We start from the raw sequence: 115,091 nt of genomic DNA on the forward strand, positions 1-115,091 counted from the left end.
GACCAGCACGTCGGTGACACCTTGGTCGGCGAGGGACCAGGCGATCGCCAGCCCTTCGAGTCCACCTCCGACGATGAGGTAGCGCGTGGTTGTGGTGGTCATGGTTGGGCCCACTTTCTGTGATGAGAGACGTTGACTCTCAGGGGGATCAGGGATCTCACGGGATCAGAAGGTCTTGGGGATCAGGACAGGACGGGTGATCAGATCGGCGAGCACGGTGGCCAACGCGTGACCGCCGGCGTCGGCATCCGGGTCCTCGACGTACTCGTCGGGGGAATGGGAGATTCCGGTGGGATTGCGCACGAAGAGCATGGCCGTGGGGATCTCCTCCTTGAGGACTCCCGCATCATGGCCCGCACCGGTCGCGAGGATCGGGGCATCGGGAAGGACGTCGGACAGGGTGCCGCGCAACAGCGGGTCGAAGTCCACACGCGGGCTCATCGAAGCCTCGGTCAAGGTCATCGAACATCCTTCGGCCGCAGCATGTTCCCGGGCTCCCGCGGCGATGTCGGTCACCAGGGCCGCGACCACGGCATCGTCATCGTGGCGGACGTCGAGCCAGAGGTCGACCCGGGACGCGATCACGTTACTGCCGCCCGGTACGGGATCGAGTTTGCCGACGGTGGCGCGCGCACCCTCGATGGCTCGACCCGATCGGCGGATGTCGAGCACCGTTGCGGCGGCTGCGACCATCGGGTCCCGACGATCGCTCATCAAGGTGGTCCCCGCGTGATTGCCCTGGCCGGAGAACGACAGTCGCCACCGCCCGTGTCCGAGGATCGACGAACCGATCGCGATGGGTGCGCCGTGGTCGATGAGGCCGCGGCCCTGTTCGACGTGCAGTTCGACGAAGCAGCCGAGTTGGGCGAGCCGTTCGTCGTCGCGACCGAGGTGACGAGGATCGAGACCGTGTCGTGCCGCGAGATCGGCGAAGGACGTACCGTCGGCGTCGACGAGTTTCGCGGCACGCTCGGGTGTCACTGCGCCTGTCATCAATTGTGAACCGAGACAGGCGAGTCCGTAGCGCGAGCCCTCCTCCTCGGGGAAGACGGCGAGAGCCATCGGGCGGGTCGGGCGCACTCCTCGCGCCTGCAATGTCTCGACGGCCGCCAAGGCGGCAGCGACACCCAGCGGCCCGTCGAACGCGCCACCGCCGGGTACCGAGTCGAGATGGCTGCCGGTGACCACGGCGTCACGGAGCGGAAGGTTTCCCGGGTTCCACCACGCCCACAAGATCCCGTTGCGGTCGGTCTCCACGTCGAGGTCCCGCCCGCGGGCTGCCCCGACGAACCATTCGCGGAGTTCGAGTTCGGCGGTGGAGTACACCGGTCGGCTGTACCCGCCGCGGGCACGATCGACGCCGACGTCGGCGATCTCGTCGAGCAGGGTGCTGACCGCGACGGTCGGAGTCGTTGACTCGATCATGGAACTGTCCTCTCTGGTGTAGGGCCTTCGCCCCATGGCGTGACGTGCACGGCGGCCACCGTGGCCGCCCCGGTGATCTCCACCGGCGTGTTTCCGAGAAGTACTGTGTCCCAGCGCCTTAGCGGTACGTCATCGACGTGGAGAGTGCCCGCGAGGACGACCCATGCCACGCCGTCGGTGGTACCTGCCATGGCGGCCCCACGGTGATGTCGCAGGGTGAGTGCGCCACGCAGCGTCCGGCGTCGCGTCATCAGATTGAGTAGTTGGGTCGCACCGCGGGTGGGGTGGGCGTGCACTGTGTCCTCGCCGGCGAATGTCACGCGGTCGAGCAGCGCCAGCGTCCGGCGCTGTCCGCCGATGGTCAGGTCCACCGGGTTGTCGCCCACCACGACGGCCATCCGGTCGACATCGGGGAAAGCCGAGAAGCAACAGTCGGTGTCGATGTCGGCGAGACTCAATGTCCAGTCCGGCTCCGGCGACGGTGTGCCGCCTGCGGCGATGCGTCGGGTGGTGCCAGCGCCGTTGCGCCACCGTGTCGGCGACAGTGCGGCGGCCGTGCGGATCTGATGGGTCTGCCGAGTCGGCGGAGCACTCGCCGCCGTACCGGCAGGGGCCATGTCGAGGTTCCATCTCTCGTGAACGAGTGGTGTCGTCGCCGACACCGGGTAGCGACCTGTGGGTGACAGCGTCGAATATCAGTAGACGAGCCGGATTGGGAAAAATCCAATACATGTTTGGCCAGGATTGTTCTGGAGAGGAGAATGATCGGTGTGGAGCTACGTCACCTGCGGTATTTCCGGGTCCTCGCCGAGGAGTTGCATTTCGGGCGGGCGGCCGCCCGGCTGCACATCTCGCAGCCGCCCCTGACCACGCACATCAAAGACCTGGAGCGCGAAATGGGCGTGCAGTTGTTCGACCGCACGACGCGACGGGTGGGCTTGACGGCTGCCGGTGAGGTCTTCGCGGGTCGTGTGGTCGACCTACTCGCCGACCTCGATGACGCAATCGACGAGGCGCGCGACCACGCGGCCGGCCGGCGTGGCCGGGTTCGTGTCGGATTCGTGAGCTCGGCGAGTGGCACGGTCTTGCCCCCGGCGTTGCGGCTCTTCCGGGAGATCCATCCTGCGGTGCGGGTGCAGCTCTCGCCGTTGACCACCCGCGAGCAACTCGACGCTTTGTCTGCCGGGGACCTCGATATCGGACTCGTCAGGTCCGGAGGTGCCGAATCGGGCCTGGTCGTCGAGCCGTTGCTGGTCGAGCCGATGGTCGCGGTGCTCCCGATCGAGCACGCGCTTGCGCGTCGGGGCGAGGTGGACATCGTCGATCTGGTGGGGGAGCGACTGATCCTGTTCCCCCGCGACCTGATGCCGGCGTACGTCGCGCAGATCTGGTCGATGTTCGCTGGTGTCGGCGCGGAGCCCGTTGTCGTCCAGGAGGCGATTCATCACGAAACCGTGGTGGGGCTGGTTTCCGCGGGCGTCGGGATCTCCGTCTTGCCGGGCTCGGTGTCACGTTTCCGGCCCGTCGACGTCGTCGTCCGCCCGATCGTCGGCGCACCGACGACATCGCTGATGATCGCCCGTGCGCCCGACGTCGACAATCCGGCTGTCGTCGGGTTCGTGGAATGTCTACGTGCCGCCCAACGGGTGGACGAACAGCCGTAGTGAGGTCCGTGGGGGCCGACGGGTCGCGATCCCGGGCTGGATACGCAGGACTCACCGCGATGTAACGCGTCTGCAATAAACGAACGGTCTACTCGGTGTAGACAAAGTTTCCCAATAGCAGACATACTGATTCCCGACACCCCACATCGGAGACCCACCATGACCGACCGCAACGAACTGGCCGAGCTGTGTGCCGCCACTGGAACCAAGTTTCTCCTGGCGATGTTCGTCGACCTCCGGGGCAAGCCGTGCGCCAAGCTCGTCCCTGTCGAAGCCGTCGAGGAACTCGCCACCGACGGTGTCGGTTTCGCCGGCTACGCGGTCGGTGCCATCGGTCAGGAGCCCAAGGACCCCGACCTCGTGGCCGTTCCCGACCCGGCATCGTTCACACCCATCGGGTTCATCAAGGAAGGCCTGGCGATCGTCCACTGTGACCCGTACGTGGAGGGCAAGCCGTGGCCGTTCGCCCCGCGAAACATCCTCCGGTCCCTGATCGCGCAGGCGGCGGACGCCGGTTTCGAGCCGTGGGTGGGTGCGGAGGTCGAGTACTTCCTGCTCAAGCGGGCGGCCGACGGAACCTTGGTGACCGCCGACGATGCCGATGACTCGAATCAGCCGTGTTACGACGTTCGTGGGCTCACGCGGATGTACGACCACCTGACCACCGTCTCCACCGCCATGAATCAACTCGGATGGAGCAACTACGCCAACGATCACGAGGACGGGAACGGCCAGTTCGAGCAGAACTTCAAGTACGCGGAGGCGCTGATCACCGCCGACCGTGTGATCACCCTTCGCTACCTGCTCTCGACGATCGCCGCTGCACGCGGGATGGTGGCGACGTTCATGCCGAAACCGTTCGCTGAGCGCACCGGTTCCGGTCTGCATCTACACCTCTCGTTGACCTCGGGAGGCGCGCCGGTGTTCCCCGGGGCCCCGGACGAGGACGATCGTGGGCTCGGATTGTCGCCCACCGCCTATGGATTCGTCGGCGGCGTTCTCGAACACGCAGGGGCCCTGCAGGCGCTGATGGCCCCGACCGTCAACTCCTACAAGCGAACCGGGGCCACCGCCACCCGCTCGGGAGCCTCGTGGGCTCCCCGTCGCCCCACCTACGGCGGCAACGACCGAACACACTACGTGCGCATACCCGATGAGCAGCGCGTCGAGTTGCGCGGCGGTGACGGATCGGCCAATCCCTATCTGGCGATCGCCGCGGCACTCGGTGCCGGACTCGACGGGATCAAGCGCAGTCTCGATCCGGGTGCGATCGGCGGATGCCCCGCTCATGTCGACACCCTGCCGCTCACGCTGCTGAACGCGGTCGAGTCGTTGGAAGCCGACCCGGTCGTCACCGGCGTCCTCGACTCGGCGATGCCCGACGATTGGCCCGACGGCAAGGGCCGGGTCTCGGAGTATTTCTCGACGATCAAGCGAGAAGAGTTCTTCGCCTGGCACGCCGCGGTCTCGGCGTGGGAGATCGACAACTACCTGACCGCATTCTGACCGCCGTCGGCCGGTCGATACCGCCGAATCGGCTGTGCGGGAACGCGCACCATGCGACGGACCGCCGAACCTCCGTATGGAGACCACGTCACGAGAAAGGCCCACATATGTGTGGAATCGTCGGGTTGCATCTACGCAACCCCGAACTGTACCCGCGACTCGGTGAACTGCTGAGCGTGATGCTCGGCGAGATGCAGGACCGGGGCGCCGATTCGGCAGGGATCGCCGTTTACGGCAACCCCGACTGGTCACCTCCCGGGCAGGGGTGTGTCTCGCTGCTCGAGACCGGCGTCGATGCCGGAGGTCTCGACGCTGCCTCGACGGCCGTGGGTGACGCCCTCGGCGCGGCAGTGACCGGGTCGCTCGTGGACGACACGCTGGTGCTCAGCGCGGACGTCGACTCCGAGGCGCTGCTCGCTGCTGCAGTCTCGGTGTACCCCGACGTTCTCGTCGCCGGATTCGGTGCCGATCTGACGGTGTTGAAAGGCGTTGGTGCACCGCGAGATCTGGTGCAGTCCTGGGATCTGCGTTCGGCGGGCGGGTGGCAGGGGGTCGGCCACACGCGGATGGCGACGGAGTCGGCGGTGACACCGTCGGGTGCGCATCCGTACGCGGTGGGTCCCGAGCAATGCCTGGTGCACAACGGTTCGTTCTCCAACCACGCCACGATCCGTCGTGAACTCCGCTCTGCCGGAGTGGAGTTCGACAGTGAGAACGACACCGAGGTCGGTGCACGGTTCGTCGCACACCAGCTCGCGCAGGGGCGGGACGTTCAGACCGCGCTGAAGGAACTCTGCGCGACCTTCGACGGCTTCTACACATTGGTCGTCTCCGACCACGACTCGTTCGCGGTGGTCCGTGACGCGATCGCCTGCAAACCGGCGGTGATCGCCGAAACCGACGACTGGGTCGCCATGGCCAGCGAATACCGCGCGCTGGCCGAACTACCCGGCGTCGAGAACGCACGTATCTGGGAACCCGAGCCGGAGGTCGTCTACGCATGGACACGTTGAGCCCCAACCACTTCTTCGATCTCGCCAGCACGCCGCTACGTGAGGTGAACACCGCCCTGCACGGCGACATCACCGGGGAGATCGTCATCGGCAACCCGTCCGGAGCCCACAGCGTGGCCGCGGGGGTCAATGCTCCGGTGAAGATCACCATCGACGGCCATGTGGGCTACTACGCCGCAGGCATGAATCAGCAAGCCGAGGTCACCATCAACGGCAATGCCGGAACCGGGGTGGCCGAGAACATGATGAGCGGCACGGTGGTCGTGAAGGGCAACGCCTCACAGTCCGCGGGGGCCACGGCGCATGGAGGGCTGCTCGTCGTCGAAGGCGATGCCGCGGCTCGGTGCGGCATCTCGATGAAGGGCGTGGACATCGTCGTCGGCGGCGACGTCGGACACAACAGTGCATTCATGGCCCAGGCCGGGCGCCTCGTCATCAGGGGTGATGCGGCCGACGGACTGGGGGACTCGATCTACGAGACGCGCATCTATGTGCGCGGTGAGGTCGGGTCGCTGGGTGCCGACTGCGTCGCGAAGCCGATGCGTGCCGAGCACATCGAGGAACTGACCGGGCTGTTGAAGGCGGCCGGCTATCCCGACGACGACCCGCGGGCGTATACGCGCTATGGCTCCGCCCGGGCCCTCTATCACTTCCACGTCGACAATTCCGCCGCGTACTGACCGCAGGCAGCCACCCGTCCGGGGCGAGAAACGGAGCAACATCATGACCGACGACCTGACCGTCGAACAGCGCGGGCTGCGCGAGTCCGCCACATTCGACCGCACCACCATCGCCGCCATACAACGGGCGGCGGACACCGGCATCTACGACATCCGCGGGTGGGGTGCCAAGCGCAAACTCCCGCATTTCGACGATCTGCTGTTTCTCGGCGCGTCGATGTCGCGCTATCCGCTCGAAGGCTATCGCGAAAGCTGCGGCACCGACGTCGTTCTCGGTACACGCAACGCGAAGTACCCGCTGCACCTGGCCACTCCGGTCACCATTGCCGGGATGAGCTTCGGCGCCTTGTCCGGGCGGGCGAAGGAGGCGTTGGGACGCGGTGCATCCGAGGTGGGAACGTCTACGACGACCGGTGACGGTGGCATGACCCCCGAGGAACGTGGACAGTCCAAGCATCTCGTCTACCAGTATCTGCCGTCGCGCTACGGCATGAATCCCGACGACCTGCGCCGCGCCGACGCCATCGAGGTCGTGCTCGGTCAGGGTGCGAAGCCCGGCGGGGGAGGAATGTTGTTGGGCCAGAAGATCTCCGAACGAGTCGCGGCGATGCGCACCCTCCCCGAGGGGATCGATCAACGCAGCGCCTCCCGGCATCCCGACTGGACCGGACCCGACGACCTCGCGATCAAGATCAACGAACTGCGTGAGATCACCGACTGGGAGAAACCGATCTACGTCAAGGTCGGCGCGACCCGCACCTACTACGACGTCAAGCTGGCCGTGCACTCCGGCGCCGATGTCGTCGTGGTGGACGGGATGCAGGGCGGCACGGCGGCCACCCAGGACGTCTTCATCGAACACGTCGGTATCCCGACGCTCGCGGCCATTCCGCAGGCCGTGCAGGCATTGCAGGAACTGGGTGTCCACCGGAACGGGACGAGCGGAGCGACGGGAGATGGGGGAGTTCAGCTGATCGTCTCCGGCGGTATCCGTAACGGGGCAGACGTCGCCAAGGCCATGGCCCTGGGTGCAGACGCCGTCGCCATCGGCACCGCGGCGTTGATCGCATTGGGCGACAACGACCCCCGGTACTCCGACGAGTACCAGAAGCTGGGCTCGGCTGCCGGCTACTACGACGATTTCCAGGACGGCAAGGACCCCGCGGGGATCACCACCCAGGACCCCGAGCTCGCTGCGCGCTTCGACCCCGTCGAAGGCGGCCACCGCCTGGCCAACTTCCTGCGCGTCATGACGATGGAGGCCCAGACGATCGCGCGAGCATGCGGCAAGGCGCACGTGCGCCACCTCGAGCCCGAAGACCTGGTCGCGATCTCGATCGAGGCTGCCGCGATGGCACGCGTGCCCCTGGCCGGCACCAGTTGGGTTCCGGGGACGGGTATCTGACCGCACCCGGCGAACGTTCGGCGCGAACGTTCAGCGGAAAAGTGCCCGGGGGCTGGTCTGGGGAGAAGTGCCCGGGGCTGGTGTGGTGCAGAGTGCCCGGGGGCTGGTGTGGCGGAAATGCGCCCGGGAAATGGGTCCGGGGCTGGTCTGGCGGAAATGCGCCCCGGATATGTGCCCTCCTCAGCACCGCGAACGGCGACACGCCGTCGATGTGCCTGCCGCAGAGCATTATTCCTGGGTGCTTTTCCGCGACCACGATCTCGGAGTCCGCAACCACAGACTCGGCGACCACGATCTCGGAGTCCGCAACCACAGACTCGGCGACCACGATCTCGGCACCGGCCATCTCGGGATTCACAATCTCGGAATGCTCCACAGTTGCGGACGGATTCACCGTCGGTAGCTCTCGCGGCCGAGTGTGCACGCGAGAGTTCCTTCATGGATTACGAGACTCTGGTCGAGCGCTTCGGAGGCGTTGTCGCGACCCGGCAACTGATCGGTGCAGGGTATGACGAGAAGGCGATCAGCGTGGCTGTCGACGACGGCGCGCTCGACCGGCTCCGTCACGGGTGGTTCGCGACGGGTGCTGCCGAACCCGCGGTGGTCGAGGCGGTTCGCGGCGGCGGCCTGCTCACCTGCGTCTCGTCGTTGCAACGGCATGGGCTGTGGATTCCGGAAGGACATGAAGGCGTGCACTCCCGGGTGACACGGTATGGGCGCCGCCACGGACCGGACGGATGCCGTCGGTACGGGCGTCCGTCTCCCGCCGTAGGGGCGATCGACGATGTTGCGACGTCGCTGCACTACGCGGCCCGGTGTCTCACCCTGGAGGAGTTCATCATCGTGTGTGATTCGGCGCTGCACCACCGCAAGCTCACCGACGACGACCTCACTCAGGAGTTCCGCCGATCACCGGACAGGATTCGCACGGCGATCACGAAGTGCGACCGTCGCGCCGCGTCGGGCACCGAGACGGCGGCACGCCTGCGACTGCGATCCGCCGGACTGGCCGTCGAAGTACAACACGAGGTTTCCGGAGTCGGCTGGGTGGATCTCCTGGTCGGCGGATCTCTTGCCATCGAACTCGACAGCCGCGACCACCACACCGGGGCGGACAACTACGAATCGGATCGACACCGGGATCGTCTGCTCATCGCCCTCGGGTACATCCCGCTCCGACTGACGTACGGGCAGGTGTTCCGGCACTGGGAGTCCACCTACGCCGACATCGAGCGCATGATCCGTCGTGGGATCCACCGTCGACGAGTCGGTTGAGTCGTGGAGATCGCACGGGGTCTCGCGCAGGCTGGCCCTGCGCCGGAAATGTGCCGGAAATGCGCCCGCGAGAAGCGCCCATGAGAGCGCGGTCACCGACGACTCGCCGGGCAGACCCCGGACATGCGGGTGCATGTCCTGGGTGCATCTCCTGCGCTCTCGACCCGTACCCGAGGCTCGCCCGCCAAGGCCTCCCCACTTTCACTGAGCGAAAACCTGTCGTCGACAGCTGTGAGCCCGGCCTCGTAGCGTTCCGTGCATCGTCAGAGATCACAGAGCGGAGGCGGGATGAGCGATACGGTCACCCGGACACAGGTCGCCATCGTCGGCGGCGGGCCCGCGGGCCTGATGCTCTCGCACCTGCTGCACGTTGCGGGCATCGAGAGCGTCGTCGTCGACAACCGCACCGTCGAGCAGATCGAGACCACGCATCGAGCGGGCATCCTCGAGCGCGACAGCGTCCGGCTACTGGTCGACACCGGAGTGTCCGACCGGGTGCTGCGCGACGGTCACGAACACGAGGGCATCGCGCTGCGCTTCGACGGCGTCAGTCACCGCATCGACTTCCAGAAGTTGGTCGGGGCGTCGTGCTGGCTCTACCCGCAGACCGAGGTGTTCATCGACCTTCATCGGGCGCGTACCCGCGACGGTGGTGACCTGCGCTACGGCATCACCGACACCGAGGTGACCGGGGTTCTCGACGCGCCGGTGGTCGAGTACACGGCCGCCGACGGCACGCGCAACCAGATCACCGCCGACCTCGTCGTCGGCGCCGACGGATCGCGCAGCATCTGCCGACCACTCGTGGCGAACGCGCGACAGTACTTCCGCGAGTACCCGTTCGCCTGGTTCGGTGTGATGGTGCAGGCGCCGCCGAGTGCGCCCGAACTCATCTACAACCGTTCGCCGCAGGGCTTCGCCCTCATCAGCCAGCGCACCGACACCGTGCAGCGCATGTACTTCCAGTGCGACCCGACCGAGGACCCGGCCGAGTGGTCGGACGACCGGATATGGGAACAGCTGCACGCCCGGCTCGCCGGCCATGACGGCTTCCGGCTGATCGACGGCTCGGTGCTGGAACGCACAGTGCTGCCGTTCCGCAGCTTCGTCCAGGCACCGATGCGGCACGGGCGTCTGCTACTGGCGGGCGACGCCGGACACACCGTCCCGCCGACCGGTGCCAAAGGCCTCAATCTCGCCCTTGCCGACGTGCGGGTGTTGGCCGAAGAGATCGAACGGGCCGTCGGCAAGGGAGACGACGACGCGCTCGACACCTACACCGAGCGGGCGTTGTCGCGTGTCTGGAAGGCGCAACACTTCTCCTACTGGATGACGACCATGCTCCACAATGCTTCGGACGTATCGGAATTCGACGACCAGCGCCAGCTCGGAGAACTCAACTCCCTGGTCTCCTCGGAGGCCGGCTCCACCTATCTCGCGGAAGGGTACACAGGATGGCCACACCACTGATCGAAGGCTCCGACGACAGCGCCGAGGCCTTCGACGAACACGGCCGCGTCTCGTCGGATGCCGGCCAGGGCACGCAGCGTCAGATCAGCGACGAGATCGCCGCGCTGGCCGCCGACTACGAGCACGCACTCGCAGAGGGTGCCGAGCCGGAAACAGCTTCGCGACTGGAGTTTCCGCCGTATCGGTCGAGTCTGCTCCGGCATCCCACCAAGAACTTCGCGCACACCGATCCCGAGGGGATCGAACTGTCCTCACCCGCGTTCGGGCACCGGGACGTGGACCCACTCGAGGCCGATCTGACAATCCAACACGGCGGCGACCCGATCGGCGAACGCCTCGTGGTGACCGGCCGGGTTCTCGACGGCGACGGTCGACCCGTGCGCAACCAGCTCGTCGAGGTGTGGCAGGCCAACGCCGCGGGCCGCTACATCCACAAGCGCGATCAGCATCCGGCGCCGATCGACCCGAATTTCACCGGCGTCGGCCGGTGCCTGACCGATGACGACGGCTGGTACCGGTTCACCACCATCAAGCCGGGTCCCTATCCGTGGAAGAACCACCACAACGCGTGGCGACCCGCCCATATCCATTTCTCGGTCTTCGGCACCGCGTTCACCCAGCGGTTGGTCACGCAGATGTATTTTCCGGGCGATCCGCTGTTCGCGTTCGACCCGATCTATCAGGCGATCGTCGACCAGCGGGCGCGGGATCGACTCGTCGCCGCCTATGACCACGATCTGACCCAGCACGAGTGGTGCACCGGATACCGTTGGGACATCGTCCTCACCGGCAACGGCCACACCCCGATGGAGGAGCAGCAGTGACGCTCGCACCCACCCCCGGCCAGACGGTCGGGCCGTTCTTTCACTACGCGCTGCCCTTCGATGGCGGCTCGGAGCTCGTCGGTCCGGGTCATCCCGATCGAATCCGACTGCACGGCACCGTCTTCGACGGCGCAGGCGAACCGGTCCCGGACGCCCTCGTCGAGATCTGGCAGGCCGACGGTCAGGGACACGTGAGTCGCGAGCCCGGGTCGCTGCGACGAGACGGGTTCACCTTCACCGGATTCGGGCGGGTGCAGACCGATCGTGTCGGTCACTACTCGTTCGCCACCGTGGCTCCGGGCCCGGTGGCCCCGGGGACGGCTGCCTTCTTCTCGGTCTGTGTGTTCGCCCGAGGACTTCTCGACCGCCTCTTCACACGGGCCTATCTGCCCGACAGCACACGTGCGCTCGCTGCCGATCCGCTGCTGAACACCGTGCCGGACGAGCGTCGCGCAACTCTCGTCGCGGTCACCGACGCCGACGGTTACCGCTTCGACATCCATCTGCAGGGCGACGGCGAGACGGTGTTCCTGGACCACGGTGGCCGGTGAGCAACCTTCTCTGGCCGGGCGACCACAGAGCCGGTGACCTGTTCACCGACTCAGCGTTTCTCGATGCGATGCTGCGGGTGGAGGCCGCCTGGTCGACCGGTCTGGTCGCGGTGGGAGTCGCACCGCCGGGCGCCGAGGTGTCCGTCGAGGTCCTGCGGGATCTGATCGGCGACAACGCCGTCGACGAGATCGCCATCGCCGCGGAGGCGGGCGGCAACCCGGTCATCCCGATGGTCAGAAACCTTCGATCCAGATTGGGTGACGGGCCGGCGGCCACCTGGCTGCACCGCGGCATGACCAGCCAGGATGTCGTCGACACGGCGCTGATGTATTGCGCAGCAGACACGTTCGCGCAGCTTCGGGAAGAGGTCGATCGACAGATCTCGGCGCTGTCCGGTCTGGCCGTTACACACCGCAAGACATCGATGGTCGCGCGGACCCTCACGCAGTCGGCCGTGCCGATGACGTTCGGTCTCAAGGCGGCGCAATGGTTGCGCGGTGCCCTCGATGCCCGCGACGATCTCGGACGCTCGGAGTTCCCCGCGCAGTTCGGCGGTGCAGCGGGAACCTCTGCCGCGATCGTCGAGTTGGCGGGGCCGGATGTGGGTGCCGCGGTGGCGATCGAGGCCGCGGTACACGCCGCCGCCCGACTCGGGTTGCGACCGTCGTCACCGTGGCACTCGGTGCGTACGGCCATCACGAGGGGTGCCGATGCGGCACTCGGGTGCACCGATGCGTGGGGCCACATCGCCAACGACGTCCTCACCCTGTCCAGACCGGAGATCGGTGAGGTGACCGAAGGCGAGGGCGGGGCGTCCTCGACCATGCCGCACAAGGCGAATCCGGTGCTGTCGGTACTGATCCGTCGCACTGCGCTGGCCGCACCGCCGCTCGGTGCAACGCTCCATCTGGCCGCCGCGGATGCCGCAGACGAACGCAGTCCGGGTGCTTGGCACGTCGAGTGGGACACATTGCGTATTCTGTTGCGACGCACCGCTATCGCCGCACAACAGGCCACTCGTCTGGTGACCGGACTGCGGATCCACGCCGATCGGATGTCGGCGAACCTCGCGGCGACTGGTGCGGCGATCACATCCGAACAGTCGACCATGGCCGAGGTCGCCGGTCACGAACCCGCAGACGAGTACCTCGGCGCGGCACAACTTTTCATCGATGCTCAACTCGACAGGGCCGTGGTGCGAAAGGAAGACCGATGAGCAGATACGACGAGGGCATGACCGTCCGCCGTGAAGTGCTCGGCGACCGCCACGTGGACGCCGCGACGGCCGCGATCACCGACGTCACCCGCGAATTCCAGCAGTTCATCACCGAGTACGCGTGGGGTGGCATCTGGACGCGTCCGGGTTTGGACCGTCGGAGTCGCTCGATGATCACCCTCACCGCTCTCATCGCGCGGGGGCATCACGAAGAACTCGCCATGCATCTGCGTGCTGCGCTGCGCAACGGGCTGACGCGCGACGAGATCACAGAGGTTCTCCTGCAGTCGGCGGTGTACTGCGGGGTGCCTGACGCCAACACCGCCTTCCGCATCGCGACGCGGGTGTTCGCGGAGATCGACGCCGCCGACTGACGAGGCCGCTATCCTCGACCCCACCCGGTGGATTTTCACTGAGTGGAATCGAGTGCGGAGGCATTGTGGTGGCCGGTAACACAGGCTCTCCTGGACAGTCGGTCACTGCGCGCGCCCTGGCCGTCCTGGGTGCGTTCGACCGTGCCCACCGGGCGCTCACTCTCACCGAGATCGCCGATCGCGCCGGACTCCCGGTGCCCACCGTGTACCGACTTGTCCGTGAACTCGAGACCTGGGGTGCCCTCGTCCGACGTCCCGACAACGCCTTCGTGATCGGTCGGCGGATGTGGGACCTCGGATTGTTGGCCCCCATCCAGTCCGGGATCCGGGAGATCGCGGCGCCGTTCCTGCAGGACCTCTATGCGGCAACGCTGGCGACCGTGCACCTCGCGGTGCGTGACGGTACGCAAGTGCTCTATCTCGACAGACTGTCCGGACGGGCATCCGTGCCGGTGGTCAGCAGGGTGGGTAGCCGCCTCCCGTTGCATTCCACCGGTGTCGGCAAGGTGCTGTTGGCCCATGCGCCGGACGAGGTCCGGCGTGCCGTGATGGCCGATCTGCGGCCGATGACACGGCACACCATCGTTGCGCCCGGTGTGCTGGACCGGCAATTGCGCCAGATCCGCCACCAGGGCTTTGCGACGACGACCGAGGAGATGACCCTGGGCGCCTGCTCGGTGGCGGTGCCGATCCGCAACGGTGACGATGTCGTCGCTGCGCTCGGCGTCGTGGTCCCGGCGTTGGGTCGCAATCGTGCCTCGCTGGTGTCGGCTGCCCAGGTCGCCGCGCAGGGTGCAGGCCGAACGCTCCATTCGGTCTCTCCGTCACGCACCGACAATCATTGACATAGTCAACGATTGGAGAATATGGTGATCGGCACCACAGTCTCGGCGATGAGGAGCACACCATGCGCAATCAGGGAGTGGGCACATGGCCATACCGGAGGGCGCGTCAGGTTCCGGACGCGATCGCGATCGTGTTCCGCGACGAGGAGTTGACCTACCGCGAACTGTCGGAGCGTGCGACGCGCCTCGCGCACGCGCTCGCCGAGCTCGGTGTCGGGCCGCGCGACCGGGTGGCCCTGATCGGGATGAATCACCCGTCGTATCTCGAGACGCTCTTCGCTGCAGGCCTTCTCGGAGCTGTCATGGTGCCGCTCAACGCGAGACTCACCGCTCCTGAGGTCACCTTCGCATTGCGCGACTCGGGTGCGCGCGTACTCATCCACTCAGGTGCGCTCGCCGATGTCGCGGTCGCGTCTGCGAACGAGGCTGGGATCGATCACCGTGTCGTCGTCGATGGTAGCCCCGATGCGGGTGCGGTCGGCTATGACGCGCTCATCGCGACCGCGGGCACCGAACGAATCGACCACGTTGTCGGACACGATGATCCGTGTTTCATCATGTACACGTCGGGCACCACCGGCAATCCCAAAGGTGTGGTCCTGACGCATGGTGCCGTCACGTTCGCGGTGATGAATCCGATCATCGACCTCGACCTGTGCAGCGACGAGGTGTCGTTGGTGGCGGCTCCGCTGTTCCACACGGCAGCAATGAACTTCGTCTCGTTGCCGACCCTTCTCAAAGGTGGGACCGTCGTCATCGAGGAGGGTTTCGAGCCCGGACGCGCCCTGCGCATCATCGCCGAGCGCAGGGTCACCTATTCGTTCGGTGTGCCGACGATGCTGGATGCGATGAGTGCGCATCCGGACTTCGCCGATGCCGACCTGTCGTCGATACGCCGATGGATCGTCGCGGCGGCTCCGGTGCCACCGCGTACTCTGCAGACCTACACCGAACGCGGCGTGAAGCTCTGTCAGGCATACGGACTCACCGAGACCGGCCCGGGTGCGCTGGTGCTGACACCGAACCATGCCGAGCGCAAGGTCGGCTCCGCGGGGGTGCCGCATTTCTTCACCGATGTGCGCATCGTCGATGCCGACGGCGTCGAGACCGAGTCCGGTGAGCGCGGCGAGATCCAGATCCAGGGTCCGAATGTCATGCGCGAGTACTGGAATCGGCCTGACGCCACCGACGATGCGTTCACCGGCGACGGCTGGTTCCGGTCCGGTGACGTCGGAGTTCGTGACGACGAAGGCCACGTCACCATCGTCGACCGGCTCAAGGACATGATCATCTCCGGAGGGGAGAACATCTACCCGGCCGAGATCGAGGCGGCGATCCTGGGGATTCCGGGTGTCGTGGGATGCGGAGTCTTCGGTGTCGCAGACCGCAAGTGGGGTGAGGTCGGTTGCGCCGCGATAACTCTTGAAGACGGTGTGGACCTCACCTATGTGGATCTGGAGGCGCATCTCGTCGGCCGTCTGGCGCGATACAAGATCCCGAAGTCGTTGGTGGTACTCGACGCGATTCCCCGCAACGCGACCGGCAAGATCCGTAAGGACCGTCTTCGTGCGATGTTCTCGAATGCCGGGTGATCAGCGCGGATCGAATGCCGGCGCCGGAGCGAACCTCGCGGGCCGAATCAATTCGCGAACACCATGTGGTGGAGCAGGTTTCGCACCGCATCGATGTGTTCGGCGTCGTTGCCTGCGATATGACGTTCGGCAACGTCATTGCTGATCGTACGGGCCTTGCCGCACAGTTCACGCCCGGGCTCGGTGGCGACGATCAACTTGTTCCGACGATCGTCTGGGTCGATGGTCCGCATCACCAGATTGCGACCCTCCAGATCGTCGACGAGCGCGACGATCTGACTCGGATCCAATCCGACATCGGCGGCCAGTCGGCGCTGGGTGATCCCGTCGTCCTCGTCGCAGACCGCGGCCAGGACGCTGTAGCCGCGGACCTTGAGTCCCAACGGCGCCATGGCCCGGTTCGTCTCCTTGACCAGGATCGCGCTGGCCCGTGTCATCAGGAACCCGAGGTCCTCGGGGAGGATTCTGCGCCGTGTCATGGGGCTCCTTCCGTCGCAGAAAGCATACCAGGGAACAATCATTGACAAACTCAATCATTGTTGTTCTACTGCTGAGAACGTGCGCGATCCCCAGGAGGAATTCATGGATCACACCGAGATGGCCCGATGACCACCCGCTACGAGTACGGCATCGACTTCGACGCGATCGAGGCGATCGATTTCCACACACATGTGGAGATCGACGGCTGTGGGCGCCGTTCGATGGACGACGAACTCATGACGGCGTCGGAGAAGTACTTCAGATCGGGCGAAGAACGCACGCCGACCATCGAGTCGATCGCCGATCACTATCGGCAACGCAATCTCGCCGCGGTCGTGTTCACCGTCGATGCGGCGTCGGCGTCCGGACACCGACCGAACAGCGTCGAGGAGATCGCCGAGCGGGCTGCCGAGTTCAACGACGTGCTCATCCCGTTCGGTTCGGTCGATCCGCTGCAGGGCAGGTCGGCGGTCAAGCGTGTGCATCGGTTGGTCGACGACTACGGCGTGAAGGGATTCAAGTTCCATCCCAGCATGCAGGGATTCGAACCGAACGACCGGCAGTTCTATCCGCTGTACGAGGCGATCACCGAATGCGGTGTACCGGCGCTGTTCCACACCGGACAGACGGGCATCGGTGCCGGACTACCCGGCGGGCACGGGATCAAGCTGCGGTACTCCGATCCGATGCTGCTCGACGACGTCGCCGCCGACTTTCCCGACCTGACCATCGTGATGGCACATCCGGCGGTGCCCTGGGTGGACGAGCAGATCTCGATCGCGACCCACAAGGCGAACGTCTACATCGATTTGTCCGGGTGGTCGCCGAAGTACTTCCCGCCGCAGCTCGTTCGGGCCGTGAATTCGATGCTGCGCCACAAGGTCCTGTTCGGGTCGGATTTCCCGGTGATCCAGGTGGACCGTTGGCGGAACGACTTCGCGACCCTCGACATCAAACCCGAGGTCGTGCGACTCATCTTCAAGGACAACGCCGAGCGTGTGCTAGGCATAAAGAGCTGAACACCCCTGATCTCGAGGAGCCACCGATGACCACCGCCGCCACCACTCATGTAGCCGCCCTGGCCGATCTCGACGAACTCGTCGGCAAACAGGTCGGCGTCAGCTCCTGGTTCCCCGTCGAGCAGGAGCGTGTCAACACGTTCGCCGACGCCACCGGCGATCAGCAGTGGATTCACGTCGACGTGGAGCGTGCCACCAGGGAGAGCCCGTTCGGTGGGCCCATCGCCCATGGCTACCTGACCTTGTCGCTGATCGTCCCGATGTGGGGTGAGATCCTCACCGTCGACAGCATGAAGATGGGGGTCAACTACGGCCTCAACAAGGTTCGGTTCACCAAGCCGGTACCCGCGGGCGGTCGGGTGCGGCTCAACGCGACGCTCAAATCGGTCGAGCATCTGGAGAAGGGCGGTGTGCAGGTGACCGTGGACGGACAGATCGAACTCGAGGGCTCCGACCGTCCGGCGGTTGTCGTCGAGGCGGTGTACCGCTACTTCGAGTGACGCGCTGCCGACGGGGCCGATCAGCGGTGGCGTCCACCGAGCGGCACGACGGGTCGTTCACCCGCCGTTCGTGACGCTCGGCTTCGCGGGGCGTCGGCCCTCTCCGTCGGAATCGTCGAGGGCCGTGAGGAATCCGTCGATCCGGGGCCAGGTCTCGGCGACTGCCTCGGTCCCCGCGATGAGGCCGAGGTGGCTGCTCTCCACGGTGGTGAAGTGGACAGCGGGCGAATCCGCGAACAGTTCCACACCGTGGTGTGCGGCAGCCCAGCTGACGATCGCGTCGCGGTGGCTGCCGAACAACTGGATGGGCACGTCGATCGACGTCAGATCCACCTGACGGTCGTCGAAAGTCAGGACGCCGCTGGCTATCTCGTCGCGGTAGACGAGATTGTTCCACATCTGTTCGGCGAGCCTTCCCGGGTAGCCGGGCATCGAATCCTGGAACCAGTCGATGACCTGCATGCGTGCCAATGCCTCCGTGTTGTCGGCGTTGCGCATGATGTATCCCGGTTTGCGGAGTTCCCGCTGCCAGGCCGTCGCGCGGTATGCGATGCGGACCAAGGGTGCCGGGATACCGCCGAGTGCCTTCAGAGCGTAGGTGACCGGGGCCGGTCCGATCGGCCGTACGATCTGCTTCACCAGCGGATACGGCTGGACCAGAGAGTAATTCAGCGGTGTGGCGACGGCCGTGATCGATCGCACGGGCAATTCCGGATGTGCGGCGACGGTCAGGAACGACACGGTCCCGCCGAGGCTCCAGGCGACGAGATCGACGTCAGCGCGCTCGCCGCCATTCGTCTCCCGGTGGTCGTCGAGCACGCGCGTGATGGCTTCCGGGACGATGTCGTCGAACAGATCCTCGAAACCGAGATGGCGGTCGGCGTAACCCATCTCGCCGTAGTCGAGAACGTACGGGATCCGCCCCGTCGCCACCAGATGCGCGACGACGGACATCTCCGGTGCCAGGTCGTAACACCGGGCCGACACCGCCAGTGGCGGCACGAGCAGCACGGGCGGGAGTCCCAGGGAACGCGCGCGCTCGAGGTCCGACTCGGAGCCGTGCCGACGCAGCGTTCGATGCTCACCCTCGGCGATCACCGTGTGTGGCGTGGGCCGATCGTCGACGACACGGTCGCCACGGGTGATGCGGTACAGGGTGCGGACCTCGTCGAACATGGGTCACGATGCTACGGACGGTGACCGCGCAACCGAAATCGTCCCCGTGGCCGGCCGAGGGGAATAGCCCTTCGGCCGGACGTCACGGGGACGATGCGGAGCAGATATCCGGTCTAGAGACCCATGCTGCGGCCGATGATGTCCTTCATGATCTCGGTCGTGCCACCGAAGATCGTCTGGATGCGGGAATCGGTGTACGCGCGGGCGACTCGGTACTCGTTCATGTAGCCGTAGCCACCGTGCAGCTGGACGCACTGGTCGATGACCTTCTTGGCGAGCTCGGTGCACCACCACTTGTTCTTGGACGCGTCGACCGCGGTCAGCTCACCGTCGACGACGGCCTGCAGGCACCGGTCGATGTACTGCTCGGCGATGTCGAGCTCGGTGGACATCTCCGCGAGCACGAACCGGTTGTGCTGGAACGACCCGATCGGCTGGCCGAAGGCCTTGCGGTCCTTCGTGTACTGCAACGTCTCCTCGAACACGGCCCGGGCGCCCGCGATGGCACCGACACCGATGGACAGCCGCTCGGATGGCAGGTTGTGCATCAGGTGGTAGAAGCCCTTGTTCTCCTCGCCGAGGAGGTTGGCCTTGGGCACGCGCACGTTGTTGAAGTGCAGCTCGGCGGTGTCCGCGGAACGCAGACCCATCTTGTCCAGTTTGCGCCCGCGTTCGAAGCCCTCCATGCCGCGCTCGACGACGATCAGGGAGAACGCCTTGTGTCCCGCAGCCGGATCCGGGTTGGTGCGACACACCACCACGACGAGGTCGGAGTTGATGCCTGCCGAGATGAACGTCTTGCTGCCGTTGACGATGTAGTGGTCGCCGTCGTCCTTGGCGGAGGTCTTGATGCCCGCCAGGTCGCTACCGGCACCCGGCTCGGTCATCGCAACGGCGAGGATCGTCTCGCCGGTGGCCATCCCGGGCATCCAGCGCTTGCGCTGCTCGTCGTTGGCAAGATTCAGGAAGTAGGGAACCAGCACATCGTTCTGGAGGCTGAGTCCCGGTGCGGCGCTGCCGAACCGGGCGAACTCCTCGACGATGACGGCGTTGAAGCGGAAATCGTCGGTGCCGCCACCGCCGAACTCCTCGGGGATGTTGAAGCCGAGCAGTCCGGCATCGCCGGCCTTCTTGTAGGCCTCACGATCGACGACGCCCTCGCGCTCCCATCGCTCGACGTGCGGGGCGCATTCGCGGGTGAGGAACTCGCGGGCGCTCTCCCGCAACTGCTCGTGCTCGGGCTCGAAAACTGTGCGCTTCATGGCTTGTGATCAACTCCTGGATCGGTATGGACATGGGTGGGGTCGGCGCCGACGGCGCGTAAGGACAGATCGGTGTAAGACCGCGCGACCTCGGTGGGCGAGCGGGCACCAGAGGTTCGATACCACGTGGTGACCGCCTGACATGCGCCGAGGAGATAACGCAGGGCCTCTTTGACGTCGCCCCCGATGTGGAACTCGCCGCTGTCGATGCCGCGGCGTAGGACGTCCTCGATGAGTTCTTCCATCTCCGAACGCATCGCCACATAGTGGCGGCGTCGCTCGTCGTCGGGGTCGACGTGACGGAACTCTGTTGCCACGCCTGCTAATTCGAGGTCACCGGTCATGTGGAGCACGATTGCCTCGATGGCATTGGCCAGCTGCTCGGTCGGCGTCGTCGCCTCGGCGATGGCAGCGTTCACCCGAGCGAGTACCGCACTCATCCCGGCTTCCAACAATGCGATCAGGATGCCGAGCTTGTTGTCGTGATGGTAGTAGAGCGTGGGCAGCGAGACGTCGGCGCGCGAGGCGATGTCGCGGATCGAGGTCCCGTGGAAGCCGCGGGCGTGGAAGGCGTCCTTGGCCGCGGCCAGGGTGACCGGCAGCGGGATCGGTTCGATCCGCCGCCAGCCACCCGCCGTCGGAGGTGTTGTGGTGCTGATGGATTCAGACACGTTCGATGATCGTGGCGTTGGCCATGCCCGCGCCCTCGCACATGGTCTGCAATCCGTACCGGCCGCCGGTCGCCTCGAGGTGATTGACCAGTGTGCTCAGCAGACGGGTGCCCGACGAGCCGAGCGCGTGGCCGAGAGCGATCGCTCCGCCACGCGGGTTGAGCTTGGCCGGGTCGGCCCCGAACTCGTGCGCCCAGGCCATCGGCACCGATGCGAAGGCCTCGTTGACCTCGTAGGCGTCGATGTCGTCGATCGACAGTCCCGAACGCTCGAGGATCTTGCGGGTGGCCGGGATCGGTGCGGTCAGCATGAAGATCGGGTCGTCGCCGGCGAGGGCGAACGAATGGAATCGAGCCCGCGGGGTCAGCCCCAGCTTGGCGGCCATGGTGTCACTCATGATCAGGGCGCCCGATGCTCCGTCGGTGAGTGGCGACGAGTTGCCCGGCGTGATGTGCCAGTTGATCTCCGGGAACCGCTTGGCCTGGTCCTCGGAGTAGAACGACGACTTCAGGCCGGAGAGCCCCTCGGCCGTGGTCGAGGCGCGCACGGTCTCGTCGACGGTGTGGGTGATCTGCGTGCCGTCGGCGGTCGTCACATCGATCGGGATGATCTCGCGGTCGAAGAACCCGTCGCTCGCGGCTGCAGTGGCGCGGCGGTGCGATTCGGCGGCGAAGGCGTCCAGTGCTTCCCGGTCGAACTTCCACTTGGCGGCCACCAGTTCCGCCGAGATGCCCTGCCCGACAAGTCCTTCCGGGTAGCGCGCGGCAATGCTGGGTCCGTAGGGGCTACGTCCCACGGTGGTGAATCCCATCGGCACCCGGCTCATCGATTCGACACCGGCCGCGATCACGATGTCGTAGGCGCCTGCGATGACGCCCTGTGCCGCGAAGTGCGCCGCCTGCTGGCTGGAGCCACACTGCCGGTCGACGGTCGTGGCAGGCACCGATTCCGGGAATCCCGCGGACAGCAGTGCGGTGCGGGAGATGTTGAGGGCCTGCTCGCCGGCCTGGCCGACGCAACCGCCGATGACGTCGTCGACCAGTGCTGGGTCGAGATCGTTTCGGCTGACGAGTGTGCGCAGCACGTGGGCGAGCAGTTCGACGGGCTGGGTTTCCGACAGTGCGCCGCCCGGCTTGCCCTTTCCGGACGCGAGGCGGACGACGTCGACGATGACGGCTTCGGGCATGAGAGGTCCTCTTCTCGGTTGTGTGAATCCGAAATCAGCAGGTCAGAAAGCTCTACGGCGCGCCGATCTAACGCTCGTTCTATTTGTCTAGCACGACGCCGCCCGCGGGAGCAATAGTCCACGGGCGGCGTCGGGAAAAGACTGTTGTCAGATTGCGCCGAGGTTCGCATCACCGGCGGGTACCGCGGTGAAGGTCTTGACGTCGAGCGGTGCGGCGAGCAGGCCGCCGATCGCCTTGCCCAGTGCGGTCAGTGCGGGGGCGCGACCGTGGGTGACCAGGGCGTCCATCGATTCCCACTTCTCGATCATCACCAGGTCGGTCGAATCGCCCGTGGCCTCGTGCAGCGCGTACTTGCCGCAGCCGGGCTCGGCGTGCACCTCGGGAATGGAGGCGAGGACGGCGTCACGAACGGCGGCCTCTTCGCCGGGCTTGGGGGAGATGGTGGCGACGACGATCACTGGGGACATGAGTGTTGGCTCCTGGTTGGTGTCGATTGTTCCGAACACCGACTGACGTTAGCCGTCGTTCTGCGGCGTCTCTAGGGTGCAGGAGTCAGCAATCCTCGAATTGCCCGGAGCAGGTACTCGCGGACCTCGTCGGACCGGTCGGGTGCGTCGGGCGAGTCGATGCGTGCGGCAGACAGCACGAGCTGCTGCATCAGTGTGGCCACGACGCGTTGTTCCTCGGGTGCGGTGACACCGGCCTCGGCGAGGGTCTCGAGCAGGGGCCGGATCAGATGGTCGTGGCTGGTCATCAGCTCATCACGGGTGCTCGGGTCGAGTTCCGGGATGATGGTCGAGATACGGGTGATCAGTTCATGTTCCGGGCTGGCGGCGTACTCGAGTTGGTCGAGTGCCCATGCCTCGATCCGGCTTGGCGCGGGATCGTCGGACTCCAGGACCCTCGCGGATCTCTCGATCTGCCGGGGTAGCTCCTGTTGGAACCAGCGCACCAGGATGTGTGCCTTGTCCGGGAAGTAGCGGTACAGAGAATTCCGCTTGAGGCCGATCTCCGTCGCGATGTCACCGATGGTGACGCGGTCGTACCCTCGCTCGGTGAACAGCCGGATCGCCGTCGTGAGGACGGCGGCTTCTTGTTCGGCGACATGTTCGGCGACACTCGCGGCAGTGATTCTGGGCATGGCCCAACCGACGTTACCCAGTCGGCGTGCCGGTCGGTACGAGCAGACGGCCCGCGGAGAGATGCCTCTGGACGTCGGCGTGGGCCAGCGGGGTGCTGTCGTGGGTGACGATGATCGTGGCCAGGCCGCGCGCGGTGGTCTGCTCGGCGAGAAGCCCGGCGACCTGTTCGGCGGACTCCCGATCCAGTGCGGAAGTGGGTTCGTCTGCCAACAGGACACGCGGCTGCGCGATGAGCGCACGGGCGATGCCGACCCGTTGCCGTTCGCCACCGGACAGTCGGCCCGGCAGCACATCGGCCTGGGCGCCGACGCCCAGGTCATCGAGCAGCCGGCGTGCGCGGTCGGTGATCCCTCGCCGGCGGCCGAGGACGTGACCGACGAGTTCGAGTTGTTCGATGGCCGTCAGGTTCGGGATCAGATTGGCGTTCTGGTAGACGATGCCGACCTTGTCGCCGCGCAATTGCGTGCGCTGTCGGTCCTTCAGTCCGGCGGTGGACATGCCGTCGATCAACACGTCCCCCGACGACGGTCTGCGCAACAACCCGGCGATTGCGAGCAGCGTCGATTTGCCGCTGCCCGAGCGTCCGGTGACGATGGTGATCTCCCCGGCGGCGACGTCGAGATCCACGTCGTCGAGCAGCACGCGTTCCCCGGCTCCGTCGGCGATGGTGGCGCGAATTCCGCGCAACGCCAGAGTTGTTGTCATGCTTCTGCTCCCAGTGCAATCGATGGTTCGATCCGGCTGATGCGGCGCAGCGTCACCGCGCCACCGACGATTCCGGCTATCGCGAGGATCACCGCGGATGTGACAACGCTGCCGCCTGAGAACTGCACGGGTACGGCTCCGCCGGACATCGCGACGATCACTGCCGCACCGAGGGCCGTTCCGACTACGGTTGCGGCGACGACCACGATGGCGATCTGCGCCAAGCCATCTCGGATGACGTACCAGCTCGACGCGCCCATCGCCTTGAGCACCCCGATCTGCCGGACACGTTGCAACGTCAGTACGGTGAAGAAGGCCCCGACGATCAGAGCCGAGATGACCAATAAGAACACCCGGATCATCGTCATGGTCTGAGTCTCCGCCGAATATCCCGGCGAACCGGCGTAAGCATCGGTCTTGGTGAGAGTGTCGGTTCCGGCCGACCGGTCGATTGCGGCGACGTCGGTCCCCGGCGGAACCCGTAGCGCGACAGCGGAGAATCGTCCGTTGGCATCGGTGCCGTAGGTGATCTGCTGCCAGGTGGACAGTGAGGTGAAGGCCAGATCGACGTGCCCGTAGGACCCCGCGAAGGTGAACCCGAGTACTGGCAGGGTGACCCCGCCCCCTCCGATGCTGAATCGGTCGCCGACGCGAATCCCCTTCTCCTCGAAGGCGTGTGACAGGACCAAGCCCGGTGGTCCGGCCAGGGCGGCACGCGCGTCGTCACGCTCGACGAGGAAGCTGTCGGCGGTGACACCGAACAGTGCGAGGTCGATGCTCTCGTGCGCGCCGGCGTCCGAAGAAGCGTTCACGAACGACACCCCCAGGGGAGATGCCTCCGCATGATCACGCCATTTCTCGAGTTGTGTGTCGTCCACGGTGGAACGGGAGAAGGTCGCCTGCGCATGCGGTGCGAACGCCAGGTGATCCAACGGCAGGTCACGCAACCCCGACGTGCCCTGTTGGACCAAGCCGTCGCTGAGGCCGACGACAATCGTCGACAGCACCGCGACGAGCACCACGACCACGCCCACCAGGCCGAATCTGCGCCACGACCGCCGCAATTCTCGCAGGGCCACGAACATCCGATCACCTTCTCAATCTTGTCGACACTACGTCGCCATCATAGCGACGAGGTGTCGACAAAGAACTGTGGCGTCGGACACGGGGGTGTGAAGGTGCTCAGTTGTGAGAGTGCGGCGAAAGGTAGGCGACGATCGAACGGGTGAGACCGCGTCGCGCCTCGTCGAGGTCGGAGTATGTGCCGAGCTGAGCCTCGGACACCAGTCCGCGTAGGGCGGCGGGGAGGAAGGCGGCGACCTCCTTGACGCGCGCGGGGTCGACGTCGAGATCGGCAAAAGCCTTCTGGCACGCGTGTGTCCAGCTGTCCTTCCATGACGCGAGCTCGGCCGCGGTGTTGGGGTAGAGGCGTTCGAGTTCGGCGTGATCGCGCGGCAACGCGGCGCGTAGGTTCTCGATTGCGCGTGCGTCTGCCGAGGTCGTCAGTCCGGCGAAGAGCGTCTCGATGATCTCGCCGACCCGTTGCGGCAGCGGTGACCGGTTGTTCTCCCGGTAGGGCAGTTCGCCACGCCGCTCGGCTGTTTGGCGGAGCACCGCAGCCCACAGGCCGTCGACGTCACCGAACTGGTACTTCACGGTGCCCCAGGTGGCGCCCGCGGTCTTGGCGATTCGGTTCGCGGACACCGAGCCCGGCGAACCCGAGGCCAATGCGGTGACGGCGGCATCGAGTATCGCTGCTCGCCCGGCGGCCCCGCGCCGGTTGCTGCGCCGGCCGTCGACGCGGGCTTCGGTGGTCATGGCTGGAGTCTATCCCGGGAAATAGTTTTCGTAGAACCCTCTTCCATTGTTTCGTAGAGCTCACTACGATTCATTGCAGCACCGCTTGCGAAAGGATGTATGCCGTGGCAAAGACGCCCTTGTCGATGGAGCCGACCGGGTGGTTCCAAGTGGCCTGGTCGGACGAGATCAAGCCGCGCGATGTGCGCAAGATGACGTACTTCGGTCGGGAGATGGTGGCGTGGCGTTCCGCCGCCGGGCAGGTGTCGGTGTTCGATGCCTACTGCGAGCACCTCGGCGCGCATCTCGGTTACGGTGGGCACGTGGAGGGCGAGAGCCTTGTCTGCCCGTTCCACGGCTGGGAGTGGAACACCGAAGGGCGCAACGTGTGCATTCCCTACGAGAACCATCCCAACAGGGGGCGGCGGATTCGCGGTTATCCTGTCGTGGAACGCAATGCGGCGGTGTGGATCTGGTTCGACGTCGACGGGCGGGCACCGCATTTCGACGTGCCGGACATCTTCGCAGACTTCGGCGACGACAAGACCGAGGCCGACTACTACCCGCCGGTCCCCGGTGCCACGCTGTTTCGCGAACGGTTGGAGATCCACCCGCAGTACATCATGGAGAACGGTGTCGACTTCGCGCACTTCAAGTTCGTTCACAAGACGCCGTTCATGCCGGAGTTCACCCGCCACGACTTCTCGGGGCCGGTGTCCTACGTCGACTTCACCATCGCCTTCGACGAGGGCGCAACTCTCGAGACCGCCACCAGCGGAGTCGAATCCATCAACGCAGGCCTCGGATGCTCGGTGACCAAGAGTTGGGGGATGATCGACAATCGCACGATGCCGGCGGTCACACCGGTGGACGAACACACGTCCGACGTCCGGTTCACGGTGTGGATCGGACGCAAGCCCGGTGAGGAGTCGGGTGATCTCACCGACTATGGAAAGACAATGGCGGACTTCGTCATCGAGCAGTTCGAGGCAGATATCGAGATCTGGGCGCATCAGCGATACTCGGATCCTCCGGCCTTGTCGCGCAAGGAGTATCAGGGCTTCACCGCCTTACGCCAGTGGGCCCGGCAGTTCTATCCCGACGGTGGGCCGGAAGGCCTCGATCCGGCGCGGCCGGAGAGCGGGGCAATCCTCGCCGGCGCGGACCATCGGGCCACCACCGGTTGATCCCCCGCTCGACCCGAGCCCGGTCGCACGTGCGGGCCATGTACGTCGAATCCCCATACGACAGAAAGGCATCACAGAGATGAGCACGACAGGGAAAGTTCGCGTCTTCCAGGTGGCCACCGGCAACCTCGGTACGGAGATGATCGGCCGCATCCAGAGTCATCCCGATCTGGAACTCGTCGGACTGCATTGCTACACCCCGGAGAAGATCGGCCGTGACGCAGGCGAGATCGTCGGCCTCGATCCGGTCGGCGTCATCGCGACCGGCACGGTCGAGGAGATCATCGCGGCCAAACCCGACGTCCTCACCTTCCACGGTGTGTTCCCCGACGAGGCCCTCTACGTCAAGGTGCTCGAAGCGGGCATCAACATCGTCACCACGGCGGACTGGATCACCGGATTCCATCGCGACGTCAACCACCCACATCCCAGTGGACGCAAGGCGTCCGAGGTCATCGACGAGGCCTGCCAGAAGGGTGGTGCGACCTTCTACGGAACGGGGATGAACCCCGGTGCATGCCAGATCATCGGCGTGGTGCAGTCGATGGACGTGGCCGACATCGAGAACGTCACCGTCACCGAGTCCGTCGACGTGTCGTGCCATCACTCGGCGGAGACGTGGCGCGAGGTCGGTTACGGTCTGCCCGTCGATGATCCGGAGTTGCCGGGCAAGCTGCGCAAGTACACCGAGGTCTTCGCCGATTCGGTCTACCTGATGGCCGACTGCTTCGACCTCGAACTCGACGAGGTGACCTTCAGCTACGAACTCGGTGCCTGCACCAAGGACGTGGACCTCGGTTGGTATCAGCTTCCGCAGGGTTCATTGGGCGGCAGCTACATCAAGTACCAGGGCATGATCGACGGCGTCGCCCGGGTCGAGTCGCACCTCGAATGGCAGATGACCCCGTACACCGATCCGTCGTGGGACATCAAGGGCTGCTACATCACCCACATCACCGGAGACCCGTCGGTCTACAGTAAACACATGATCTTCCCGAAAGCCGGTGTGGACCTGTCCAATCCGGATTCGTTCGCCTCGATCGGCATGACGGTGACCGGCCTGCCGGCATTGAACTCGATCAAGCAGGTCGTCGCCGCCCGGCCGGGGATCCTCACGAGCGCCGACATGCCGTTGCGCGGATTCGCCGGTCGTTTCAAGATCTGAATCGCAATTCGTAGTAATAATCCGCACCCAGCGCGGATTATTACTACGAAATCCGTTTGGCCCCGAGCGTAGGGTCGGATCATGGCCAGAACCGTTGCGACCGCGAACAAAGTGGACCGAGAAGCGCTCACCGAATTCCTGCGCCCTCGACACCGAATGATCCTCAGCACCGTCCGCTCCGACGGCACACCACAACTGTCTCCGGTCAGTGGTGGCGTGGATGAGCAGGGGCGCATCGTCATCGCGACGTATCCGGGACGCGCGAAGACGACCAATGTGCGGAACACGCCGGTGGTCAGCGTCTGTGTGCTCTCGGACGAGTGGAACGCCCCGTGGGTGCAGGTCGACGGTGACGCCGAAGTGCTCGACATGCCGGAGGCCGAAGACGCGCTCGTCGACTACTTCCGCAGCATCTCCGGCGAACATCCCGATTGGGACGAGTATCGGGCCGCCATGCGGACGCAGGGCAAGTCGCTCATCCGGATCACCCCGACGCGGTGGGGCCCGGTCGCCTCGGGCGGGTTCCCGGCCGAGGTCGCCGAGAGGCTGGACGCGGCTGACGGCTGATCTGTCAGCTCGTGCTTCAGCCCTCAGCGACGTCGGTCGGCAACCCGCCCGTGGCGACCGAGGCGCATCGGCCGATCAGACACGAGCCTTCGCGAACTCGGTGACGAGGGCTGCGTTGAAGGCTGGCAGGTCGTCAGGGTTGCGGCTGGTGATCAGGGTGCTGGGTCCGGAGCGGTCCACGACGACCTCCTCGTCGACCCAGGTGCCGCCGGCGTTGCGCACATCGGCGCGCACGCTGGGATACGAGGTCAGGGTGCGGCCGCGCACGACTTCGGCCTCGATGAGCGTCCAGGGGGCGTGACAGATCGCGGCGACCGGCTTGCCCGCCTCGAAGAATCCCTCGACGAAGGCGACCGCGGCATCGACGGTGCGCAGGTAGTCCGGGTTGGCGACGCCGCCGGGGAGCACCAGCGCGTCGAAGGAGTCGACCCGCGCATCGTCGAGGGTGATGTCGACGGGAAAAGTGTCGGCCCTGTCCAGATGGTTGAAGGCCTGCACGGTCCCGCTGTCGGTGGACACCAGCATCGGCTTCCCGCCGGTGGCCTCGACGCTCTTCCACGGCTCGGTGAGTTCGACTTGTTCGGTGCCCTCCGGTGCGACGAGGAAGGCGACGGTCAGACCGTTGAGTTCTTCTGGCATGGTTCGAGTCCTTTCGTCGAGTCGTCGGTCGGGTACCCGCGGCCCTGGTGCGGTAAACGGAGGTCGTCGATGGCCGGGATCTGCTCACCGGTCATCGCTCCACCGGCCGCCAGCGAAGGATCTCGAGCGCGGCGGCCACGTCGACGAGGTTGTCGGCGACCGGTTGTGGCAGCAGTTCGTCGGCGCGGGCGAGTCGTCGGATCACCGTGTTGCGATGTGTGTACAGGGCCTCGGCGGTGCGGGAGGTGTTGCACTGCAAGCTGATCCACGTCCGCAACGTGACGATCGTGTCGTGATCCGCGGTGCGCAGCATGCCGAGGGTGTCGGTGAGGAACTCCTCGGTCGCGGTGGGATCGGCGCTCAACAACGACACCAGCCGGATGTGCTCGTACCGGGCGATCTGCTGCGGAGAGGTCAACTGTGCCATCAGTCGCTGCGTGGACAGCGCCTGGAAGTGGCTGCGCCGGAACCCGTCGAGACCAAGGCCGGGGCGACCGAAGGCGACGCGGACCTGCGGATGGTCGGGGCTGTGCTCGATCGTCGGCACCACCGAGGTGGGCAGCCAGACCCACAACGTCGCGGCGCCCGCCACCACGGTGAGTCGCTGCCGGGCATCGGCGGATCGTCCGACGGCGTCGGCCACCGCTTCGAGTTCGCGGGTGGCCGAGCCTGCGCCGCTGCTCCAGATGACAGCGGCCAGCTGCGGGCCTGCGAGTCGGTAGCCGAGTTGCGTCTCGGCCCGTTCGGTGGGGATGGGCGCACCCTCGAGGAGCAGGGCGACCGCGTCCCGACGTTCGGCATGCGTGCCCCGCGTCAGGTCCGCTCGTTCGCCGGCCATCGCCGACGACATCGCCGCGACGGTGTCGTCGATGAACGTCGCGATCGAACGTGACGACACCTCGAGGAGTTCGTGCAACTCGTCGGCATCGTCGGTCAGGCCGAAGCAGACATCCATCCATCGCCGCCAGGCCACGTTCTGTGCCGTGCGAAAAGCATCGAGAGACGACTCGTCGAGGCCGCGTCGGACCAGGTCACGCGCGATGTCGAGGACCTCGCCGCCCAGCTCAACCCGTACCCGGCGACCAGGGTGGCGGACGTTGGACGCCGCCCAGTGCCGCATGTTGGCGAGGTTGGTACGACGCGTGCCCTCGGCCAGCACCGGGTCGTCGGCGATAGCGGCCATGCGGACGCCGCTCAACGACGCCGAATGCATTTCCTCGAGCCAGTCGTCGGGCGGATGTAGTGCTTGTTCGGCGCCGCGCCGCAACAATTCGCGCGTCCGCAGCGACGGGGTGAACCACTCCGACATCCGAACAGTATGCACCTCTGAAAGCGGTCATGTGTTGCACTCTGACCCTGGCATCGCGGCGGTTCGCTCAGCATGCTGGAAGCAGGACTTCTTCAGACCACAATCCACAACCGACAGGAGTAGCCGGTGACCTCTTCGACCGCCACGGAGACCGTCGACGTTCTCGTCATCGGTGCAGGGATCTCGGGTATCGGCGCGGCCCGGTACCTGAGCGTCGAACACCCCGACAAGACATTCGCCATCGTCGAGGCCCGCGCCGCCGCGGGCGGGACCTGGGATCTGTTTCGTTATCCCGGTATCCGGTCCGACTCGGATCTCTACACCTTCGGCTACGAGTTCAAGCCGTGGCGCGACAAGGAGGCGATCGCCGACGCCGATCGGATTCTCGCCTATCTGCACGAGACCATCGACGAGAACGGGCTCGCCGAACACATCCGCTATCAACACCGGGTGGTGTCGGCGGCCTGGTCATCCGACGACGCACGATGGAGCGTCGAGATCGATCGTGCCGACACCGGTGAGCGCGTCACGATCAAGGCGCACTGGATCTTCTGTGGTTCCGGCTACTACCGCTACGACGAGGGGTACACGCCGCAATTCGAAGGCCGCGAACGGTTTCGGGGTCAGATCGTGCATCCTCAGCACTGGCCTGCCGACCTCGACTACGAGGGCAAGCGGGTCGTCGTGATCGGCAGCGGGGCCACCGCGGTGACGTTGTTGCCTGCGCTGGCGGAGAAGGCCGCACACGTCACGATGCTGCAGCGCACGCCCACCTACATCATCCCGCTGCCCCGAGAGGACGCGATCGCCAACGCGCTCAAGCGGTTCCTCGGTGACGAGCGGGGCTATGCGTGGACACGGCAGAAGAACATCGCCCAGCAGCGCATCACATTCGAGTTCTGCCAACGGTTCCCGTCGTTGGCCCGACGAGTGATCCGCGGTGTCAACAAGTCTCAGTTGCCCGACGGGTACCCGGTCGACGAACACTTCCATCCGCCGTACAACCCCTGGGATCAGAGGTTGTGCGTGGTCCCCGACGCCGACCTGTACCGGACTCTCCGCAAGGGCACGACATCGGTGGTCACCGACCGCATCGACACGTTCACCGAGAACGGCATCAGGCTCGAGAGCGGCGCCGAACTCGACGCCGACATCATCGTGACGGCGACCGGGCTGAACATCCAGGTGTTCGGTGGTGTCGACATGAGTGTCGACGGTGAGCCGATCTCGTTGCCGGACACCGTGGTCTATCGCGGCATGATGCTGTCGGGTGTGCCGAACTTCGCGATGGCCATCGGGTACACGAATGCGTCGTGGACGCTCAAGGTCGGCCTGCTCTGCGAGTACTGGTGCAGGCTGATGGGGTACATGGACGCACACGGTCACGACACGGTGTGGGCCGAGGCCGATCCGGACATGCCGACGCGACCGCTGCTCGACTTCGGCGCGGGATATGTGCAGCGCGCGATCTCGACGCTGCCGAAACAAGGGCCGGAGGCTCCCTGGCTGATGTCCATGAGCTACTACCGGGACCGGAAGGTGCTACGGCACGGTGACGTCGCCGACGAGTTCCTGCACTTCGCCACGGCATCGGAGACGTCGCACCGGCCGTCGGAGAAGAAATCGGCCGTCGTCTGAGACCGATCGTCAGTGGCTGTGCGCGAGCACCTGAATCGCCAGCACGACGAAGGCGAGCAAGGCCAAGGTCACGAGCGCGGCGAGCTTCTGCCACCACGTGACCCGCGCCTTGCGCACCGCGAGCCAGGCGATGAGGACGAGCGTGCCGATGTAGATGTAGCCGGCCACCAGGAGAGCGGTGCGCAGGGTCAGCACGTCGAGCCACGCCAGCACGATCGAGATCAGCGGCGCCAGCATCGTCCCGAGGGCACCCGCGGCGGCCCGGAGAATGCCGACGAGGTCTGCACCGTGCGGAAACTCTCGGTGGACGGCGAGGTGCGCGATGCCGTCGGACGCGAGTCCGGCCAGAGTGATGGCGACGACACCGACGAGGAGTACCTCGAAGGCGTAGGCGGCATCATGACCGTCGGCGCTGTTGTACACGACGAGCACGATCGCCAAGCCGGTGAAGGCCGCGTACACACGCTCTTTGAGATACATCACCTGAGCATGTGTCGACGAGTCCGGATACTCGGGCGCGGAGGTGTCCTCTGCCTCGGTCATGGCTCTCATTGTGACCTCAGATCGGGGGCATAGTCTCGACTCCATGAGCATTGATTCGACAGTTCTGGTGTCTTCGGCCGGCCTCGTCGGCGGTTATGCGGCGGCGCGTTTCAGCGGGCGGCGTGAACTCGGAGGACTCGTACTGGCCGGAGCGGGCGCGTGGTGCACTCGGCAATGGGCGCGGCAGACCCCGGCGGCCGCGGCCGGGCTGCTCGCGGGCTACCTGGGCGCGTTCGGGTTGTCGCACCCGCTGGCGAAGAAGATCGGCGCATGGCCGTCGGTGCTGACCGTGACCGCGGCGACGGCGGGGGCTGCCCAGGCGGTGACGCGCAAGGCCTGACCGTCGTGGCCGGGGTCGAGGCGACGACACCCGCCATGACCAACACCGGCGGATCCGCAGGCACTTCTGGAACAATCGGAGCGGTGAGCCTGCGTGCGGATTCATCGACGGACCGGCGTCCCCATGTCGTGATCGTCGGCGGCGGTTTCGGCGGTCTCCATGCCGCGCGGCGGCTGAAACGGGCGGCCGTGCGGGTGACGGTGATCGACCGGGGCACCAGCCATCTGTTCCAGCCGCTGCTCTACCAGTGCGCGACCGGGCTGTTGTCGGAGGGGGCGATCTCCAGTCCGATCCGGCACCTGTTGCGCAGGCAACGCAATGCCGACGTGGTACTCGGCGAGGCATCCGACATCGATGCGGCGGCACGGACTCTCACTGTCGACCGTGTCGACGGTACGACCATGTCGATCACCTACGACCACCTCGTCGTCGCGGTGGGTATGCGCACGAGCTACCGGGGAGCAGAGCGACTCGCCGATTTCTCGGTGGGTATGAAGACGCTCGACGACGCACTCGCCATCCGGCGCAACATCATTGCTGCGTTCGAGATGGCGGAGTCGCTGCCCGACGCGGCGCAACGTCGTCCGTGGCTGACCTTCGCGGTGGCCGGTGGAGGCCCCACCGGTGTGGAACTCGCCGGGCAGATCCGTGAGGTCGCGACGATCGCGCTCGAGGACGAATTCCGGACCATCGACCCGGCCGAAGCCCGAGTTCTGTTGTTGCACGGCGGGGATCGGGTACTGCCCTCGTTCAGCCCGGGGCTCTCGTCGAGTGCACAGAAGACCTTGGACCGGCTCGGCGTGGAGACCCATCTCGGCGTGCACGTCACCGATGTGACGGCCGACGAGGTGGAGACGACGGACAAGCAAACACATGAGAAGGTCCGGTATCCGGTGAAGACGGTGCTGTGGACCACCGGCGTCGAGGCGGTGCCGTTCGCCGGCGCGGTGGCCCGCGCGCTCGGTGCGGAGCAGGGCCGTGGCGGTCGCATCCCGGTGGAGGCCGATCTGTCGGTGGCCGGTCATCCGGAGATCTGGATCGTCGGGGACGTCAGCTCGCGTGACGACCTACCCGGAGTCGCCGAAGTGGCCATGCAGGGTGGGCGACACGTCGGGGCGGTCATCGCGGGTTTGAGTGAGGGCCGCACCGAACGACCTCCGTTCCGCTACCGCGATCTCGGTAACGCCGCGTACATCGCACGTCGTCACGCGGTGGTGGAGTCCGGCCGACTGCGTCTGTCGGGTTATGTCGGCTGGCTGGCCTGGGGAGCGATCCACATCGCCTTCCTCGCCGGCATCCGCAATCGTCTGGGAACCGTGGTCAACTGGGGTACCACGTTGCTGACGGACTCGCGGCGCGAACGCGCGATCACCTACGGGGACCCGGAGACCGCTCGCCAACCGTACCGGTGAGCACGGGGTCTGGCGGGGCCTGACGGTCACGGAGTCTCGATACGGTGCCTCGGCTGGCGCCTCGGCGCCTACTCGACCAGCGGGGAGGTGGGCCTATGTCGGCTGGTCGAGTAGCGTCCGAGCGTAGCGAGGCCGGGTATCGAGATCTCGTGCGTGGGTGCCAACTTCGATAGGGTGCCTCGGCTGGTGCCTTGGCGCCTGCTCGACCGGCGGGGAGGTGGGCCTGTGTGTGCTGGTCGAGTAGCGTCCGAGCGTAGCGAGGCCGGGTATCGAGATCTCGTGCGTGGGTGCCAACTTCGATAGGGTGCCTCGGCTGGCGCTTTGAGCCTGCTCGGCCAGCGGGGAGGTGGGTCTATGTTTGCTGGTCGAGTAGCGTCCGAGCGTAGCGAGGCCGGGTATCGAGATCTCATGCGTGGGTGCCAACCTCGATACGGTGCCTCGCTGGCGCTCTGAGCCTGCCCGACCAACGGCGGGGCGGATTCTCGTCGGCCGGGCCCTACGTCGAGTTGTTTACCTGTCGGGTAGTGGATTTCGTGCAGATCCGCCTCGCACACTGGGGATACCACGCGAGCAAGGAGACGGACATGGAGATCCCCCGGATACGCGAATTCCCGGCGCCGACGAAGCCTCCGACGACGTCGAGCCCTCGGTGGCTGACGATCGTGATGCGTTGTGACCGTGCGGGTTCGGCCTGGTTCATCGGCGCCGGGTTCTTCTTCGCGCCGCTGTTACTGGTGCTCGCACCGTGGCGTGCGGCGGTGGTGGTCGCCTGGATTCTGATCTCGGTGTCGGGACTCTGGCTCGGGGTGCTGGGCATATTCATGGCGATCGGACTCGGCAAGGTGCTGCGGGCAGGTGACGAGATACCCGAACAGTACTGGTGGGCGTTGCTCGGCTGGAATCCCACGCGCGAGTCCGTAAGCGGGTCTGCTCAGGTCGTGAGCAGCCGCCACAACCCGATCAGCCCGACCACCACGATCACCGCCCGCAGTGCCGTGGGTGACAGACGGCGACCGTACCGGGCGCCCGCGAAGCCGCCGATCAACGAACCTGCGGCGATCAACAGCGCAGCGTCCCAATGGATTCGATCGAATGCGACGAGTGCGTAGGTCACCGCGGCGACCACGTTGACGACGAGGGCGAGCAAGTTCTTCGCCGCGTTCATCCGCTGCAGGTCGTCGGGGACGATGACGCCGAGCGCACCCATCAGCAGAATGCCCTGAGCGGCCGTGAAGTACCCGCCGTACACGCCGACGGCAAACGTTGCGGTGACCATCGCGGCGATCCGCGGTCCGCTCAACGTGGTGCGGTGATGACCGGGAACGCCGACGCGGTGTCCGACCCAGCGCGCAATCGCGGGTTGCGCCACCACCAGGACGAGGGCCGCGACGAGCAGGACCGGCACCACCGCCTCGAACACGGTCTCGGGTAGATGCAGGAGCAGCCAGCATCCGACGATGGCGCCGAGAAAGGACGCCGGAATCTGCCAGCGCAGCTGTGGCCATTGACCGGCCAGCTCCCGGCGATAGCCCCATGTCCCGGATACCCCTCCGGCCACCAGCCCGATCGCATTGGAGATCGTCGCGCTCACCGGCGGCACACCGAAGGCGACGAGCGTGGGGAAGGTGATCAACGTGCCGCTGCCGACCACGGCATTGATGGCCCCGGCCCCGATCCCGGCGGCGAAGACGGCGAGCAACTCCCAGGCGGTCACCCTGTCGAGGGTGCACGTCGGTCGGGGAAGGGCGCCGGGCGGGGTGGTTAAGCTCGAGAGCATGACCACAACCGACGAGGTCGTCGAACAGATCCTCAGCACGTACGACACCATCACCGTGGTGGGAGCCAGCGCCAATCCGGAGAAGGCGGCCAACGAGGTGCCCGCCTACATGCGCGAACAGGGCTGGCGGATCATCCCGATCAACCCGCATGCCGACGAGATCGTCGGTGAGAAGGTGTACCGGTCCCTCGCGGATGTCCCGGAGCAGATCGGATTGGTGGACGTGTTCCGGCCGTCCGCCGACGCGCCCGAGGTCGCCCGGCAAGCCGTTGCCGCGGGCGCGAGCGCACTCTGGCTGCAACTCGGGATCGCATCGCCCGAGGCGCGTGAGATCGCCGAACAGGCCGGCCTGCTCTACGTCGAAGACCGGTGCCTGATCATCGAGCAACGTCGGACCGGGCTGCAGCCGCCACGGGGCTGACTCACACGGCGACGGATCTGTCGTCGGTGCCGAACGACTCGCGGGCCCGGGTGAGAAACGCGGCGACCGCCGGTGCCTCCGGAAGACGCCACACGAACCCCAGCGACGTCGGCTCCTCGATGCCTCGGATCGGTCGACCGACCACGTGTGGACGATCAGCCACGATCGATTCGCTGAGTACTCCGATCCCCAGGCCTCCGGCGACGAGTTCGATGACGGCCTCCGGGGACGACGCCTCCATGCCGATGCGCAGGTCGCCGACGGCACGGTCGAACACGGATCGGATGCCCGCTCCCGGGGGCAGCCCCACCAGCGGTTGACCGCGGAGATCTTTCACCGACACAACCCGTCTCGCCGACAACGGGTGGCCGGTCGGCAAGACCGCGACGACCCGCTCCCGCACCACCGGCCAACGGCCGAGGCCATCTGGCAGATCGTCGGCGTAGCCGGCCAACGCGACATCGAGTTCACCGCGCACCACGCGTTCGACGAGCCGATCGGAGGCCGCTTCGGTGAGCGAGAGCTCGACGCCGGGATGGTGTTCGCGGAACAGGCCGAGCGTGGTGAACAGCGGCCGGACCGTGCATCCGTCGACCATGCCGACCGAGAGTGTCCCGCGCAGAACCTGATTGACGTCGGCGACGGCTTGTCGCACCGAGTCGGCCGCGGCGAGGGCATCTCGTGCGGCAGGCAGTGCGGCACGTCCCGCGCCGGTCAACGTGACGCGGCGTGCCGAGCGGTCGAACAGCGGGGCACCCAACTCGTTCTCGAGCGCGCGGATCTGCGCGCTGATGTTCGGTTGGGTGGTGTGCACCCGAGCGGCCGCCGCGGTGAATCCGCCCTCGGCAGCCACGGCGACGAAGTACTCGAGTTGCCGAAGATCCATAACTCTTGATGATAGTCCGCATCAAAACAATCAGTTGGAGTTCTGGCGCGTCCGAATGGACCCTGGATGTCGAAGGTTGACATCCGATACACCGAGGAGCGCACATGTCCGAGCACCCGATCCGTCCCGTCGCGACCTCGCCCGAAGACATCACCCGACTGTTCGTGGAGTTCTCGAACGCCGGCGATGCCGACGGCGTGGCGTCGCTGTACCACCCGGACGCGGTCATGGCCTATCCGCCGGGCCGGGTCACGCGCGGTCGTGACGCGATCCGGGACATGTGGGCGGGCGTATTGGCCCACCGCCCGACCTTCACGCCGGAAACTCCGCTGCCGACAATCTGTTTCGGTGCGGATCTGGCGCTCACGTCGACTCCGCCCGGAGACGGTGCGGGTGCTCGCGCGCAGGTCGTGCAGCGACAGGACGACGGGTCGTGGGTGCGGATCATCGACCAGCCCGAGTTCCAGACGCCGACGGACTGAATCGTTGCGGGCAGGTCTTCACAGGAGTGTTAGCGTCGAAGGAGGGGTGTCGATCGCCTGAAGGAGGCGGATCATGAACACTCTTGGAAAGCGCGCTCTACGACGAACCCTCTCGATCGTGACGGGTGTCCTGCTCGCGGCGGTACTCGCCCTCGGTTCCGGGACCGTGTCACATGCCCAGATCGACACCAAGCGCGGCGTGACCGGACAGGTGATGCTCGCCAAGCAGGCCGACTGCAAAATCGCACCCAACGGGCTGACCGCACGTGATGCGGCATTCACCGTGTTCTCACCGAACCGCGTGGGCGCCAACGTGCGGACCAAAGTGATGCGGCTGATCAACGGCAAGTCCAGTCCGATGCCCGGCGTCGCCTGGTCGGGCTGGCGTCGCGTCACACCGGTCCAGCCCGTGCAGTTCCCGGGTGGCGATGTGTGGACGATGAACACCCGGGTGCGGCTCGAGGTCGGCCACCTCGTCGAATTCTGGGGTCTGCGAGGCGGACTCCTCGGGTCGACGGCGGCGGTGCAGAACCGGTACCTGACGGTGCACAGCGGGGCTCCCGACTTCGGGTCGCTCGGCCCGTGGCTGCCGGTGCATCGTTTCTGTGACACACCACCGCTGACCGGGTCGGCGAGCGCGGGCGGCTAAAGTCGAGGCATGGCACTTCCGTCGCACGCCGGGGTGAGGTGGACAGCATGATCGCCGTCCTCGTCATCGTCGTCACGATCGTGGTCGCACTGGCCGTCCTCGGCGGCGCCGCCTGGTTCGCCTGGGATTCGGATCGGCGCGTGAAGAAGTTCGCGCGGTCCACCGATCTCGTCCCCGGACAACCCGGTCGTGCGCCGGGCGAGTGGACCACGGCGACATCGCGGGAAGCGTTGCTGCATCGTCGAATTCGCTATGCCATCGCCGACGTGCACGCCAACCCGGCGATACCGCACTATCCGGAGGCCCTCGCGGCCCGCGATCGTCTCGACGGTGCGGTGTTCGACCTCGACGACAAACTCATCGCTGCCTCTGAACTCGGCGACGACGAGGAGAAGACGGTGCGACTCGACGCAGCGGAGTCGGCGATCTCGGTGCTCGAGGAACTCCCCAAGAAGCTCTGGGAGGCTCCCACCGACACCCAGATCGCCGATATGGACAAGGTGGCCTCGACACTGCAAGGGGTTTGACCCCCGCTAGTGTCGGGCGGTGATGTCCGACGGCGAGAACAAGGCCCCGCTCCATGGGGATGCCGGCGTCGATGACGATCTGCTCACCGGGCGCACCTTGTGGATCATGCTCCTGCTCGCCCGGGGTGGCCGGTGCTGCCGCAGGTTTCGTCGGCGGTGGCTTCCGGTGGTTGCTGGAGCACATCGATGCCTGGCGGACCGACGTGGTCGACTGGTCGCACCTGCACGCGCCATGGGGATGGTTCATCCCGGTCGGGATGGCCGCCGCCGCTGCTGCGCTGGCCGCGGCGATCGCGCGGTGGCAGCCGTTGTCGGCAGGCAGCGGAATCCAACACGTCGAAGCAGTCGACCGAGGCGAGGCCGACCCGCCGCCGCTGTCTGTCGTCCCGGCACGGTTCGTCGGCGGCCTGTTGTCGGTCGGGGTGGCAGGCATGGTCCTCGGTCGTGAAGGACCCACGGTTCACATGGCCGCGGCGATCGGTGCGGCCGCCGGGCGCTGGGCGCGGCTCGCGCGAGACGAGGTCCGCCTGCTGCAGACGATCCTGTCCGGAACAGGGCTCGCCGTGGCCTTCAACGCACCGATCAGTGCGGTGTTCTTCATCTTCGAAGAGGTGACGAAGAAATTCCGACTGCGCGAGGCGGTCCTGACGATGGTGGCGGTGGCCATCGGCGTGGGGGTGAGTCGACTCGTGATCGGTGACCGCCCGGACTTCCTCCGCATCGGCGTCGTCACATCCCCACCCCTGTCCACGGTCCCGATCTTCGTCGTCTTCAGTCTGGTCATCGGCATTCTCGGAACCGTCTACAACCGGTTGATCCTGGCCAGTCTCGACATCGTCGACAAGATCCGGATCCCGATGGTCGTCAAGGCGGCGATCATCGGCGCGGTGGTCGGCATGCTGCTGTTGGGCAACGACCACCTCGCCGGCGGTGGAGACACGCTCGCCCAACTCATCCTCGCCGGCGGGCACATCGCATTTCCGGCCGCCGTCGTCTACGTGGCCGTGCGATTCCTGGCAGGACCGCTGTCCTATGCGGCCGGCACTCCCGGCGGTATCTTCGCGCCGATCCTCGGACTCGGGGCGCTGATGGGTCTGCTCGGCGGTCGGATCGTCGACGTGGTCGTTCCGGGGCTGCCGGGAGATCTCACCGTGGCGATGGCGATCGTCGGGATGTCCACGTTGTTCGCGTCGATCGTGCGTGCCCCGTTCACCGGTCTCGTGCTCGTCATCGAGATGACCGCCGTCACGTCGGTCACGATTCCGATGTTGATCTCGGGAGCGATGGCGGTGGTGATCGCCTCGCTGTTGCGATCCCCACCCATCTACGACGCGCTGCGGGTGCGCATGCTGCGCCGCGGCGGTGTGTCCGCCGATGCGCCACCACCGTGATGAACGGTCTTGGGCTGCAAGGGGTTCAGTCGCCGGCCAGGTCGATCAGCTTGCTGATCGTGGTGAGATTGCGCCCGGTGCCCTGCACCCCCAGGCCGCGGGCGATCGCGGTCGCCGAGAGTTTCGAGCGGCCCGCGCCATCCGGGTAACGGATGTGCAGGTCGCGACCGATGACCTGCAGTTGTTCACCGCCCCCGAAATCGCGCTCCACGAACGCCGTGACCCGATCCGCGGCGGGTCGGCCGGTCAGGCAGTAGACGTAGGAGAACTTTGGTTCGGCGACGGTGAACGGATGCGCCTCGAGGGCGGTGGCCAGGTCGTCGCGCGAGCGACTGATCACCTCACGTTCGTATCCGAAGCGTGCGGTGATGGCCGCCTCCAGGGCGCGGTCGAAATCCTCGGCGGCACCTGGTGGTTCGCACAGCAGATTGCCCGACGCGATGTAGGTGGACACTTCCGTTGCCCCGAGTTCGGTGGCCAGCGAGCGCAGATCGGCCATCGGCAACTTCGCGCCGCCCACGTTGATCGCGCGGATGAGTACGACACGCCGTGCCATCGGCCCCCCCGGAGGTCTCGTCGTCGGATCGGTGGACTCAGATGATAACCGGCCGGGGCGGCGGATCAGGTTCTGGTGGTCCGGGATTGGGCCCCGGATCGGGGATGGGTTCGGGTTCGGGGACCGGTATCGGCGGCTCGGGCGGCGGTTCCGGGATCGGTTCGGGCGCCGGCGTGGGCTCCGGAGGTGGGGGCGGTGGGGGGACTGGTTGGCCCATGTTTACTCCCTCGCTGGGTGCCGCGGGCCCAGTACGCAGGATGTCCGTGTCAGCCCGCTGATCCCGACGTTACGCCGCCGGATCGGCCCCGGCCACGTCCTCAGCGCAGCTTGGTGAGGTCGGTCCGGATCAGCATGACGTTGTAGTCGTCCCACCGCGACGCCACGAAGTACAGGTCGCTGCCGTTCGACCACGGATGGATGTACGGCGCGTAGAGCCCCTGCGTCTGGGCGGCGGACACGATCATCTTCTCCGGACTCCAGGGACCGACCGGCGTCGGCGAGGTGCGCAGCATGATGCTGCCCGAGTGCTCGGTGAGCATCACGTAGCGGCGCAGGTGAGCGTTGTAGGCCACCGACATCTCGCTCACCGGTCGACGCACGATCGGCACCGCGTCGACCGGGCGCGGCGACCACGCGCCACCTCCGCGGTAGTACTGATACCGATTCAGGTCGAGGAGGTCGCCGGGGCGGACCCGGGCGACGAACGCAGCGCCGTGCCTGCCGTTGGGCGTGCCGTACTGGTAGACCCAACCGCCCGCCCGGAGGAACGCGCCCATCTGGAATCGTCCGTGCCCCTGCTCGAGCTGGCTGACACCGGGCACCGAGACATCGAGGTTGGCGCGGATGGTGTTGTTGTCGGTGGTCCAGGTCTGACCGTTGTCACGGGACACGGCGATCGCCGAGTAGTTCGTGTCCCACTGCCCGGGTGCACCCCACCTGTGGATCGACATGTAGCTCAGGTATTGCACGCCGTTGATCGCGATACCGCCGGTGGGGATTCGGCCGACCTCGATGTTGCGGACCCCGACCGCGTTGAACATCGACTGCGCGAAGGTCGGGTGCTGTGGGGTCACCGACGCACCCGAGCGAATGGAGCCGGGCACCGCGTTCGGGAACGTGATCCCCTTGGCGAGGTCGCGATTCCCGTTGCTGCGCAGCATCGTGTTGTGGCGCCACACCATCTGGCCGGCGCACCGGCCCCAGGTGTCGCCGAAGGCCATCAGCACCTGTCCGGAACCGTTGTCCCAGGGCAGTCCGACGTCGGTGGACGTGATCGAGAATCGATCGTCGGTGTGGTTGATGCTGCGTGGCCCGGTCACCCAGGCCACCGCGGTGCTGGCGCCACGCAACTTGGGCAACGGTCCCTGCGGCTTCTTGCCGCCCGCGCGGTAGCTGCCGAAGTCAATGCTGCCCATCCCCAACCGGCTCGAGCCTGCGCTCCCGGTGCTGCCCACATCGCCGCCGTGAAAGCCCGTCGCGCTGCACACCGAAGCTTGTGCGGGCGAACTCGCCACCGCGGTCGCCGTGACGGCGAGCGCGACCGTCACGGCCCCGACCACGAGCCTGCGCCACCCGACCATGAACAACCCCCTGGCGGACCAACGACGGCGTGCGCGGCTGCGGACGTGGCGTCGCGGCTGCCCGTCGTGGTCCGGGCCGACCGGCAGGCGTGATCGCCACCGCCCGGTGACGCTACCCGGTCGAGACGTCGCGCTCAGGAGTTCCGATCAACGGGTGGGCGCCGGGCCGACATATCGGGCACGGGGTCGGATGATCTTGCGCGAGTGTGCCTGCTCGGCGATGTTGGCACACCATCCGACCACGCGACTGACCGCGAACGTCGGCGTGAACATCGACCGCGGGATTCCGCAGGCATCCATGACCACGCCGGCGTAGAACTCGACATTGGCGTAGCGCGGTTGGTCGGGGTGCGCTTCGCGTAGCACGTCGGTCACCTGTTGTTCCACCTCGACGGCCTGTTCGACGACCGGTCCGCCGAGGTCGACGGCGATCTCCCGGAGAAGCTCCGAACGTGGATCACGCGTGCGGTAGACGGCGTGGCCGAAACCCATGATGCGCCGGTGTGCGGCCAACTGTTCGCGTGCCCAGGCGACCGCATCGCCGTGACGTGCGATCTCGTCCAGGGAATCCAGGGCTCGGTCCGGGGCGCCGCCGTGCAGGGGTCCCGAGAACGCGCCGAGCGCTCCGCACACCGCGGCATAGACGTCGGCGCCGGTGGAGGCGATCACCCGCGCGGTGAATGTCGATGCGTTGAACCCGTGGTCGACGGTGGCGATCAGATACTGTTCGACGGCCCGCGCATGGCGGGGATCCGGACGATGACCGGTCAGCTGGTAGAGCCAGTTCGCTGCCACCGACAACTCGGGGTCGGGCGCGACGGGTTCGTCACCCGACCGGATGCGGTGCAGCGCAGCGAGAATCGTCGGCGTCAACGCGGCAACCCGCAACGTGTCGTGACGGATGGTCGCCTCATCGCTGTCCCAGAGCGGGATCGCGCCACTCGCCGGTCCGGCCGCCGACAACACCGTGCGTAGCCCGGCGAGGGCGTCGCGGTCGTCGCCGAGGAGCGAAACGGTGCGGAGCACGCCGCCGAGCTCGTCCGGAAGGCGATTCAAACCGGCTGTGGTGGAGTGGAATTCAGACAACTCCGAGGCGTCGGGAAGGCTCCCGTCGATGAACAGGTGCCAAACCTGCTCAAAGGTGTTGTGGCGGGCCAGGTCGACCGCCGAGTACTGACGGTAGTGGTAGAACCCCTCGTCGCCGCGCACGTCCCCGATCTCGGTGTCGGCGACGATCACGTTCGACAGTCCTTCCGATGCGATCAAGCCCTCCATCGTGACATCCCTTCGATCCGGTGATGAACAGAGCGACAGTGTTTTTCCGTACCTTCGTCGACAACGATGCGCGGTGTTGAGGAATTTGGTCAATGTTGATTTCATCAATATGTGGACCGCACTCACACGCGCCGATTTCCCACCCCGATCCGTCACGACGGACGTGACTACCTGACGACCGCTCAGGTTGCCCGGCTGCTCGGCGTCAAGGTCGCCACCGTGTACGCCTACGTGAGTCGGGGCCGCATGACGAGTATTCGCATCGATGGCATCGACGGAAGCGTGTTCGCGGTGGCCGAGGTCCAGGCGCTGTTGTCGGGCGGGCCCCGCCGGGCCCCCGCCGGTGTCGTCGAACGCATCCGCACACAGGTGACGTTGCTCGACGACGACCGGCTCTTCTATCGCGGACGTGACGTGTCCGAGTTGGCCCGCTCAGAGAGCTTCGAGACGATCGCCGAACTGTTGTGGGACAGTGAGATCGGCTGGCCGACGACGCCTGCGGATCGGTCGATGATCAGGTCGGTCCGCTCGGCGGGCGGGGTGGGAGCCCGTGGGCTGGACACGATCCGGCTCACCGTCGATGCGCTCGGTGCGCGGGATCGGCTGCGGCACCAGATCGAGGCGGCGGCGGTTGTCGATAAGGCTGCCGAGGTGATCTCGGCCTGCGTCGACGTGTTGGGCGCAGAACGGTCGGGAACGTTGGCGCACCGACTGTGGCCGTGCATCACCGACGAACCGCCCAGCACTCGAAAGACGTTGCTGCTCAACGCTGCACTCATTCTGTTGGCCGATCACGACCTGGCCGCCGGTACCGTGGCGGCACGGGTGGCGGCCAGCGCTCGCGGCAGTATCTACGCCGTCCTCGGGGCGGGGCTCGGCGCTTTCGACGGCCCCGTGCACGGTGGCGCGACAACCCTCGCCTACCGCTTCCTGCATTCCGCGCTCGACGATCCGGACGGTGCCGTCGACACCCAGCTCTACCTCGGCAACCCCATCCCGGGGACGGGGCATGTGGTGTATCGGAGGGCCGATCCGCGCGCGCAGACGCTGCTGGAGATGCTGTCACGCACTCCGGGTGGGGACCGTCGGGTGCTACCTGCCGTGGATCGGATAGCGCGGCATCTGCCCGACGGCTCGTTCGTCAACTCGGATCTGGCGCTCGCCGCCATGGCCCTTCGATTCCGTATGCGACCGGACGCTGCCGAGACCGTGTTCGCCCTGGCCCGGATGGTGGGCTGGACCGCGCATGCGCTCGAGGAGTACGGCGAACGACGGCTGCGGTTTCGACCCGAAGGGCTGTACACGGGCGTTCGTCCCGGCGCTCATTGAGGTCCGTCAGCGGCGAGTGGCCACCGCGAACGTGCGCCGGAACGGCAGCACCGTGCCAGAGGGGCCCGGGGGATACGCCTCGTGCAGGCGCGCCTTCAGCTCGGTGACGAACCGATCGCGCAACTCGCCGTCGAGCGCCTGTAGGTAGGGGCGGGCCACGGTGCCGGAGATCCAGTCGTACACCGGGTCGGCACCGTCGAGCACATGGAGATACGTCGTCGACCACGCATTGGTGTCGAAGTCGTGTGCGGTGAAGAACTCGAGGTACTGCTGTGCGTCGAGTGGCCCGACGCGCCGGACCTCCCCGAGCGGTTCTGCGAAAGGCGGCTCATCCGCGAGTTCCATCAGCGAGCGATGGGTCGGTGCGTCGGCATTGTCGGGCACCTGGAGGGCGAATGCGCCGACATCGGAGAGGTGACCGAGTAGGCGTTCGATCACGGCGAACTGGTCGGGGATCCACTGGAATACGGCATTGGAGAGGAACAGATCCACCGTCTGGTTGGGTGACCACGACGTGACGTCGGCGATGTCGTAGTTCGCCAGCGGATCGGTGTTGTCGCGGATCGCCTGGTCGACCATCTTGTCCGACGAGTCGATACCCAACACCTGTGTCTCAGGCCAGCGCGCGCGCAGATGACGAGTGAGATGGCCTGGACCGCAACCGAGGTCGACGATCATCGTCGGAGCGATGGGAATCTGGGCGATCAGGTCGAGGTATGGGCGCGCACGGTCGTCGGCGAATTGGAGGTAGCGGTCCGGGTCCCATATCGGCATGGCTACAGGGTAGTGCCCCGAGTCGTCCCGCAGGCGGGTTGAACACTGGCCGCGACGACCGGGTGGGTGCTCGGCGCAGGTGCAGTACCCTTCGTTGCGTGACCGACGCCCTGTTCGACGAAACCCCCACCGAAGGCGCAACCGGATCGTCCACGACCGACGTCGTGGAGATCTCCACCGACGGCGCCTGCCTGGGCAACCCTGGTCCCGGCGGTTGGGGAGCGGTGCTGCGCTACCGGGACCACGAAAAGCGGATCTCCGGTTCCGCACCGGATACGACGAACAACAAGATGGAGCTGACCGGCGCTATCGAGGGGCTCGCCGCACTGACGAAACCGTCGACGGTGATCCTGTACACCGATTCGAGCTACGTGCGTAACGGCATCATGAAATGGGTTGCCGGCTGGCAACGCAACGGCTGGAAGACGGCCGACAAGAAGCCGGTGAAGAACGCCGACCTGTGGCGCCGCCTCATCGAGGAGGAGAAGCGGCACTCGGTGACCTGGAAGTGGGTCAAGGGGCACGCCGGCGACCACTACAACGAGATCGCCGACGAGCTGGCCACGACGGCGGCCCGCGAGATCGCGGACGCGCGGCGATGACCTCGACGCTGCCGGTCGCCATCGAGCCCGACCACGACGAGCATCTCGTGGCCGCGGTGGAATCCGCGGGCGCTCAGGTGGTCGATCTCGACGAAGCGCGCGCCCTCGTCTGGATCGGGACGCCGTCCGAGTTCCCGGAATTGCCCGACCACGTCGAATGGGTCGCGCTCAAGACCGCAGGCATCGAGGATTTCGTCTCGGCGGGCGTCATCGACGATCGTCGGATCTGGACCAACGCATCTGGTTTCTATGCGGAGAACGTCGCCGAGCACGCACTCGCGCTGCTGCTGGCCGGACTGCGACAGATCAACACCGCGGTGTTGCGGCATTGGGACAAGGAGCCGATCGACACCTCCGTGCGATCGCTGCACGGGTCCACCGTCGCGATCATCGGGGCCGGTGGGATCGCCGCATCGCTCATCCCTCGACTGAATGCATCGGGCGCCCGGGTGATCGCCGTGAATCGATCGGGACGTGCCGTCGAGGGCGCGGCGCAGACTCTGCCGTCGACGCGGACGGGGGAGGTCTGGGCGCAGACCGATCACGTCGTGCTCGCGGCACCCGCGACCGCCGAGACCCGACACCTCGTCGACGCGGACATGCTGGCCGCACTGCCGTCGCACGCGTGGATCGTCAACGTGGCGCGGGGACCGCTCGTCGACCAGGACGCGCTGGTCACGGCGTTGCGTGACGGGCAGATCGCGGGAGCCGCGCTCGACGTCACCGACCCCGAACCGCCGGACCCCCACGATCCGCTGTGGTCGCTGCCGAATGTCATCATCACGCCCCACGTTGCGAACCCGTCGTCGGGGCTCACCCGCACGATGGCCCCGTTCCTCGGTGAGAACGTTCGACGATTCATCGCGGGGGAGACGTTGCTCTCGGTGATCGGGCCCGATCGGGACTACTGACCATTCGAAACCGTCGGGTGGCCCACAAACCGCCCGGAATCCGAGGTTGCCCGCAAGTGCGCCCTGGACAGGTGGCCGGGTGACGTTTCATGTCGACGGCTGTCTGCTGGTGGGCGGTTGTGCGGGCGGGTTGGTTCGCGGACTCGACCCCGGCATACGCCATCGCGCATTTCTAGAACATGTTCTTGTTTTGGTCGTCGGCGTGGCATCCTCGGTACGTGATCCTCGACAGATTCCGTATCGAAGACAAGGTCGCCATCGTGACCGGCGCAGGCCGTGGACTGGGGGCGGCCATCGCCGTCGCGTTCGCGGAGGCCGGTGCCGACGTGGTGATCTCCTCCCGCAGTGAGTCCGAACTCGACAAGGTTGCCGCCCAGGTGCGAGAGGCGGGAAGGCGCGCCCACGTGGTGGTGGCCGACCTGTCCGACCTCGACGCCGTCGCGGGACTCGCCCAGGCGGCGATCGACGAGTTCGGGCGCCTCGACATCGTCGTCAACAACGTCGGTGGTGCGATGCCGCGGCCGTTGCTCGACACCACACCGAAGCACCTGACCCAGGCATTCGACTTCAACGTCAGCAATGCGCATGCCCTGGTCGCAGCGGCGGTGCCGCACCTGCTCGCGAACTCCGACGGCGGCTCGATCATCAATGTGACATCTGCCGTGGGACGGCTGCCGGGTCGTGCCTACGCGGCGTACGGCACAGCCAAGGCGGCACTTGCGCACTACACCCGAATCGCCGCGATGGACCTCAACCCGCGGATTCGGGTCAACGGAATCGCGCCGGGCGCCATCCACACCTCGGCACTCGACATCGTCGCCGGCGACGAGGGGATGCGTTCGGAAGTGGAGACGTCCACACCGCTGCATCGTCTCGGTGATCCGGAGGACATCGCCGCCGCCGCGCTGTATCTGGCGTCGCCCGCGGGCGCATACGTGACCGGCAAGATCCTCGAGGTCGACGGCGGCATCATCTCACCGAACCTGGATCTGCCGATCCCGGATCTCTGATCGGGCCCGACGGCCCTGTGCGAGAACCTCGTTCACCGCGGCGCACGGCCATCGCCTGCATCGATGGCCGGGTGCTCCCGCCACAGCCCGTGGAGGATCAGGGGCGTTCGTTGCGGGCGGCATGCTCGACGATGGTCGCGATCCGCTTGGTCTTGGTCTCCGGCCTCTTGGCGAAAGCGATCTGACTGAGCGCGAACTTGCGGGCACTGGGTGGGAACGCATCCCAGTTCGTCCGGGCGGTCGGATTCGCATCGAGCGCGGCAGCGAGTTCCGCGGATTCCACCAGTGCTTCGGCGTCATCGAGCAGCGTCCACAGCCCGCGGGCCTTGGCATCGTCGATGACGGCCTGCCCTGCCGGTGTCATCCGCCCGGCCGCGATGAGGTCGGCCACCCGCGCTTTGTTCGTGGCGGCCCAGGCGCTGTTGCGACCGCGCCGGGTGAACCACATGCCGCGGCGGTCTTCGTCGATCTTGCGCGTGTGCCCGTCCACCCAGCCCCAGCACAACGCCTCTCGCACCACTTCGTCATAGTCCAACGGCGTATGTCCGGTTTCCTTGCGCCAGAAGACAAGCCAGATACCGCCGGACTTGTCGTGATTGTCCGTCAGCCACAGGTGCCACTGTTCGAGTGACTCGGGATGCAGGTACTCGGCGGAGGAGTCGGCCATGTGATCAGCCTAGGTCGTCGCGTCGCGCCGTCGGTACAGTTGAGGAGTGGGCGAGGTCCTGTCTTTCGTCGGCGACCACTGGTGGCTGATCTTTCCGATCGGCGGTGTCGTCGGTGGTTGGGCTGCGCGGGTGGCCGCGTACAACGAGAAGCGTCGTCGGGACAAGATCGAGCTGGCCCGGATCAAGGCGGACGCGAAGACCGAACATCTGCGGGTCACCCAGACGAGCCGATCTGCCATCGGGAAGGTGCTCGCGCGTCATGACGACGTCAATGCACGCTGGTTCGACTACGAACTCGACATCGCGACGCTCATCGAATATCCGATGATGACCGATCTGCGTGAGCCGCTGACACTCGCGTTCCATCGCGCCAAGGTGCACGCCGACGATCTGCGCCCGACGGAACCCGACGAACTCCTCGACCCGGCGGTGTTCGCCGAATACCGCGACGCCGTGGGTGAATACGCGACGTCTTTCGACGCCGCCGAGCGGGAGGCGCGCCGACGCAAGCAGGGTGACTTCTCGCCCGTCGAACGTGAACGCCTCGAACGCGCCCGGCGTCTGATCGCGATCGCCGTCGACGATGGCGCCACCCCCGCCGAGCGGCAGGCCGCCTACCGCCGGGCGCGGGCCGAGCTCGACGGTTTGATCGCGGTGCCGAAGGTTGCGGCGGGACAACTCGAGTCCCGTATCGCTGCGGCTCTGGAGCCGGGTCGGGACGGCTGAGCCCGAACGCAATTCACACACGCACGGGAAGCGCTGGGTGTTTCTGTCGGTTCCGCGTGTGTCGATGGTGGGCACCGATTACCGTTCGACGGTACGGGGGGTCACCGACCGATGAGGAACATCGATGCATCGCAGTGTCTTCGCCCGAATCGCCGTCATCGTCGCCGCTGTGGTGGCGGTGGCCTGTGCCGCCCCCGCCGCCACTGAGGCGTCACCCCTTCGCCCGGGTACCCACGAGGTCATCGGGATCGCGGAAGGCGTGCAACTCGCCGTCCAGGTGACCGGCAACGATCTCGCGTACACCGTCAGGGACGTGCCGCGGGTGCCACTTCCGTTTCCGCCTGGCGCGTCTCTGCCGGGCACATGCCAAATTGCGGCCATCGACGTGATCAAGGCGTTGCCGATCATCGGACCTGACCTCCTCGATCTGATACGCGGCGGCGAGAGCAACATCGACGTAGTCGAACTGCTGCAGCAACTGACCGAAGCCGATGCGATCGCCGCCGTGAACCTGACGGGTGTCGCCGATCGCCAGAACGTGGCTTCCAGTGAGTTCCAGGACCTCCCGAGGGGCGTCTACGCGGTACTCGCAGTGTGCAATGCCCTCGGTGCGATCGGCGGGAACACGCCGCCCTACGCCGTCACCGGGGCGATCGTGCTGGGCGGCGGATTCAGCTCGGGCTCATCCACCGATGAGGGATCGACGGGTTCGTCGTCCGGATCGGCATCCGGCTCGTCGGGGTCCTGACCGGGCGGCTTCCTGACCCGGTGGACAGCATCACCGTCAGCCTGCCTCGACCTCTTCTTCCACCGGCCCCACGAACTGGCTGTTGTAGAGCCGGCAGTAGGCACCCTGTGCGGCGAGCAGCTGATCGTGGTTGCCCTGCTCGACGATGTGTCCGTCTTCCATCACGACGATCACGTCGGCATCGCGCACCGTCGAGAGTCGGTGCGCGATCACGAAACTCGTGCGATCCGTGCGGAGGTTCGCCATCGCCTGCTGGATCAGCAGTTCGGTGCGGGTGTCGACGGAGCTCGTCGCCTCGTCGAGGATCAGGATCGTCGGCTTGGCCAGGAAGGCGCGGGCAATCGTGATGAGCTGTCGCTCACCGGCACTGACTCCGCCACCCTCGTCGTCGAGGACGGTGTCATAGCCGTTGGGCAACGCCCGCACGAAATGGTCGACGTGGCTGAGCTCGGCGGCCTCCATGACCTCCTTGCGGGATGCGGTCGGATCACCGTAGGCGATGTTCTCGTAGATCGTGCCACCGAACAGCCAGGAGTCCTGGAGCACCATGCCGGTCCGTTCCCGAAGGTCGTCGCGGGTCATCCGGCGTGAATCGACGCCGTCGACCCGGATGGTTCCGCTGTCGACGTCGTAGAACCGCATGATGAGGTTCACCAGGGTCGTCTTGCCGGCACCCGTCGGTCCCACGATGGCCACCATGTGACCGGGCTCGGCCACCAGGGACAGGTTCTCGATGAGCGGTTTGTCGGAGACGTAGCGGAACGACACGTCGTCGAACTCGATGAGTCCGTGATCGTCCGAAGGGCTCTCGGGGGTGGTCGGGTCCGGGATCTCTTCGTCGGCGTCGAGGATGTCGAAGATCCGCTCGGCCGACGCGACGCCGCTCTGCATCAGATTGAACATCGAACCGATCTGGGTGAGCGGCTGTGTGAACTGACGGGAATACTGGATGAACGCCTGCACCTCACCGAGACTCAACGCTCCCGACGCGACGCGCAGGCCGCCGACGACGGCAACCGCGACATAGTTCAGGTTCCCGAGGAACATGATGGTCGGCATGATGATGCCGGAGATGAACTGGGCTCGCCAACTGGATTGGTACAGCTTCTCGTTGCGGACGTCGAACTCGTCTTCGACCTCGCGTTGACGGCCGAACACCTTGACCAGTTCGTGTCCGGTGAAGGCCTCCTCGACCTGGGCGTTGAGCTTTCCGGTCGACGACCACTGGGCCATGAAGTGCGGCTTGGACTGTCGGGCGATGATGGCCGTTGCACCGAACGCCAACGGAACGGTGACGATCGCGATCACCGCGAGCAGCGGCGAGATCCAGATCATCATCGCCAGCAACGCGATCACGGTCAGCACCGAGTTCAGGAACTGAGAGATGGTCTGCTGCAGGCTCTGTGACAGATTGTCCAGGTCGTTGGTGACGCGGCTGAGCAGATCCCCGCGGGGGATCGTGTCGTAGTAGCGCAGCGGCAGGCGGTGGACCTTCTCCTCGACGTCGGCCCGTAGTCGGCGGATGGTGCCGACCACCACGATGTTCAGCAGGTACGCGCCCACCCAGGACAGCAACGCCGACCCGATGTAGAGCGCGAGGACGATCATCAGTACGCGCCCGACATCACCGAAGTCGATGCCGACCCCGGGCGTGACGTCCATCGACGACACCATGTCGGCGAACGTGTTCTGGCCCTGTTCACGCAGGCCGGCGACGGCCTCGTCCTTGCTGAGGCCACCCGGCAGCGTCCGACCGATGACACCATCGAAGATCAGGTCGGTGGCGTGACCGAGTATCCGCGGCGCGATCGCGGTGAGAATGACCGATGCGATCGTCGCGGTCAGGACGATCACGACGAATCCGCGGTAGGACAGCAGTAGTCGCAGCAGGCGCTTCACCGACGGGCCGAATGACCGGGCCTTCTGCCCCGGTGCACCCATCGCCCCGCCGGGGCCGCCCGGGCGCGTCATGCCTGCCCCTGGATGGAGAGCTGGGATTCGGCGATCTCGGTATAGGTCGGGCAGGTGCCGAGCAGCTCCTCATGGCGGCCCAGACCGACGATGCGTCCACGATCGAGGACGACGATCTGGTCGGCGTCGACGATCGTCGAGATACGTTGCGCCACGATGATCACGGCCGACGTGGCGATCTCCGGTCGGAGTGCGGCGCGTAGTCGGGCATCGGTGGCCAGGTCGAGAGCGGAGAACGCATCGTCGAACAGGTAGACCGACGGTCGTCGGATGAGAGCTCGTGCAATCGCGAGACGCTGACGTTGCCCGCCGGACACCGTGGTGCCTCCCTGGGCGATCGGCGTCTCGAGGCCCTCGGGCATGGCTCGGACGAAGTCCTCGGCCTGTGCGATGCGCAGCGCCTCCCAGATCTCCTCCTCGCTGGCGTCGGGTTTGCCGTGCCGGACGTTGGAGGCGATAGTCCCGGAGAACAGATAGGGGCGCTGCGGGACCAGCCCGATGACCGACCGCAGCATTTCGGGATCGAGTCGGCGGACGTCGGTGCCGCCGACCGAGACCGTTCCGTCGGTGGCGTCGATCAACCGTGGGACCAGTCCGAGAACAGTGGTCTTGCCCGAACCCGTAGACCCGACGATGGCAGTGGTCGTGCCCGGATCGACGCGGAAGGTGATGCCCTGCAGAACAGGGGTGTCGGCGCCGGGGTAGCGGAACTGTGCTGCCCGGAACTCGACGGTTGCCGGGTCGCCGGCGAAGCCCGCCGTCTCGTCCGGTGTCCGCACCGACGTCTCGGTGTCGAGGACGTCGCTGATCCGTTCGGCACACACGGCCGCGCGTGGGGCCATCATGGCCAGGAAGGACGCCATCATCACCGACATCATGATCTGCATGACGTAGGTGATCATCGCGGTCAGGGCGCCGATCTCGACGCTGCCGTCGGACACCATGTGCCCGCCCACCCAGATGATCCCGACGATCGTGACGTTCGTGATCCCCATGACCACCGGGAACATCAGGGCCATCATCCGGCCGACGCGCAGGCTCGCGTCTGCGAGGTCGTCGTTGGCCACCGAGAAGCGCTGGGTCTCATACCGTTCCCGGACGAATGCGCGTACCACGCGGATGCCGGTGATCTGCTCGCGGAGCACTCGGTTGACCTTGTCGAGGCGTTCCTGCATCGCGCGGAAACCCGGGATCATCTGCCGGATGATCAAGGCCATGGTGATCCCGAGTACCGGGACGGCCACGACCAGCACCCACGACAACCCGGGTGCCACCTGGACGCCCATGATGATGCCACCGACGCACATGATCGGGGCCATCACCAGGATCGCGGTGCTCATCACGATGAGCAGCTGAACCTGCTGGACGTCGTTGGTGGTGCGGGTGATGAGCGACGGCGCACCGAAGGTGCCGATCTCGCGTGCCGAGAAGGTGTTCACCCGGTGCAGCAGATCGTGGCGGATGTCCCGGCCGGCGCCCAGCGCGGCGCGCGCGCCGAAGTACTGGCCGATCACGGTGCAGATCACCTGGACGAATGCCACGGCGAGCATCCATCCGCCGATACGCAGGATGTAGTCGGTGTCGCCGAGCGCGACACCCTTGTCGATGATGTCGGCGTTCAGCGTCGGCAGGTAGAGCATGGCGCCGGTCGCGATCAGCTGGAGAACGACGACGGCGACGAGGAGACTGCGATATCCCGCCAGATAGGTGCGGATGAGCTGGGTCAGCATGACGTGATCACTCAGACGACGCTAGCAACTGACACCGACGGAGTGCGACGGGTTATGCGAACGGTGTTCGCCGACGAGATTCGTCGTCGGCGAACACCACGGCAGATCACCCGGCGAAGGTGAACGGCACCACGGCTTCCGGTGTGTAGGTCAGGTAGGTGAACGACTCCTGGAAGTACAACGTCACCGTCTCGGAGTCATGCGAGTCGTAGCCGATCGAGACGTCCTGACCGATGCTGAGCTCGAAGTCCCCGCCGCGCGTGCTGAGCAGGAACGCGCCGTCGATGGCGGGCGCCCAGACGATCTCGCCGCCGTCGGCGAGCAGACGCTGGACGTGATCGCGGATCGGTACACCGTGGTTCGACGTCTCGTTGATCAGCTGGTAGACGTCCTTGGAGACAGCCAGCGAGTAGGGGCCGTCGACGGAGGCCAGTCTGAGCGCGGTGGTGGCCTTGGTGACCGCCTCCGGCCAGTCCCGGACATCCTGCGGCAGGGCGATCGGGGTGGCCGACGAGATGCTGCGGATACCGGTGATACCCCCGGCCGCGTAGCCCTCGAACACGGCCCGGTCCTCGGCACGGGCCAGTTCCGCTGCGGCATCGAGCACCGGGTCCCAGTCGGAGTCCTGCGAGCCGCGCGCGACGTCGTCGATGGCCTCTCGACTGAGAGTGAACGGCACCTTCAGCTCGACCAGCGGCTGCGCGAGACGCTGGTGGGCGACGATCCCGTCGGCCGGGGCGTCGATCTTCGACCGGTGTCCCAGCGTCACCGACGCGGTGTCGACGCCGAGCGGACCGTTCACATCGACGAGGCGACGGGCGGCGCTGTTGCGTTTGAACGCGCGCGACGCCTCCTCCTCGATCTCTCCCCATGCGGCATCCGAGATCGGGGCGAGTTCGCGATGCAGGTTGTTCATTGCTGCCTCCTGGTGTGGGTCGGGCGCGGACATGGTCAGCGCAGGGATCCGATGCCCAGAGAGCCGTCGGATGAGAGGGTGCGGAGCTCGTCGTCGGACATGTCGGCTTCTGGGGACTCCGCGTCGGGCGGCGCGTCCGGCAGGTCCTCGAGGAAGTCGACGGTGGGGGTGAAGAACTGCGCGCCGGTCACCGCGGTGGTGAAGTCCAACAACCGGTCGTAGTTGCCCGGCGGGTCGCCGATGAACATCTTGCGCAGCATTTCCTCGGTGACGTCGGGGCCGGCCGAGTAGGCGATGTAGAACGTGCCGCACTCCTCGGAACCCGACGCCGACCCATAGGGCATGTTGTCGCGGACGACGTCGATCTCCTCGCCGTTCTCGTCCTCGACGACGTTCAGGGCAATGTGCGAGTTGGTCGGCTTGACGTCGTCGTCCATCTCCACGTTGTCCAGCTTGGTACGCCCGATGGCATCTTCTTGCTCGGGCACCGACAGCGCATTCCAGGCCGCCAGGTCGGTCACATATCGCTGGATGGCCACATAGCTGCCGCCGGTGAAATCAGGGTCCTCGTCGCCGACGGTGATCGCATCGGTCGCCTCCTGCCCGACGGGATTCTCGGTGCCGTCGACGAAACCGATCAGATCGCGCAGGTCGAAGTAGCGGAAGCCGTGCACTTCGTCGACGACGGTGACCGAGTCGCCGAGAGCCGTGGTGATCAGGCGTCCGACCTCGAAACAGAGATCCATCTGATCGGCCTTGATGTGCAGTAGCAGATCGCCGGGGGTCGCCGGGGCGGTGTGCACGTCGCCCTCGTAGGTCACGAAGGGCCGCAGCGAGCGTGGACGTGGTCCGTCGAACAGACGGTCCCACGCCTGCGAGCCGATCGACGTGATGGCGGCGAGCGCGGCCTCCGGAGCGCGCGACGAGACGGCCCGGGTCAGTGAGGGGATGTCGGACAGCACGTCTCGGACGGTGTCCTCGCCGCCCTCGTCGATGGTGAGGACAAGGAACACAGCCGTCTTCGTCTTGCGCGTGAGGATCGTCTGAGGAACCGGCACCACGCCACTCTATCGGACCGTCGAGGACCCCAGTCGCATCCTCGGCGAGACTTCAGACACCAGAACGCACTTCGGCCCGGGGGTCGAGTCGTCAGGCCGCGCGTTGATGTCGGTCGAGGCTTGGCCTCGATACGGCTCCTCGGCTGGCGCCTCGGTGCCTACTCGGCCGGCGGGAGGACTATTCGGCCGGCGGGGGACTGCTTTGCTGGCGGGGGACTGCTCGGTTGGTGGGGGTCTGATTGGCCGGCGGGGGACTGCTTGGTTGGTGGGGGACTGCTTGGCCGCCGGGAGGACTGCTCGGTTGGTGGGGGTCTACTTGGCTGGCGGGGGACTGCTCGGGCGGGTCTTGGCTGCTCGGCTGGCGGGGCTGCTCGGTCGGGTGGTGCTAGGCGCGCGAGACGGCCAGACCGGCTGCGCGGCCGGAGAAGATGCAGCCACCGAGGAACGTGCCCTCCAGTGCGTTGTAGCCGTGCACCCCACCGCCGCCGAAGCCTGCGACCTCGCCTGCGGCGAACAGCCCGTCGAACGCCGTGCCGTCGGGCCGCATGACCTGCGAATCGAGATTGGTCTCCAAGCCGCCCAAGGTCTTTCGGGTGAGAATGTTGAGTCGGACGGCGATCAGCGGGCCGTGTGCGGGATCGAGCAGCCGATGCGGTTTGGCCACCCGCACGATCTTGTCGCCCAGGTATTGACGGGCGTTGGTGATCGCCATGAGCTGTGCGTCCTTGGAGAACTTGTTGTCGATCTCGGCGTCGCGTGCGGAGATGATGCGTTCGATCTCCTGCAGATCGAGCTTCGGTCCGCGTGCGATCTCGTTCATCCCGGCCACGAGCTCGGGCAGGTTGTCGCGGACGACGAAGTCGATGCCGTGCTTGGTGAACGCATCGACCGGGCCGGGCGCCCCCTTGGCCAGGCGACTCTTGGCCGCGAACTTGAGGTCCTTGCTGGTGATGTCGGGATTCTGCTCGGATCCCGACAGGGCGAACTCCTTCTCGATGATGCTCTGGGTCAGGATGAACCACGAGTAGTCGTGGCCGGTCGACAAGATGGCCTTCATCGTGGAGTTGGTGTCGAACCCGGGGAAATTGGGTGGTGCCAAACGGTTTCCCGCGGCGTCGAGCCACAGCGACGACGGCCCGGGGATGATCCGGATGGCGTGGTCGGGCCAGATGGGATCCCAGTTGTGGATGCCTTCGGTGTAGTGCCACATGCGGTCTCGGTTGACGAGGCTCGCGCCCGCGGACTCGGCGATGTCCAGCATGCGGCCGTCGACGTACGCGGGAACACCCGAGATCATCGTCGTCGGAGCGGGGCCGAGCCGTTCGGTCGGCCAGTTCTTGCGGATGAGGTCGTGGTTGTGTCCGATACCGCCGGTGGTGACGATGACGGCTCCGCCTCGGATCTCGAAGTCGCCGACGACATCCCGTGACGACGCGACACCGCGTTCGAGATCGCTGGGTGCCAGGACAGCGCCGCGGACGCCCACCGCCGCATCACCTTCGATGACGAGTTCGTCGACACGGTGCCGGAACCGGAACTCGACGAGGCCGCGCTTCTCTGCCTCCAACACAGGCTCGGCGAATATCCGGACCACCTCGGGGCCGGTGCCCCAGGTGAGGTGGAAGCGGGGCACCGAGTTCCCGTGGCCGTCGGCGAAGCCGCCGCCACGCTCGGCCCATCCGACGACGGGGGTGATCCGCAAGCCGAGGTCGTGGAGGTACTGGCGCTTGGTGGTGGAGGCGAACTCCACGTACGCGCGCGCCCACTGGCGCGGCCAGAAGTCCTCGTCGTCACGATCGAAGCCTGCCGAGCCCATCCAGTCCTGCAGCGCCAGTTCGGCAGAGTCCTTGATGCCCAGACGGCGTTGCTCGGGGGTGTCGACGAGGAACAGGCCACCCAGCGACCAGAACGCCTGCCCGCCGAGGTTGTCGCGGTTCTCCTGGTCGACGACGATCACCTTGCGACCCGCGCGGGTGAGCTCATAGGTCGCGACCAGGCCGGCCAATCCCGATCCGACCACCACGGCGTCGGCTTGCTGCTCGGTCACACGCCCCTCCTCGTGTCGATTGATGTCGACCTTAGTCGTCGCGCGAGTCCAGACGAAGTGTCGATGGTCCTGCCGACTACACCGCGGTGTCGGCGTACCGGTGCACCCATGGCGCGGCCTGTTCGAGCTGGGCGGCGAGGGCGAGCAGATCGCCGTCGGTGCCGAGGCGCCCGACGAACTGGACACCGAGGGGCAGACCCGACTCGGTCCAGTGCAAGGGCACACTGATCGCCGGGCGGCCGGTGAGGTTCGCCAGCTGGGTGTAGGGCACCCACCCCAGACTCTCCTCGATGAGGTCGTCGAGGATTCCGGTGCGCGACAACAGGCTTCCCGCCCGGGCCTTGGAGATGACCCGGGAGGCCCGCTGCAGCAGGGGCGGGGTGTCGGTGGCGCCGATCCGCAAGGGTGGGGTCGCCAGTGTCGGGGTGAGGAAGTAGTCGTACGACCGGTGAAACCGTTCCAGGGACAGTACGTACTCGTTCACCTTGTTCAGCGCGGCGAAGGCTGCCACCACTCCGGTCGATCGCCCGATCTCGGCGAGGGCGAGGGTGTCCGCCTCGAAATCGCGGTCGGTGGCGCCGGTGAGCTTGCGTGCCTCGTCGACCTCCGTGGCCAGGACCGCGAACCAGATCGTGAGGAAGTCCCGAGACAGCGCGCCGTCGTCGTAGGGAGGCGAGACCTCTTCCACGTGGTGACCGAGCCCTTCGAGGATCGTCGCCGCGTGCTCGACGGCGGCGATGGCCTCCGGATCCGGCTTCGGGTTGATCGCCGACGACGCCGAGTAACCGATGCGCAGCGCGGTCGGCGCCGTGGTGATCCGGTCGGCGAACGACGTCGTCGGTGTCGGCGTCGGATACACCGAGCCGTCGGTGGGGCCGACGATCGCGTCGTAGAGCCCGGCGGCGTCGCGGACCGTCCGTGACACCACACCCTGAACGGCCATGCCGAACATCGACTCCCCGGTCGCCGGGCCGAAGGGCGAGAGTCCGCGGGTGGGTTTGAGTCCCACGAGCCCGTTGCAGGCAGCCGGGATGCGGATCGAACCGCCACCGTCGTTGGCCCCTGCGGCCGGCACGATCCCGGCCGCCACCGCCGCACCCGAGCCCCCGGACGAGCCGCCGGGCGTGTGGTCGGTGTTCCACGGGTTACGCGCCGCGCCCCACAACTCGGGTTCGGTGATGCCCTTGGCGCCGAACTCGGGTGTGTTGGTCTTGCCGAAGATGACCAGCCCGGCATCGAGGAAGCGGCCGACGATGTTCGAGTGCTCCGGCGCGACGTAACGCGCGAGCGATCGCGAACCGCAGGACGTCGGGAAGCCCCGGTACTCCTGCGCGAGGTCCTTGATGAGGAACGGGACACCTGCGAAGGGCCCGGACAGCTCACCGGAAGCGCGTGCGTCAGCAGTTTCGTCCATGCGGCGTACGACCGCGTTCAGCTGGGAGTTGACCGCGTCGGCCCGTGCTCTCGCCAGGGCGAGGAGCTCGGCGGGGGTGACCTCACCACCGGCGACGAGGCGGGCGAGGTCGGTGGCGTCGAGGCGGAGATACTCGCTGAGGTTCACGATTGTCAGCCTACGTCGCGTCCGAGCGATGACGGCGTGGCTTTCCGGGGCCGAGATCGGCGACTGATGCGACCGTGCGCACCCGCAGTGGCTGGTGCAGTAGCGCACCTAGGGTGGCCTCGACGAGCGTTGCGTCCGAGCCCACGACGACGACATCGAGTGAACCGTCCTGTTCCTGATGGACGGTCCACCCACGGGCGCCGCTGCGCTGTAGCTGCTGGGTGAGGTCGACGTTCGGCACGATGCGACCGTCGGACGCCAGGAACCTGGTGTCCTCGCGAGCTTCGAGATCGGTGATCGCGCGTCGACCGCCGATCGTGATGAGCCGACCGAAGTCGCCGGTTCGGTAACGGACCAGCGGCAACAGTGGATTCTCGCCCGCTGTCACCAGGATCTCCCCGTACACGCCGTCGTCGGTGGTCGGTCCGTGATCGGTGAGCACCTCCACGAACACCTTGCGGTCGACGACGGTGAACGGTCCACCGTCGGTGCTGATCGCGATGGGCCGGGTCTCGTGCAGCGAGTAGACGTCGATCACCGGGACCCCGAACGCCGCCTCGAGGTCGGCCCGCAGGCCGGGTGCGAGTTCGGTGGCACCGGAGAACAGGGCCAGCGGGCGCAGCCCGTCGACGAGCCGCGGCGACAGCAGGGCTTCCAAAGCGGCGGGCGTGCCGCTGAAGACCTGGGGGCTGACGTCGAGCAGGAAATCGTCGCGATCCGGCCACGACCGGGGTTCGAGGTTGATCCGTGCCATCGTCATCTGGTCGAACGTGCTGATGACCGATGCATAGGTGAAGGCCTGCCGTTGGAAGACTATGTGTGCGAGGGCCATTCGAGCGGGATCAGGTTGCCAGTCGATGCCGAGGGCGCGTACCCGCATGAGCATGAACCAGAAGGTGCGGGCCGTGTCCTCGATGTCGTCGGGCAGCGCGAGCGCGTGACCGGTGGAGCCCGAACTGCTGCCGTGGATCATCTGCTCCAGGTCGGCGTCATAGGGGACGAAGGCCGCGATGTCGGCCATCAGATCGGTGCGGTCGACGGCGGGGAAATCGTCGAGGGTGCGTAATCGTCGGCGGATCGATCGATAGACGGGCAGTCCTCGTGCGGTGACGAGATGGTCGGCAAGCCAGTGCTCGTCGGGTGGCGCGGCCGAGTTCTGGACGCGGGCTACGGCTTCGGCGGTGAGCCGGTCGCCTGCGCGATGTGTCCACGTCGGTCCGTGCGGGTGGGTGCGCAGTGCGTCGAGCCGCCGCCGACCGGTATCGGTCAACGTGGGCCAGCGTTGCGCGTCGGTGAGGACCACCGAGGACCCTGCGTCGTACTCAGGGATGGCGAGAGTTCCGGAGTCCTGCTCGCGCGCTGGATCATTCGGACCCATAGCGGCTCGCCGCCTCCCGTGCACGCGCCGCGGCCAGTTGTCTGCTCACCTCGAGGCGATGCTGGTGTCGGGCCAGCGCCTCGGCGAAAAAAGCGTTCCGCGCAAGCGAGTCCCGCGCGTCGAGCAGTGATCGCGCCCCAATCGGATCCTCGTTCTCGGGACGTTGACCCGACCACAGCAGGAAGGTTCGAGCGGCTTCCTCTCGTCGATCGGCGACGCCGATCAGATCACGCAGCGGAACGGTCGCGGCGAGTCGGAACGCGAACGTCGCCAGGACTCGATGCGCCCGACCCTTCCGGAGCGGGCGACTGTACGGGCCGATCACGTCCTGGCTGGCCCACAGCCACAGGGCCAACCCGGCTGCGGTGCGGGCCTCATCGACATCCAGATCGTCGATGAGCGCAGCCACCCGGTTCGTCTCACGATGCGCCGCCCCATCGCCGAGCACATCACCGGCCAGGGGGCGCACACGAAGGGGATCGGTGAGAAACCAACCCGGGACGGTGGCCAGACGCGCCGTCAGTTCGCCCACATGCGGACCGGCGGTGAGATCGTCGTCGACCTCGAGTTCGTGCCACGCCTGCTCGACGTCGAGTTCACATTCGGCCCACGACCGCAGAAGTATTTCCGTGGTGGGGTTTTCCGGCGCCTCGGGCGGGTCGGTGGCCTCATCGGACATCGGCGGCCTCCGTGCCGGTGATGCGTCGGGCCAGCCGGGTGCACACGGCAGGTGTGTCCTCCGGTGCGGAAACGTGTTCGACGGTGTACCCGGCTTCGGTGGCGGTGCTGTCGACCGAAGACCGCGCGCCGATGAGAACGAGCGTCGCGGTGGCCAGCAGCGGCCGCACCCGGGCCGCGACCCCGGCGTAGACCTGTTGCCCGGCGCCGAACATGGATGCGAGCCCGTCGTCGGAGAGCACCAACAGGTGTGTGCTGCGGGCGCCCGTGACGGGTGCGCCGGGGAAGCGTCGGGACAGCAGGTCCAACGGGAAGACCGTGCCGCCGCCGTGGAACGTGGTCAGCCCCGCCATCACCGAGGCGCGATGGCGCGTGAAACCATCAGTGCCCGAGACCATTCCGGAATCGGAGAACGAGGTGACCCGCACGTGCCCGCCCGCCGCGAGAACCGACAACGCGGTGATCGTGCCCGCGAGCACCGCCGGCGAGTCACGTTCGGGATGTCGCATCGAGCCGGAGGAGTCCAGGTACAGGTCGAGTTCTACGCTGCGTGGCCGGATCGTGGGGTCGTCGGGCAGGTGGCTACGTGTTCGCGTGGTGACCCCGGGGATCACCAGCGGGTTCGCAGAAAGGGTTCCGGCCCAGTCGATGTCGGCGACGTCGTCACCGAGTTCCCACGTCTCGAGGGGGCCAGGGATGGATGCGGTCGTCTCGGGAACGGGGACAAGTTCACGCAGTGGTCGGATGTGTTGCCTTGCCCGGCTCTGATACCAGGCCGAGAGGACGGCGTCCTGATCGGATGTCCGGTAGAGCGCCAATGTCTCTGCCAGGCCATAGGTTTGGCCGAGCGAATCGGCCGTCGAGAGCACACCGGATGCGGCAGTCGTCCCTCGCCGGCGCGGTGCCTCGCTCATCCTCCGGTCGCCGAGAACCTCCTCGAGTTCGGCCGCCGATGCGGCCGGCGCATCGGGCTGTCCGGCGCATCCCGCAGACATCGTGGTGTTGACGCGACTACCCTTGCCGCCCAGGAAATACGGTGCGATGAGGGTGGCGAACGGCAATGCGCCGCCCACCGGGTCGGTGGCGTAGCTGCGCGCGAGCTCGGCGAGTAGATGTGCGTCCACCTCCGGATGCGTGGTGGTCAACTGGGTGAGTTGTCGGGTCAGGTCCACGATCGTGGGCACTGGCCCGGGCTCGGCGTCGGTGGTCTCGGCCGAATCGCCCCCGTCCGAATCGCCCTCGTCCGATGCGGGTTTCGAGGGCGAGTCCGGCGGGCACAACCTGCCGGCGGGTAACGACCACAGCAGCTCGTAACCTCGCATGACGACCACCAATACGATCCGAGCCGTGGTGCGCTGCCCTCACGGGACAGGGTGCGCCACATCGCGACCATCTCCGGTCGACCGCCCCTGCGTTGGATCTCTGCGATCCGGTTGTTGATCAGGATGTCGCACCACACGTTGGACAGCAGCGCCGGGTAGCCGCTGAGTGCGTCATGGCCGAGGCCGGCGGCGGTGAGTCCGCGAGCCATCTGATGGGTGATCTTGAGCGAGTCGATGCGGGTGCTCGGCGCCAACACATGGTGTCCGATCTCGTGTGCGAACACCGTCTCGAGGAATCCCGCAACTCCTTCGTCTCGGGCGAGATCCAGATCGATCGACACCTCCGGTGGGAACGAGAACCATGCGAAACTGCCCACCGTTGCGCCGAGTCCGTTCCGGATCTGCGGCGGACGCAGACGAACACGCCATAAACGCAGGGCGCGCTGCCACGCCGTGTCGACGCCGTCGCGCCGACGGGACGAGGCCGTCACCGGGCGGTCCTGTCCTGCAACCAGATCAGATAGGAGGTCGGAAAGACCTCTGCTTGCACGGTGGCGGACAACATGATCCGGGTCGACCAGGTGCACTCCTCGGGAGGTGTGCACGGAGCCAGGGTCGCCCCGAAGATGTCGCTGCGCACCTGCCAGTGCTCGGATTCGCAACGCACGAACCAGTGGGTTCCCCATGCTCGGGCGAGCGCGACGGGCGGCGAACTGAAACGTCCGCCCACACCTCGGAAGCCGCCGATCGCCGCGACCACCGACAACCGAGGGTGCCAGCCGTATTCGTCCGTGGCCTGTGCAGTCCGAAACGCCTCGAGATCGGCGGCCTCGATACCGAGAGCGGCCGCGAACACCGCGTGACGATCCGGGATCTCGCCGATCGAGCGGTCGAGACGTCCCACCGCATCGGTTCGGATGTGTGGCACCCCCGACCGCCATGCCGCAACGGCGGCGACGTCGAGGCGATCGACGGGCACGTGCAGCGATGCCGCAGTCCGGATCCCGGCGTCCAACGACGAGAGGTACCGCTGCGCGTCACCGCCCCAGGCGGCGACGCGTCGGCTCGAGTCGATGAGGTCGTCGTCGGTGCTCGGTGTCGACGACGGTTCATCGGGTGGGTTGACGAAGAATCGGGCGCGGCGGATGGTCACACCGCCGATCCGGAGTCGGACAGCCAGCGCAGGTAGTTGGTGTAGCGCTGGTGAAGGTATTTGAGTGTCAGGAGGTCGTCGAAGTCCCGACCATAGGCTTTTCCGGTCCGCGAGATCTCGTCGATACGGATCTGGATCTCGGTGATCCGTCGGGTGACCTCGAGTGCGGTGAGGTCATCGATTCCCTCGCCGAGTTGGGACAACAAGTCGCCCACCGGATCCCGGTCGGCGAGCCCGAGCGCGTCGTACTCGCGGTTCGATTGCTCGAACAGATCGGCGAGCCAACTCAGCTGATCGGTGGCCAACCCGCTGTCCTCGGCACGATCGAAGCGGGGATGGCGATGATTCGGAAACAATTTGCCGCGCAACACGAAGGGGAGGATCGAGGCACAGTCCGCGAGCCCGACCTCCGGTTCGCCGCGGAAGTAGGCCATCGCCTTGGCGTAGGAGATGAGCGATTTCAGTGCGCGCACCGACACCCCGTTGAGTGTCTGGGAGCCGATGTCGCTGTCCACGTCGGCGCCGGTGTTGGCGTCGATCGTCTCACTCACCGACCCGCCTCCGGTCATCACGGTGTCCTTGGTGCGGTATTCGAATCGACGCCCGCCGTGCTGCGCGAACTCGAAGTGGCCGACGAAGAACTCGAGGCGGCGGCGGACGTCCACCGGCAGTGGCACCGCGAGGATCGCCGCGCGCAACTCCTCCTGCTCGGTGGGAGGGAAGACGAGTTCCTGCGGTACATGGGTTTCGGGGTTCTCGTCGGCCTCGACCCGGGCGACGAGTTCACCGAAGAACCGGGAGTTGAATCCGAGCGCGCTCACGGTGATGTCCATGCGGTCGCGCAGCGCTGCGATCACGGCGAAGGTTCCGCCCCCGGAGTCGTCATTGGCGGTGAAGAACCAGCTCTCCACGCCGGAATCCGGTGCGGTGTACATCATCTGATCGTGGGATTCCACATAGCCCTCGGCGACCATCGTCAACAATGCCGACTGCGTCTTGGTGGGAATCCGGTTGTACTCGTCGATGATCTTGACCGGCCGACGTAGCCATCCGCGCCACGCGATCGTGATCTCGGCCAGGCTTCCCGCGTTCACCAGATCGCGGGGCAGAGGTGTGCCCACGAGATCGCTGACGGTCAATTGCGGCTGGCCCTGCTGGATGCCGCGCCGCACGTCGTCGGGACGCCTGCCCGCCAGGACCCCCATGAGCACCGCCAAGGTCGTCTTGCCCCGGCCCGGTCCGCCGATGAGGAGACATTTGCCGCCGACGGCAAACGTCAGAAGCGGCAACAGGACTGCCGACGAATAGGACGGTGACGTCGGGAGCGTGAGGACGGCGCCGGCGTCGCCGATCGGGAAGCTCGGCGCTGTCGCGTCGTCGTCGAATTCGATGTCGTAGTAGGGGGAGATGACGGCGCGATTGACCAGCCAGAAGTAACTGCGCCGCAGCTTCTCATCGAGGTCGTCGGGTTCGACGTCCGGAGACGCGAACAGGTCGGTGGCAGACAGATCCTCGGTCGGCGAGACGTGACGCGGGACGGTCGGTGAAGTGGGGATGTGTTGCCAGCGGTCCTCTGTCATCGTGTTCCCCTGCTCGACGGCGACTGCTTCTCCAAGGGTGGTGCGAAGCGAAGTGAGTCCTCGATCGCGCGTTGCACGGCCGGGAGCGCGCAGGCGACGCGCTCGGAGACGCTGCCGCGCACCTCCATCCACGGAACCGTCTGGGCCTCGAGGGTTTCCCGGAACCGTCGATGCATGTCGTGTCGGATATGCTCGCCGTCGCGCATCCCGTCGTCGACGAAGTCGATCTCGTCGCCGGTGAGGATGTAGAGAAGGGGACGGTGTTGTGCGGCGGCCGCGGTGACGGTCGGCGACGACCGGCCCACGTACCGTTCATGCCACACGGCGGTGGCCAGCACGTCGGTGTCGCAGATCAGGGTCGGCGTCGGGCACCGGCGCGCCGCAGACCGTTCCGCATGACGCTGTCGCTCCACGATCAGGTCGAATTCGTCTGTGCGCCACGGAGCGAACGGGCCGCCGGGTCGGATCGCGCTGTATTCGCGGCCGTATTCGGGGACCCAGAGGGTGCCGAGCGAGTCGGCGAGCGCCTGCGCGAGAGTGGTGGTGCCGGTGGATTCGGCGCCCACGATCACCACGCGTCGGATCAGACCTTCCCGCACCGGGGTCGCGAGCATCGACCAGTGACCGGCGAGGTCGTCGCGCACCGCGGTCCCCGAGACCGGGTTGACGGTGCGGTCCGGGTCGACCCGGACCCAGGTCGCGTCGAGACGTCGCGCGAGTTCGGCACCGTAGGCGTCGCTGGTGAACACGGCGTCGACTGGTTCGTCGAGCAGTCCGGTGATCGTGAGCATGTGCGCGTCCCACGCGGCCGCGGAGTCGAAATCGATCGGGGTGTCGTCGACGGTTGCGGCAACACGCACGACGGGGTGGATCTCTCGCATCCACGCCGCGCGGTCGGCGACCGAGATCGTCTCGACCGACGAACCGATCACCTCGACGGTGACCGACCGGCAGTGCTGTTCCGCCGTTCGGATCAGGTGATGGTGGCCGCTATGTGGTGGGTAGAACTTGCCCAACACCAGGCCGTGGCCGAACCGCGGGGCGGCGCCGTTGCCGTCAGACAACCGAACTCCTCGGCTCGCGCTCGGTGCCGGCCCGGGCGGAACCGCGCCACCCCAGATACCCGAGGACACACATGACGATGAAGAGCATGTAGAGGGCGGCGGTCACCGGCAGGCCCGTGATCGCGTACATCCCCACGTACACCACGTCCACGGCGATCCAGACGAACCAGTTCTGCAACCAGCGTCGGTTCAACATGTACTGCGCCACGAGGCTCGCGGAGGTGGTGACGGCGTCATAGAACGGGATCGTCGAATCGGTGTGCCGATCGAGCACCCACCAGAGGATCCCGGCGGCGGCCACCGCGGTCACGACGAGCAGCGGGACGACCCGACGGGGAGTCTGCAGGACGAATGTCGGTTCGGACCGCGATGCGAGCCAGTTGCGCCATCCGTGGATGCCGAGCAGGAGATAGACGACCTGCAACCCGACGTTGGCGTAGATGCCGTTGGCGGTGAACAAACCGATGAAGACGATGTTGTTGGCGATGCCGAGGGGGAATGTCCAGACGTTGCGTCGGGCGGCGAGGAGGACACAGCCTGCGCCCGTGACGAAACCGAGGATCTCGGCCCAGTGGGCGGCCAACCAGGTCAGCACTCCGTGAGTCTAGGAGATCGTGCCGGAATCGGTGCTGTGCGGGCGCGGGCCGACGAGACTCGGACGTCACCGTTGAGACAGCAAAGCGATAACGACGCGGTCGCAGCCGACGTCGATCGCATGGATACACGATGGCGCAATCTCCTGCGGCGACAGGTTTACGCAGGTAGGCATGGGAAGCCAGGGCGATTTGTCGTGTCCGTGCCGATCAACGGCGCTGTCGCTGGCTTTGCCGGAGTGTTATAGAGCCGTTACACTGCCTCACGACGGGTGGAAGCCGGGCCGTCGAGCCATAGAATCCCGTGAGAGTGACCGTTGGCCGTCGTGGTCAAGATCGTAAGGACATCTGAATGCTGACTCGTGCCCGTAAGCGCCTTGTCGCCGGCCTCGTTGCCCTCGTGGCGGCCACCGGTGCCGGCCTGGTGGCTGCTCCGACCGCTCAGGCGGCCGGCTCCACCGAGTACGTCTACTCCGCGGCCATGCACCGGAACATCCCCGTGCGCATCGTCGACGGCGGCGGTGGCGGCCCCAAGCCGACGCTGTACCTTCTCGACGGCCTGCGCGCCCCGAACAATGACAGCGGTTGGTTGATCAACACCGACGTCGACCGGTTCATGGTCGGCAAGGGCACCAACGTCGCGATGCCGTTCGGTGGCGCCGGTAGCTTCTACACCGATTGGGAGCGCAACGATCCCAAGCTCGGCGTGAACAAGTGGGAGACCTTCCTGACCCGCGAGCTGCCCGCCTACATGGCTCGTAAGCACAACAGCGACAACCGCCGCAACGGCATCGCCGGTCTGTCGATGTCGGGCACCTCGGCGCTGAACCTGGCTTCGCGTCACCCCGGCTTCTACGACGCGGTCGCGTCCTACAGCGGCTACCCGACGGTCACCTTCCCGGGCTTCACCCAGGGCATTCAGGTCGCCGTGGCACAGACCGGTGGTAACGCCAACAACATGTGGGGCGTCTACCCGCTGGGCCAGTGGTTCCAGAACGACCCGTTCCTGAGCGCGAACGCTCTGGCCGGCAAGCACGTGTACCTGTCGTCGGGCAGCGGCCTGGGCAGCAAGTACGACAGCTCGGTGAACCCGAACAGCCCGAACTTCAACCCGGTGAAGTTCTCCCAGATGGTGCCGCTGGAGACTGCGGCGTCGGTGAGCACCTCGCTCTACATCCCGCGTGTCGCAGTGGTTCCCGGCGTCAAGCTGACCACCCACGTGACCGCCGACGGTGTCCACTGGTGGGACTACTGGCAGAACGACTTCAAGCAGTCGTGGGCCAGCACCTTCCGCCCGGCGTTCTTCTGATCGTCCGGACCTGAGCCGACACAAACGGCCGGTGACCTTCGGGTCGCCGGCCGTTTGTCGTCGGTGGGCCATCTTGTCGTCGGCGGGGGCTATCCGGGGCTATCCGGTCGTACCCGCGAAACCTGCTGGCAAATCTGTGTGGTGCTACGTCCGCGTTTGCGTGGAGGGTCCGCGTGAGCGGTCGGTGGAAGGCCGAGAGCGAGGGTGTTCGGTACCGCTCACCAAGCGGTGCCGAGGGCTGAACCCCGTGGTCGGTCGTCATCGCTGCCGTCCGTCTCGTGGAGCTCTTCGTAGTACACCTCGTCAGCCGTGTCGGCGGGGGAGTCTTCGAGCTCCTCGTAGAACTCGGCGCCGGAACTGTCGTCACCAGCACTGTCCTCGAGTTCTTCGTAGAACTCCCCGGAATCGTCGCCGGACAGCGGAGACGAGGATTGCTCGGTCATCGCTGCGGCATACTCGGCTTCGATCTGTGCGTGCGCTTGTTGTGCGAGGGATTCGCGTTCGGCGTCACTGATCTGCGGTGCATCTGCGACGGCAGACTCGACCATCGGTGCGATGGTCCTCGTGAATGTCGTCGAATCGACCACATCGCGCAACGAGGATTTTCCGCCGAGGACGTCGGCGACCATCGCCTTGAAGTCGGGATCCGGAGAGAATTCGGCCAGCGTCCGCAGCGACTTCCGCAGATGCCAGTCGTCGGCAGGATGGCCTTCGAGGGACGGCAGTAGTGGTTTCTCGTCGGTCATGTCAGGCGTCCGGATTGTCGTAAGCGCGACCGGGGAGCTCGGGGATCTGGATCTCCTTCAGATCGGCGACGTGGCCGATAATCTCGCCGGCGATGGTCTGCGATGCTTGGAGTGCGAGATTCACCGCAGTAATTGCGTCGCTGACTTTGTCCGCAACCTGTAGCGCCGTCATGGTGGCCGAGGCCCATGACGAGGCCGCGACGGCTGCTCCGATGCCGGTCGCTGCGAGTGACGAAGCTGCGAAGGCCGCCGCGATCTTTATTGCCAGCATGATGACCAGATCGGTGATGGTCGCGGCTATCCCTTTAAATGCCTGCGATGCTTCGTACATGCCGAACGCAAGCGAATCCAGCTGTTTGCCCAGTTGATTGATAGCGGACTGCTGACGGCGGATTGCTTGGGCGAAGTCGGCGAAGTACTTGTCCGCAGCACTTGCGGCGTCTCCGTCCCACATCTCGGATGCCGCGGTTGACGCTGCGGTGATTGCTTCGGACAGCAGTTTGTTGAAGTCGCCCAGAGACTGGACGGCCTGCCCTGCCTCTTGAACCCGCGTCCAGTCACCGGTGAACCATTCGGCTGCCATGTCGATCGGGTTCTGTTCGACACCGGCAAATGACAGAGCTTGCATCACAGGGCCGGTTAGCCAGTATGACGGGCTCACATACGAGCCGCTCATGGCGTTCTCGAGAACATCAGGGATCGGATCACGGGCGACGGGGGAAGTGAGAGCTGCGGCGGGTTCTTTAGCCATCTGATGTCCTCGGGTCGAACTCCGGCTATCGAGGCTTGGAGTTCGCGGCGGTGTTCGTCTGCTCGGTCAAACGGTAATGATTGGCGGCCCGTGTCATCTCGTCTCCGGATGCAGTCGCAAGCTGCTGGAGTTTGTCGATGTTCTCTGAGAGCGCTGCACGGGTTTCAGCGACGGTCGACTCGATACCCACGAAGAGGATGCCGTCACCGGAGATACCGCTGAGGTGTTTTTCCACGTACGCGGAAGCGTCCCCGACTTGCGAAGCGAGCTCCTTGAGACGCTTGGCGAACTTGTCCAGATCTTCTGGTTCGACGTCCATGAGAGCTCTCTGTTCGCGGTCATGTTCCCGGGCGGCCACCCGATTTGTGAAACGTAACAGACCGATTCCACCTGCTTATCTCTGGCTGAGGCCGTATGTCGGTTTTCATTCATCCGGCGGACAGTGATTGCCAGACCTGGCGCTCTGGGGCGTTTGCCACAGCTGCTGCCGAACCGACATCATCGAGGTCGTGGCGTCTGGCGTGGAGACCGAGGAACAGGTGGTGTTCCCCTTACGCAGACCCCGGGTCGCCGAGTTGGGAGGGCCGGGATTCGGGAGGGCACAGCGCGAACTCCTGCGTCACCTGTCGGTGCCGCTGCCCGAACTGTGTGTCCCGCACGGACGCTCGGGGGGATTGGCGCGGGTGTACACCTATTGGGCCCGTGGATGGCACTTCAGCAGACCGATGTGGAAGCGCGTCCTACTCCTGTGCATTCCCTTCTACACGCTCTCGGTCAGGTTGCACGAGCGGCGGTACGGGGAGCCACGCGTGCGATTCCGCATGGTGGGTTGCTCCCAATGCCGACGCACCCTGAATCGATACCGGCTGCGCACTGTGCTGATCGTCGTGCTCGCTTTGTCGATGTTCTTCGTGGTGCCGCGGTTCGTATGGTCTGACAACGAGACTCTCGGTGCTTTCCTGGTCATCTTCGGCTGGACCGTGCCCGTGATGGTGAATCTTGTTGTACTCAAGCGCTTCCCCGAGTACTTCACCCGTGCATTCGTGAGCGACGACGGTCGGGAACTGATCATCAGCCGTCCGCATCCCGACTATGCGCGTGCCGCGGTCGAGGCCGGCGCCGAGTATCGCGCGGACGGGCCGAAGGTCCCGCGGGACAATTGGTTCTTCTAGGCGCCTGCGCCGTGCCCGGCGTCACGCCCCGTGCCGCTCCCGACCGATCCGCGGAACCTGCCGGCAAAACTGTGTGAAGCTACGTCCGCGTTTGGTTGGAGGGTCCGCGTGAGCGGCCGAAGAGCGCGACGGACCGCGCGAACCGACATCGCACGGCCGACATCGCATGGCCACAGCGCACGGCCGACAACGCGAACGGGCCCCGACGGCGACTCACCGGGAGGCGAGTGGCGTCGGGGCCCGAACGCTGGTGCTGTGTGGTGACCTATTCGCCCGGCGGACGACGGAACTGCTGGGTTTCGTCGTCGGCCGGCGACCACTCGCTGTGATCGTCGTGCGGCTCGGACGAGAGCTCGCCCTCGTCGCCGGACTCCGAGAACGGCCGGGTGGCCTGATCGTCGGCCGAGTACGCCTGGGTGGCGGTGTCGTCCGGGGAGTCGCGCACCACCGGGATCTGCTCGGTCGGTCTATCCCACGGATCGGCGGCCGACGATGCCGCGGCGGCCCCACCGACCACGGGTGCCGTGGACTGGGCGGTCGGACTCTCGTCATGCGGCTGCTCGAGCCAGCTGGTCGGGGTGGCGGATTCGGCTGTCGTGTCGTCGCCGCCGGACCCACGACGGGACCGCCAGAACAGCAGGCCCCACAGGGCGAGCAGCAGGACGCCGACGATACCGAGGATCAGCGGCAGCCAGAACGAGCCCATCTTCAGCAGACCGACGTAGTGGTCGGCCTTGCCTGCCTGGTTGGAGACGGTCTCGTCGGACCACTTGAAGCGACCCTTCAGCACGTCCATCTGGAAGTCGCGCACCGGTGCCGGGGTGTCTTGGCTCTGGTCGGGCGACCGGAAGTACTGGTGCTGATCCTCGAGCCCGTCGACGATGGTCCCGGTCTGCGGTTCCACCCACACGTGTCGGGTCGCGGTCGCATACCGGTGCATGGTGATCTTGTCGTTGGCGCGCACGCCGCGGCCCGAGATGCCCCACCAGCTCGCCGGCATCGTCAACATGGTGCCGAGCGCGGCCTCACCCTGCGCGTTCGGCAGGCTCGACACGTCGGTCTCAGGAACATCGCCGGCGAACTCGTAGGTCTTGATGCCGTCGATCGTCTTCTCGCCGACGAACTTGACCTCGATGTCCTGGCGGGTGTTGGTGTCGTAATAGAGGTAGGAGCGCTTCTTGACGTCGAAGCCGAACTTGTACTGGAACCCGCGACGGTTGGGCAGGTCGACGGAGACGTCCTTCGGATTGACACCCTCGGGTGCGGCCTCGAGTTGCAGCGAGCTCACCGTGCCGTTGGGCACCGACGACTTGCGGTTGACCGAGACGCGGTCGATGTTCGCGGTCAGCAGCCCGTCGTCACATTTGCGCTCGGTGTCGGCGGCCGCCATCGGTGGTTCGGTTTCGTTGCCCTCGGCGTCCCGGTAGCGGTCGATCTGCACGGTCTGCGCCGACTGCAGGGTCGCCTGACGTCGGTCGGACGGGTCCACGATGACCGAACGGCGCTGCTGGGTGAGGTGCGCGTCGACGACACGGGCCTTGCGCTCACTGACCGAGCAGCGATCGAAGATCTCGGCGGGGAAGCGGTCACCGGTCGACCCGTCCTCGGGCACGGTCGTGGCCACCGACGTGATGTCCAGGTCGAGCGGTACCACCCGCAGCTGCGGGACGAGGAACAGCGGTACGGCGATGGCGGCGGCAATGAACGCGGCGCCGAGGAACGCCGGCAGCGCCAGCCAAACTCGTCTCATTCTCCACTCCTGGTATGCGGACTCAACGCCCCAACACTAGTGGTCGGCCGTCACGAGCTGTCGAAGGTCACCGACATTTCGGGCGACGACGTGCGAATGCAGATCGGTGAACAGGTTCTGCAACGCTCAGCCAGAACGGGTGCGCTCGGAGCGCCGGTCCCGTTCGGCCTCCTTCAGGATCCCGGCCATGTAGCCGTAGATCTCCCTGTCCGACATGGCTTTCCAGCGGGGTGCGAGGAGTTTCATGTACTTCTCGACGTACAGCAGTTGCTTGCCCACGAGGACCAGCTCCCGCGGCAGACGAGCGTCGTGGGCCTTGGCCACCGCGGCCAGCTGCCGTCCCAGATCGGTGTACGACATCGACGCCAGGTCGGCCGACGACAACGGTGCGGTGACCTTCTTGATGTCCTCGGCGCCCTTCGCGGTCGATCCCGGCCGGTGCACGGCGCCGAGCAGGAATATCGCGCGGCCGGCCGACTCGTGGTCGCCGCGCACGATGAGATCGACGACGAGCTGCCGCAGAATGCGGCGGGTGCGTTTGGTGAACCGCCCGACGATGCCGAAATCGAGCAACACGAGCTTGCCCTCGGCGTCGACGAGCACGTTGCCGGCATGGAGATCGCCGTGGAACAGACCGCCGTGGAATGCGGACTCCAGCAGGGACAGAAGTAGATTGCGACAGAGCGCGACGCCGTCGTGACCTGCGGCGCGTACGGCTTCGGCGTCGTCGATGCGGATCGCGTAGATCCGTTCCATGGTCAGTACTCGTGACGTGGTGAGCTCGTCGTACACGGTGGGGACTCGGATCCGGTCGCCGAACGGCCCCGGGCGCAGACACTCGTACCACTCACGCATCGTCGCGGCCTCGTTGCGGAAGTCGAGTTCCGCGGAGAGCCCGTCGGCGAAATCCTCGACGACGTGACGTGCACTGAGCATGCGGCCGTACTCGGAGATCTCGGCGAGTCCGGCGAAGCGTTCCAGCAGGGCGACATCCGGGGCTAGTCGTGTGGTGATCCCGGGTCGTTGGATCTTGACGACGACCTCTTCGCCGTCGTGCAGCGTCGCGGTGTGTACCTGCGCGATCGACGCCGACGCGATGGGTTGCGTGTCGAAGGAGGTGAAGACCTCCTCGGGCGGACGACCGAGCTCCTCGATGAACAGTCGGCGGATCTCTCCGGGATCGGCCGGTGGCACCCGGTCGAGGAGGGACTCGAACTCGGTCGACAGCGTCTCGGTGAACACACCGGGGCTCGACGCGATCAGTTGACCGAGCTTCACGTAGGTCGGGCCCAGGTGCTCGAACGTGGTGCGAACCTCATGGGCGACGCGCTGGCCGGTGGGCGCCTGTCCGTGGAGAGCATCACCGATCGTGTGCAGGACAAAGCGCCCGACGCCCGCGGCCGCATGGGCGGTCGCCGTGCCGAAACGGGTGATCTCGGCGAGGGGCGACACCCTGGGCAGCGAGAGGCGCAGGTCTGGGTCGTCGTGATTCTGCGTGGTCACCATCGGTCAGTGTAACGACGCTGCGGGTCCGATGGCCGAACGCGGCGGTCGCGGGTCGTCCCGACGTGGCCGGGTGACCGAGGTCCGGGCCGTGTGATCGCCCCAACTGTGATCGATGTGACGTATGCCCGAACGGCGATATGACCGCGGAGTCGGCCAGACTGGGGTGGCGGCGTCATGCGAGCCGGTGGTCGACAGCCCGGCCGTCGCGGACGCCGATCACGTGCCGCCATCAGCAGAGGAGTATTGATGTCCACCACGGTCAACGCCTACAGCGCTGCCGCCGCCGACCGTCCGCTGGCACCGACGACCATCGAGCGACGCGACCCCGGTCCCCACGACGTCGTCATCGACATCGCCTACGCGGGGATCTGTCACTCCGACATCCACACGGCTCGCGGCGAGTGGGGGCGGACCTCCTATCCGGTGGTGCCCGGCCACGAGATCGCCGGCACCGTCGCCGCGGTCGGCTCCGACGTCTCCCGGTACGCCGTCGGTGACCGGGTCGGAGTCGGATGTTTCGTCGATTCGTGCCGCGAATGCGACGCCTGTCGGCAGGGGCTCGAACAGTATTGCGAGCGCGGCATGATCGGCACATACAACGCAGTCGGTCGTGACGGGCTGCCCACCCAGGGCGGCTACAGCACCGCCATCGTCGTCGACGAGAACTACGTGTGCGGTATCCCCGACGGTCTGGCGCTCGACGTCGCGGCACCGCTGCTGTGCGCCGGGATCACGCTGTACTCCCCGTTGCGCCACTGGCGTGCCGGGCCGGGTACCAAGGTCGCCGTCGTCGGGTTGGGCGGCCTCGGACACGTGGGTGTCAAGATCGCTCACGCGATGGGGGCCGAGGTCACGGTCTTGTCGCAGTCGTTGAAGAAGATGGAAGACGGTCTGCGCCTCGGCGCCGATCATTACTTCGCGACCAGCGACCCCGACACGTTCCGTGCGCTGCGCAAGAACTTCGACCTCATCCTCAACACGGTGTCGGCGAATCTGGACATGGCCAAGTATCTCGGCATGCTGAAACTCGACGGCACTCTCGTCGAACTCGGCCTGCCGGAACGTCCGATCGAGGTTCCCGCGTTCGCGGTGACCGCTGCCCGCCGCAGCCTGGCCGGATCCAACATCGGCGGGATCGCCGAGACCCAGGAGATGCTGGATTTCTGTGCGGAACACGGCATCGGCGCAGAGATCGAGGTCATCTCCGCGGACCAGATCAACGAGGCTTACGAGCGCGTGGTCGCCAGCGACGTGCGCTACCGCTTCGTCATCGACGCCTCGACGTTCTGACCGGACGCCGCTGACGTGGCCGCGCCGGGGTCGACATGACACCTGCTTTTCGCTTGGCCGAGGTGCGTGGCGCCCGCCTGGCCTGGAATCAGACCGGCCGCGGGGGAGCGGTGATCTGGGCGCACGGCATGAGTTCGAGTGCCTATGGTCAGGAGTCGGCCGGGCAGTTCGACTGGCGGCCGGTCAGCGCGGGCCATCGTTTGATCCGGTACGACGCACGCGGGCACGGTCGCTCGACAGGTGGGAAGACGGCCGAGGAGTACACCTGGCCGGAGTTGGGGCGCGACCTGTTGGCGTTGCTGGATGTCGTCGCGCCCGACGAACCGGTGGCGGCGATCGGCGCGTCGATGGGTACCGCGACCATCCTGTATGCCGCTGCGGCGCAACCGGATCGGTTCACCCGGTTGGTTCTCACCCAGGCGCCGACGATCTGGGGGACCCGCCGGGCGCAGGTGCCGATCCGCCAGGCCTCGGCCGACCTGGTCGAGCGAGACGGTCTGGCCGCGCTGGAACGGCTCACCACCGATGCCCCGGCTTCGCCTGCCCTGGCTCAGGCGCGGCGGTTCGTCTCGCCGATCGCGGTCCGATCCGTGATCTATCCGTGGGTCCTGCGTGGTTCGGCGATCACGGATCTGCCTGCCGCCGAGGAAGTCTCACGTCTGGATCGGCCGGCATTGGTGTTGAGCTGGACCGGCGACGACGGTCATCCGGTCAGTAGCGGTCAGTTACTCGCCGACGCCCTCCCCGATGCGCGGCTGGTCGTGGCTTCGACGCCTGACCAACTGCATGCCTGGCCGGGGCTGGTGGCCGAGTTCCTCTCCTGACCCTCGGTCGGCACATTGTCTCGGAGGGCGCGCATCGGGTCGGCGGTGTCGCCGACGAGCTGCGAGGCTGCCCACGTCTGTACAGCTGGGGTAAGGTTTTCGACTGGGAATCGAAAACGTGTCCCGGGAGGTGCGAGATGGTCCGACGCGAACGTGACCGGACAGCGGATGAACTGCGCGCCGACTTCGTGGTGGTCGGTGCCGGTGTCGCCGGTCTCACCGCGGCCGTGTGCGCCGCCGAGGCCGGCCTACGTGTCGTGGTGCTGAACAAGGGGCCCACCTGGCGCCCCGATCGCGCCGAGCAATCGACCGCCACCCATTACGCCCAGGGGGGTATCGCCGTCGTCGAGCCCGCCAACCGCGAGGACTCGGTCGACCTCCATGTCGCCGACACGGTCGCGGCGGGTGCCGGGTTGACCGATCCGTCGGCGACGCGCCCGATCCTGGCGGACGGATGGTCGGCGGTGTCGGCGCTGATCGGATGGGGCGCTGAGTTCGACCGCAGGCCGGACGGCGCTCTCGCCCGCACCCGCGAGGGTGGTCATTCGGTGCGACGCATCATCCATGCCGGCGGCGACGCAACCGGTGCGCAGGTACAGCGGACGCTGGGTCGCCGACTGGCCTCCGCGGCGGCGTACCTTGACCTGACCTGCGTGGACGACTCGTCGGCCACAGCGATCCTGCGGGCCGACGGGCACACCGTCGGGGTCGCGTTCCGCACGCGTGGTCACGACCGCCTCGTGCACGCCCCGACGGTTCTGCTCGCCACCGGCGGGAGCGGGCACCTGTACGCGGCGACCACCAATCCGGTGGGCGCCACGGCCGACGGCATCGCGCTGGCGCTGCGGGCGGGCGCGGTGGTCGCCGACATGGAGTTCATCCAATTCCATCCGACAATGCTCTACGTTCCCGGCGCGCGGGGGCGACGGACACTGATCAGCGAGGCCGTTCGCGGCGAGGGCGGGCGGCTGGTCGACGCCGACGGTCGGACGGTGACCGACGGCGTGCACCCGATGGGCGATCTCGCGCCCCGGGACGTGGTGGCCAACGCGATCGAAGCCCGATTGGCGACGACCGGCGCACCGTGCGTGTACCTCGATGTGCGCACCATCGCGGATTTCCGTTCCCGGTTCCCGACGGTGACCGCCGGCGTCGCCGACGCCGGACTCGACGTCGAGACGGGTCTGATCCCCGTTGTTCCGGGCGCTCACTATCAGTGTGGGGGAGTGCTGACCGACGTGGACGGCCGCACCGCGGTCCCCGGCCTCCTCGCGGCCGGGGAGGTGGCCCGCACCGGATTGCACGGCGGCAACCGGTTGGCCTCCAACAGCCTGCTCGAAGGTCTGGTGATGGGTCGACGTGCCGCCGCCGTCGCGGTGTCCCGACGCGATCGCCGTGTCGTCGATGCGAGCGGAGCCTCGATCGCCGAACTGCCTGCTCTGTCTCGAGAAGGGTTGCAGGACAATATGTCCGGGGCTGTGGCACTACGAAGGGGTGCCGACGGTCTGCAGCGGGTCGCGTCGCGGCTGCAGTCGGCCGGCAGGCGTCCGATGGTCACGGATGTCGATGTCGAAGACGCCGCGCTCACCCTCACCGCACGCGTGGTGGTGGCGGCGGCGCAGGCTCGCGCCGAATCGCGCGGATGCCATGCACGCACCGATCACCCACGCACCGATCCGGATGCGCGGTCGCGCTGCTTCGGCTGGATCGACGGGGACATCACCGAATGCGACCGTGCGGACGCGTTGATCGCGACCGAGGCGCTCGTCTCGTGAGTCGGCTCGTCCCCCGGTGCAGGGTCCGCCGGTAACGTCGCGCCCATGACCTCGCCCGAACGGATCGTCGTCGACCTCGGACATCTTCGTCTGGCAGCGCTCACCTGGGGAGCGGCCGACGGGCCGCTGGCGGTCTGCCTGCACGGCTTCCCCGACTCCGCCTGGACATGGCGTCATCTGGGCCCGGCGCTCGCCGCAGAGGGATACCGCGTCGTCGCACCGTTCACCCGCGGATACGCGCCGTCGGAGATCCCGGCCGACCACGACTACCACGTCGCCGCACTGACCTACGACGCGTTGGCGCTGCACCGTGCGCTCGACGGTGATGATAGAGCGGTGCTCATCGGCCATGACTGGGGTGCCCTGACCGTGCACGGGGTGGCCGCTCGCTCCGACGGACCGTACCGGCGGGTGGTCGCCATGGCAGTCCCGCCGATCGCCGCTCTGCGGTCCGGTCCGGCCGCGCCGCGCCTACGGCTGTTGCCCAGACAGGCCGTGATGAGCTGGTATATCGCATTCAACCAGCTGCCGTACCTGCCGGAACGTGCACTCGATCGGCTGATCCCGGCCCTGTGGCGACGGTGGGGTCCGGCGCCGAATCCCACCGATGTCGACAACGCACTCGCCGCGGTGGCGACCACGCCACGCCGGTCGGCGGCACTCGGCTATTACCGCGCGATGCTGCGGCCTCGCATCGATCGGCGCTACGCCGACCACGCGACCGGTTGGCTGCAGCCGACAGCAATGGAGATGCTCTATCTCCACGGCGTCGACGACGGCTGCATGCACGTCGACTTCACCGACGGCCTCGAGAACCTGCTGCCGTCAGGGAGTGCCGTCGGCCGCGTCGCGGGTGCAGGACACTTCCTCCACCTCGACGAACCGGAGGAGACACGCCGAAGAATCGTCGAATTCCTCGCGGGCTGAGGTGTTCTGAGACTTTTACCGCAGGCTATGGCGGGTCTGGTGTCAAAGTTCGTACACTGACCGCCGGGGGACGTCGAGATCGTTGTGACCGCGTGCTGCGCGCGTCCCGGCAGTCGCGGCGCGATCGAATCCGCGCACGGAGGACACCAGGCGCGACAACGAACGAATGCCAGACAGCGCGTGATGCGCGAAGGAGAGGCCGGATGAACGGCGAAGGTTGCTGGTCGACGGTCGTATGCACTCCCGCGGAGCGGACCGCCCTGGGGCTGACCGGCCAGTCGGAATGGCTGCTGCACTGTCGACTCACCGTCGGACACAGCGGCAACCACGCAACCGACGCCAGCGACCGTCCGCGCGGTGATCGACGACTGTGGTTGGAATGGAACGACTTCGACGACCACGCACAGTCCCTGATCGAGCGCAACCCGTGCTCGGTGCACGCCCAGAACGGCGCACCGTGCGTGTACTTCGAGGGGCACGGCGGCGCGCATTTCTTCGCACCGTCGAACGGTCATGCACCGACCGCCGTCGCAGCTCCGCCGCGGCCGGCTCCTGGTCCCCCGCCTCCGTCTGCACAGCCTCCGGCCGCGCCGCCTCCGCCGCCGGGACCCGTCCAACCCGGTCCGCCACCGCAGATGGGCCCGCCGCAGTCAGGCCCGCCTCCGCAGATGAGTCCTGCGCCACCACCAGGGGCGCCCCGACCGGGTTCGCCGCAGCAGGGTTCGCCGCAGCAGGGTTCGCCGCAGCAGGGTTCGCCGCAGCAGGGATCACCACAGCAGGGATCACCGCAGCCCGGAGCGCCCCGGCCGGCACCGCCGCAACACCCGGGACAGCCCCCTGCGCCGAGCCAGGCCGGACCGGCCGCCCGGCCGGGGCCGCCGCAGCCCGGCTCCGAGACCGAGCAAACGCCCCTATCCGGACCGCAGTCGGGGGCCCTGCCGCGATCCGGACCGGCTTCCTCGTCGTCACCTGCGACGACGCGCGCGCACAGCCAGAACGGGGTCGCCCAGCAGGAGCGATCCCAGGGGGCGCGCCGACATCGCGCCGGTTCGGCGGAGATGCCGCCGCGCGTCACGTCGGCCACGACGACCACCGATGCTCCCTCGTCGTCACCTGCCGAGTCCCGGCCGCCGCAACCGCAGACGTCGCCCGGTGACGACGGCGGCTACCGCGGCGGACGCCGATCCACCGGTGCCGAGCCGCCGACGGGGGCCACCCCGGCGCGGAGCAGGCACGGCATGCCCGATGATCCGACGGAGTCCGGCCCGATCCCGTCCGGAGCGTCTGCTGCCGCGCCGGTTACGCCCTCTGCTCCCGGTCCCTACCGCCCGGAGGTCGCCGACGCGCTGAGCGACGTCGCCGCAGCGTTGGAGCGACTGGCGGCCGCACTGCGTTCGCCACGTTCTTCCTGATCGACCCCGCTCCACGCGTGCGGGGGCGTCGGTGACATATACCCCTAGGGGGTAGCCGTATAGAACGATTGTTGGTATACCTGTTGGGGGTATGGAGTGCCACCATCGAGGACGGGATCGAAGTCATGACCGAACCGCAACAGGTCGACCACGCACAGCACGGGTACATCGGACACAAGGACGATTACCTTCGCCGACTGCGGCGCATCGAGGGTCAGGCAAGAGGGCTGCAGCGCATGGTCTCCGAGGAGGCCTACTGCATCGACATCCTCACGCAGGTCTCGGCGATGACCAAGGCGCTGCAGGCCGTGAGTCTCGGTCTCCTCGAAGAGCACATGAACCACTGTGTGGTGAATGCCGCGCAGGAGAGCGATGACGCAGGCAAGGAGAAGGTCGACGAGGCGATGCAGGCGATCGCTCGTCTGGTCAAGTCCTGAGATCACCGGCGCTTCAGCTCGCAGACTTCGACGAGACCCGAACAAACCATGACCAGCCACCACGGCAAGGAGATCACCATGACCGTCAGCACCTACACCGTCACCGGAATGACCTGCGGGCACTGCGTTTCGTCGGTCACCGAGGAGATCGGTGAGATCAGCGGCGTGCAGCATGTCGACGTGTCCCTGGACACCGGTGTCGTCGAGGTGACCAGCGACCGTGAGATCGGCCGCCCCGAGATCGAGGCGGCCGTCACCGAGGCCGGGTATCAACTGTCATGACCGCCATGACCCAGAATGCGGCGGTTCGAATCGCGGCGTTCGTCGTCGCGCTGGCAGTCGCCTTCGGTCTCGCCTTCGGGATCGGCCGCGTCGTGGACCCGTGGGGTGACGACGCGCCCGCGCCCCAACCGGGCACCCATCAGCACTCGGAGTGAGGACATGTCGATCACCACTGAGCAGGTCGACCTCGATATCGAGGGCATGACCTGTGCGTCGTGCGCCAACCGGATCGAACGCAAACTCAACAAACTCGACGGGGTCAGTGCATCGGTCAACTATGCGACCGAGCAGGCCCACGTCGAATTCCCGGCTGCATTGGACACCGCGGATCTGATCACGGTGGTTCGTGACGCGGGCTACCAGGCATCGCCGGTGGTCACGGTCGGCTCCGTCGCCGACGACGAGACAGGATCGACCCGGGACGAGAGGCCCGATCGCGAACTCGACGGCCTCCGGCAACGATTGATCGTGTCGGCGATCCTGACGGTGCCCGTCGTGGTACTCGCGATGATCCCGGCCTGGCAGTTCACCTACTGGCAGTGGGCATCGCTGACATTGGCCGCCCCGGTGGTGGTCTGGGGTGCGTACCCCTTCCACCGGGCCGCCTGGATCAACCTGCGGCACGGGTCGACGACGATGGACACGTTGGTGTCGATGGGCACGTCCGCCGCGTTCTTGTGGTCGCTGTACGCGTTGTTCTTCGGGACGGCGGGCGAACCAGGGATGCGTCACGGCTTCGACCTCATCGCCTCGCGCGGCGACGGTGCCGCGAACATCTACCTCGAGGCCGCCGCGGGCGTCACCACATTCCTGCTCGCCGGTCGCTATTTCGAGAAGCGCAGCAAACGCAGGGCCGGTGATGCGTTGCGCGCGTTGCTCGATCTGGGCGCCAAGGACGTGGCCATCCTCCGGGGCCAGTCCGAGACTCGAATCCCCCTGTCGCAGTTGGTGGTCGGCGACGAGTTCGTGGTTCGTCCGGGCGAGAAGATCGCCACCGACGGCATCGTGGTGCACGGGGCATCGGCCGTGGACGCGTCCATGATCACCGGGGAATCGGTACCGGTCGAGGTCACCGAGGGCGATCAGGTGATCGGCGCGACTGTCAACGCGAGCGGCCGCCTCGTGGTGCGGGCGACGCGCGTCGGAGCAGACACCGCGCTCGCGCAGATGGCGAAGATGGTGGCCGATGCGCAGGCCGGCAAGGCCGACGCGCAACGACTCGCCGATCGCATCTCCGCCTACTTCGTCCCCGCGGTCATGGTGATCGCGGTGGGGGCGTTGGGATTCTGGTTCGGCGCCGGGAGCGTAGCGAGCGGGCCGGGTCTACTCGGCGCCGGGAGCGTGGCGAGCGACTCGGGCTGGGTGACCTTCGCGTTCACCGCGGCGGTGTCGGTACTGATCATCGCGTGTCCGTGCGCACTGGGGTTGGCCACACCGACCGCGTTGATGGTCGGAACCGGTCGCGGTGCCCAGCTCGGTGTGCTCCTCAAGGGGCCCGAGGTACTCGAGACCACACGGCGTGTGGACACGATCGTCTTGGACAAGACCGGAACGGTCACCACCGGCGAGATGACGCTGCAGTCGGTTGTCGTGGTGGATTCCGCCGACGCCGACGACGTGTTGACACGTGCTGCTGCGGTAGAGGCCGGTTCCGAGCATCCCATCGGTGCGGCGATCGTCGCCGGGGCCACGCGGACCGACGCCGCCGTGTCCGGGGCGGTGACCGACTTCCGGGCGACCGAGGGTTCCGGGGTGGTGGGCGTCATCGACGGTGTGCGCGTGACGATTTCGAGTCCCGTCGGTCGAGCGCTGCCAGACGAACTCGCGCAGGCGGTCGCGTCCGGCGAGGCCGAAGGCGCCACGGCCGTCGTGGTGTCCTTCGACGACGAGCCGGTCGGCGTGATCGTGATCGGGGATGAGATCAAACCGACATCGGCGGCCGCGATCGCCGAACTCCGTCGGATGGGGCTGACCCCCGTATTGCTCACCGGTGACAACGCCGGTGCCGCCGAGCATGTCGCCCGACAGGTCGGCATCGACACCATCATCGCCGGGGTGACCCCGCAGGGCAAGGTGTCGTCGGTCGCAGAGCTGCAGGCACAAGGGCATTCGGTCGCGATGGCCGGTGACGGTGTCAACGACGCCGGTGCTCTGGCGCAGGCCGACCTCGGTCTCGCGATGGGCACCGGAACCGACGTCGCGATGCAGGCGAGTGATCTCACCGTCGTGAGCGGAGACCTGTGGGCGGTGGTCGATGCGATCCGGCTGGCGCGCCGCACCCTGGGCACCATCAAGGGCAACCTCTTCTGGGCGTTCGCCTACAACGTGGCGGCGATCCCGGTTGCCGCGCTCGGGTTGCTCAACCCGATGCTGGCCGGGGCGGCGATGGCTGTGTCGTCGGTGTTCGTGGTGGCCAACAGCCTGCGATTGCGGCGGTTCCGGCCACATCCGCGCTGAGTCGGTCACGAACCCGGACCGGAACTAGAACATGTTCTAGTCGATCGTCTACCCTGTGGGCATGGCAGGTTCTGAGATCCCTGAAACCATCGCCCTCGATGCGGTGGAGTCCTTCACCGACGACGTCGACGTGCTGGTGATCGGGTGTGGTGTCGCCGGCGGAAGTGCGGCCGTGGAGGCCGCCTCGTCGGGTGCCAAGGTGCTCGTGCTGGAACGCGCGGCCGCGGCAGGCGGGACGAGCTGCATGGCAGGCGGGCATTTCTACCTCGGTGGCGGCACGGCGGTGCAGCAGGCGACCGGCCACGAGGACAGTCCGGAGGAGATGGAGAAGTACCTGACCGCGGTGTCCCGCGAGCCGGAGCCGGAGAAGATCCACGCGTACTGCGTCGACAGTGTCGATCACTTCAACTGGCTCGAGGGTCTCGGGTTCGCGTTCGAGCGCAGCTTCTATCCGGAGAAGGCGGTCATCCAGCCGCAGACGCAGGGGCTGATGTTCACGGGTAACGAAAAGGTGTGGCCCTTCAAGAACATCGCGAAGCCTGCGCCTCGCGGCCACAAGGTACCGGTGCCCGGTGACACCGGGGGTGCGTCGATGGTGGTGGACCTGTTGGTCAAACGCCTCGCCGAACTCGGCACCGAGGTCCGCTACGAGACCGGCGCTCGGCAGCTCGTCGTCGACGCGGACGGAGCGGTGGCCGGCGTGCGGTGGCAGCGGCCGGGTGCCGATGGCTACATCCGGGCCCGGTCGGTGATCATCGCCGCCGGTGGGTTCGTCATGAACGAGGAGATGGTCGCCAGCCACGTGCCGCATGTCGCGGAGAAACCGTTCACCCTGGGCAGCACCTACGACGACGGACTCGGCATCCGGCTCGGCGAATCGGTCGGCGCGGCGCTCAAACACATGGACCAGGCGTTCGTCACCGCGCCGATCTATCCGCCGAGCATCCTGCTCACCGGCATCGTGGTGAACAAGAACGGCGATCGGTTCGTCGCCGAGGACTCCTACCACTCGCGGACCGCCGGATTCGTGATGGACCAACCTGATTCGGCCGCATACCTGATCGTCGACGAGGCGCACATGCAGCGGCCCGAGGTGCCGCTGATCAAGTTCATCGACGGCTGGGAGACCGTCGCCGAGATGGAATCCGATCTGGGGATTCCCGAGGGGCGGCTGCAGAAGACGCTGTCGGACTACAACGAGCACGCGGCGAACGGTGAGGATCCCGAGTTCCACAAGGCTGCCGAGTTCTTGGCGCCACAGGATCACGGGCCCTGGGCGGCGTTCGATCTCAGCTTGGGCCAGGCCATCTACTCGTGCTTCACCATCGGCGGCATGGCGACGACGGTCGACGCCGAGGTGCTCGACACATCCGGCACACCGATCGCGGGCCTGTACGCCGCCGGTGCCTGCGCCGCCAATCTCGCTCAGGACGGCAAGGGCTACGCCAGTGGCACGCAACTCGGCGAGGGATCGTACTTCGGTCGGCGAGCAGGCCGACACGCGGCGGCGCACCGGGTCAACGCCTGAGCGGGGCGCCGCTCGATCGGAGTTCGGCGAAGGGGCCGGCCACGTCGTGCCCGCGGGCTCTCCGACCGGGAGATCGTCCTCGCGGGTGGCACTCGGACGTCGCGCGCGCTATCAAGGGATGTGACCTCCACCTCGCGTGAGCACGGCCGCCTGGGGGCGGCCGCGGGCGCCGGTGTGGTCGCGGTGGGTGCCGCAGTCGCGACGGGCGAACTGTTCGCCGTCATGGTCGACCCGGGCTCCTCCCCGTACTTCGCAGTAGGTTCTTCCGTCGTCGACCACAGCCCGACCGGGATCCGCGAATGGGCGATCTCGACCTTCGGCACCGGTGACAAGGTCGCACTGTTCGTCGGACTGGGCATCGTCATCGCCGTCATCGCCGCCGGGTGCGGTGTGGCCGAACGGCTTCGGCCACCCACCGGAACGGTCGTGATCGGACTGTTCGGCGTGGTCGGGGTGCTCGCCGCGCTGGGCCGTCCGACTGCCCGGTGGACCTACGCCGTGCCTTCGGTCGCGGCAGGGATCGTCGGGATCATCGTGCTGCGGGTGCTGATCGGCATCCTTCGATCGGACGCGCGATTGCAACCCGGCACCGACGGATCAGCCCGCGTCGATCGACGTTTCGTGCTGACCGCTGGTGGTGTCGCAGTGCTCGCGGTCGCGGTGGGGGCACTGGGACGGCGGATGCTCGCCGACACCGCCCACACCCTCGCCGATCGCGGACGCGTTCTCCTGCCGACTCCTCGCTCACCCGCGCCGCCGGTGCCCGCCGCCGTCGGATTCGATGTCGCCGGAGCGACACCGTTCGTCACCGGTAACGACGATTTCTATCGGATCGACACCGCTCTGCAGGTGCCGAATCTGACCACAGCGGACTGGCACCTGCGCATCCACGGCATGGTCGACGAGGAGATCCGCATCGGATGGGACGAACTCCTGGCGCTGCCGATGACCGAACGATTCGTCACCCTCACCTGTGTCTCCAACGAGATAGGCGGAGATCTCATAGGCAACGCGCGGTGGCTCGGCGTGCCGATGAAGACGCTCCTCGACCGGGCAGGCGCCCGGCCGGGTGCGGACATGCTTCTCTCTCGCAGTGCTGACGGATGGACCAGTGGCACACCGATTTCCGCGATCACCGACGGTCGTGACGCGCTCCTGGCGATCGGGATGAACGGCGAGCCGCTCCCGGTCGAACACGGCTATCCGGTCCGGCAGGTCATCCCCGGGCTGTACGGCTACGTGTCGGCCACCAAATGGGTCGTCGACTGGAAGATCACCCGGTTCGGCGACGAACAGGCGTACTGGACGTCGCGCGGATGGTCGGCACTCGGGCCCATCAAACTGTGCTCGCGTATCGATCGACCGCGTTCGCGTTCGTCGCATCCACAGGGCGAAGTGGTGATCGCCGGGACCGCGTGGGCCCAGCACACGGGGATCGCGGCGGTGGAGGTTCGCATCGACGACGGGGACTGGGAGCCCGCCGAACTCGCCACCGAGTACTCGCTCGACACCTGGCGGCCATGGCTGTTCCGGTGGACGGCGACCCCGGGCGAACACCGGGTGCGTTGTCGCGCGATCGACAAGGAGGGACGCCGACAGATCGAGACCTACGCTTCGCCGATCCCCGACGGTGCGACCGGCCTTGACGCACGCAGCTACACGATCACGTGACACGCGCATCGTCGCAGGTAGACGATTAATCGGGTTTCGCACACTCTCCGTCGGTGTGATCCGTTACACTCTGCTCACTCATCGGCACACTCAGGGGAAACGAGGAGACAGTGCGCCGGATCCTGCTGGCGCTGACGGTTTTTCTGACCGTCGGCGCATTCCTCCAATCGGGTCATCAGCCCGGGTCGGCCGGTGCTCTCACCATCGGTCCGTTCACCGTGCCCGCTGCCCGCGAACCGGTGGCCGCCGAGCTGTCCGATCCGGTGATCGTCGCCAAGCCTGCGTGGATGCCGCCCCTGGGTCCCGACGACACCGTGGTGCTGGTGCCCGGTACGACGGACTACGACGGCGCCGACCAGCTCGAACGTACTCGCGCCATCGGACTGTTCGGCGTGGAGCCGACACAGCGCCCGTCGGTGCAGGTGGTGAACTACCCGGCCGCATTCGGGTTCACCATCGGCGGCATCCCGATAGGTCTCGCAGGGACGGGCACATTCAACGAATCGGTGCGGATCGGCACGGCCAAGGGCGTCGCCGCGGCAGAAGCCGCCTTCGCCGACCGTCCGGACACCACGGTCGTTGTGAACGGCTACAGCCAGAGCTCACCGGTCGCGATGAACGTGGCTTACATGCTGCTGCAACGGGATTCGATACCCGAGGGCGGACGGCTGATCGTGGTGGTGGGGGCCGACTCGCGATTTCCGAACACCGGTGTGGAGAACGTGGTCCCGAGTTTTCTGCCCGGTCTGTACACCAACGGCGACCGAGACACCCGTGCTACCGGTGACATCGAGATCCGGTCGTATTGCGTCCGGGGCGACGCCACCTGCGGGGTCGGAAATCCGTTCGCTGATCCCGTGTCGACGTTCTTCTACCTGATCCCTGGTTTCTACGTGCACGCCTTCTTGAACCACCGGATCAACGAATACGAGGTCGCCGACACGTGGACCGACGGCAGCACCACCTACATCGTCTACGACGGTGGCAATCCGTGGGGCATGATGCTGCGAGACGTGGGCATTCCGGTGCCCCGCGAGATCGACGACGTCATCGGTGCGGTGGTACGCGTACCGATGCCGGGTGAGCAGGCGACACGAGCGGGTCACGCCGTCCCGACACCTCGGGAACTCCAGGAGTTCGTCTACGAGAGGCTCGGCCGTACCGTCCCGGTCACCGATCCGGATGTGAACGGCGAGATCCGGGATGCGTTGACCGGCGACACCACTGCCGATGATTCGTCGACGGCATCCGAGGTGTTCTCGGCGCCGACGAAGACCGAACGGTCCATGGTCGGAATCGCCACCGCCCCGGACGAATCGGGCGTACCGTCGGGTCCACCGGTGGTGTCCGACCCGACGGGGAACGGCTCCGACGACGCCGGCTTCGGCAGCGGTGAGCGGTCGATCATCACCGGTGGGGCGATCGATCCCGGATCGTCCGATGAGTCCGACGGCGCCGACAGCCATCGCCCCGGTAACAGCGACAGCCCCGACACCGATGTCGAGGCAGTCGATCACGACAGCCCGGATCCCATCTCTTCGACCACCGAGTCATCGCCGGGCCCGTCGTCCACCGGGTCCTCGGACTGATCACGAAGCAATCCGTCAGCTCTGCCCATCGTCCGGAGGAATGAGGTTCGAAGTGCGTCGAATCCTGTTGCCGCTCATCATTGTCGGCGCGATCTCGCTGATCGTGTCGCCACCGACCGGTCACGCCGCACGCTTCGCGCCGGTCGTCGCCGACCCGGCGTCGGCGGCCGCATCGTCGATCGATCTCGGCGACCCGCTCACCTGGGCGCCCGTACCCGTGCGTGCCAAGCCGGCGTGGCTTCCGGCCGGCCTCGGTGCGGACACCACCGTGATCCTCGTGCCGGGCAGCGGAGATCGTGACGGTGTCGGCCAGGACTGGCGCACCGCCGGGATCGGTTTCTACGACGACCCGACCACCGGCGACTCGTTCGGCCCGACCATGCACCTGGTCTCCTATCCGGCGGCAATCGGGTTCGACCTGTTCGGTCGCGTCGTGTCGGCGAACAACACGGGCACCACCTACAACGACTCGGTCCGGGCCGGCTCCGAGATCGGGCTCGCCGACGCGCACGAAGCGTGGGATGCCCGCGGTCACGAGGGAACGATCCTCATCAACGGCTATTCGCAGAGCGGTCCGGTGGCGATGAACATCGCCTATCAGCTGCACAAGGAATATGCCGCCGGAGATCCGGATGCCATTCCAGACGAGAACGTGATGGTCGTGATCGGCGGGGACACACGCTTTCCCAACACCGGCATCGAGACCGTGGTGCCGAGCTTCATCAGCGGTCTCTACACCAATGGTCAGCGAGATCCCGCCCACACCGGCGACATCGAGATCATCTCGTACTGTGTGCGCGGCGATTACGTGTGCGGTCTGGGTAATCCGCTGATCCACCCGTTCGAGACCGTCTTCTACATCGTGCCCGGCAGCATCATCCATGCGGTTCTCGGCGATCGGGTCAACCAGTTCGCCGTGGCAGACACGTGGGACGAGGGCAACACCACCTACGTGGTGCTCGACGGAGGCAATCCGTGGGGAGTTGCGCTGCGCGCGTTGGGGGTTCCGGTACCCGACGAGGTCGACGACGTGCTCGACCGACTCGTCCCGGTGCCGATGCCCGGTAAGCGGAGCACCGTCGCGGGAATCGGGGTCCCGACGCCGCGCGAGTTGCAGCAGCAGATCTTCGATGTGCTCGGCATGACCGTTCCCGCCACCGACCCCGACGTTCTGGACAAGCGCACCGACCGTGCCACATCGGTGCGGCTGACGATGGACTTCTTCGATCTGTTGGACGGACTCCGCTCGTCGGTGGGAACGACCGACGATGAGAACTCGCCGAACGCCGAGTCCGAGCCGCCGAATCCGGAGTCGGCGGATTCGGAAGGCACCTCGCCGCTCGCGAACGCGGCTGCACGGTTGGACGAGCTGATCTCCTCGAGCGACGATGCCGACGCCCGCATGGACGCGTCGTCGGGTACCCCGACCACCGGATCGACCCCCGGTACCGAATCGACCCCCAGTACTGAATCGACCCCCAGTACTGAATTGACCCCCAGTGCTGGATCGACCCCGAGTGCTGAACCGACTCCGGGCGGCGAACCGACTCCGGAGGACGCTGACGATGCGTCGTCGACGACGACGCCGCGCGCCGAGCCGACCACATCGGGAGGGGCCGACGAGACGGTGACGGAAGGTGCCGGAGCGGAGGACCACGCATCGGTTCACGAGACTCGGTCGTCGACCGATTCGTCGGGCACGTCGGACTCGGCTACCGGTGACGACGCGGGCGATGGCGCAGACACGGGAAACGGCGAAGCGAACGGGGACACCTCCTCGGCGGACCAGTGACGACCAGCGTATCTGGACAAGAGACTAGACAACTGTCCATTTGTGGTAGAACATGTTCCGTCAAGGGCTGAGTGACCAATCTGACTGCATCGCTCCAGGTTGGTGAGGTCATGCTATGTTCGTCGCACGTTTTTGTGAGCCGGGCGACAATGCACTGCTCCCCGGGTCGATTCGACCTGTGATGACCGGGACGTGTGCAGCGATCGCGGGGGCGTCCGGTGTGCCGTGAAATCAGACAAGGTGAGAACTATGAGCGTGGGTGTCGTGCGCGAGTCGGCTGCCGACGAACGCCGGGTGGCGTTGGTTCCCAAGGTGGTTGGTTCGTTGGTGGGCAAGGGTGTCCCGGTGATCGTGGAGTCGGGTGCCGGTGTGGGGGCATTGATCCCCGATGACCTGTATGTGGATGCGGGTGCGTCGATCGGTGATCCGTATTCGGCTGATGTGGTGGTGCGGGTCGCGCCGCCGAGTGATGCGGACATCGGCAAGCTGCGTGATGGTCAGCGGTTGATCGGGTTCTTGGCGCCGCGTAATGCCGACAACAAGATCGGTGCGCTCAAAGCCGCGGGTGTCGAGGCGTACGCGGTGGAGGCGATCCCGCGTATTTCTCGTGCCCAGGTGATGGATGCGTTGAGTTCTCAGGCCAACGTGTCGGGCTACAAGTCGGTGATCGTGGCCGCGGATCTGTCGACGCGGTATTTCCCGATGATGACCACTGCTGCGGGCACGGTGAAGCCGGCGACGGTGTTGGTGCTCGGAGTCGGTGTGGCGGGTTTGCAGGCGTTGGCAACCGCGAAGCGTCTCGGTGGACGCACGACGGGTTACGACGTGCGGCCCGAGGTGGCCGAGCAGGTGCGGTCGGTGGGTGCCCAGTGGTTGGACCTGGGTATCGATGCTGCGGGTGAGGGCGGTTATGCGCGTGAGCTCACCGATGACGAGCGGGCGCGTCAGCAGCAGGCGCTCGAGGATGCGATCAAGGGTTTCGACGTGGTGATCACCACGGCGTTGGTGCCGGGCCGTCCTGCGCCGCGGTTGGTGACCGCGGCCGCGGTGGAGGGTATGAAGGCCGGCAGTGTCGTGGTGGATCTGGCCGGCGAGACCGGTGGTAACTGCGAGTTGACCGAGCCGGGGCAGACCGTGGTCAAACATGATGTGACGATCGCGTCTCCGTTGAATCTGCCTGCGACGATGCCTGAGCATGCCAGTGAGTTGTATTCGAAGAATCTGTTGGCGCTGATCGAGTTGATGCTCGACGACAATGGCGGGTTTGCACCGGATTTCGATGACGAGGTCATCGCGGCTGCGTGTGTCACTCGTGTCACCGAGGAGGCGAAGGCCTGATGTACAACGAATTGTTGGCGAACGTCGCGATCCTGGTGTTGGCCGGGTTCGTGGGTTTCGCGGTGATCTCCAAGGTGCCCAACACGTTGCACACGCCGTTGATGTCGGGCACCAATGCCATTCACGGCATCGTGGTGCTCGGCGCGTTGGTGGTATTGGGTTCGTTGCCCTCGGATGCGTCGTGGGGTGTGCGGATCATCGGGTTGGTGGCATTGGTGTTCGGAACGCTCAACGTGGTGGGTGGATTCTTGGTGACCGATCGCATGTTGGGAATGTTCAAGGGTAAGAAGGAGTCCGCCAAGTGAGCGCCGCTGTGTGGAATGTGGCTGCAGAGTCCTCGGGTCAGGTGTCTGAAGGTCTCGGGTACGGGGTGACCGTCCTGTACATCGTGGCGTTCTCGTTGTTCATCTACGGTCTGATGGGATTGACCGGGCCGAAGACCGCGGTGCGGGGCAACTGGATCGCTGCGACCGGTATGGGTATCGCGGTGATCGCGACGCTGCTGGGTGTTTACAACAATGCCGGTGACGCCGGGGTGCCGTCGATCAACTGGGTGTTGATCGTGGTGGGTCTGGCTGTTGGTGTGGCGCTGGGTATTCCGCCGGCGCTGAAGACCAAGATGACGGCGATGCCGCAGTTGGTGGCGTTGTTCAACGGTGTCGGTGGCGGCACCGTGGCGCTGATCGCGTGGGCGGAGTTCATCGAGTCCGATGGGTTCACCGCGGTTGCCGAGACCCCCGATGTGCATGTGATAGTCGGGTCGTTGTTCGCGGCGATCGTCGGATCGGTGTCGTTCTGGGGTTCGTTGGTCGCGTTCGCCAAGTTGCAGGAACTGCTGAACAAGGACCTCGAGAAGAAGTTGGTGGCTGCGGCCAAGGGTTTCCAGTTCGCCAACATCGTGCTCGCGATCGCGGCGATCGCCATCGCGGTCTACATCGGGTTGTCGGCGGATTCCGCGGATGCGACTCCGTGGTTCTGGATCGTGCTGCTGCTCGTGGTGGCCGGTGTGATGGGCCTGTTCGTGGTGTTCCCGATCGGTGGGGCGGACATGCCGGTGGTCATCTCGTTGCTCAATGCGTTGACCGGTCTGTCGGCTGCAGCTGCGGGTCTGGCGCTGAACAATCAGGCGATGATCGTGGCGGGCATGATCGTGGGCGCGTCGGGTTCGATCTTGACCAACTTGATGGCCAAGGCGATGAATCGATCCATCCCGGCGATCGTGTTCGGGTCCTTCGGTGGTGGTGACGACGCCGGTGCCGGAGCTGTGGGTGCCGGCGGTGGCACGGTCAAGGCGACCTCGGCCGCCGACGCTGCGATCCAGATGGCGTATGCCAATCAGGTGATCGTGGTTCCCGGTTACGGTCTGGCCGTGGCCCAGGCCCAGCATGCGGTCAAGGAGATGGCGGCGTTGCTCGAGGACAAGGGCGTCGAGGTCAAGTACGCCATCCATCCGGTTGCCGGCCGGATGCCCGGACACATGAACGTGTTGTTGGCCGAGGCCGATGTGGCCTATGACGCGATGAAGGAGATGGACGACATCAACGGCGAGTTCAATCGCACCGATGTCGCGATCGTGATCGGCGCCAACGACGTGACCAACCCGGCGGCTCGCAACGATCCGAGTTCACCGATCCACGGTATGCCCATCCTCAACGTCGATGAGGCGCGGAGCGTGATCGTGCTCAAGCGGTCGATGAGTTCGGGCTACGCCGGTATCGAGAACCCGCTGTTCTTCGCCGATCAGACCTCGATGCTGTTCGGCGACGCGAAGAAGTCGGTCGACAGCGTGGTCGAAGAACTCAAGGCGCTGTAACCGTACGGTTCCGACGAATCTGCCCCCGGGCCCCAGAAAGCGCCGAAAACGCTGTGCGGGACCGGGGGCAGATCTGTCTCTGCGGATCGGAGCGCGATGAGTTTCTCGGCCACCCGATGTCTGTCCCGGCAGAACCATTCGCCACACACCGGAGGACATCATGACCGCAACACTCGCCGACGACCGACAGAGCGCCACGATCGGGATTCGGAACTGGCGTCGCACAACGGGAATCGTCATCAGCGTGCTCATCGGGGCGTTTCTCGTCTTCGATGTGATCGGAAAACTGACCCGTCCCGACGCCGTCATCGAGGGTACGAGAGATCTGGGCTTTCCGATCGACCAGGCCTATGTGATGGGCGTGGTGCTGTTGGTGTGCCTGGTTGTGTACGCGATTCCGCGCACCGCGGTGCTCGGCGCCGTGGGGATCACCGCGTATCTGGGTGGCGCCGTCACCGCCAACATGCGCATCGAGTCGCCGGTGTTCAGCACGACGTTGTTCGCGGTCTACCTCGGCGTGCTGCTCTGGATCGGGCTCGTGCTGCGGCGTCCGGAACTGCTCAAGGTGGCCGGGCTGCGTCGTTGAGCCCAGCCTCGACGCCGGACTCCCTTCACTCCGATGATCTCCGGAGTGAGGGGAAGTCTTGTGGGCAGGGAAGTCCCGTGCGCGCCGTTACCGACTTGGGATCAGAAGGGTGCGTCCGCGTGAGCATGGCACCTTACTGTTACCTGAGTGACTCGTGTGGCAAAAGTAAACCGCATGAAGGCGGCGACGATGGCGATCGTGGCGAGCGCCGCCGTCGGCGGCCTGATCGCCGGCACCATGCCCGTCGACCGAGTCGACGGTGTGGGCGTACGAAACCTCGCAACCTCCACCGACCCTGTGAGCCTGTACAACTCGGCCCAGCAGAAGTTCGCGGCAGGCGACATCCCGGGTGGCCTAGACGCTCTCGAACAAGTGCTCACACTCTCGCCGGTCGATGGTGAAGCACTTGCGCTGCAGGCGATCTGGTCCGATCAGCTCGATGATGCGACGACCCGTGCCGCTGCGTTGCGACGCCTAGGAGGTGTCAATCCGAGGCTGGCGGCCACGGCGCGCAACATCATCGACGGTGTCGATGCCGCTGCCCAGATCGTCCCGGACCCTGCGCCGAAAATGGTGTCCGGGCGCGTGGCCATCGTCATTCTCGGTTTCGGGTTGACCGCCGGCGGCAAGATGGCGCCGGAACTCGTGCGACGTGTCACGGCGGGCAAGGCGCAAGCCGAGGCGACCTCGACAGCGCCCATCGTGGTGAGCGGCGGTGCGCCGAAGGCCGGTGTCACCGAGGCCTCGGCGATGAGGAAGTGGCTGATCTCGAACGGGGTGGACGGATCGCGCATCACCGAGGAGGGGCGGTCGGGTTCGACGCCCGCCAATGCGCAGAACACCGCTGCGGTCCTGGCGTCACAGGGTGTCCGGGACATCATCCTGGTGACCTCACCCAATCACATCCGGCGTGCTGCTGCCGATTTCGCGGCGACCGGGTTGAAGGTGGTCGGCGCGGTGACGACGCAGACAGGCCTCGCCAAGTATGCGAAACCGCTTGCGCGTGAGCAGCAGAAGGGCATCCGCCTCGAGGCCACCCGCACGGCGAAGATCCCGGCATCCCGTCAGGTCGGTGTGCCGCTTCCGGACAACTTGCCGGACACGGGTCCCGGCCTCATCGTGGAGTACGGCGGCAAGCTGCTCGACACCGTGCTGAACAGTGGGTCGGCGACGGCGAACTGAGTCCTGCGACCACAACCGCCGCGAAAACCCTTGTGGTCATGAAGAGTTCATCTCGATGTCACTTGGTCGGGTGCAATAGGTCACAGTGAGTGTCCGTAATGTCCGGTTTCACAGAAAGTCGGTGCCGCTGACGGAGGCGGGGGTGGCTCGAGTGCCGGTACGTTCGGGCCCATGCGAAATTCTTCGGGGGAAGTCGTAAACAGTCGCTGGTCAAATCTCAGATATGACCTTCCTGCATCACTCGTCGTGTTCCTGGTGGCTCTACCGTTGTCCTTGGGCATCGCCATAGCGTCGGATGCTCCGGTCATGGCGGGGCTCATCGCCGCCGTGGTGGGCGGCATCGTCGCCGGCCTGGTGGGCGGTAGTCCGCTCCAGGTGTCGGGACCGGCCGCGGGGCTGACGGTAGTGGTGGCCGAGTTGGTGGCCAACTTCGGTTGGAAGGTCACATGTTTCATCACCGTGGCAGCCGGTGTGCTGCAGATCGTGTTCGGGCTCAGCAGGATTGCCGGTGCCGCGCTCGCGATTGCTCCGGTGGTGGTTCACGCCATGCTCGCGGGCATCGGCATCACCATTGCGTTGCAGCAGGTTCACGTTCTCCTCGGCGGTGAGTCGGAGAGCAGCGCGTGGGAGAACGTGACGGCGCTGCCTTCCCAGATTGCATCCGTGCGGTGGTCCGACGCTCTGATCGGCGCGCTCGTGGTGGTCATCATGCTGGGTTGGTCGTCCATGCCCGCCCGCGTCCGCAAGGTCCCCGGGCCGCTCGTGGCGATCGTCGTCGCCACCGTCGCGGCGATCGGTCTCGGCCTCGATGTGGAACGAATCAGCTTGGACGGCAACTTCTTCGATGCGATCGCACTTCCCGAGTTGCCGACCGGCAACTGGGGTGCAGTGATTCTGGGTGTCCTCACCGTCGCGCTGATCGCCAGTGTGGAGTCGTTGCTGTCCGCCGTGGCCGTCGACAAGATGCACTCGGGCCCGCGCAGTGATTTCAATCGTGAACTCCTCGGGCAGGGTACCGCCAACATGACCTCGGGCCTGCTCGGTGGTCTGCCGGTGACCGGTGTGATCGTGCGGAGTTCGACGAACGTCGCCACCGGGGCGCGCACACGTGCCTCCGCGGTGCTGCACGGCGTGTGGGTGTTGCTCTTCGCGGTGGTGCTCACCGGACTCGTCGAACAGATCCCCACGGCTGCGCTCGCCGGCCTGTTGATCGTCATCGGCATCCAACTCGTCAAGCTCGCGCACATGAAAACCGCTCTGCGGACAGGCGATCTGTGGGTCTACGCGGTGACCGTGCTGAGTGTGGTGTTCCTCAATCTGCTCGAGGGTGTCGGTATCGGACTCGCGCTCGCAGTCGCCATCGTGGTCTGGCGCGTGGTGCGGGCGGAGTTCGTGTCGGCGCCGTTCGGCACCGAGGGTGCCCGGCAATGGTTGGTCTCGATCCGCGGTTCGCTGAGCTTCCTGTCGTTGCCGAAGCTCAACAAGGCACTGGGCGCGGTGCCGTCCGGGGCGCACGTCACGCTCGACCTGGACACCGACTTCCTCGACCACGCGGCTTCCGAGATGATCGGAGACTGGCGTCGCGCACACGAGGCATCGGGTGGAACCGTCTTGTTGGTGGAGAAGGGCAAGGCCCGGCTGGCTGATGCGCACCACCGGCCGCCGCGTCGCCACCACACCGGTTTCGCCGGACTGACACCGTGGCGGATTCGGGCAGGCAACCAGGCGGAGAATCCCGCCGACACGACGCCGGCGGCCCTGCGGTCGATCATGGGTGGCGTCGGTGACTATCACCGCGATCACGCAGATGCGCTGCGGGCCACGATGTCCGACGTCGTCGATCGTCAGGACCCGGATACGGTCTTCCTCACCTGTGCTGACTCGCGCCTGTTGCCCAACGTCATCACCTCGAGTGGGCCGGGCGACCTGTTCACCGTTCGTAACGTCGGCAATCTGGTCCCGTCCGGTGACTCCGCGGATCTCTCCGTGGAAGCGGCCCTCGAGTTCGCGATCGACGAGCTCGAGGTGACATCGGTTGTGGTGTGCGGGCATTCGTCGTGCGGTGCGATGCGCGCGGCATTGGATCTGGAGTCGGCCCCGTCCGATCCCGACAGCCCGACCCATCAGTGGCTCCGTCATGTGGTGCCGAGCTTGGTGGCGCTGCGGCTCGATCACCCGGCAGGCCGTGCGGCCCAGGCGCTGGGATTCAGCGAGGTGGATCAGCTCGCCATCGTGAACGTGGCCAAGCAGGTCGAGGTGCTGGGCAGGCATCCGCTGGTGGGACGCGCGGCGGCGGAGTCGCAGTTGCGGATCGTGGGTCTGTTCTTCGACATCGCCACCGCCCGTGTCTACGAGGTGACGGCCACCGATGTCCGGCCGACGGGAGTTGACGCGGAGAGCGAGACGGCTGTGACCGACACCGCGGAGGTCAACGCCGTCGACTCTTTGTGAGAGCCACGGGGTCCAGATCGGTGACCGACCATTCGGCGGCCATCGCCAGGCTCGTCGCGCGACCCGAGTGCACGTGGTGGAACGCCGATTCCGCCGCGCGCTCGGCGTCGTGTGCGGTGATGGCCGCCAGCAGGTCCTCGTGCTCACGGCACTGGGTACCCGGATCACGGTTCTTGGTCAGGTGGAACAACCATTGCGTACGAGCCTCGAGTGGGCGTAAGAGGTTCTCCAACAATGGGTTTGCGGCCAGGTCGACGATGATGGTGTGAAATCGGGCGTTTGCTGCGGCGATCCCGGGTTTGTCGTCGCGCGCGGTTGCGGTGCGGGCGACCTCCAGCGCGGCGGCCAGGGCCTCGAGACCTGCGCGGTCTGCCCGCTCGGCCGCCAGACGGGCGGCGAGTACCTCGAGGCTTTCGCGCACATCGAACAGATCCCGAACGTCGTCCACGGTGAACGGCGCGACCACGGCCCCCTGTCGTGGGACCATCACGACGAGGCCCTCTTGCTGTAACTGTTGCAGTGCTTCGCGTAGCGGGATACGCGAGACGTCGAGTTCGACAGCGAGATCCCGCTCGATCAATCGGTCCCCGGGGGCGAGGTCGAGGCCGACGATGCGCGCACGGATCTCGTCATAGGCGTGCTCGCGCAGGGATTTCCGGGGCTCGGTACCCGTCGTGGAACCGTCGTCGGCCGTGGTCACGGTGCCTCACCCCTTCTCGTGGTCGCCGTCAGCATAGCGCGCCGGGACTTTGCGGTATACCAGTAACCGGTCCCTTACGGCCGCGTAACGAGACGGCAATGAACCGCGCCCACTCTCGATCCGTAACGGTATACCGCTAAGGGGTTGCCGCAGGATCAGGAGACTCCATGAAACGCACTCTTCCCATCGCAGTGATCGCGGCCGGGGCGCTTGCCTTCGGCCTGACAGCATGTGGATCGTCGGATGGTGATGGACCGGGAGCCGGGGACACGTTGTCGGTCGGCGTCTTCCTGCCCGGATCCGTCAACGACACCGGCTTCATGCAATCGGCCTACGCCGGCTACAACCGGGTGAAGGAGTCACTCGGCGACAAGGTGGACGCCAGCCACGTCGAACAGGTCGCCGCCGCCGACTACCAGCAGGCGTTGCAGCGCTTCGCATCCGAGAACGACTTGGTCATCGCGGTCGGCGGTCAGACCGACGCCGACCTGCGGAAGGTTGCGCCACAGTTCCCCGAGGTGAAGTTCGTCGAGATCGGCGGACCGGCCGATGCGGAACCGCTGCCGAATCTGGCCTACTACGACCCACAGCAGGCCGAGGCCGAGTTCGTGGCCGGTGCTGCCGCAGCGGCGTCGTCGAAGGCCGGTGTCGTCGGGTTCGTCGGGGGCGTCGAGCTTCCCGCGATCGTCAACTCGGCCAAGGCCTTCGCCAACGGTGCCACCTTCACCAAGTCCGACGTCAAGGTCCTCGCCCCGCAGTACGTCGGAGACTTCAACGATCCCGCGAAGGCCAAGCAGGCGGCCGGGACCGCCTATGCGAGTGGCGCCGATGTGTTGAGTCAGATCGTGAACCTCGGCAAACAGGGGATGGAGCAGGCTGCGAAGGAGACCGGAAACCGGTTGAGCGGCGGCCCGATTCCCGGTGACTGCGCCAACACGGTGTACAGCGGATACGTGCGAACCGACATCGGCACCGAGGTCGAGTACGCTGTGAACTCGGTCCTCGACGGGACGTGGCAGGCAGAGCAGGTCCCGTTCGGTTTGACCAGCGACAAACGTGGCACCGACTACGTGGTGTGCTCCGACGATCCGGCCGTCGCGTCGGCGGTGGACCGGGCCAAGACGGCCATCGCGGACCGTACCGTGCAACCGTACTGACGGTCGAGACCATGACCAGCACAGTGGAGAAGACGCGGGCCGCAGAGCCTGCGGTGCTCACCCTGGAGGGGATCGGCAAGTCATTCGGTTTGGTTCGTGCGCTCGAAGGCGTGGACCTCACCGTCGCGCCACGGACTGTGCACTGCATTCTGGGTGAGAACGGTGCGGGCAAATCGACGTTGTGCAACAGCATATTCGGCACCGTGGTGCCCGATGTCGGGACGATGACCCTCGGCGGGCAGCAGTATCGACCGAGGGACCCGGCCGATGCGTTGCAGTCCGGGGTGGCGATGGTGCACCAGCATTTCTCCCTGATCCCGACGATGACGGTTGCCGACAACCTGCTCCTCGGCCAGGGCGGGTTCCGCCCGCCCCGGCGCACTCTCGCGACCGAGCTCGACCGGATCGGCGATGCGTTCGGACTGCGGATCGACACGTCGGCGACGGTCGGTGAACTGAGTGTCGGTGCACGGCAACGCGTGGAGATCGTCAAGGCGCTCCTGCGCAACCCGCGGCTCATCCTCCTGGACGAACCGACCGCGGTGCTCGACCCGGCGGAGATCGATGCGCTGATGGACACATGCGCGGCGCTCACCGATGACGGGCGGTCGGTCGTGTTGATCACTCACAAACTGGGTGAGGTCGCACGGGCCGCCGACGACATCACCGTGCTGCGCGGCGGCCGGGTGGTCGGCGGGGGTCCACCGGCTCAGGTGCCGCTTCCGGAGCTGCTCGAGATGATGCTCGGAGACAGCGCTCCGATGGAGTCCGCCCGGCCACCGCGATCGACCTCCCGTATCGAGGGGCCGATCTGCCTGCAGATCGACGACATCGGTCTCACGCGCGACGACGGGCATCGAGTGCTGGCGGGTGTCGACCTCACGGTCCGCAGCGGAGAGATCGTCGGCATCGCCGGTGTGGAGGGCAACGGACAGTCCGAACTGACCGCCGTCCTGTCGGGTGCCATCCGGCCCGACAGTGGGCGCATCATCGTGGCAGGCGAGGACCTCACGCGGGCTTCGCCCGCGCGGCGCACGCGGAGTGGTCTCGCCGTCATCCCGGAGGACCGGCACGCCGAGGGGATGATCGGGGATCTGTCTCTCGCGGAGAACCTCACCCTGCCGCGATTGCGTGACTACCGGCGCTGGGGTTTGCTCGACCGGTCCCGGATGCGGTCGGACGCCGCAGATGCGATCACCGACTATGCCATCCGGGCACCTGGTCCGGACACACCGGTGGGCCGGCTGTCCGGTGGAAATCAGCAGAAGGTGGTGCTGGCGCGAGAGCTGTCGACGCCTGGGCTGCAGGTGGTGGTGGCGGCACAACCCACGCGCGGACTCGACGTCGGGGCGGTCGCTTTCGTCCTGGATCGGCTGCGTGATGCCGCGGACGACGGGGCCGCCGTACTGATCACCTCCACCGAGATCGACGAACTCCTGGCCGTCTGCGACCGCATCGTCGTCGCGTATCGAGGCAGCCTGGTCGGTTCCGTCGATGCCGAATCACCCGATGCCGCACAAGAAATCGGAACGCTTCTGACAGGGGTCACCGCATGAACGACAACCGGCCCCCGGTGATCAGCCTGCCGGGCTTCAACCCGAGGCATCCGATCGTCATCGCGGTCGGAGCGCTCATCGTGTCGGCGTTGGTCGGGTTGGGTTTGGCCGCTGCTGCCGGTGCGGACCCGGCCACCGTGGTCGACGCACTCGTGGACGGCACCCTCGGCTCACCGTTCGCCTTCGGTACGTCTCTCAACAACGCCGCCGTCCTGATGCTGGTGGCGATCGGGTTCACGATCGCCTATCGGGCCGGGTTGGTGAATGTCGGTGGGGAGGGACAACTCTGCCTCGGCGGGGTCGCCGCGACGGCGGTCGGGGTGTCACTGCCGGAGTCCGCGCCGGTCTGGCTCGGCGTACCGCTCGCGCTGATCGCCGCGGTCCTGGCCGGTGCGGCGTGGGCGTCGATTGCCGCGTGGTTGCGAGTTCGGCGTGGCACCAGCGAGATCATCACCACGCTGCTGCTGAACTTCGTCGGCCTGGCTCTGGTGGTCCTGATGGTGCACGAGACCTGGCTGCTGCGGCAGCCCGTGACGTCATCGGAGACCTTGCCCCAGTCCGAGACCTTGTCGTCGGGCGCGCACCTTCCGTTGCTCGGCATTCACAAGAGCCCCGCCACCATCGCGATCGCGGTCGCGGCCATCGCTGCGATCATCGTGGGAATCATCTTGCGACACAGCGCGATGGGAGTGCGTCTCCGTTCGGTCGGGTTGTCTGCCACGGCATCTGCGCGGCTGGGTGCCCCGGTCGGCTCGACGATGTTCGCCGGTCTCTCGGCGGCGGGCGGCTTTGCGGGTCTGGCCGGTGGGCTGATCGTCACGACGGCACCATTCGTGCTCGCCGATGGTTTCACGTCCGGCTTCGGATTCAGCGGCCTCGTCGTCGGGTTGTTGGCACGTGGCTCGATGACCGCGGTTGCGGGTGTCTCGCTGCTGTTCGGCTTCCTGGTGTCCGGCGGCATCAATCTCCAGTTGGAGGCCGGCGTCCCGTCGTCGACCATCACGGTCGTCCAGAGCATCCTGATCATCCTCATCGCCGGATCCGCCTGGTGGGCCTCGACGGCGCGCGCCCGGCCGCGTAGAACCACGGCGCAGGTCGACCCGCGCCCGACCGCCCAGGAGGTGTCGGCATGAGCACGTCGATGATCACGGAGATCATCGCCAGTGGAGTCGCTTTCGCCATTCCGCTACTGCTGGCGGCGACCGGCGAATCGATCAGTGAACGTGCCGGTGTGCTCAACCTGAGCATGGAGGGCATGATGCTCTGCGGTGCGTTCGCGAGCGTCCTCGCCGCCGTCGAATCGGGGTCCGCGGCCGTCGGCGTGGTGGCCGGTGTGCTCGCCGGATTGGTGTTCGGCGCCATGAATGCCCTCCTGTGCGTGCGGTTGCGTGCCGACCAGATCGTCATCGGCATCGCGGCCAACGCTCTCGCGCTCGGTCTGACCACGTTCGGTGCGCGGATTCTGTTGGCCGATGGCAAGGGCAACGGTGCACCGGCATTCGGAGATCTACGGGTTCCGGTGCTCAGCGACATGCCTGTCATCGGGCCGGCGCTGTTCGGTCAGACTGTCCTGGGTTACCTGTGCATCCTCGTCGTCATCGTCCTGGCCGTGATCTTCTCCGGACGTACGATGATCGGCATCCGCTGTGACGCCGTCGGCGAGGATGCCGTCAGCTCTGGGTGGACTGGTTTGTCGGTCAACAGGATTCGTGTCCTCGGTGTTCTGGTCGCGGGTGGCGCTGGCGGCCTCGCGGGAGCGCAACTCGCGCTGTCCGAAGTTCGTGCGTTCAGTGAGAACATGACGGCGGGGATGGGCTACCTCGCCGTCGTGGCCGTCATCGCGGGGCGCTGGCGTGTGACCGGCATCCTCGTCGCCACTGTCTTCTTCGGCATCGCCCGCGCGCTGCAGTTCGCACTGCCCGCAGTGGGTGTGGACGTTCCGTATGCGTTGCTGGTGATGTTGCCGTATGTCATCGCGATCGTCGCCGTCGCCGGTCTGGTGGGTGGCCGAAAAGCGCCGTCGTGCTTGACCGTTCCCTACGTCGGCCGCGTCTGACGATCCGTTTCGAGAAAGGGCCTGAACATGGCTGTCATCCTCTCCCATTCTGATGTCGAGCGATTGATGGATCGCGCTGCGGTGTACGACGCGGTGGAGCGGGCTCATGCCGATCTCTGCGCCGGTACAGCGGTGAATCCGGCACCGCCGGTGCTGTCCGTCGGTGATGGATCGGTGCTGCCGATGGTCGCGGCTGCCACGCGACAGCGATCCAGTTCGGTGAAGATGTTGTCGGACATGCCATCCAATCGTGACCGTGGCCTTCCCGCCCAGCGTTCGACGATCATGTTGCTGTCCACCGACACCGGAGAGTGTGAGGCCGTGCTCGACGGGCGTCTGATCACCGCCGTGCGTACCGCGGCGGCCAGTGCCGTTGCCACAGCGCATCTGTCGCGTCCGTCGAGTGCGTCGCTCGGACTGGTCGGTGCGGGGACGCTGGCCGTCGAGCATGTCCGAGCCGTCGTCGGGGTGCGGCCGATCGAGAAGGTGTTCGTGTGGTCGCGCAGTGCGGACACGATCACCCGGTTCCGTGACCAGGTCGCCGAACTCGACGTCGACGTCGAGTCGGCAGAGTCGCCTCGTCAGGTGCTCTCGGCCGCCGACGTCGTCTGCACACTGACGCCCTCTCGCGACCCGATCGTCGACGGGGCGTGGTTTCGCCCAGGCCAGCACATCAATGCCGTGGGTGCACCGCCCCGCGCCGACCATCGAGAGATCAACGGCGCGGGAATGGGTTCCGCGCGTCTGGTGGTGGACAGTCGCGACACCGCACTGGCAAAGTCGGGCGATGTGTTGTCGGCGATCGCGGAGGGGTGTCTGGGCATCGACGACGTGAACTGCGAACTCGGTGACGTGATCCTCGACCCGTCCCGTGGGCGACGCTCCGACGATGACGTCACATTGTTCAACTCGGTCGGCATAGGCTTGCAGGATCTGGTGTGCGCGCGCATCCTGGTCGATGCAGCGCGTGTGGCCGGGATCGGGACGACAGTGGAGATGACATGACTTTCGACCGGGACAACGAGCGCGAGTTCCTCCTCCGCGCCATCGAGTTGGCAGGCCATTCCGGTCGGGCGGGCAACCGGCCCTTCGGCGCGGTGGTGACGGCGGCCGACGGCGACATGCTCGCCGAGGGCGAGAATGCCGTGGCGTCCACGGGGGACATCACGGCTCACGCAGAACTCGACGCGTTACGACGGGCCATCGACGCGGGTCACGGGGAGCGGCTGCGCGGTGCAACGGTCTATGCGAGTGGGGAACCGTGCCCGATGTGTTCGGCGGCCTGTGTGTGGGCGGGGATCGCGCGGATCGTGTTCGCCGCGTCCGCCGCAGCGTTCGCCGAGATCCTGCCCGACGGCCCGCGCTTCGGGCTGTCCTGTGCAGACGTGGTCGCCGATGCGAACGTCGGCATAGAGGTGGAGGGTCGCGTGTACGAGTCCGAGGCGTTGGCGGTCATGCGCGACTTCGGAAGCGATGGCGTGGCCGACTCCTGACTGCTGTGCCATCGGTACCGGCCACTTGTGCCAAGAAGGTTGTCGGTGGGGTGGGTTAGTTTGTATTCAGCACAGTGATTGAGTGACGACGGTTTGTGACACAGGGCCTTTCGGGTCGGATGACGAGTGGTGCGGGTTTCTCGCGTGCACTGTGGAGTTTGTTCGTGACCGGTCGGAAGGCGTGTCGTGTCGTCGTCGTTGCTGGGTTCGCCCTCACCCTGGCCCGGGTTGCCGCTCGGGTTCCTCGGCGAGGTCGATCCGGTGTACCCGGATGAGGCGGAGTTGAACGACCTGCTTTCGGGGATGGTTGAGCTTGGGCGTGGGAAGTCGTTTTTGGCGTGGGCTGAATACCAGTCGGTGGCAGTGTTGTTCGATCGGTTGGTTGCTGCCCGTGAGTCTGCGGATGGGTTGATTGTGGATGGGTTCGCCGACTGTGCGGCCCGGATCGCGCGGACGCAGGCGATCTCCCAGCATGCTGCGGAGGCGTTGGTGAATGAGGCGATCGCGTTGCGGGATCGGTTGCCGGAGGTGTTCGCGTGTTTGCGTGACGGGGTCATTTCGCCGAAGCAGGCGTTGTTGGTCGTCTCGCGGACCGATCTGCTCGACGGGTTGTCGGCGGCGGTCGATGTGGACGCCGAGATCGCGCATCTTCTTCGCACGCGGCGGGGGTCGTGGTCGCGGAAGCGGTTGCGTGACATGTGTGATCGCATCGTGTTCCGCCACGACCCCGATGCGGTGCGCGAACGCCGTCAGGCGGCGCTCGACGGGCGTGGTGTGTGGACTGACCCGCGTGATGACGGTACGGCGATGATCACCGGCCTGATGGCCGCGGAAAACGTGCGCATCGCGGCCGCCGCGGTCACCGCGCTGGCCGATGCCGTGTGTGAGCATGATGGTCGCACGAAGCCGCAGCGTGCCTCGGATGCGATGTTCGCGTTGTTGTCGGGCACCCGGTTTGAGTGTCTGTGTGGCCATGATGAGTGCACCGCACACATCCCGGAGCCGGGCACGATCCCGCCGGTCGACAGTACGGCGGTCATTCATGTCGTGTGTGATGAATCGACTCTGGCGGGTGCGGCGGATCATCCGGCGTACATGGATGGGCACGGTGTCATCTCCGCCGAACACGTGCGCGATATTGCGGGCCGACAGGACAGCGTGACGAAACCGCTCATCCCGTCGGGCATTCCAGCAAGCGCCGACGATACCTACACCCTCCCGGCGCACCTGCCGTCGAACCCGTATCGACCCTCCACGGCCCTGGATACTTTCCTGCGTATCCGTGACGGTGTGTGCGTCGAACCGGGCTGTGAGACCTCGGCCTGGCGATCGGATGCCGATCACGTCACCGAGTTCGACCACGACGATCCGGCGCGGGGCGGCCAGACGACTGCGGAGGTCATGAATATCAAGTGTCGGTTCGATCATGGTCGAAAGACGTTCGGTGACTGGCTCGATGACCAATACCGCGACCTGGAGGGTCGCCTGCACACTGAGTTCACCACCCCGGAGGGCCTGACGATCCCCGGGGAGGCCGAAACCAACGAGGACCTGTTCCCGGGCTTACGGCGTATCCGTTTTCAGGCACCGACGCATGCACCGCCGCATCGGCCACGCATCCTCGACACCGACCAGCCCACCCGGGCTCGTACCCGGGTGGCGAACAAACATGCCCGACGCCGGGCCGAGAGGAGCCGCAACCGTCGACGGCATCACATCGACGGACCACCACCGTTCTGATCGGCTACCCGCCTGGGCCGATGCTGTGCCCCGGATGGGGATCCCGACACCCGGGGGCACGCACGGCCAGACCTGACCCGTCAGACCATCACGGATCGGAAATGCGTGATCAGCCGATCGCCGTCGAGCATGTGGAACGCGATGCCCGGCGGCTGGCCGCGATTGACGATCTCCTCGCCCTCGAAGGGCAGGTTCAGGGTGGAGGCCACGCCTGGGGCCACGGCCAGTGGACGTCCGGCGAAGGTGGTCACGGCAGGCGTGTGGGCGTGCCCGCAGACAAATCCGACGATGTTGGGGTGGCGATCGACCAGCGAAGCCAACCGGTCTTCGCCGTTCTGTCGAATGGTGTCCATGAACGTCATCTGCAAGGTGACCGGTGGGTGGTGGAAGGCGATGATCACCCGTGTCGTCGGGTCGGCGGATTCGATCTCGGTGACCATCCAGGCCAGCGTGTCGTTGTCGATGTACCCGTCGTTCCGTCCGGGGATCGAGCTGTCCACGACGAGGAACAGAACGCCGTCGATGACGACTGCGTGATTGACGGGTTCGTCGGTGTCCCGCTGCAACAGACCACGGTTGAAATTGCGTCGTTCGTCGTGGTTGCCCGCGGTGATGATCATCGGCAGCGGGCTCTCGAGGACGTCGTAGGCCTCTCGGTACTCTGATTCACTGCCCTCGTCGGTGATGTCGCCGGTCACGAGCAGGGCACCGAGGCCGTCGGCGCGTGCGTTGATGTAGCTCAGCGTCGCCTCGATCCGGCTGCGGTTGAACCGCGTGCCGTTGCAATGCAGGTCGCTGATGTGTGCGACGACGAACACTCACGCTCCTTGTTCACGGGTGGCCGGACGTTCGCGGCCCCTCGGCGTCGGTGACGACGATATTGACAGTAGTTCCTACCCGGTGTCACGGTCTGCTGATGAGGCGACGTGTGAGGTCCGTGCCGGGTGGTTTCGCAGGGAAGACCGCAGTGGTGACGGGAGGTGGGTCGGGGATCGGGGCGGCGCTGACACGAGCGCTGGCAGCGGCGGGAGCCGACGTGACGTGCACAGATCTGGACCTCGCCGCCGCCGAACGCGTCGCCGACGGTACGTCGCACCTGCCCGGTTCGGTGCGGGCACAGCAGCTCGACGTGACCGACGGCACGTCGGTGGGAGACGTCGTCGACGACGTGGTCGCGACAACCGGACACCTCGACCTCATGTTCAACAACGCCGGGATCGCGCTCGGCGGGAACACCGAGCTCCTTGCTCTCGAGCAGTGGAACGCGATCATCGACGTCAACATCCGGGGCGTCGTGCACGGTGTGGCGGCGGCATATCCGCACATGATCCGACAACGGTCCGGCCACATCGTCAACACCGCGTCTATGGCCGGACTCACCGCCGCCGGACTGCTCACGAGCTACGTGATGACCAAACACGCCGTTGTCGGACTGTCCCTGGCGTTGCGCAGCGAGGCGGCCGCGCACGGGGTCGGGGTTCTCGCACTGTGTCCGGCCGCGGTGGAGACCCCGCTGCTCGACGCCGACGGTGTCGGCGGGTTCAGCGGTCGCACCTATTACCTGTCCGGGCAGGGCGTCCGGAAGGCCTACGACGCGGACCGGTTCGCCGGTGATGCTCTCGCCGCCGTCGAGTCCGGGCAGCCGCTACTGGTGGTGCCGATCCAGGCGCGCCTGGCGTGGCGATTCGCTCGCGTCGCCCCGGGGCTGATGCAGCGGGCCGCGGCCGGTTTCGTGTCCAGGCAGCGCCAGGAACAGCGCCTCTGAAGCTCCGGATGAGGCTGGATCGGCGCCGATCCACCGTCACCCCGTCGGCAGCGTGTTCGCGAAGAGTTTCTGCAATTCGTCGAAGTGGTACTCGGCGGCGTCGGGATGATAGGCGGCGGTATCGGCCATCGTGTATCCGTGCACCGCACCGGGATACACGGATGCGGCGTGCGCGACACCGGCGGCGGTGAGTGCCTCCTCGAAGGCCTGCACCGCCTCGGGAGGCAGCGACCGATCATTGTCGGCGTGCACGGCCAGCACGGTGGCACGTATCTCGGCGAGGCGGCGATGCGGGCTGTCGGCCTCGTCGGTCACCAGCCCGCCGGTGTGGAACATGCCGATGGCCGCGACATCGGCGGGCCGCTCGGCGGCCGCCAGCAACGCGAGGCGACCGCCCATGCAGTACCCGCTGGCACCGATCGGCCCGTCCGATACGCCGTCGAGACCGTGGAGGACGTCGATGTAGGCGGACAGATCGGCTGTCGCCAGATCATCGGTGAGTGCGTGCACCAGAGGCATCACGGTCTTCATGAACTCGCCGCGGCTCTCCGGGTTGTCGAGGTCGACCTTCGGTGCGATGTCCGCAGCCGACCCCCATCGGTAGAACACGTTGGGCGCCAACACCACATGGCCCCATGAAGCGATTCGATCGGCCATCTTCTCGATCTGCGGGCGCAGACCGATCGCGTCCATACACAGCAGTACACCGGGGTGCGGGCCCGGGCCGTCAGGTCGGGCGACGTATGCTTCCGCGGTTCCGGCGGCGGCGTCGATGGTGATCAGCTCGTTGGGCAACGGTGACATCCTTTCCGTTTCTTCAGAGATCGCCGGGCAACTTGTCGCGGCGAATGCCTCGCCAACTCGGATGGCGGAGGTGGCCGGTGGTGGTCCAGTCCATGAATCGGACCTCACCGACGATCTTCGGCAGAACCCACACTGCACTCGACGCGACCGGGCGATCCAGCTTGTCGACGAACGGGCAGGTCTTGATCCGAAGAGGCTCGAGTTCTTCGGCCAGGGAACGCAGTTGGGCATCGGTGAAACCGGTGCCCACGCGCCCGACGTAGCGCAGCCCGGTGTCCTCTGGCAGTCCGAGCAGCAGCGACCCGATGGTGTCCGAACGGTTCCCCCGGCCCGGCCGATACCCGCCGATCACCACTTCGATGTCGTTCCAGTTCTTGTGTTTGAGCCACGTGGTGCTGCGGCGGCCCTGCTGATAGGTCGAGGATCGACGCTTGGCGACGACTCCTTCATATCCCCGCTCTCGGCTGTGCTCCAACGCCACTCGGCCGGGGCCCGGCAACAATTCGGGTACCTCGGCGTATGCGGAACCCCGCAACATCGGTGCCAGCGTCTCCAGCAATTCCCGCCGGCGTGACCACGGTTGGCGCAGCAGCGATGTCCCGTTCAGGTAGAGGATGTCGAACAGATACAGCTTGAGGACGAGATCGTCGTCGGTGGATTTGCGGGCGGCCAGGAGTGTGAAATTGGTCCGGCCGTTGGCATCCAGGGCGACGACCTCGCCGTCGAGTACGACGTCGATGAGTCCGAGATCGTCGGCGATGGAGCGGAAACCGGGGAAATCTGCCGTCATGTCGATACCCGAGCGTGAGGTCAGGCGGAAGTCACCACCGATGGAGCGCAACAGAATTCGATAGCCGTCCCATTTTCCCTCGAACGCCCAGTCGCGGCCGTCGAGGTTCTCGATCGATTCGTCGGTGGCCAGCATGGGTCGCGGCTCGCGGAGGCTGTCGGGCACGATCGGCCGCGGTTCGTCGCTCATCAGATGTGCGAGCCAGTTCTTGTCGCCGGTATGGATGAGGGCGTAACGGCCCTGTAAGCGTTCGCCGTGTAGGCGCACGATGACCTCGTCGTCGCGCCACTTCTCGGTCTCGTAGGTGCCGCGATCCCAGATCTCGACGTGTCCGCCGCCGTATTCGCCCGCCGGGATGTCGCCGGCGAAATCGGCATAGTCCATCGGGTGGTCTTCGGTGTGTACCGCGAGACGGTTCTGCCCGGGATCGTCCGGGAGATTCTTCGGGATGGCCCACGACACCAGCACGCCATCCCGCTCGAGTCGGAAGTCGTAGTGCAGGCGGCGTGCGTGATGTTCCTGGATCACGAAGATCGGGCCCGACGAATCGTCGGACTGATCGCGGTGTGCATTGTCGCCGAAGGGTTCCGGGGTCTTGGAGGAGTCACGCTTACGCCGGTATTCGCCCAGACTCACAACGGGATTCGACGTCGGAGGTGGTTCCGAGGATGCGGGTGGTGCTGCCGCCGCGTCCGGCGAGTCGAGGTCGGCGAGCAGGTCTCCGTCGGCGGCGACCCGTTCGAGTACCTCGCCGAACAACAGCTGGCCGATGTCGGGGTCGGTCAGTTCGTCCCAGGCGCGTGGCGCGGCCACCCACGGTTGTTCCCGTCCCCGCAGTGAGTACGGGGCCAGCGTGGTCTTGGAACCGCTGTTCTGGCTCCAGTCGATGAAGACCTTGCGCGGCCGGATCGCCTTGGCCATCGATGCGGTGATCTCGTCGGGATGGGCGTCGGCGAGGCTGGTGGCGATCTGTTTGGCGACGGTGCGCGCGGAGTCGGGGGCCACCGGGCGATCGAAGCGGGCGTACACGTGGAGCCCCTTGCCGCCGCTGGTGACCGGGTAGGCGGTGAGTCCGGCGGCGGCAAGCATGTCCCGGATCATCAGTGCGACCTCGGCGCACTGCGACAGGGGTACATCGGGGCCTGGATCGAGGTCGAGAACCAGCCGGTCGGCCTTGGGAGCACCGTCGTCGTCGGGGACTCGCCATTGCGGTGTGTGCAGTTCGAGGGCGGCCATCTGTCCGAACCACACCAGGTCGGCGCGGCCGGTGGCGAGTGGATAGGTGATGACCCGGCGGCTGTGTTGCTCGTCGAAACGGTCCAGCCAGTCGGGTGCCGAGTCGGGGAGGTCTTTTTCGAAGAACGGGTTCGACTCGACGCCGTTCGGCCAGCGTTTACGGGTGATCGGCCTGCCGGCCAGATGCGGCAGCATCACCTCGGCGATGCGCGAGTAGTAATCGATGACCTCGAACTTCCGGGTGCCTGTCTGCGGATACAGCACCTTGTCGAGGTTGGTGACGGGGATACGCCGACCGTCGACGTCGAGATCGTCACCAGCCATGCCGACCATTGTCCACGACTTCGCCCGTCCGCACCGTCCTGATGTCCGGGAGAACGCGGTCGACGCAGGTCCGGCCGTCGCATCCGCTTGTCTGGACGGCGTCGCTTTTCGCCGGGCGGATGGCACAATGGGGGCCATGCGCTCGATCTGGAAGGGCGATCTGAGCTTTGGCCTGGTCAACGTGCCGGTCAAGGTCTATTCGGCCACGGAAAGCCACGACCGGAAGTCCTATCAGGTCGACTCCAAGGACGGAACACGCATCCGGTATCGACGTGTCCGTGAGGGGACCGATACCGAGGTCGAGTACGCCGACATCGCGAACGCCTACGAAACGGACTCCGGCGAGACGGTGATCCTCACCAAGGAAGACCTCGCTTCACTACCCGTGCAGAAGAGTCCCGAGATCTCCATCCTCGAGTTCGTGCCCACCGAGCAGGTCGACCCGATCTACTTCGACAAGCCCTACTACCTCGAGCCGTCGTCGAAATCGCCGAAAGCCTATGTGCTGCTCGCCCGAGCGCTGGAGAAGACCGACCGACTCGCGATCGCCAACTTCACGCTGCGCAACCGCACGCGGCTGGCCGCGCTCCGGGTCGTCGACGGCGTGATGACGTTGCAGACCCTGCTCTGGCCGGACGAGGTGCGCGCCGCCGATTTCGGTTTCCTGGACGAGGACACCGAGATCCGGCCGCAGGAGTTGGAGATGGCGGCCTCCCTCATCGAGACGATGGCTTCCGACTTCGACCCGTCCGAGTTCGAGGACACCTATCAGGACGAGCTGTCCAAGCTGGTTTCCGCAAAGGCCGAGGGCTCCGAGGCATTCCCGGAACCGGACGCTGAGGACACCGGTGACGAAGACTCCGAGGTCGCGGATCTCCTTGCGGCGCTGCGAGCTTCGGTGAAGGACCGGGGCGGGTCCGAGAGCTCGGACGCCGAGAAGAGCACCGAGACGAAGTCGACGGCCAAGAAGGCCCCGGCCACGAAGGCTGCTGCCAAGAAGGCGCCCGCGAAGAAGTCCGCTGCGAAGAAGTCGACTGCCAAGAAGGCGCCGGCAAAGAAGTCCGCGGCCAAGAAGTCTGCCTGAACCAGGCTCGTCCGGTCGTCGGGCGTTCGCGGACGGCCGGGCAAAAATCACTGGCCGACGCCACGTTGGGTGCGGCACCCTGTATGGGTGAGCTCGACGGCCGACACCCGCCTGCCCGCGGCGCTGAAGCCGTTCGCGCTGCGGCAGTACCGGTTGCTCGCCCTCGGCTTGGTGCTGGCGATGTTCGCCGACGGGGTGTGGACCGTCGGCGTCGTCTGGCAAGTGATCGAGATGGACGGTGGGCCCGGACAGGTTGCCGTCGTCACCGGTGTGGCCGCTGCGGGCATGGTGATCTCGACGCTGGCCGGAGGGGTGCTCGCCGACCGGGTCTCGCAGCGACTCATCATGATCGGGCTCGAGATCGCCAAACTCGTGGCGTTCGCGGTCGTCGGTGTTGCCGCGATGACCGGACACCTCAACCATCCCACGCTGATCGCGGCCGCCCTTCTCGGCGGGATCACGACAGGCATGTACTACCCGGCGTATTCGGCGCTGCTGCCGAGTGTCGTCGAGGCGGCACAACTGCAGGCCGCCAACGGAATAGAGGGATTCCTGCGGCCGGTGGTCTTCCAGGCTGTCGGGCCGATGGTGGCCGGTGGTGTCATCTCGATCGCGTCCCCCGCGGTGGCGATCGTGCTGGCCGGGTTGGCGAGCGCGTCGTCGGCGCTGTGCTACGTCGCCATGCGTCCGGTGACGATCCGGCGCGACCTGACGGCTGTGTCGAAACATCCGGTGCAGTCGGTGATCTCGGATCTCGCCGAGGGTTTCGTCTACATGTGGCGTACCCCGTGGCTGTGGGCCACCCTGTTCTTCGCGTGCATTCTGGTCCTCGCGACGATGGGACCGATCGAGGTGCTCGTACCGTTCGCCCTGCGTGAGCGGGTGCACGGTGGTGCAGGCGATCACGCTCTGGTCCTCGCGGCCTTCGGGGCGGGTGCGGCGTCGGCATCGTTGGTGTTCGCGTCGATCCCGATGCCACGTCGGTATCTCACGGTCATGTTCGGGATCTGGGGTTTCTCCAGCCTGCCGCTGGTTCTCATGGGCCTGGCCGACCAGACGTGGATGTTCGTGGTGGCCGGGTTCGTGATGGGCGTCCTGTTCGACGGGCCGATGGTGCTGTGGGGGACGCTGCTGCAGCGTCGAGTACCGCCGGCGCTGCTCGGACGTGTGGCGAGCCTCGACTTCTTCGTCTCCGTGGCGCTGATGCCCGTGTCGATGGCGATCGCCGCTCCGGTGAGCGAGGCAATCGGACTCACCTGGACCTTCGTCCTCGGCGGTGTGCTCCCGGTGCCGATCGCGTTCGCGTTCTACCTGGCGGCGCGACTGTGGCGCGACGAGATCGACAACCCCCTACGGGTTGTCGTCACCGACGTCGACGAGCGGGCCCTCACCTGATCAGCGCCTCGGCCGCGTTGTCTCGCTGCGCGGCCGAGGCCGCCGCTACGCGGTGACGGGTTCCTTCACCTCGGCGTCGTCGATCGGGATCTTGCGGATCGACGTTCCCTCCACGTCGACATTCGGCAGGATGCGGTCGAGCCAGCGTGGCAACTTCCACGCGGCGTCACCGAGCAAGGTGATCACAGCGGGCACCACCATCATCCGGATGATGAAGGCGTCGAAGAAGACCGCGGCGGCGAGGGCGAAGCCCATCATCTTGGCGATGGTGTCCGGGGCGAGCATGAACGCCGCGAACACCGAGATCATGATGACCGCCGCGGACGCGACGACCCGCGCACCGTGCTGGTACCCGATGATGACCGAATCCTTGGCCCCGACATCGTGCACGTACTCCTCGCGCATTCGGGTCACCAGGAACACCTGATAGTCCATCGCCAACCCGAAGACCACGCCCACC

The 115,091-nt window shown here is 66.4% G+C and carries 110 protein-coding genes and 1 pseudogene (2 of these 111 cut by a window edge); 64 read left to right on the forward strand and 47 right to left on the reverse strand.

Features of this window, described 5'->3' with window-relative positions; translation table 11 throughout:
- From AAFP35_RS00285 to AAFP35_RS00295, 3 genes are all read right to left on the reverse strand, one after another.
- Positions 1-102: the beginning of an NAD(P)/FAD-dependent oxidoreductase gene (locus tag AAFP35_RS00285; RefSeq protein WP_419219508.1), read on the reverse strand. 1,092 nt of this gene lie to the left of the window's left edge; the window shows 102 of its 1,194 coding nt (coding positions 1-102); it begins with the start codon at positions 100-102; its stop codon lies off the left edge, out of view.
- Between the two features lie 63 nt (positions 103-165).
- Entirely contained in the window at positions 166-1,425 is a 1,260-nt protein-coding gene (locus AAFP35_RS00290; RefSeq protein WP_419219509.1) for an allantoate amidohydrolase, read from the reverse strand.
- Positions 1,422-2,042: a HutD family protein gene (locus AAFP35_RS00295; RefSeq protein WP_419219510.1), complete on the reverse strand. Its 621-nt coding sequence runs from the start codon at positions 2,040-2,042 to the stop codon at positions 1,422-1,424. Before AAFP35_RS00295 ends, AAFP35_RS00290 begins: the two co-directional genes overlap by 4 nt.
- 144 nt (positions 2,043-2,186) lie before the next feature.
- Here AAFP35_RS00295 and AAFP35_RS00300 point away from each other — a divergent pair, with 144 nt between their 5' ends.
- From AAFP35_RS00300 to AAFP35_RS00360, 13 genes are all read left to right on the forward strand, one after another.
- Positions 2,187-3,089: a LysR family transcriptional regulator gene (locus AAFP35_RS00300; RefSeq protein WP_419219511.1), complete on the forward strand. Its 903-nt coding sequence runs from the start codon at positions 2,187-2,189 to the stop codon at positions 3,087-3,089.
- Between the two features lie 159 nt (positions 3,090-3,248).
- A complete protein-coding gene (gene glnT / locus AAFP35_RS00305; RefSeq protein ID WP_419219513.1) occupies positions 3,249-4,595 on the forward strand; it encodes a type III glutamate--ammonia ligase in 1,347 nt (448 codons plus the stop codon).
- A gap of 107 nt (positions 4,596-4,702) precedes the next feature.
- Positions 4,703-5,608: a glutamine amidotransferase gene (locus tag AAFP35_RS00310; RefSeq protein WP_419219514.1), complete on the forward strand. Its 906-nt coding sequence runs from the start codon at positions 4,703-4,705 to the stop codon at positions 5,606-5,608.
- A complete protein-coding gene (locus tag AAFP35_RS00315) occupies positions 5,596-6,288 on the forward strand; it encodes a protein glxC (RefSeq protein WP_419219515.1) in 693 nt (230 codons plus the stop codon). Before AAFP35_RS00310 ends, AAFP35_RS00315 begins: the two co-directional genes overlap by 13 nt.
- A gap of 43 nt (positions 6,289-6,331) precedes the next feature.
- Positions 6,332-7,693 (forward strand): FMN-binding glutamate synthase family protein, encoded by a 1,362-nt coding sequence (locus AAFP35_RS00320; protein WP_419219516.1) that lies wholly within the window; start codon positions 6,332-6,334, stop codon positions 7,691-7,693.
- Between the two features lie 438 nt (positions 7,694-8,131).
- Complete coding sequence (locus AAFP35_RS00325; RefSeq protein ID WP_419219517.1) at positions 8,132-8,968, forward strand: hypothetical protein; 837 nt, start codon at positions 8,132-8,134, stop codon at positions 8,966-8,968.
- A gap of 288 nt (positions 8,969-9,256) precedes the next feature.
- A complete protein-coding gene (locus AAFP35_RS00330) occupies positions 9,257-10,438 on the forward strand; it encodes a 4-hydroxybenzoate 3-monooxygenase (protein ID WP_419219518.1) in 1,182 nt (393 codons plus the stop codon).
- Positions 10,423-11,262, forward strand: a complete 840-nt coding sequence (gene pcaH / locus AAFP35_RS00335; protein ID WP_419219519.1) for a protocatechuate 3,4-dioxygenase subunit beta — start codon at positions 10,423-10,425, stop codon at positions 11,260-11,262. The genes AAFP35_RS00330 and pcaH overlap by 16 nt, the downstream gene beginning before the upstream one ends.
- A complete protein-coding gene (gene pcaG / locus AAFP35_RS00340; RefSeq protein ID WP_419219520.1) occupies positions 11,259-11,813 on the forward strand; it encodes a protocatechuate 3,4-dioxygenase subunit alpha in 555 nt (184 codons plus the stop codon). The genes pcaH and pcaG overlap by 4 nt, the downstream gene beginning before the upstream one ends.
- Positions 11,810-13,030, forward strand: coding sequence for a lyase family protein (locus AAFP35_RS00345; RefSeq protein ID WP_419219521.1), 1,221 nt, complete (start codon positions 11,810-11,812; stop codon positions 13,028-13,030). Before pcaG ends, AAFP35_RS00345 begins: the two co-directional genes overlap by 4 nt.
- Positions 13,027-13,404, forward strand: coding sequence for a 4-carboxymuconolactone decarboxylase (gene pcaC, locus AAFP35_RS00350; protein WP_419219522.1), 378 nt, complete (start codon positions 13,027-13,029; stop codon positions 13,402-13,404). The genes AAFP35_RS00345 and pcaC overlap by 4 nt, the downstream gene beginning before the upstream one ends.
- Before the next feature lie 68 nt (positions 13,405-13,472).
- Positions 13,473-14,249: an IclR family transcriptional regulator gene (locus AAFP35_RS00355; RefSeq protein ID WP_419219523.1), complete on the forward strand. Its 777-nt coding sequence runs from the start codon at positions 13,473-13,475 to the stop codon at positions 14,247-14,249.
- Positions 14,250-14,311: 62 nt separating this feature from the next.
- Positions 14,312-15,841, forward strand: a complete 1,530-nt coding sequence (locus tag AAFP35_RS00360; RefSeq protein ID WP_419219524.1) for an acyl-CoA synthetase — start codon at positions 14,312-14,314, stop codon at positions 15,839-15,841.
- A 47-nt stretch (positions 15,842-15,888) separates the two neighbouring features.
- On the opposite strand, the gene AAFP35_RS00365 is transcribed toward AAFP35_RS00360, so the two are convergent.
- On the reverse strand, positions 15,889-16,320 hold the full coding sequence (locus tag AAFP35_RS00365) for a MarR family winged helix-turn-helix transcriptional regulator (RefSeq protein WP_419219525.1): 432 nt from the start codon (positions 16,318-16,320) through the stop codon (positions 15,889-15,891).
- 126 nt (positions 16,321-16,446) lie between these two features.
- Between AAFP35_RS00365 and couO the strand changes: the two genes are divergently transcribed.
- Positions 16,447-17,340 (forward strand): 4-hydroxyphenyl-beta-ketoacyl-CoA hydrolase, encoded by an 894-nt coding sequence (couO, locus tag AAFP35_RS00370; protein ID WP_419219527.1) that lies wholly within the window; start codon positions 16,447-16,449, stop codon positions 17,338-17,340.
- A gap of 26 nt (positions 17,341-17,366) precedes the next feature.
- The gene (locus tag AAFP35_RS00375) at positions 17,367-17,840 is read left to right on the forward strand and encodes a MaoC family dehydratase (protein WP_419219528.1); all 474 of its coding nucleotides are present in this window, start codon (positions 17,367-17,369) and stop codon (positions 17,838-17,840) included.
- Positions 17,841-17,897: 57 nt separating this feature from the next.
- Here the strand turns inward: AAFP35_RS00375 and AAFP35_RS00380 are convergent, their stop codons facing one another.
- The 9 genes from AAFP35_RS00380 to AAFP35_RS00420 form a co-directional block, all read right to left on the reverse strand.
- Positions 17,898-19,016, reverse strand: a complete 1,119-nt coding sequence (locus AAFP35_RS00380; RefSeq protein WP_419219529.1) for an alpha/beta fold hydrolase — start codon at positions 19,014-19,016, stop codon at positions 17,898-17,900.
- 113 nt (positions 19,017-19,129) lie between these two features.
- Complete coding sequence (locus AAFP35_RS00385; RefSeq protein WP_419219530.1) at positions 19,130-20,278, reverse strand: acyl-CoA dehydrogenase family protein; 1,149 nt, start codon at positions 20,276-20,278, stop codon at positions 19,130-19,132.
- Positions 20,275-20,949: a TetR/AcrR family transcriptional regulator gene (locus AAFP35_RS00390; protein ID WP_419219531.1), complete on the reverse strand. Its 675-nt coding sequence runs from the start codon at positions 20,947-20,949 to the stop codon at positions 20,275-20,277. Before AAFP35_RS00390 ends, AAFP35_RS00385 begins: the two co-directional genes overlap by 4 nt.
- The gene (locus tag AAFP35_RS00395) at positions 20,942-22,135 is read right to left on the reverse strand and encodes a thiolase family protein (RefSeq protein ID WP_419219532.1); all 1,194 of its coding nucleotides are present in this window, start codon (positions 22,133-22,135) and stop codon (positions 20,942-20,944) included. The genes AAFP35_RS00390 and AAFP35_RS00395 overlap by 8 nt, the downstream gene beginning before the upstream one ends.
- A gap of 147 nt (positions 22,136-22,282) precedes the next feature.
- A complete protein-coding gene (locus AAFP35_RS00400; RefSeq protein WP_419219533.1) occupies positions 22,283-22,603 on the reverse strand; it encodes a putative quinol monooxygenase in 321 nt (106 codons plus the stop codon).
- Between the two features lie 71 nt (positions 22,604-22,674).
- Complete coding sequence (locus tag AAFP35_RS00405; protein WP_419219534.1) at positions 22,675-23,277, reverse strand: TetR/AcrR family transcriptional regulator; 603 nt, start codon at positions 23,275-23,277, stop codon at positions 22,675-22,677.
- A 13-nt stretch (positions 23,278-23,290) separates the two neighbouring features.
- Entirely contained in the window at positions 23,291-23,983 is a 693-nt protein-coding gene (locus AAFP35_RS00410) for an ABC transporter ATP-binding protein (RefSeq protein ID WP_419219535.1), read from the reverse strand.
- Complete coding sequence (locus AAFP35_RS00415) at positions 23,980-25,068, reverse strand: ABC transporter permease (protein ID WP_419219536.1); 1,089 nt, start codon at positions 25,066-25,068, stop codon at positions 23,980-23,982. Before AAFP35_RS00415 ends, AAFP35_RS00410 begins: the two co-directional genes overlap by 4 nt.
- A gap of 97 nt (positions 25,069-25,165) precedes the next feature.
- Entirely contained in the window at positions 25,166-25,801 is a 636-nt protein-coding gene (locus tag AAFP35_RS00420) for a TetR/AcrR family transcriptional regulator (RefSeq protein WP_419219537.1), read from the reverse strand.
- A 104-nt stretch (positions 25,802-25,905) separates the two neighbouring features.
- On the opposite strand from AAFP35_RS00420, the gene AAFP35_RS00425 reads away from it, so the two are divergent.
- The 3 genes from AAFP35_RS00425 to AAFP35_RS00435 all read left to right on the forward strand — a co-directional run bounded on the left by AAFP35_RS00425 (position 25,906) and on the right by AAFP35_RS00435 (position 28,699).
- The gene (locus AAFP35_RS00425) at positions 25,906-26,967 is read left to right on the forward strand and encodes a Rieske 2Fe-2S domain-containing protein (RefSeq protein ID WP_419219538.1); all 1,062 of its coding nucleotides are present in this window, start codon (positions 25,906-25,908) and stop codon (positions 26,965-26,967) included.
- A gap of 79 nt (positions 26,968-27,046) precedes the next feature.
- A complete protein-coding gene (locus tag AAFP35_RS00430; RefSeq protein ID WP_419219539.1) occupies positions 27,047-28,132 on the forward strand; it encodes a dihydrodipicolinate reductase in 1,086 nt (361 codons plus the stop codon).
- A gap of 81 nt (positions 28,133-28,213) precedes the next feature.
- Entirely contained in the window at positions 28,214-28,699 is a 486-nt protein-coding gene (locus tag AAFP35_RS00435) for a PPOX class F420-dependent oxidoreductase (RefSeq protein WP_419219540.1), read from the forward strand.
- A gap of 75 nt (positions 28,700-28,774) precedes the next feature.
- On the opposite strand, the gene AAFP35_RS00440 is transcribed toward AAFP35_RS00435, so the two are convergent.
- Positions 28,775-29,338, reverse strand: a complete 564-nt coding sequence (locus AAFP35_RS00440) for a type 1 glutamine amidotransferase domain-containing protein (RefSeq protein WP_419219541.1) — start codon at positions 29,336-29,338, stop codon at positions 28,775-28,777.
- Positions 29,339-29,429: 91 nt separating this feature from the next.
- A complete protein-coding gene (locus AAFP35_RS00445) occupies positions 29,430-30,647 on the reverse strand; it encodes a PucR family transcriptional regulator (RefSeq protein WP_419219542.1) in 1,218 nt (405 codons plus the stop codon).
- Positions 30,648-30,773: 126 nt separating this feature from the next.
- On the opposite strand from AAFP35_RS00445, the gene AAFP35_RS00450 reads away from it, so the two are divergent.
- Positions 30,774-32,285: a flavin-containing monooxygenase gene (locus AAFP35_RS00450; RefSeq protein ID WP_419219543.1), complete on the forward strand. Its 1,512-nt coding sequence runs from the start codon at positions 30,774-30,776 to the stop codon at positions 32,283-32,285.
- A gap of 9 nt (positions 32,286-32,294) precedes the next feature.
- Here the strand turns inward: AAFP35_RS00450 and AAFP35_RS00455 are convergent, their stop codons facing one another.
- Positions 32,295-32,828: a hypothetical protein gene (locus AAFP35_RS00455; protein ID WP_419219544.1), complete on the reverse strand. Its 534-nt coding sequence runs from the start codon at positions 32,826-32,828 to the stop codon at positions 32,295-32,297.
- A gap of 43 nt (positions 32,829-32,871) precedes the next feature.
- On the opposite strand from AAFP35_RS00455, the gene AAFP35_RS00460 reads away from it, so the two are divergent.
- The 3 genes and pseudogenes from AAFP35_RS00460 to AAFP35_RS00470 all read left to right on the forward strand — a co-directional run.
- A complete protein-coding gene (locus AAFP35_RS00460; protein ID WP_419219545.1) occupies positions 32,872-33,168 on the forward strand; it encodes a hypothetical protein in 297 nt (98 codons plus the stop codon).
- Positions 33,099-34,580, forward strand: coding sequence for an NAD(P)/FAD-dependent oxidoreductase (locus AAFP35_RS00465; RefSeq protein ID WP_419219546.1), 1,482 nt, complete (start codon positions 33,099-33,101; stop codon positions 34,578-34,580). Before AAFP35_RS00460 ends, AAFP35_RS00465 begins: the two co-directional genes overlap by 70 nt.
- A gap of 584 nt (positions 34,581-35,164) precedes the next feature.
- Positions 35,165-35,479 (forward strand): annotated as a pseudogene (locus AAFP35_RS00470) (hypothetical protein); the annotation flags it as partial.
- A 32-nt stretch (positions 35,480-35,511) separates the two neighbouring features.
- Here the strand turns inward: AAFP35_RS00470 and AAFP35_RS00475 are convergent.
- Complete coding sequence (locus AAFP35_RS00475) at positions 35,512-36,294, reverse strand: sulfite exporter TauE/SafE family protein (RefSeq protein WP_419219547.1); 783 nt, start codon at positions 36,292-36,294, stop codon at positions 35,512-35,514.
- A 61-nt stretch (positions 36,295-36,355) separates the two neighbouring features.
- On the opposite strand from AAFP35_RS00475, the gene AAFP35_RS00480 reads away from it, so the two are divergent.
- Positions 36,356-36,778 (forward strand): CoA-binding protein, encoded by a 423-nt coding sequence (locus AAFP35_RS00480; protein WP_419219548.1) that lies wholly within the window; start codon positions 36,356-36,358, stop codon positions 36,776-36,778.
- Position 36,779: 1 nt separating this feature from the next.
- On the opposite strand, the gene AAFP35_RS00485 is transcribed toward AAFP35_RS00480, so the two are convergent.
- On the reverse strand, positions 36,780-37,664 hold the full coding sequence (locus tag AAFP35_RS00485) for a LysR family transcriptional regulator (RefSeq protein ID WP_419219549.1): 885 nt from the start codon (positions 37,662-37,664) through the stop codon (positions 36,780-36,782).
- Positions 37,665-37,768: 104 nt separating this feature from the next.
- Between AAFP35_RS00485 and AAFP35_RS00490 the strand changes: the two genes are divergently transcribed.
- The 4 genes from AAFP35_RS00490 to AAFP35_RS00505 all read left to right on the forward strand — a co-directional run bounded on the left by AAFP35_RS00490 (position 37,769) and on the right by AAFP35_RS00505 (position 40,713).
- A complete protein-coding gene (locus AAFP35_RS00490) occupies positions 37,769-38,146 on the forward strand; it encodes a YybH family protein (RefSeq protein WP_419219550.1) in 378 nt (125 codons plus the stop codon).
- 73 nt (positions 38,147-38,219) lie between these two features.
- Positions 38,220-38,795: a hypothetical protein gene (locus AAFP35_RS00495; protein ID WP_419219551.1), complete on the forward strand. Its 576-nt coding sequence runs from the start codon at positions 38,220-38,222 to the stop codon at positions 38,793-38,795.
- Between the two features lie 47 nt (positions 38,796-38,842).
- Positions 38,843-39,322, forward strand: coding sequence for a hypothetical protein (locus AAFP35_RS00500; protein WP_419219552.1), 480 nt, complete (start codon positions 38,843-38,845; stop codon positions 39,320-39,322).
- 125 nt (positions 39,323-39,447) lie between these two features.
- Positions 39,448-40,713, forward strand: coding sequence for a ClC family H(+)/Cl(-) exchange transporter (locus tag AAFP35_RS00505; protein WP_419219553.1), 1,266 nt, complete (start codon positions 39,448-39,450; stop codon positions 40,711-40,713).
- Positions 40,714-40,738: 25 nt separating this feature from the next.
- Here AAFP35_RS00505 and AAFP35_RS00510 read toward each other — a convergent pair whose 3' ends face one another.
- From AAFP35_RS00510 to AAFP35_RS00520, 3 genes are all read right to left on the reverse strand, one after another.
- Positions 40,739-41,269 carry a DUF1697 domain-containing protein gene (locus AAFP35_RS00510; RefSeq protein WP_419219554.1) on the reverse strand — a complete coding sequence of 177 codons (531 nt, stop codon included), beginning with the start codon at positions 41,267-41,269 and terminating at the stop codon, positions 40,739-40,741.
- Between the two features lie 317 nt (positions 41,270-41,586).
- The gene (locus AAFP35_RS00515) at positions 41,587-42,849 is read right to left on the reverse strand and encodes a DUF4185 domain-containing protein (protein ID WP_419219555.1); all 1,263 of its coding nucleotides are present in this window, start codon (positions 42,847-42,849) and stop codon (positions 41,587-41,589) included.
- 147 nt (positions 42,850-42,996) lie between these two features.
- Complete coding sequence (locus tag AAFP35_RS00520) at positions 42,997-44,124, reverse strand: citrate synthase (RefSeq protein WP_419219556.1); 1,128 nt, start codon at positions 44,122-44,124, stop codon at positions 42,997-42,999.
- Between the two features lie 111 nt (positions 44,125-44,235).
- Between AAFP35_RS00520 and AAFP35_RS00525 the strand changes: the two genes are divergently transcribed.
- Positions 44,236-45,453 (forward strand): citrate synthase, encoded by a 1,218-nt coding sequence (locus tag AAFP35_RS00525; RefSeq protein WP_419219557.1) that lies wholly within the window; start codon positions 44,236-44,238, stop codon positions 45,451-45,453.
- 6 nt (positions 45,454-45,459) lie between these two features.
- Here AAFP35_RS00525 and AAFP35_RS00530 read toward each other — a convergent pair whose 3' ends face one another.
- Positions 45,460-46,227 carry a methyltransferase domain-containing protein gene (locus tag AAFP35_RS00530; RefSeq protein WP_419219558.1) on the reverse strand — a complete coding sequence of 256 codons (768 nt, stop codon included), beginning with the start codon at positions 46,225-46,227 and terminating at the stop codon, positions 45,460-45,462.
- A gap of 98 nt (positions 46,228-46,325) precedes the next feature.
- Between AAFP35_RS00530 and rnhA the strand changes: the two genes are divergently transcribed.
- From rnhA to AAFP35_RS00545, 3 genes are all read left to right on the forward strand, one after another.
- Positions 46,326-46,829, forward strand: a complete 504-nt coding sequence (gene rnhA / locus AAFP35_RS00535; RefSeq protein ID WP_419219559.1) for a ribonuclease HI — start codon at positions 46,326-46,328, stop codon at positions 46,827-46,829.
- Positions 46,826-47,740 carry a D-isomer specific 2-hydroxyacid dehydrogenase family protein gene (locus AAFP35_RS00540; protein ID WP_419219560.1) on the forward strand — a complete coding sequence of 305 codons (915 nt, stop codon included), beginning with the start codon at positions 46,826-46,828 and terminating at the stop codon, positions 47,738-47,740. Before rnhA ends, AAFP35_RS00540 begins: the two co-directional genes overlap by 4 nt.
- A 218-nt stretch (positions 47,741-47,958) precedes the next feature.
- Positions 47,959-48,750: an SDR family oxidoreductase gene (locus AAFP35_RS00545; protein ID WP_419219561.1), complete on the forward strand. Its 792-nt coding sequence runs from the start codon at positions 47,959-47,961 to the stop codon at positions 48,748-48,750.
- A 97-nt stretch (positions 48,751-48,847) separates the two neighbouring features.
- Here AAFP35_RS00545 and AAFP35_RS00550 read toward each other — a convergent pair whose 3' ends face one another.
- Positions 48,848-49,417: a YdeI/OmpD-associated family protein gene (locus tag AAFP35_RS00550; protein WP_419219562.1), complete on the reverse strand. Its 570-nt coding sequence runs from the start codon at positions 49,415-49,417 to the stop codon at positions 48,848-48,850.
- A 46-nt stretch (positions 49,418-49,463) separates the two neighbouring features.
- Between AAFP35_RS00550 and AAFP35_RS00555 the strand changes: the two genes are divergently transcribed.
- Together AAFP35_RS00555 and AAFP35_RS00560 are read left to right on the forward strand one after the other, a co-directional pair.
- Positions 49,464-50,144: a hypothetical protein gene (locus tag AAFP35_RS00555; RefSeq protein WP_419219563.1), complete on the forward strand. Its 681-nt coding sequence runs from the start codon at positions 49,464-49,466 to the stop codon at positions 50,142-50,144.
- A 124-nt stretch (positions 50,145-50,268) separates the two neighbouring features.
- Complete coding sequence (locus AAFP35_RS00560) at positions 50,269-50,892, forward strand: hypothetical protein (RefSeq protein WP_419219564.1); 624 nt, start codon at positions 50,269-50,271, stop codon at positions 50,890-50,892.
- A 36-nt stretch (positions 50,893-50,928) separates the two neighbouring features.
- On the opposite strand, the gene AAFP35_RS00565 is transcribed toward AAFP35_RS00560, so the two are convergent.
- The 14 genes from AAFP35_RS00565 to pnuC all read right to left on the reverse strand — a co-directional run bounded on the left by AAFP35_RS00565 (position 50,929) and on the right by pnuC (position 67,945).
- Positions 50,929-52,863: an ABC transporter ATP-binding protein gene (locus AAFP35_RS00565; protein ID WP_419219565.1), complete on the reverse strand. Its 1,935-nt coding sequence runs from the start codon at positions 52,861-52,863 to the stop codon at positions 50,929-50,931.
- Positions 52,860-54,593 (reverse strand): ABC transporter ATP-binding protein, encoded by a 1,734-nt coding sequence (locus AAFP35_RS00570; RefSeq protein WP_419219566.1) that lies wholly within the window; start codon positions 54,591-54,593, stop codon positions 52,860-52,862. Before AAFP35_RS00570 ends, AAFP35_RS00565 begins: the two co-directional genes overlap by 4 nt.
- Positions 54,594-54,699: 106 nt before the next feature.
- Positions 54,700-55,509 carry a family 1 encapsulin nanocompartment shell protein gene (locus tag AAFP35_RS00575; RefSeq protein WP_419219567.1) on the reverse strand — a complete coding sequence of 270 codons (810 nt, stop codon included), beginning with the start codon at positions 55,507-55,509 and terminating at the stop codon, positions 54,700-54,702.
- Between the two features lie 35 nt (positions 55,510-55,544).
- Positions 55,545-56,567 carry a Dyp-type peroxidase gene (locus tag AAFP35_RS00580; protein ID WP_419219568.1) on the reverse strand — a complete coding sequence of 341 codons (1,023 nt, stop codon included), beginning with the start codon at positions 56,565-56,567 and terminating at the stop codon, positions 55,545-55,547.
- 385 nt (positions 56,568-56,952) lie between these two features.
- On the reverse strand, positions 56,953-58,614 hold the full coding sequence (locus AAFP35_RS00585; RefSeq protein ID WP_419219569.1) for an FAD-binding dehydrogenase: 1,662 nt from the start codon (positions 58,612-58,614) through the stop codon (positions 56,953-56,955).
- Positions 58,615-58,690: 76 nt separating this feature from the next.
- Positions 58,691-60,175, reverse strand: coding sequence for an amidase (locus AAFP35_RS00590; protein ID WP_419219570.1), 1,485 nt, complete (start codon positions 60,173-60,175; stop codon positions 58,691-58,693).
- Positions 60,176-60,185: 10 nt separating this feature from the next.
- Positions 60,186-61,553 (reverse strand): CoF synthetase, encoded by a 1,368-nt coding sequence (locus AAFP35_RS00595; RefSeq protein ID WP_419219571.1) that lies wholly within the window; start codon positions 61,551-61,553, stop codon positions 60,186-60,188.
- Complete coding sequence (locus AAFP35_RS00600) at positions 61,540-62,232, reverse strand: hypothetical protein (protein ID WP_419219572.1); 693 nt, start codon at positions 62,230-62,232, stop codon at positions 61,540-61,542. The genes AAFP35_RS00595 and AAFP35_RS00600 overlap by 14 nt, the downstream gene beginning before the upstream one ends.
- The gene (locus AAFP35_RS00605; RefSeq protein ID WP_419219573.1) at positions 62,222-63,415 is read right to left on the reverse strand and encodes a hypothetical protein; all 1,194 of its coding nucleotides are present in this window, start codon (positions 63,413-63,415) and stop codon (positions 62,222-62,224) included. Before AAFP35_RS00605 ends, AAFP35_RS00600 begins: the two co-directional genes overlap by 11 nt.
- Positions 63,394-64,044, reverse strand: coding sequence for a hypothetical protein (locus AAFP35_RS00610; protein WP_419219574.1), 651 nt, complete (start codon positions 64,042-64,044; stop codon positions 63,394-63,396). The genes AAFP35_RS00605 and AAFP35_RS00610 overlap by 22 nt, the downstream gene beginning before the upstream one ends.
- Positions 64,041-64,706 carry a hypothetical protein gene (locus AAFP35_RS00615; RefSeq protein ID WP_419219575.1) on the reverse strand — a complete coding sequence of 222 codons (666 nt, stop codon included), beginning with the start codon at positions 64,704-64,706 and terminating at the stop codon, positions 64,041-64,043. Before AAFP35_RS00615 ends, AAFP35_RS00610 begins: the two co-directional genes overlap by 4 nt.
- Entirely contained in the window at positions 64,703-66,286 is a 1,584-nt protein-coding gene (locus tag AAFP35_RS00620; protein ID WP_419219576.1) for an ATPase, read from the reverse strand. Before AAFP35_RS00620 ends, AAFP35_RS00615 begins: the two co-directional genes overlap by 4 nt.
- Positions 66,283-67,350, reverse strand: a complete 1,068-nt coding sequence (locus AAFP35_RS00625) for an AAA family ATPase (protein ID WP_419219577.1) — start codon at positions 67,348-67,350, stop codon at positions 66,283-66,285. Before AAFP35_RS00625 ends, AAFP35_RS00620 begins: the two co-directional genes overlap by 4 nt.
- On the reverse strand, positions 67,343-67,945 hold the full coding sequence (pnuC, locus tag AAFP35_RS00630; protein WP_419219578.1) for a nicotinamide riboside transporter PnuC: 603 nt from the start codon (positions 67,943-67,945) through the stop codon (positions 67,343-67,345). Before pnuC ends, AAFP35_RS00625 begins: the two co-directional genes overlap by 8 nt.
- Before the next feature lie 350 nt (positions 67,946-68,295).
- On the opposite strand from pnuC, the gene AAFP35_RS00635 reads away from it, so the two are divergent.
- The gene (locus AAFP35_RS00635) at positions 68,296-69,252 is read left to right on the forward strand and encodes an alpha/beta hydrolase (RefSeq protein ID WP_419219579.1); all 957 of its coding nucleotides are present in this window, start codon (positions 68,296-68,298) and stop codon (positions 69,250-69,252) included.
- Positions 69,253-69,470: 218 nt separating this feature from the next.
- On the opposite strand, the gene AAFP35_RS00640 is transcribed toward AAFP35_RS00635, so the two are convergent.
- From AAFP35_RS00640 to AAFP35_RS00650, 3 genes are read right to left on the reverse strand one after another with little or no spacing between them, the layout of a single operon-like run.
- Positions 69,471-69,998, reverse strand: coding sequence for a hypothetical protein (locus AAFP35_RS00640; protein ID WP_419219580.1), 528 nt, complete (start codon positions 69,996-69,998; stop codon positions 69,471-69,473).
- Between the two features lies 1 nt (position 69,999).
- The gene (locus AAFP35_RS00645) at positions 70,000-70,749 is read right to left on the reverse strand and encodes a hypothetical protein (RefSeq protein WP_419219581.1); all 750 of its coding nucleotides are present in this window, start codon (positions 70,747-70,749) and stop codon (positions 70,000-70,002) included.
- Between the two features lie 25 nt (positions 70,750-70,774).
- A complete protein-coding gene (locus tag AAFP35_RS00650; protein ID WP_419219582.1) occupies positions 70,775-71,068 on the reverse strand; it encodes a hypothetical protein in 294 nt (97 codons plus the stop codon).
- A 190-nt stretch (positions 71,069-71,258) separates the two neighbouring features.
- On the opposite strand from AAFP35_RS00650, the gene AAFP35_RS00655 reads away from it, so the two are divergent.
- Positions 71,259-71,921, forward strand: coding sequence for a hypothetical protein (locus tag AAFP35_RS00655; protein WP_419219583.1), 663 nt, complete (start codon positions 71,259-71,261; stop codon positions 71,919-71,921).
- Between the two features lie 265 nt (positions 71,922-72,186).
- Here AAFP35_RS00655 and AAFP35_RS00660 read toward each other — a convergent pair whose 3' ends face one another.
- Together AAFP35_RS00660 and AAFP35_RS00665 are read right to left on the reverse strand one after the other, a co-directional pair.
- A complete protein-coding gene (locus AAFP35_RS00660; protein ID WP_419219584.1) occupies positions 72,187-73,671 on the reverse strand; it encodes a DUF3068 domain-containing protein in 1,485 nt (494 codons plus the stop codon).
- Positions 73,672-73,797: 126 nt separating this feature from the next.
- Positions 73,798-75,174: an ABC1 kinase family protein gene (locus tag AAFP35_RS00665; protein WP_419219585.1), complete on the reverse strand. Its 1,377-nt coding sequence runs from the start codon at positions 75,172-75,174 to the stop codon at positions 73,798-73,800.
- Between the two features lie 249 nt (positions 75,175-75,423).
- Between AAFP35_RS00665 and AAFP35_RS00670 the strand changes: the two genes are divergently transcribed.
- From AAFP35_RS00670 to AAFP35_RS00760, 19 genes are all read left to right on the forward strand, one after another.
- The gene (locus AAFP35_RS00670; protein ID WP_419219586.1) at positions 75,424-76,467 is read left to right on the forward strand and encodes an NAD(P)-dependent alcohol dehydrogenase; all 1,044 of its coding nucleotides are present in this window, start codon (positions 75,424-75,426) and stop codon (positions 76,465-76,467) included.
- Positions 76,468-76,502: 35 nt separating this feature from the next.
- Entirely contained in the window at positions 76,503-77,291 is a 789-nt protein-coding gene (locus tag AAFP35_RS00675; protein ID WP_419219587.1) for an alpha/beta fold hydrolase, read from the forward strand.
- A 137-nt stretch (positions 77,292-77,428) separates the two neighbouring features.
- Complete coding sequence (gene nadB / locus AAFP35_RS00680) at positions 77,429-79,066, forward strand: L-aspartate oxidase (RefSeq protein ID WP_419219588.1); 1,638 nt, start codon at positions 77,429-77,431, stop codon at positions 79,064-79,066.
- A gap of 45 nt (positions 79,067-79,111) precedes the next feature.
- A complete protein-coding gene (locus AAFP35_RS00685; RefSeq protein WP_419219589.1) occupies positions 79,112-79,993 on the forward strand; it encodes an alpha/beta fold hydrolase in 882 nt (293 codons plus the stop codon).
- A 203-nt stretch (positions 79,994-80,196) separates the two neighbouring features.
- Positions 80,197-81,405 (forward strand): hypothetical protein, encoded by a 1,209-nt coding sequence (locus AAFP35_RS00690; protein ID WP_419219590.1) that lies wholly within the window; start codon positions 80,197-80,199, stop codon positions 81,403-81,405.
- A 125-nt stretch (positions 81,406-81,530) separates the two neighbouring features.
- Complete coding sequence (locus AAFP35_RS00695; RefSeq protein WP_419219591.1) at positions 81,531-81,842, forward strand: metal-sensitive transcriptional regulator; 312 nt, start codon at positions 81,531-81,533, stop codon at positions 81,840-81,842.
- Between the two features lie 78 nt (positions 81,843-81,920).
- Positions 81,921-82,124: a heavy-metal-associated domain-containing protein gene (locus AAFP35_RS00700; protein WP_419219592.1), complete on the forward strand. Its 204-nt coding sequence runs from the start codon at positions 81,921-81,923 to the stop codon at positions 82,122-82,124.
- Entirely contained in the window at positions 82,121-82,279 is a 159-nt protein-coding gene (locus AAFP35_RS00705; protein WP_419219593.1) for a hypothetical protein, read from the forward strand. Before AAFP35_RS00700 ends, AAFP35_RS00705 begins: the two co-directional genes overlap by 4 nt.
- 4 nt (positions 82,280-82,283) lie before the next feature.
- Complete coding sequence (locus AAFP35_RS00710; RefSeq protein ID WP_419219594.1) at positions 82,284-84,581, forward strand: heavy metal translocating P-type ATPase; 2,298 nt, start codon at positions 82,284-82,286, stop codon at positions 84,579-84,581.
- Between the two features lie 61 nt (positions 84,582-84,642).
- Positions 84,643-86,109: an FAD-binding protein gene (locus AAFP35_RS00715; RefSeq protein ID WP_419219595.1), complete on the forward strand. Its 1,467-nt coding sequence runs from the start codon at positions 84,643-84,645 to the stop codon at positions 86,107-86,109.
- A gap of 120 nt (positions 86,110-86,229) precedes the next feature.
- Entirely contained in the window at positions 86,230-87,780 is a 1,551-nt protein-coding gene (locus AAFP35_RS00720; protein ID WP_419219596.1) for a molybdopterin-dependent oxidoreductase, read from the forward strand.
- A gap of 110 nt (positions 87,781-87,890) precedes the next feature.
- The gene (locus tag AAFP35_RS00725; protein WP_419219597.1) at positions 87,891-89,369 is read left to right on the forward strand and encodes a cutinase family protein; all 1,479 of its coding nucleotides are present in this window, start codon (positions 87,891-87,893) and stop codon (positions 89,367-89,369) included.
- A gap of 40 nt (positions 89,370-89,409) precedes the next feature.
- Positions 89,410-91,161 (forward strand): hypothetical protein, encoded by a 1,752-nt coding sequence (locus AAFP35_RS00730; protein WP_419219598.1) that lies wholly within the window; start codon positions 89,410-89,412, stop codon positions 91,159-91,161.
- A 249-nt stretch (positions 91,162-91,410) separates the two neighbouring features.
- A complete protein-coding gene (locus AAFP35_RS00735) occupies positions 91,411-92,499 on the forward strand; it encodes an NAD(P) transhydrogenase subunit alpha (RefSeq protein WP_419219599.1) in 1,089 nt (362 codons plus the stop codon).
- Positions 92,499-92,804, forward strand: a complete 306-nt coding sequence (locus AAFP35_RS00740) for an NAD(P) transhydrogenase subunit alpha (RefSeq protein WP_419219600.1) — start codon at positions 92,499-92,501, stop codon at positions 92,802-92,804. The genes AAFP35_RS00735 and AAFP35_RS00740 overlap by 1 nt, the downstream gene beginning before the upstream one ends.
- The gene (locus tag AAFP35_RS00745; RefSeq protein ID WP_419219601.1) at positions 92,801-94,312 is read left to right on the forward strand and encodes an NAD(P)(+) transhydrogenase (Re/Si-specific) subunit beta; all 1,512 of its coding nucleotides are present in this window, start codon (positions 92,801-92,803) and stop codon (positions 94,310-94,312) included. The genes AAFP35_RS00740 and AAFP35_RS00745 overlap by 4 nt, the downstream gene beginning before the upstream one ends.
- A gap of 160 nt (positions 94,313-94,472) precedes the next feature.
- On the forward strand, positions 94,473-94,898 hold the full coding sequence (locus tag AAFP35_RS00750; protein WP_419219602.1) for a DoxX family protein: 426 nt from the start codon (positions 94,473-94,475) through the stop codon (positions 94,896-94,898).
- 174 nt (positions 94,899-95,072) lie between these two features.
- On the forward strand, positions 95,073-96,080 hold the full coding sequence (locus AAFP35_RS00755) for a YdcF family protein (protein WP_419219603.1): 1,008 nt from the start codon (positions 95,073-95,075) through the stop codon (positions 96,078-96,080).
- Between the two features lie 171 nt (positions 96,081-96,251).
- A complete protein-coding gene (locus tag AAFP35_RS00760) occupies positions 96,252-98,531 on the forward strand; it encodes a solute carrier family 23 protein (protein WP_419219604.1) in 2,280 nt (759 codons plus the stop codon).
- On the opposite strand, the gene AAFP35_RS00765 is transcribed toward AAFP35_RS00760, so the two are convergent.
- Positions 98,509-99,231 (reverse strand): GntR family transcriptional regulator, encoded by a 723-nt coding sequence (locus tag AAFP35_RS00765; RefSeq protein ID WP_419219605.1) that lies wholly within the window; start codon positions 99,229-99,231, stop codon positions 98,509-98,511. The two genes, AAFP35_RS00760 and AAFP35_RS00765, sit on opposite strands and share 23 nt — an antisense overlap.
- A gap of 167 nt (positions 99,232-99,398) precedes the next feature.
- Between AAFP35_RS00765 and AAFP35_RS00770 the strand changes: the two genes are divergently transcribed.
- From AAFP35_RS00770 to AAFP35_RS00800, 7 genes are all read left to right on the forward strand, one after another.
- Positions 99,399-100,388 carry a BMP family ABC transporter substrate-binding protein gene (locus tag AAFP35_RS00770; RefSeq protein WP_419219606.1) on the forward strand — a complete coding sequence of 330 codons (990 nt, stop codon included), beginning with the start codon at positions 99,399-99,401 and terminating at the stop codon, positions 100,386-100,388.
- An 11-nt stretch (positions 100,389-100,399) separates the two neighbouring features.
- The gene (locus AAFP35_RS00775) at positions 100,400-101,944 is read left to right on the forward strand and encodes an ABC transporter ATP-binding protein (protein WP_419219607.1); all 1,545 of its coding nucleotides are present in this window, start codon (positions 100,400-100,402) and stop codon (positions 101,942-101,944) included.
- Positions 101,941-103,077 (forward strand): ABC transporter permease, encoded by a 1,137-nt coding sequence (locus tag AAFP35_RS00780; RefSeq protein ID WP_419219608.1) that lies wholly within the window; start codon positions 101,941-101,943, stop codon positions 103,075-103,077. The genes AAFP35_RS00775 and AAFP35_RS00780 overlap by 4 nt, the downstream gene beginning before the upstream one ends.
- A complete protein-coding gene (locus AAFP35_RS00785) occupies positions 103,074-104,000 on the forward strand; it encodes an ABC transporter permease (RefSeq protein ID WP_419219609.1) in 927 nt (308 codons plus the stop codon). Before AAFP35_RS00780 ends, AAFP35_RS00785 begins: the two co-directional genes overlap by 4 nt.
- Positions 104,001-104,027: 27 nt before the next feature.
- A complete protein-coding gene (locus AAFP35_RS00790; RefSeq protein ID WP_419219610.1) occupies positions 104,028-105,005 on the forward strand; it encodes an ornithine cyclodeaminase family protein in 978 nt (325 codons plus the stop codon).
- Positions 105,002-105,493, forward strand: a complete 492-nt coding sequence (locus AAFP35_RS00795; RefSeq protein WP_419219611.1) for a nucleoside deaminase — start codon at positions 105,002-105,004, stop codon at positions 105,491-105,493. Before AAFP35_RS00790 ends, AAFP35_RS00795 begins: the two co-directional genes overlap by 4 nt.
- A 261-nt stretch (positions 105,494-105,754) precedes the next feature.
- A complete protein-coding gene (locus AAFP35_RS00800; protein WP_419219943.1) occupies positions 105,755-107,233 on the forward strand; it encodes a DUF222 domain-containing protein in 1,479 nt (492 codons plus the stop codon).
- 80 nt (positions 107,234-107,313) lie between these two features.
- Here AAFP35_RS00800 and AAFP35_RS00805 read toward each other — a convergent pair whose 3' ends face one another.
- Positions 107,314-108,051, reverse strand: a complete 738-nt coding sequence (locus AAFP35_RS00805; RefSeq protein ID WP_419219612.1) for a metallophosphoesterase family protein — start codon at positions 108,049-108,051, stop codon at positions 107,314-107,316.
- A 98-nt stretch (positions 108,052-108,149) separates the two neighbouring features.
- Here AAFP35_RS00805 and AAFP35_RS00810 point away from each other — a divergent pair, with 98 nt between their 5' ends.
- Entirely contained in the window at positions 108,150-108,998 is an 849-nt protein-coding gene (locus AAFP35_RS00810) for an SDR family NAD(P)-dependent oxidoreductase (RefSeq protein WP_419219613.1), read from the forward strand.
- 36 nt (positions 108,999-109,034) lie between these two features.
- Here AAFP35_RS00810 and AAFP35_RS00815 read toward each other — a convergent pair whose 3' ends face one another.
- A complete protein-coding gene (locus AAFP35_RS00815) occupies positions 109,035-109,802 on the reverse strand; it encodes a dienelactone hydrolase family protein (protein WP_419219614.1) in 768 nt (255 codons plus the stop codon).
- A 13-nt stretch (positions 109,803-109,815) separates the two neighbouring features.
- Complete coding sequence (locus AAFP35_RS00820; RefSeq protein ID WP_419219615.1) at positions 109,816-112,152, reverse strand: ATP-dependent DNA ligase; 2,337 nt, start codon at positions 112,150-112,152, stop codon at positions 109,816-109,818.
- 127 nt (positions 112,153-112,279) lie between these two features.
- Here AAFP35_RS00820 and AAFP35_RS00825 point away from each other — a divergent pair, with 127 nt between their 5' ends.
- A complete protein-coding gene (locus AAFP35_RS00825) occupies positions 112,280-113,236 on the forward strand; it encodes a Ku protein (RefSeq protein WP_419219944.1) in 957 nt (318 codons plus the stop codon).
- Between the two features lie 87 nt (positions 113,237-113,323).
- Entirely contained in the window at positions 113,324-114,631 is a 1,308-nt protein-coding gene (locus AAFP35_RS00830; protein WP_419219616.1) for an MFS transporter, read from the forward strand.
- Positions 114,632-114,676: 45 nt separating this feature from the next.
- Here AAFP35_RS00830 and AAFP35_RS00835 read toward each other — a convergent pair whose 3' ends face one another.
- Positions 114,677-115,091, reverse strand: partial view of an MMPL family transporter gene (locus tag AAFP35_RS00835; RefSeq protein ID WP_419219945.1) — the final stretch only. Its footprint extends 1,811 nt past the window's final position; the window shows 415 of its 2,226 coding nt (coding positions 1,812-2,226); its start codon lies off the right edge, out of view; it ends in the stop codon at positions 114,677-114,679.

The organism is Gordonia sp. CPCC 206044, assembly GCF_048537895.1.
In the GTDB taxonomy this organism is placed as follows: Bacteria; Actinomycetota; Actinomycetes; order Mycobacteriales; family Mycobacteriaceae; genus Gordonia.

Coding starts and splice junctions, on each gene's coding strand:
- AAFP35_RS00815 (WP_419219614.1), bottom strand. CDS start 109,802: ATGTCACCGTTGCCCAACGAGCTGATCACCATCGACGCCGCCGCCGGA.
- AAFP35_RS00530 (WP_419219558.1), bottom strand. CDS start 46,227: ATGCCGATATGGGACCCGGACCGCTACCTCCAATTCGCCGACGACCGT.
- AAFP35_RS00500 (WP_419219552.1), top strand. CDS start 38,843: ATGATCGCCGTCCTCGTCATCGTCGTCACGATCGTGGTCGCACTGGCC.
- AAFP35_RS00780 (WP_419219608.1), top strand. CDS start 101,941: ATGAACGACAACCGGCCCCCGGTGATCAGCCTGCCGGGCTTCAACCCG.
- AAFP35_RS00360 (WP_419219524.1), top strand. CDS start 14,312: ATGCGCAATCAGGGAGTGGGCACATGGCCATACCGGAGGGCGCGTCAG.
- AAFP35_RS00620 (WP_419219576.1), bottom strand. CDS start 66,286: ATGACAGAGGACCGCTGGCAACACATCCCCACTTCACCGACCGTCCCG.
- AAFP35_RS00435 (WP_419219540.1), top strand. CDS start 28,214: ATGGCCAGAACCGTTGCGACCGCGAACAAAGTGGACCGAGAAGCGCTC.
- AAFP35_RS00520 (WP_419219556.1), bottom strand. CDS start 44,124: ATGGAGGGCTTGATCGCATCGGAAGGACTGTCGAACGTGATCGTCGCC.
- AAFP35_RS00400 (WP_419219533.1), bottom strand. CDS start 22,603: ATGTCCCCAGTGATCGTCGTCGCCACCATCTCCCCCAAGCCCGGCGAA.
- AAFP35_RS00430 (WP_419219539.1), top strand. CDS start 27,047: ATGAGCACGACAGGGAAAGTTCGCGTCTTCCAGGTGGCCACCGGCAAC.
- AAFP35_RS00810 (WP_419219613.1), top strand. CDS start 108,150: ATGAGGCGACGTGTGAGGTCCGTGCCGGGTGGTTTCGCAGGGAAGACC.
- AAFP35_RS00325 (WP_419219517.1), top strand. CDS start 8,132: ATGGATTACGAGACTCTGGTCGAGCGCTTCGGAGGCGTTGTCGCGACC.
- AAFP35_RS00465 (WP_419219546.1), top strand. CDS start 33,099: ATGGCCGTCGGTGCTGACCGTGACCGCGGCGACGGCGGGGGCTGCCCA.
- AAFP35_RS00740 (WP_419219600.1), top strand. CDS start 92,499: ATGTACAACGAATTGTTGGCGAACGTCGCGATCCTGGTGTTGGCCGGG.
- AAFP35_RS00730 (WP_419219598.1), top strand. CDS start 89,410: ATGAGGTTCGAAGTGCGTCGAATCCTGTTGCCGCTCATCATTGTCGGC.
- AAFP35_RS00715 (WP_419219595.1), top strand. CDS start 84,643: ATGGCAGGTTCTGAGATCCCTGAAACCATCGCCCTCGATGCGGTGGAG.
- AAFP35_RS00295 (WP_419219510.1), bottom strand. CDS start 2,042: ATGGCCCCTGCCGGTACGGCGGCGAGTGCTCCGCCGACTCGGCAGACC.
- AAFP35_RS00485 (WP_419219549.1), bottom strand. CDS start 37,664: ATGGATCTTCGGCAACTCGAGTACTTCGTCGCCGTGGCTGCCGAGGGC.
- AAFP35_RS00495 (WP_419219551.1), top strand. CDS start 38,220: ATGAACACTCTTGGAAAGCGCGCTCTACGACGAACCCTCTCGATCGTG.
- AAFP35_RS00770 (WP_419219606.1), top strand. CDS start 99,399: ATGAAACGCACTCTTCCCATCGCAGTGATCGCGGCCGGGGCGCTTGCC.
- AAFP35_RS00445 (WP_419219542.1), bottom strand. CDS start 30,647: ATGTCGGAGTGGTTCACCCCGTCGCTGCGGACGCGCGAATTGTTGCGG.
- AAFP35_RS00380 (WP_419219529.1), bottom strand. CDS start 19,016: ATGTTCGACGAGGTCCGCACCCTGTACCGCATCACCCGTGGCGACCGT.
- AAFP35_RS00455 (WP_419219544.1), bottom strand. CDS start 32,828: ATGACCGAGGCAGAGGACACCTCCGCGCCCGAGTATCCGGACTCGTCG.
- AAFP35_RS00705 (WP_419219593.1), top strand. CDS start 82,121: ATGACCGCCATGACCCAGAATGCGGCGGTTCGAATCGCGGCGTTCGTC.
- AAFP35_RS00635 (WP_419219579.1), top strand. CDS start 68,296: ATGCTGACTCGTGCCCGTAAGCGCCTTGTCGCCGGCCTCGTTGCCCTC.
- AAFP35_RS00460 (WP_419219545.1), top strand. CDS start 32,872: ATGAGCATTGATTCGACAGTTCTGGTGTCTTCGGCCGGCCTCGTCGGC.
- AAFP35_RS00410 (WP_419219535.1), bottom strand. CDS start 23,983: ATGACAACAACTCTGGCGTTGCGCGGAATTCGCGCCACCATCGCCGAC.
- AAFP35_RS00660 (WP_419219584.1), bottom strand. CDS start 73,671: ATGAGACGAGTTTGGCTGGCGCTGCCGGCGTTCCTCGGCGCCGCGTTC.
- AAFP35_RS00760 (WP_419219604.1), top strand. CDS start 96,252: ATGCGAAATTCTTCGGGGGAAGTCGTAAACAGTCGCTGGTCAAATCTC.
- AAFP35_RS00790 (WP_419219610.1), top strand. CDS start 104,028: ATGGCTGTCATCCTCTCCCATTCTGATGTCGAGCGATTGATGGATCGC.
- AAFP35_RS00330 (WP_419219518.1), top strand. CDS start 9,257: ATGAGCGATACGGTCACCCGGACACAGGTCGCCATCGTCGGCGGCGGG.
- AAFP35_RS00315 (WP_419219515.1), top strand. CDS start 5,596: ATGGACACGTTGAGCCCCAACCACTTCTTCGATCTCGCCAGCACGCCG.
- AAFP35_RS00385 (WP_419219530.1), bottom strand. CDS start 20,278: ATGAAGCGCACAGTTTTCGAGCCCGAGCACGAGCAGTTGCGGGAGAGC.
- AAFP35_RS00775 (WP_419219607.1), top strand. CDS start 100,400: ATGACCAGCACAGTGGAGAAGACGCGGGCCGCAGAGCCTGCGGTGCTC.
- AAFP35_RS00755 (WP_419219603.1), top strand. CDS start 95,073: ATGAAGGCGGCGACGATGGCGATCGTGGCGAGCGCCGCCGTCGGCGGC.
- AAFP35_RS00710 (WP_419219594.1), top strand. CDS start 82,284: ATGTCGATCACCACTGAGCAGGTCGACCTCGATATCGAGGGCATGACC.
- AAFP35_RS00405 (WP_419219534.1), bottom strand. CDS start 23,277: ATGCCCAGAATCACTGCCGCGAGTGTCGCCGAACATGTCGCCGAACAA.
- AAFP35_RS00675 (WP_419219587.1), top strand. CDS start 76,503: ATGACACCTGCTTTTCGCTTGGCCGAGGTGCGTGGCGCCCGCCTGGCC.
- AAFP35_RS00575 (WP_419219567.1), bottom strand. CDS start 55,509: ATGAACAACCTGCATCGCGAACTCGCCCCGATCTCGGATGCCGCATGG.
- AAFP35_RS00825 (WP_419219944.1), top strand. CDS start 112,280: ATGGGGGCCATGCGCTCGATCTGGAAGGGCGATCTGAGCTTTGGCCTG.
- AAFP35_RS00565 (WP_419219565.1), bottom strand. CDS start 52,863: ATGACGCGCCCGGGCGGCCCCGGCGGGGCGATGGGTGCACCGGGGCAG.
- pcaC (WP_419219522.1), top strand. CDS start 13,027: ATGAGCAGATACGACGAGGGCATGACCGTCCGCCGTGAAGTGCTCGGC.
- nadB (WP_419219588.1), top strand. CDS start 77,429: ATGGTCCGACGCGAACGTGACCGGACAGCGGATGAACTGCGCGCCGAC.
- AAFP35_RS00375 (WP_419219528.1), top strand. CDS start 17,367: ATGACCACCGCCGCCACCACTCATGTAGCCGCCCTGGCCGATCTCGAC.
- AAFP35_RS00480 (WP_419219548.1), top strand. CDS start 36,356: ATGACCACAACCGACGAGGTCGTCGAACAGATCCTCAGCACGTACGAC.
- AAFP35_RS00365 (WP_419219525.1), bottom strand. CDS start 16,320: ATGACACGGCGCAGAATCCTCCCCGAGGACCTCGGGTTCCTGATGACA.
- AAFP35_RS00440 (WP_419219541.1), bottom strand. CDS start 29,338: ATGCCAGAAGAACTCAACGGTCTGACCGTCGCCTTCCTCGTCGCACCG.
- AAFP35_RS00415 (WP_419219536.1), bottom strand. CDS start 25,068: ATGTTCGTGGCCCTGCGAGAATTGCGGCGGTCGTGGCGCAGATTCGGC.
- AAFP35_RS00510 (WP_419219554.1), bottom strand. CDS start 41,269: ATGGCACGGCGTGTCGTACTCATCCGCGCGATCAACGTGGGCGGCGCG.
- AAFP35_RS00310 (WP_419219514.1), top strand. CDS start 4,703: ATGTGTGGAATCGTCGGGTTGCATCTACGCAACCCCGAACTGTACCCG.
- AAFP35_RS00640 (WP_419219580.1), bottom strand. CDS start 69,998: ATGACCGACGAGAAACCACTACTGCCGTCCCTCGAAGGCCATCCTGCC.
- AAFP35_RS00600 (WP_419219572.1), bottom strand. CDS start 62,232: ATGTCCGATGAGGCCACCGACCCGCCCGAGGCGCCGGAAAACCCCACC.
- AAFP35_RS00700 (WP_419219592.1), top strand. CDS start 81,921: ATGACCGTCAGCACCTACACCGTCACCGGAATGACCTGCGGGCACTGC.
- AAFP35_RS00685 (WP_419219589.1), top strand. CDS start 79,112: ATGACCTCGCCCGAACGGATCGTCGTCGACCTCGGACATCTTCGTCTG.
- AAFP35_RS00560 (WP_419219564.1), top strand. CDS start 50,269: ATGCATCGCAGTGTCTTCGCCCGAATCGCCGTCATCGTCGCCGCTGTG.
- AAFP35_RS00290 (WP_419219509.1), bottom strand. CDS start 1,425: ATGATCGAGTCAACGACTCCGACCGTCGCGGTCAGCACCCTGCTCGAC.
- couO (WP_419219527.1), top strand. CDS start 16,447: ATGACCACCCGCTACGAGTACGGCATCGACTTCGACGCGATCGAGGCG.
- AAFP35_RS00795 (WP_419219611.1), top strand. CDS start 105,002: ATGACTTTCGACCGGGACAACGAGCGCGAGTTCCTCCTCCGCGCCATC.
- pcaH (WP_419219519.1), top strand. CDS start 10,423: ATGGCCACACCACTGATCGAAGGCTCCGACGACAGCGCCGAGGCCTTC.
- AAFP35_RS00750 (WP_419219602.1), top strand. CDS start 94,473: ATGACCGCAACACTCGCCGACGACCGACAGAGCGCCACGATCGGGATT.
- AAFP35_RS00820 (WP_419219615.1), bottom strand. CDS start 112,152: ATGGCTGGTGACGATCTCGACGTCGACGGTCGGCGTATCCCCGTCACC.
- AAFP35_RS00490 (WP_419219550.1), top strand. CDS start 37,769: ATGTCCGAGCACCCGATCCGTCCCGTCGCGACCTCGCCCGAAGACATC.
- AAFP35_RS00515 (WP_419219555.1), bottom strand. CDS start 42,849: ATGGTCGGGTGGCGCAGGCTCGTGGTCGGGGCCGTGACGGTCGCGCTC.
- AAFP35_RS00650 (WP_419219582.1), bottom strand. CDS start 71,068: ATGGACGTCGAACCAGAAGATCTGGACAAGTTCGCCAAGCGTCTCAAG.
- AAFP35_RS00670 (WP_419219586.1), top strand. CDS start 75,424: ATGTCCACCACGGTCAACGCCTACAGCGCTGCCGCCGCCGACCGTCCG.
- AAFP35_RS00420 (WP_419219537.1), bottom strand. CDS start 25,801: ATGACCACCGAAGCCCGCGTCGACGGCCGGCGCAGCAACCGGCGCGGG.
- AAFP35_RS00695 (WP_419219591.1), top strand. CDS start 81,531: ATGACCGAACCGCAACAGGTCGACCACGCACAGCACGGGTACATCGGA.
- AAFP35_RS00320 (WP_419219516.1), top strand. CDS start 6,332: ATGACCGACGACCTGACCGTCGAACAGCGCGGGCTGCGCGAGTCCGCC.
- AAFP35_RS00595 (WP_419219571.1), bottom strand. CDS start 61,553: ATGGGTCCGAATGATCCAGCGCGCGAGCAGGACTCCGGAACTCTCGCC.
- AAFP35_RS00735 (WP_419219599.1), top strand. CDS start 91,411: ATGAGCGTGGGTGTCGTGCGCGAGTCGGCTGCCGACGAACGCCGGGTG.
- AAFP35_RS00785 (WP_419219609.1), top strand. CDS start 103,074: ATGAGCACGTCGATGATCACGGAGATCATCGCCAGTGGAGTCGCTTTC.
- AAFP35_RS00540 (WP_419219560.1), top strand. CDS start 46,826: ATGACCTCGACGCTGCCGGTCGCCATCGAGCCCGACCACGACGAGCAT.
- AAFP35_RS00550 (WP_419219562.1), bottom strand. CDS start 49,417: ATGGCCGACTCCTCCGCCGAGTACCTGCATCCCGAGTCACTCGAACAG.
- AAFP35_RS00690 (WP_419219590.1), top strand. CDS start 80,197: ATGAACGGCGAAGGTTGCTGGTCGACGGTCGTATGCACTCCCGCGGAG.
- AAFP35_RS00570 (WP_419219566.1), bottom strand. CDS start 54,593: ATGCTGACCCAGCTCATCCGCACCTATCTGGCGGGATATCGCAGTCTC.
- glnT (WP_419219513.1), top strand. CDS start 3,249: ATGACCGACCGCAACGAACTGGCCGAGCTGTGTGCCGCCACTGGAACC.
- AAFP35_RS00300 (WP_419219511.1), top strand. CDS start 2,187: ATGATCGGTGTGGAGCTACGTCACCTGCGGTATTTCCGGGTCCTCGCC.
- AAFP35_RS00395 (WP_419219532.1), bottom strand. CDS start 22,135: ATGCCCGAAGCCGTCATCGTCGACGTCGTCCGCCTCGCGTCCGGAAAG.
- AAFP35_RS00645 (WP_419219581.1), bottom strand. CDS start 70,749: ATGGCTAAAGAACCCGCCGCAGCTCTCACTTCCCCCGTCGCCCGTGAT.